Source organism: Roseateles sp. GW821-FHT09H10 (genome assembly GCF_059415865.1).
In genome coordinates, this window is record NZ_JBWKOB010000004.1 from 400,843 (window position 1) to 516,185 (window position 115,343).

Genomic DNA, 115,343 nt, shown 5'->3' on the forward strand with positions numbered 1-115,343 from the left:
CCGGCCAGGCCCACGCGGGTGAACAGGAAGGCCGTCTTGCTGCGCGCCGTGCCCACGCGCAGATCGGACGCCATGGCCATGATGGCGCCGGCGCCGGCGCAGACACCGTCGATGGCCGCAAGGATGGGCTGCGGGCAGGCGCGCATGGCCTTGACGAGGTCGCCCGTCATGCGCGTGAAGGCCAGCAGGTCGGGCATGCTCATGCCAGTCAGCGGGCCGATGATCTCGTGCACATCGCCGCCCGAGCAGAAGTTGCCGCCGGCGCCCTCGATGACGATGGCCTTGACCTCGTCCACATAGGACAGCGCCCGGAACAGGTCGCGCAGCTCGGCATAGGAGGCGAAGGTCAGCGGGTTCTTGCGCTCGGGCCGGTTCAGCGTGATGACGCCGACCGCGCCCTGCTGCTGCCAGAGGAAGTGCTGGGCTTCGTGGCCCACCAGGCTCAGGTGGTTGCCGGAGGTGAGGTGCGGCGTCATTGGGAATCCTTGGCCAGATGCGTTTTCAGTTGGGCGAGCAATTCGTGGACTTGCGTCTTCTGGGCCGGCGTCCAGCCGGCGAAGAGCTCGACGATCCAGCCCTCGTGGGTGGCCGCCATGCGCTTGAACTGGCGGCGGCCCTGGGGCGTGAGCTTGACGATGAAGCTGCGGCGGTCGTCGGCGCGGGTCTCGCGCAGCACCAGGCCTTCGGCTTCGAGCTGGTCGGTGATGCCGGTCACATTGCCGCCCGTCACCATCAGACGCCTGGACAGCTCGCGCATGGTCAGGCCATCGGGGTGGCGCTCCAGCTGGGCGAGCAGGTCGAAGCGCGGCAGCGTGGTGCCGAAGTCGGCGCGCAGGCGCTGGCGGATCTGGTCTTCCACGCGGGTCGTGCAGGACAGCAGGCGCAGCCAGAGCTTCAGCGCCTGGTGGTCCTCGTCGGACAGCCGCGTCTCGAGGTCGAGATCGTTCACACCGTCTCCCCGCCGCAGACGGCAATGGCCTGCCCATTGACGCCGCCGGCGCTGATGAGCCAGGCCACGGTGTCGGCCGCTTCCTCGGGCTGGATCAGCCGCCCCTGTGGATTGGCCTTGGCCAGTTCGGCCTTGGCCTGCTCGGGCGTGCGCCCCGTCTTGGCGACGATGGTGTCCACCGCGTTGGCGACGATGTCGGTCTCGGTATAGCCGGGGCAGACGGCGTTGACCGTCACGCCCTTGGCCGCCACTTCCAGCGCCATCGCCCGGGTCAGGCCCAGCACGCCATGCTTGGCCGCGCAATAGGCGGCCACGTAGGCATAGCCCTTGAGTGCCGCCGTGCTGGCCACGTTGACGATGCGGCCCTGCTTGCGCGCCAGCATGCCCGGCAGCACGGCGCGGCTGCACAGGAAGCTGCCGGTGAGGTTGACATTGAGCAGGCGCTGCCAGAGTTCGAGCGAGGTCTTGTGCAGAGGCGCGGTCTCGACCTGGCCGGCGTTGTTGACGAGGATGTCGACGTCGCCCACGGCCGCAAAGGCCGCCGCGACGCTGCTCTCGTCGGACACGTCGCAGATCTGGATGGCGACGTTGCCGAGTTCGGCCTGTTGGGACTGCAGGCGTTCCAGGCTGCGGCCCATCAGCGTGACGCGCAGGCCGTCGGCCAGCAGCCGCTTCGCGATCGCCGCGCCAATGCCGCTGCCGCCACCGGTGATCACTGCATGCTGTTTCATACGCCCAATGCCTTGTTGGCCTGCTCGGCCGCGGCCACGCTTGCCGAGCGCTGGCGTTCGAACTCGCGCTCGAGCTGGCTCTTGCCCGAGAGGTATTGCCTGGGCCACTCCAGGCCGATGGGGCCGCGGTAGCCGATGCGGGCGGCTTCGGTCAGCGTCCAGGCTGGGTTGGCCAGATGCGGCCGGGCGATGGCGCAAAGGTCGGCGCGCCCGGAGGCGATGATGCTGTTGACGTGGTCGGCCTCGGAGATGGCGCCGACGGCCATGGTCGCGATGCCGACGCGGTTGCGGATGGCCTCCGAGAACGGCGTCTGGAACATGCGGCCATAGACCGGCTTCTGCGCCTTGCTGACCTGGCCGGAGGACACGTCGATGAGGTCGGCGCCTGCAGCCTTGAAGGCGGCGGCGATGGCGACGGCATCCTCGGGCGTCGTGCCGCCAGCCACCCAGTCGTGGGCCGAGATGCGCACGGACATGGGCCGGTCCAGCGGCCAGACCTCGCGCAGCGCGTTGAAGACTTCCAGCGGATAGCGCAGCCGGTTCTCCAGCGAGCCGCCGTAGTCGTCGTCACGCTGGTTGGTCAGCGGCGAGATGAAGGCGGACAGGAGATAGCCGTGGGCACAGTGCAGCTCCAGCCAGTCGAAGCCGGCATCGGCCGCGCGGCGGGCGGCGTTGACGAAGTCTCCTCGGACTCGGTCCATGTCGGCGCGCGTCATCGCGCGGGCGACCTGGCTGATGCCGGCGAGGTATTGCTGCGGAGAAGCCGAGATCAGCGGCCAGTTGCCGTCGGGCAGCGGCAGGTCTTCGCCTTCCCAGGGCACGCGGGTCGAGCCCTTGGGGCCGGCGTGGCCGAGCTGCATGGCGATCCTGGCGCTGCTGCTGGCGTGCACATGCTCGACGATACGCTGCCAGGCGGCGCCCTGGGCGTCGTTCCACAAGCCAGGACAGGCGGGCGTGATGCGCGCGTCAGGCGATACGCAGGTCATCTCCGCGAAGACGAGCCCTGCCCCGCCCAAAGCCCTCGCGCCGAGATGGGCCAGGTGGTAGTCGCCGGGGATGCCGGCCTCGCAGCTGTACTGAGCCATGGGCGAGACGACGACGCGGTTCTTCAGAGTGACGCCGCGCAGCTTGAAGGGCGTGAACATGGGTGGCACCTGCGCGTCCACGCCGCTTTGTGCCGCCAGCCAGCGCTCGAACTCGCCGACGTAGCGGGCGTCGCGCAGGCGCAGGTTCTCGTGCGAGATGCGCTGGGAGCGGGTCAGCAGCGAATAGGCGAACTGCTCGGGCGCCAGGCGCGCATGGCGCTCGACGTTCTCGAACCACTCGGTGGAGTTGCGCGCGGCGTTCTGGATGCGCAGCACCTCGATGCTGCGCGTGGCCTGGTAGGCGTCGAGCGCCGTTTGCAGGTCGCCATGCGCCTGGATGTCTCGTGCCAGGTCGATGGCGTCTTCCAGCGCGAGCTTGGTGCCCGAGCCGATGGAGAAATGGGCCGTGTGGGCGGCGTCGCCCATCAGCACAACGGGAATGCCGCTCTCGTTGCGGTGCACCCAGGTCTTGCAGACGACACGCGGGAAGCGGATCCACGACGCCGAGCCGCGCAGATGGCTGGCATTGGAGATCAGCGGGTGGCCGCCCAACACCTTGGCGAACAGCTGCTCGCAGAAGGCGATGCCCTCCTCCTTGCTCATGGCCTCGATGCCGGCGGCGCGCCAGACATCTTCCGGCGCCTCGACGATGAAGGTCGAATGCGTCGCGTCGAAACGGTAGGCATGAGCCTGGAACCAGCCCCACTCGGTGGGCTGGAAATCGAAGGTGAAGGCGTCGAACAGCTTGGTGGTGCCCAGCCACACGAAGCGGCAGGCGCGCAGGTCGATGTCGGGCTGGTAGGTGGCGGCGTACTTCTGGCGCAGGCGGCTGTTCAGGCCGTCGGCCGCGATGATGAGGTCGGCTTCGATGCCGGCGTCGTCGGCCACGTCGGTCTCGTAGACCAGCTCCACGCCCAGCGCCTCACAGCGCGCCTGCAGGATGTTGAGCAGCTTCTTGCGGCCGATGCCGCAGAAGCCATGGCCGCTGGAGACCATGCTGCGGTCCTTGAAGTGGACGGCGATGTCGTCCCAGTGGTTGAAGGCGTCGCTGATCTCTTCGGCCGTCTCGGGGTCGGCCTCACGCAGCGCTTCCACGGTCTGGTCCGACAGCACGACGCCCCAGCCGAAGGTGTCGCCGGCACGGTTGCGCTCCAGCACCCGCACCTGATGGGCCGGGTCGGCCTTCTTCATCAACAGGGCGAAGTAGAGGCCGGCGGGTCCGCCGCCGATGCAGGTGATGCGCATCGCACCACTTTAGAAATCAATAGTTCAAACGTCAAGCAATTGGACGTGGCACTGCCTGACGGACAAACCCTAGGTCGTCACTGCCAGCTCAGGTGGACGACGCGATACCCGCTGGCCTTCAGCGACCGAAGCAGGAACGGCAGCGCCCTCGCCGTCTGGTCCTGGTTGTCGTGCAAAAGGATGATGCCGCCACCACTCTTGGCCAATCCACCCAGCAGCTTGTCGGCCAGCATCTGCGGCGTCTGATCGGGCAGCCAGTCCTCGGCGCCGGCGTCGATGGACATGACGGTGATGGCGCGCTCGCGCAGCGTGGCCACCATGAAGGGTGATTCCGCCAGGAAGGGGAAGCGCCAGGCCGCCGGCTCACTGCCCAGCACCTCGCGGTAGGCCGCCGTCATCGCGTCCAGGTCGGCGAGTTGGGCAGCAGGCGGCAGCCGGGAGAAATTGTCGTGGCGGTTGCCATGCATGCCCAAGGTGTGGCCCGCCTCGCGCACCTGGCGGGCCAGGGCGGGATGCTGGCGCAGCGGCTCGCCGTTCATGAAGAAGCTGGCCTTGACGCATTGTTCCGCCAGTGCCTTGAGCACCACGGGCGTGGATTCGGGGCGAGGGCCGTCGTCGAAGGTCAGCACGACCTCCTTGGGCGCCAGACCAGCCAGGGCCACATGCTGGGCGCTGCCCCAGGCCGCGCCTTCGCGCTTGAGTGTCAGCGTGCGCGAGGTGCTCAGGGCCTCGGGCGGGCAGGCGGGTTCGGCGGCGGCCAGGGCCATGGCCAGCAACAGGCTCATCATCAATGCGCGCCGACCGGGGCCTCGTTGCCCTCGGGCGCTTCCTCGTGGTCATGCGGGAAGGGCGCCAGCCAGGCCAGGATGACCGGCGGGATGGAGAAGATCAGCACCCAGCCGAAGAAGCTGACGTACTGGTGGTTCACATAGTTCCACAGCAGGCCGCTGACGCTGCCCGTGCCCCACTTCGTCAGCGCCATGACGCCGGTGGCCATCGCGTAGTGGGCCATGCGGAAGGGCCCCGGGGCGATCTGCTGCATCATGTAAAGCATGTGGCCGACCGAACCCATGCCGAAGCCGAACTTCTCGATGGAGACGACGACGGCGATGGTGAACGTGTCCGTCGGCATCGACTGCGCTAGGTAGAAATAGGTCAGGTGCGGGACGTTCAGCACCAGGGCCAGCGTGAAGAAGGTGCGCGGCAGCGTGCGGCGCGCCACCAGGAATCCGCCCAGGAAGGCCCCGGCGATGAAGGTCAGGGTGCCGACCGTGCCGTTGATGTGGCCCAGCGACTCGTTGTCCAGGCCCAGGCCGCCGGCGGCGCGCGTGTCCAGCAGGAAGAGCGGGCCGAATTTCTCGATGAAGCCTTCGCCGAAACGGTAGAAGAAGATGACGGCCAGCATCATCCAGATCTGCGGTTTCTGGAAAAAGGTGATCCAGGCCTCGGCCGTGGCCTTGAGGCCGCCGCCCAGGCCGGCGCCGTGCAGGTGCGAGGGCGAGCCCGGCGGCAGCACGCGCAGGTGATAGACACCGAAGACGGCCATGAAGGCCGCGGCCAGCGACACGACGACGACCCAGCACTGCACCCAGGAGAGGCCCTGGTGGTTGTGCAGATAGCCGGTCAGCGAGACCAGCAGGCCGGACGCAACCACGGCGCCGAGGTTCCAGCACATGCCCTGCACGCCTGAGTAGCGCGCCTGGTCGGTCTTGGAGACGGTGGTCATGAACACGCCGTCGGCGCAGGTGTCCTGCGTGGCGGACGCAAAGCCGACGATCCAGAAGAAGGCCAGCGACAGCTTGAAGAAGCTCTCTAGCGGCAGGCACAGCGCGACGAGGCCCAGGGCCGCCGCCATCGTGAACTCCATGCTGATGACCCAGAAGCGCTTGCTGCGGTAGGTTTCCAGCAGCGGCGCCCACAGCGGCTTGAGCACCCAGGGCAGGTACATCTGCGAGGTGTAGAGGGCGATGTCTTCGTTGGAGATGCCCAGGTTCTTGTAAATGATGGCCGCGACGACGCCGACCATCACATTGGGCAGGCCCATGGCCAGGTAGAGGGAGGGCACCCAGACGAGCGGGTGGCGGGAGGTCGAGGTCATGGGGTCTCCGTGGTCTTCTTCTCTGATCAACGAGGCGCAGGCGTCAGCACCTGCAGCGCGGCCGACACATAGACCAGCGGCGCGTTCCAGTTGATGGCGACCTCATTGGCGGCATAGCTGCAGCCGTGGTCGATATAGGACAGGGCCGGCAAGGCCGACGGGTAGCGCACGGGGCAGTTCTTCTGGTCCTGCTGGCCCGGGTTGGGGCCGCCGACGATGAAGCCGGGCACGGGAGCGTCGACGCCGTCGGCCTCGGAGGGCCGGTGGTGGGGGTGCAGCGGCGAGCGCTGGCCGAAACCGGTCACATAGCTCATGGCCAGCGGGTTGCGGCCCAGCACATAGTCCAGCACCGATTGCGCGGCGTCGAGCCGGCGGCGGTCGTCGTCCAGGCGATAGGCCTGGATCAACATCAGCGCCTGATTCAGCGCATGGGCATTGCTGCCCCAGACGAAGTCGGTCGTCACCTCCATCGTCAGGCGATAGGCCGAGGCCTGCCAGAGCGCCGCGAGCTCATCACCAAAGCCGCGCACGCGGCGCGTGACGAGATCGGCGTCGGCCTTGGAGAGCTGGTCGCGATGCTGGGCCAGGCTGGTCCAGGCCAGGCCGACGACGTCGCCCCAGCCCGGCACACGGATGGGTTGCGACTCCAGCTTCAGCGCGTCTCGGTAGGCGGCTTCACCCGTCGTGATGAACAGCTCGGCGGCCGCCCAGGCGAACTCATCGTCGAGCTTGGCGTCGCCGTACTCGCCGGTGCGCACATCGGGCGGGTTCTTGTAGACGGCCTGTGGATTCGCACGCGCCCATTGCCAGGCGGCGACGGACGCATCGCGCATGCGGGCGGAAAGGCCCGGCCGCTGCGCCTCGAAGGGCTTGAAGACGCGGCTGGCATGGGCCATCACGGCGGCGAAGTCCAGCGCCGCGGCAGTGCTCTTGGCAACGACGTAGCGCGTGCCCTTGGTTTCATGCGGCATCTGGTTGCCGTCGAAGCTCTTGTTGGTGAGCTTGTGATAGACCCCGCCGTCAGCCGGGTCCTGCATGGCCAGCATCCACTCGAGGTTCCACAGCACCTCGTTCAGCACGTCCGGCAGGACGTCGCCGGTCTCGGGGATGTCGATCCGCAGCGCCTTGAACAATGCCGGGAACTGTTCCCAAGCGGCCAGCAGCGTGTAGACGGTGATGCCGGAGTTGACGATGTATTTGTTGTAGTCGCCCGCGTCGTACCAACCCTTGGGCGCGGAGATGCGCGTGCCTTCGGGGCGCTTGTCGCTGGCGGCCGAGGCGTGGACGAGAACCTCGGTGTCGGGGTGGCCGCCGGGCCGGGCCCAGCGGCCGGCGTGGCGAGCCTCGAGCGCGAGTCCCGCACGGTTGAAATAGAAGGCCTTCAGGCTGGCGGCAGTGAGCGCGGCGTAGGCGTCAGGGGCGATGCGGATGCGCGGCGACGTGCTCACGCCGTCCGCTCGCAGCTCGTAGTCGCCGGGGTCCTTCAACGCGGAGAAGTCCGCCAGACGCACCGCCTGGCCGGCCGGCGCCCAGGTCTTCGCCGGCGCCATGCGGCCGCGCAGCACGACCTCGTCGCCGCCCACGCGCACGACGCGGAACTCGTCGCCTGCGCCGGCAGGGAGTGCAGCCCATTTGGCAGCGCCAGGCAGATAGCCCACCTGGTTGACGGCCGCCGCCTGGGCCAGCGCGGCGCTGGCGCCTAGCCACAGGCCGGCCACGGCGAAAAGGCGGAATGAAAGCACGATGGGTCTCATGGAGAAGTCGATTATGACAACGCTGTCAGTCGCAAGACATTGGGGTCAATGCGGGTGAGTGAAGACACCGGGCCGCGCGGCAGCGCGGCCCGGCAGCGGGCCTCACGGGGCCCAGCGCAACTCCTTGCCTTCCGACTGCACCGGGCTGCGGCGGCCGTCGACGTCCAGGCTCCAGTCGCGCAGCGCACCCTCGGCAACGTGGGCCGTGTATTGGCCGCCTTGGCGGGCCACCGTGCCACGCGCGGCGACGCTGCCGTCGACGCCGACGACCGTGAAGGGCGCGCTCTTGCCGTCATCCAGTTCGAACACGCGCAGCACGGTGCCACGCGCGTAGTCGTAGTCGGGCTTCTCGGTCTCGGCACCCCAGGCGATGACGCTGTTGGGCGCGGCATAGACGGGCATGCTCAGGAAGCCATGCACCTCGCGATGCCAGCGCCCCCCGGGCTTCTTCTCGCCACTCAGCAGATGCGTCCAGCTACCGTCCGGCAGATAGACATCCACCTCGCCGTTCTCGGTGAAGACGGGCGCCACGAGCAGGCTCTCGCCGAGCTGGTACTGCCGGTCCAGCGTCGTGCAGGCGGGGTCCTGCGGGTGCTCCATCAGCATGGAGCGCATCAGCGGCACGCCGGTCTCGCTCGCCTCGTGGGCCTTGGCGTAGAGATAGGGCATGAGCTGGTGCTTGAGCCGCGTGAAGACGCGCAGCACGTCGCAGCTTTCTTCGTCGACCAGCCATGGCACTCGGTAGGAGCTGCTGCCGTGCAAGCGGCTGTGCGAGGACATCAAGCCGAACTGGATCCAGCGCTTGTAGACGGCCGGCGGCGGGTTGCCCTCGAAGCCGCCGATGTCATGGCTCCAGAAGGCGAAGCCGCAGGAGGTGAGCGACAGGCCGCCGCGCAGGCTCTCGGCCATGGACTCGAACGTGCTCCAGCAGTCGCCGCCCCAGTGCACTGGGAAGCGCTGGCCCGAGGCATAGGTGGAACGGGCGAAGACGATGGCGTCCTTGCCCTGCACTTCTTCCAGCAGCTCGAACACGGCCTGGTTGTATTGGAGGGCGTAGAGGTTGTGCATCTCGACGGGGTCGGAGCCGTCGAAATAGCTGACACCTTCGCTCGGGATGCGCTCGCCGAAGTCGGTCTTGAAGCAGTCGGCGCCGGTGGCCAGCAGGCGGCGCAGATGGCCTTGGTACCAGGCCTTGGCGGCGGGATTCGTGAAGTCCACGATGGCCATGCCGGGCTGCCACTGGTCGGTCTGGAAGGTCAGGCCGTTCGTTCTCTTGATGAAGTAGCCCTGCTTCACGCCCTCGGCGAACAGCGGCGACTTCTGCGCCACATAGGGGTTGATCCACAAGCTGATCTTCAGCCCCTTGGCATGCAGGCGCTTGAGCATGGCCTCGGGCTCGGGGAAACCGCGGCGGTCCCATTCGAAATCGCACCACTGGAACTCGCGCATCCAGAAGCAGTCGAAGTGGAAGACCGACAGCGGCAGCTCGCGGCGCGCCATCTCGTCGATGAAGTGGGTGGCCGTGGCCTCGTCGTACTGCGTCGTGAACGAGGTCGTCATCCACAGGCCGAAGCTCCAGGCCGGCGGCAGCGGCGATCGGCCTGTCAGCGCTGTCAATCGACCAACGACTTCCTTGGGCGTGGGACCGGCAATGACGCAGTAGTCGAGGCTCTCGCCCTCGCGGCTGAACTGCACGCGCGCCACCTTCTCCGAGCCGACCTCGAAGGACACCGGGCCGGCCTCGTTGACCAGCACGCCATAGCCGCGGTTGGTCAGATAGAAGGGCACGTTCTTGTAGGCCTGCTCGCAGGCCGTGCCGCCGTCCTTGTTGGTGTTCTCGACGATCTGGCCGTTCTTGACCCAGGGCGTGAAGCGCTCGCCCAGGCCGTAGACGTTCTCGCCGACGGCCAGGCTCAGCTGCTCATGCACATGGTTGCCCTTGGCGCCCCATTGGATGTAGCCGAGGCCGCGCCAGTCGCTTTTGGTCAGGATGCGATCGCCTTCGCGGAAGGTGAGGCTCCAACCCTCACCCTTCTTCACGTCAACCGAGATCGCGCCGGAGGTCAGCGTCGCCTTGGTTTCGCCGTCGACGATCTGCACCGGGTGCTGGCCCGCACCGACCATGGGGATGTGCAAGCGCGGCGCCTGGGAGGCTGTGTAGTGCTCGACGCTGACGCGGATGACGCCGGGCAGGGGCGAGCTCAGCGTCACGGTCAGCGTCGGGCCCTGCAGCGTGTCGCCGCGATGCTTGATGGGGCGGGTCGTGGCGAGCACGACCAGGCGGTCTTCGTGGACTTCCAGCGCATAGGCCTCGGCCGCGTAATGCGCGGCGACGCCCGGCTGGAGCATCCACTGTCCGTCAGTGAACTTCATGGCTGTCTCAAACTCCTCAAAGGGGTGGTGCCTGTGTGTGGCGGCGGATGTAGTCCCCGTGGCCAGGCATGCCGCCCACGGTCTGTTGGATGGCCTGGCGCAGACGCGCGAAATGCTGCAGCAGGGCCTGGGGATCGATGTGGTCGACGAAGGGGTCGTGGCTCTCGGGCTGCAGGCCCAGGCCGAGGAAGAGGGACACCCAGGACGGCTCGGCGAAGCCGTCGGGGTCGTAGATGGCGACGCGGGCCGCGCTGCGGAAGAGCTCGATCTGGTGGGCCAGCGAGTCCGGGATCGGCATTGCCGCGCAATAGCGCCACAGCTCGCTGTCGCGCCGGTCCGTCAGCTTGTAGTGCAGCACGATGAAGTCGCGGATGGACTCGTACTGGCGCGCCATCAGCCGGTTGAACTCGGCGGCCAGATGGGGCTTGAAGGCCCTGTCAGGGAAGAACTGGATCAGCCGGCCGACGCCGTCCATGATGAGCTGGATGCTGGTGGACTCCAGCGGCTCCAGGAAGCCCGAGGCCAGGCCGATGGCGACGACGTTCTTGACCCAGCCCGCCTTGCGCCGGCCCGTCGTGAAGCGCAGCTGACGCGGCGTGTCCAGGGCCTTGCTGTCCAGGCCGGCGAGCAGCGTGCTGGCCGCTTCGTCGTCGCTGATGAAGTGGCTGCAGTAGACATGCCCATTGCCCGTGCGGTGCTGCAGCGGGATGCGCCATTGCCAGCCCGCGGCCTTGGCGGTCGAGGTCGTGTAGGGCGTCAGCGGCTCGACGCGCTCGCTCGGCACGGCCTGTGCGCTGTTGCAGGGCAGCAGGGCACTCCAGTCTTCGAAGGGCGACTGCATGGCGCCGCCGATCAGCAGCGCGCGAAAGCCCGAACAGTCGATGAAGAGGTCGCCCTCGATGCGGCGGCCATCGGCCAGCTTGACGGCGGCGACAAAGCCGTCTTCGGGCCGCAGCTCGACATCGACGATCATCCCCTCGATGCGCTGGGCGCCGCGCTGCGTGGCGTACTCGCGCAGATAGGCCGCGTAGAGGCCCGCGTCGAAGTGATAGGCAAAGGAATAGGCATTGGCGGCCGACGGCGCCCCTCCTTCGGGCGGCGTGAAGCGGTTGCTCCGCGCCATCACGGTGGAGGTGGACCAGTCCTCATAGCCCGGCAGCCCATCCGTGATGCGCGACAGACGCAGCCAGTGCTGCCAGGCCGAGCGGTTCTCGATGGCGGGGCCGAAGTCGCCAAAGCCATGGAAGAAGCGGTGGCCGACGCGGCCCCAATCGCGGAACTCGATGCCGAGCTTGAAGCTGCCCTGGGTCTTCTTGACGAAGTCGGCGCCATCCAGGCCCAAGGTGCGGTTGTAGGCGCGGATGGGCGGCAGCGTGGCCTCGCCGACACCGATGGTGCCAATGTCGGGCGACTCCACCAAAACGATCTCGCAAGCGCCCTGCCCCGCCTGCGCGAAGCGCTGGGCCAGCGGCGCGGCGGCCATCCAGCCGGCGGTGCCGCCGCCGACGATGACGATCTTGCGGATGGGGGAATCGGTCATGGCTGTCTCGGGCCAAAGGAATTCTTGTGTGCCTCACCGCGAGTCCGGCGGGCGGCGCGATCTTCGGCGAGGCGGGCCGCATCGCGATAGGGGTCAACACCGTATTTACTTCGTTCGATGGCCGAACTAATATGGCCTCCGAGCCCGTCGAAGCATGGGCAATACCGACAACGACAGGAGACAAATGCAGGCCGAAGCCGCCGGCAGCCAACAGCTGCTCAAGGTCATCAATCGCATGGCGCTGGTCAGGCAGCTCTGCGCCCACCCGGGACTGTCGCGCGCCGACCTGGCCGGCGCCGTCGGCCTGACCAAGTCCACCGTCAGCATGCTGACGCGCGAGCTGATCGCCGAAGGCTGGCTCATCGAGCGCGAGGTCGTCGCTACCGGCGACCTGGGCCGCCGCCCCACGCCTCTCTTCATCGATCCCGACCGCCTGCTGCTGCTCGGCGCCGAAGTCGGCATCGAATCCGTTCGCGTCGTCGCCACCTCGCTGACGGGCGAGGTCAAGGCCTGCACCGTCGCCAACTACGGCGCCAGCCGCACCGCCAAGGCCTGCATCACCAGCTTGGCCGGCGCGCTGATCAAGCTCAGCAAGCAACTGGACGCCAGACAGCAGATCCTCGGCCTCGGCGTCGGCCTGCCCGGCGGTGTCAACGAGGCCCGCGGCCTGCTGCACTTCGCGCCCAACCTCGGCTGGCGCGACATTCCCTTCGGCGCCCTGCTGGCCGACAAGCTGCAGGACACGGCCCTGGCCGGCGTGCCTCTCTTCATACAAAACGAAGCCGATGTCGCGGCCCTGGGCGAGATGGAATTCAATCCCGCGCCGGCGTCCGACCCGCTGCTCTACGTGTCCATCAACCAGGGCCTGGGCGCCGGCGTCATCGTCGGCGACCGCCTGCTGACCGGCAGCCGCGGCTTTGCAGGCGAGGTCGGCCACATGGTGCTGCAGCTGGGCGGCCCGCGCTGCTCCTGCGGCCGCCGCGGCTGCGCCGAAGCGCTGATCGCGACGCGCGCCATGCTGGGCGGCAGCGAAGACGGCACGGCCCTGCGCTCCCTGGCCGAGGTGCGCGCCCATCTGGTGGACGAGGACGCCGAGACGCTGAAAGCCGTCAACTCCGCCGGCCGCTATCTCGGCGTGCTGCTGCAGAACCTCGCCACCGCCTACGACCCGGCCAGCATCGTGCTGGGCGGCTCGGTCGTCGAGCTGGGCGAGCCCTTCCTGAAGCCGGCGCTGGACACCCTGCTGGACTACGCCAACGCCGCCAGCCTGCCGCCGCCCAGCGTGCGCATCTCGATGTTCGGCGCCAATGCCGTCGCCGTGGGTGCCGCAGCACTGGCGCGCTATCGCCTGACTCGCCCGGCCCTGCCGCTGGCCGACAGCGGCGCGGTCGTCGCCGAAACCGAGGAGGCCCACTGATGTTCCTCGGCATCGATCTCGGCACTTCCGAAGTCAAGCTGCTGCTGCTTGACGGGGAAGGCAACATCGTCGGCACGGCCGGCAGCGCACTGGCGCTGTCTTCGCCCGAGCCGCTGTGGTCGGAGCAGGACCCGGCCGACTGGTGGCATGCCACCGAGGCTGCGATCGCCAAGCTGCGCGCCGCCCATCCTGCCGAGTTCGCCGCCATCCGCGGCATCGGCCTGTCGGGCCAGATGCATGGCGCCGTCCTGCTCGATGGCAGCGATGCCGTCCTGCGCCCTGCCATCCTGTGGAACGACGGCCGCAGCCATGTCGAGTGCGAAGCGCTGACGGCCACCGCGCCGCGGCTGCATGGCATCGCCGGCAACCTCGCCATGCCCGGCTTCACGGCGCCCAAACTGTTGTGGATTCGCAAGCACGAGCCCGAGGTGTTCGCCCGCGTAAAGAGCGTGCTGCTGCCCAAGGACTGGCTGCGGCTGCAACTCACGGGCGACAAGGTTTCCGATCCGAGCGACGCCGCCGGCACGCTGTGGCTGGACGTGGGGCGACGCGACTGGTCCGATGAGTTGCTGGCCGCCTGCGGCCTGACGCGCGCGCAGATGCCGCGCCTGGTCGAAGCCAGCGAACCGAGCGGCGTGTTGAAGCCCGAACTCGCCAAGGCCTGGGGCCTGGGCGCCGAAGTCATCGTGGCCGGCGGCGCGGGCGACAACGCGGCCAGCGCCATCGGCATCGGCGCGACCCAGCCCGGCGATGGGTTCATCTCCCTCGGCACCTCGGGCGTGCTCTTTGTCGTCAACGACCGCTACCGCCCCAACCCGGCATCAGCCGTGCATGCCTTCTGCCATGCGCTGCCTCAGCGCTGGCACCAGATGAGCGTGATGCTGTCGGCAGCGAGCTGCCTGCGCTGGTTCTGCACCCTTGTCAGCTCGGACGAGGCCACGCTGCTGGCCGAGCTCGCTTCGTTTTTGCCAAATGACAGCGCAGTCAATGCGCCCATCTTCCTGCCTTACCTCGCCGGTGAGCGCACGCCTCACAACGACCCGTTTGCGCCCGGCGTCTTCCATGGCCTGAAGGCACAGACGACACGGGCCGACTGCACTTATGCCGTCCTCGAAGGCGTCACCTTCGGCCTGGCTGACGGCCTGGATGCGCTGCGCGCTGCAGGCACCCAGGTCCATCAGCTGTCGCTGGTGGGCGGTGGCTCGCGCAGCCACTTCTGGGCCCAGCTGGTCGCCGATGCGCTGAAGGTCGACATCGTGCTGCACACCGGCAGCGAAGCCGGTGGCGCCCTGGGCGCAGCGCGCCTGGGCTGGCTAGCCTGCGGTGGCGACATCGCCACCGTCTGCACCCGGCCGCCCGTCGCCGCCCTCTTCTCTCCCGATCCCCAACGCCATGCCCGCCTGGCCCCGCGCCTGGCGCGCTTCCGTGACCTGTACCAGCGCCTGAGTGGCGCCTGATCCATGAGCTACTTCGAACACATCCCCCACATCCGCTACGAGGGCGCCGACAGCCCCAACGAGCTGGCCTTCAAGCACTACGACAAGGACCGCATCGTCCTGGGCAAGCGCATGGAAGAGCACCTGCGCTTTGCGGCGTGCTACTGGCACAACTTCGTCTGGACCGGTCTCGACCCATTCGGCGGCGCCACCTTCGAGCGCCCCTGGTTCCAGGGCGGCACACCGATGGAACTCGCGAAGGCCAAGGCCGATGCCGCCTTCGAGTTCTTCGCCAAGCTCGGCTTGCCCTACTACTGCTTCCATGACCGCGACGTCGCCCCCGAAGGCGCCACGCCGCGCGAGAGCCACGACAACTTCCTGCGCCTGGTCGACATCCTCGGCGAGAAGCAGCAGGCCACTGGCCTGAAGCTGCTGTGGGGCACGGCCAACCTGTTCAGCCACCGCCGCTTCATGTCGGGCGCGGCCAGCAATCCCGACCCGGCCCTGTTCGCCATGGCGGCCCTGCAGGTGCGCGACGCGATGGACGCGACGCTCAGGCTCGGCGGCGAGAACTATGTGCTCTGGGGCGGCCGCGAAGGCTACGAGACCCTGCTGAACACCCGCCTGGGCCAGGAGATGGACCAGCTCGGCCGCTTCCTCAACATGGTGGTCGAGTACAAGCACAGGATCGGCTTCAAGGGCGCCATCCTCATCGAGCCCAAGCCGCGCGAGCCGTCCAAGCACCAGTACGACTTCGACACGGCGACGGTCTACGGCTTCCTCGTGCGCTACGGCCTCGAGAAGGAAGTCAAGGTCAACATCGAAGCCAACCACGCCACGCTGTCGGGCCACAGCTTCGAGCACGAGATCGCCACGGCCGGCGCCCTGGGCATCCTCGGCAGCCTGGACATGAACCGCGGCGACCCGCAGCTGGGCTGGGACACCGACCAGTTTCCCAACAACGTGCCCGAGACGGCCGTGGCCCTGTACCACGTGCTGCAGGCCGGCGGTCTCGGCAGCGGCGGCCTGAACTTCGACGCCAAGGTGCGCCGCCAATCCATCGATGCGGCCGACCTCTTCCACGGCCATATCGGCGGCATGGACGTCTGCGCCCAGGCCCTGCTGGTCGCTGAAAAAATGATCAACGACGGCCGCCTGCAAGCCGCCGTGGACAGCCGTTATGCCGGCTGGGACACGCCCGCCGGCCAGGACATCCTGCAAGGCCGCCGCTCCTTGGGCGACCTCGCCGACCAGGTGCTCGAGAGCAACACCGACGTTGCGCCCGTGTCGGGCCGCCAGGAAGTCTTCGAGAACCTCGTCAACCGCTTCCGCGGCTGAGCCCCAACGACCAGTTTCACCGCACACCGCCTCAACGCGCCCGGACCGACAACGCTGCCATGACCCGAACCCTCGCTCAGCGCAGCCGATGTTGCTGACGCCCGAATCCCCGCCGAACCAGTAGTCCCACAGAGACAGATCACAACGAGGAGACACCCGTGAAGACACTACAACGCACCGCCGTATCCCTGGCCGCCGCCCAGGCCGCCCTGCTCTGCAGCGGCATGGCCTTGGCGCAGACGCCCCCCGCCCCTGCTGCCGCCGCCTCCGCGCCCGAGGCCAAGACCCAGCAGCCGCAGAAGATCGAGACCGTCACCGTCTCCGGCCGCCGCGCGGCGCTGGAGACGGCGCAGAAGATCAAGCAGAACTCCGACGAGATCGTCGACTCCATCGTCGCCGACGACATCGGCAAGCTGCCCGACCGCTCCGTCACCGAAGTGCTGCAGCGCGTCGTCGGCGTGACCATCGACCGCACCATGGCCAAGGGCGACCCCGAGCACTACTCGGTGGAAGGCAGCAGCGTCAACATCCGCGGCCTGTCCTATGTGCGCTCCGAGGTCAACGGCCGCGACACCTTCTCCGCCAACGGCGGCCGCGCACTGAACTTCGAGGACGTGCCGCCCGAGCTGATGGCCGCGGTGGACGTCTACAAGAACCCGACGGCGGCGCAGATCGAGGGCTCCATCGGCGGCCTGGTCAACCTGCGCACGGCCATGCCCTTCGACTACGCCGGCTTCAAGGGCCACATCACGGCCAGCGGCAACTACAACCAGCTCCAGGGCCGCTTCAGCCCGTCGACTTCGGGCCTGCTGTCCAACCGCTGGAGCACCGACCTGGGCGAGATCGGCCTGCTGCTGAGCTTGGCCCGCAGCAAGAGCACGACGCGCACCGACCTCTGGCAGGTCGAGCCCTATTACAAGATCGACGGCACGCACTGGGCGCCCAAGGGTGCGCAGTGGCGCGACTCCAACTTCGAGCGCAACCGCGACGGCACCTATGCGGCCGCACAGTGGAAGAAGGACAGCGTCAGCAGCACGCTCACCTACTTCCAGTCCAAGTACAAGATGCAGTGGGACGAGAACGCGCTGTTCGCGCAGACCAATCCCTGGAACCTCGTCATCGGCAACGACGCCAAGTACAACAGCAACAACGTCTTCGTCAGCGGCACGCTGACCGCGCCGGCCGACGGCGGCGTCAACTTCGGCGCCGACACGCGCTACATGACGCGCAACTCCAAGACCCGCGACCTGGCCTGGAACCTGGCCTGGAAGGCGAGCGACCGCTGGAGCTTCAGCACCGACCTGCAGCTGGTGAAGTCCGACACCCGCGGCTTCGACTCCACCGTCGCCACCGGCCTGCTGATGCCCAAGGAGAACCTCGACCTGACGGGCTCCACGCCCCGCGTCGTCTTCGATGCGAGCGACCTGGCGGCCCTGCAGAACAAGGCCAACTACTACTGGGCGTTCACGATGGAACACCTGGACCGCAGCAAGGCCGAGCAGAAGGCCTGGCGCGCGGATGGCAAGTTCAACTTCGACCACGCGGTGCTGCAGGACCTGTCCTTCGGCGTGCGCCTGACCGACCGCGACGCGCGCACCACCAAGACGGTGCCGGACTACAACTGGTCGGCCATCACCCAGACCTGGCAACGCGGCTGGGACATCAGCGACGTCGCCTACCTGAGCGACCCGCGCTTCAACGCACCCACCCGCCTGCACCCCTTCAAGAACTTCTTCGGCGGCCAGAGCGTGCCGGCGGTCTATGTGCCCGACGTCTCGCTGGCCAAGGACTATCCGAACAGCTACGTCACGCTGCACAAGTACCACGACATCCGCTGCCAGGAGTTCACGGCCGCCAACGGCTGGGGCAGCGGCTGCGCGGCCTGGGCGCCGGCCAGCTTCGGCACCGACCCGTCCGGCGACAACGAGCAGCACGAGCGCTCGCAGGCGGCCTATGCCCAGCTGCGCTTCGACTTCACGGAGTCCGGCGCGCCCATCGACGGCAACCTGGGTCTGCGCGCCGTGCGCACCGACATGAAGGCCAGCGGCTACACCGTCTTCAACAACAAGGCCGACAAGCCCAACCCGAACCAGACCGTGCGCGGCGTGGCGGTGCCCAACATCGCCAACTTCGCGACGCCGATCAGCGCCGAGCAGAGCTATCTCAACGTGCTGCCCAGCATGAACCTGCGCTTCAAGGCCAGCGATACGCTGCAGTTCCGCGCGGCGCTCGCCAAGGGCGTCTCGCGTCCGGACTTCTCGGACATGCAGGCCTACACGACGATGGACCTGACGACGACCAAGCACACGGAGAACAACGACACCGTGCTGGTCATCGACGCCGTCAATCTGTCGGGCACGGCCAATGGCAATCCGCTGCTCAAGCCCATCAAGTCCACGCAGATGGACCTGACGGCCGAGTGGTATTTCTCCAAGAACGGCTCGCTGACGCTGGCGGTGTTCAACAAGCAGCTGACCGACATCATCGTCAAGCAGTCGGCGACGGTGCAGCTGCGCGACGCCGCCAACAACCCGCTCAACTTCACCGTCACCTCGCCGGTGAACGGCGCCAAGGGCCACGCCCGCGGCTTCGAGATCGCCTTCCAGCGCTACCTCGACATGCTGCCCGGCTGGCTGGCGGGCATCGGCGTGCAGGCCAACTACACCTACGTCGACAGCAAGACCAAGCCCTACAACCCGGTCACCTCGCCCTTCTGCGCCGGCACCAGCACGGGCGCCGAGAACCTCAACCTCAACATCAACGGCTGCGACACCGATGGCCGCACCTTCGGCAACCTGCCGCTGACCAACCTGTCCAAGAACGCCTACAACCTGGCGCTGCTGTATGACTGGGGCCCGGTCTCGGCGCGCGTGGCCTACAGCTGGCGCTCCAAGTACCTGCAGGGCGTCAACGTCAACGGCACCCGCAACGGCGACGGCCGCCTGGCCGATTCCACGTCGGTGGCCTATGCGCTGCCCACCTGGAGCGACGACTACGGGCAGGTTGACGCCGGCATCACCTACCGCTTCAACGACAAGTTCAGCCTCAGCCTGGAAGGGCAGAACCTGAACAACTCGCTGGCGCGCCAGCTGATGCAGCAGAACATCGGCATGATGACCCGCGCCGTCAACTACACCGGCCGCCGCTACACGGTGCAGGCCAGCTACTCTTTCTGAGCGTTGGCAACGCCCGGTGGCCCCGCGGCCATCGGGCTTCTTTCGGAACTCCGATGAAGACGAAACACCTCCTCCTCGCGGCGGCGCTGGCGGGACTGCTCGGCGCGGCCCATGCGGCCGAGCTGCCCCGCCTTGTGACCCAGGACGGCCGCCATGCACTGCTCGTCGATGGCAAGCCCTTCCTCATCCTTGGCGCTCAGGCGCACAACTCCAGCAACTACCCCGGCGCCCTGAAACCGGTGTGGGACGCGGCCCATGACCTGAAGGCCAACACGGTGCTGATGCCGGTGGCCTGGGAGCAGGTGGAGCCGGCGGAGGGCAAGTTCGACTTCAGCTTTGTCGACACCCTCGTCAAGCAGGCTCGCCAGCAGAAGAAGCGCCTGGTCATCCTATGGTTCGCCACCTGGAAAAACACCAGCGCCCAGTACACGCCCGAGTGGGTCAAGCTCAACCCCGAGCGTTTCCCCGCCATGCGGGACCAGGACGGCAAGCCCAGCTACTGCCTCAGCCCCTTCGGTACCGAGACGCTGAAGGCCGACAGACGAGCCTTCGTCGCGCTGATGGGGCATCTGAAGAAGATCGACTCGACCGACCGCACCGTGCTGATGGTGCAGGTCGAGAACGAGGTCGGCACCTATGGCCTGGTGCGCGACTTCGCACCCGCGGCGCAAGCCGCCTTCCAGCAGCCCGTGCCGGCTGCCGTGCTGGCGCGCCAGAAGCCCAAGGCCGCCGCATCGGGCAACTGGCGCGAGGTCTATGGCGACTACGCCGACGAGTATTTCCACGCCTGGGCCATCGCGCGCTACATCGGCGACATCGCCGCCGCCGGCCGTGCCGTCTACGACCTGCCCATGTATGTCAACAACGCGCTGCGCAACCCGCTGGACCAGCCGCCCAAGCCCTGGAACAAGGACTTTGCCAGCGGCGGCCCGACGCATGACGTCATCGACATCTACAAGGCCGCCGCGCCGGCCATCGACATCGTCGCTCCCGACATCTATTCGCCTGAGTCCGCCCAGGTGAATGCCAACCTGGGCCTGTTCGGCCGCGCCGACAACGCGCTGTGGATTCCGGAGATCGGCACCAAGCCGGCCTATGGCCGCTTCCTGTACGCGATGCTGGGCCGCGGCGCCATCGGCGTGTCGCCCTTCGGTGTCGACTACTTCAACTACACCAACCATCCGCTGGGCACGACGGCCACGGACAAGACGCTGGTCGAGCCCTTCGAGCCGGTCTACCGCATGTTCGCGCCCATCCAGCGCCAGTGGGCCCAGTGGGCCTTCGACGGCAAGACCCAGGGCATCGGCGAAGGCGACGACCGCAAGCCCCAGCAGCTCGATTTCCCCGGCTGGACGGCCAGGCTGACCTATCGCCTGGGCCGCTTCGGCGAGGCGGCCTGGGGTGGCGAGTTCGCCAAGCCGACGCCGGGCACCGAGAACCCCAACGGTGGCGTCGCCATGGCCCAGATCGCCCCCGACGAGTTCCTGCTCATTGGCCAGCGCGTGCGCGTGCGCATGGAGGCGGCCGAGGGCACCAAGGGCATGCTGCTGCGCGCCGAGCAAGGCCGCTTCGACGCCCAGGGCCGCTGGGTCATGGAGCGCGTGTGGAACGGCGACCAGGTCGACTACGGCCTGAACCTGCCCGCCGAGCCCGTCATGCTCAAGGTCAAGATGGGCCGCCCGCGCTGAGCCATGCTGCGTCGCCTGCTGCTTTCGTTGACGCTGAGCCTGGCTTCGCCGCTGCACGCGGCCGAGCTGGTGCTGCGCTATGCCCAGCCCGCGCCGGATACGGCCCAGGGTTGGGAGCAGCAGGCCTTGCCCATCGGCAATGGCCGCTTGGGTGCCATGCTGTTTGGCCAGGTCACACGCGACCGGCTGCAGTTCAACGACATCACGCTGTGGACAGGCGATGCCAAGACCATGGGCGCCTATCAGCCCTTTGGCGACGTGGTGCTGGCGCTGGATGACGCGCCAGTGAGCGGCTACCGGCGTGAGCTGGACATCTCTCGTGCAGTGAATCGCCTGAGCTACACCCAGGCCGGCGTGCGCTTCACACGCCAGGCCATCGCCAGCCATTCCGCCCAGCTCATCGCCTGGCGGCTGACGGCCGACCGACCCGGCCGCTACAACGGCCGCATCGCGTTGACCGACCGGCATGGCGCGGCGCTGTCGGCGGCCCACCAGGCGCTGACCGCCGTGGGCTCGCTTCCCAACGGCCTCGCTTACGCCAGCCAGTTGCGCGTGATCAACGAAGGCGGCAACGTCGCCATCGACGGCAACACGCTTGTCTTTCGCGGCTGCAATGCCTTGACCCTCCTGCTTGGCGCCGGCACCAGCTTTGCCGACGGCCAGCCGCCGCTGCCGCGCGTGCAGGCGCAAGTCGCTGCCGCCAAGCCTTGGCCGCAGCTGCTTGCCGATCACGAGCGCGACGTCTCCCGGCTGCTGGGTCGCGTCAGTCTGGACCTCGGCGCCAGCGCGCCCGACCGCCGCGCGCTGATGACGGATGCCCGTCTGGCCGCCTACACAAGAGACGGCGGCGACCCCGAGCTGGAGGCCTTGTACTTCCAGTTCGGCCGCTATCTCCTCGTCTCCAGCTCGCGCGATTCCCTGCCCGCCAATCTGCAGGGCCTGTGGAACGACCATCTGCAGCCGCCCTGGAACAGCGACTACCACTCCAACATCAATCTGCAGATGAACTACTGGCCGGCCGAGGTGACCCACCTCGCCGAAGCCGCGCGGCCGCTGCATCGCTTCGTGCAGCACCTGATTCCCGAGTGGCGCAAGCCTGTCGCCGAGCGGGCCGCCCAGGCGCTCAAGGATGCGACATCGCTTCCGCCTGAAACGCCGCCCTGGGACCACTCGGTCCAGCCCCCCCTTGAGACCTTCTTGACCCAGGACGGCAGACCCACCCGCGGCTGGGCGCTGCGCACCGAGACCAATCCCTTCGGCGCCCAGGGCTATCTCTGGAACATGACGGGCAACGCCTGGTATGCCCGCCACTTCTGGGAGCACTACGCCTTCACCCAGGACAGGGCCTTCCTGCGCAACACCGCCTGGCCCGTGCTGAAGGAGGTCGGCGAGTTCTGGGAGGACAGACTCAGGCGGACGCCCGACGGCAGGCTCGTCGCCCCCAACGGCTGGTCGCCCGAGCATGGCCCCATCCAGGACGGCGTGGCCTACGACCAGCAGATCCTCTGGGATCACTTCGACAACCTGGCGCAGGCCGCGGCTGTGCTCGGCGACAAGGCCGCGCAAGCCAAGGCCGCCAGCATCCGCGATCGCCTAGCCGGCCCGCGCATCGGCAGTTGGGGCCAGTTGCTCGAATGGCAGGACGAGTTGAAGGACCCGCTGCTGGACACGCCGCGCGACACCCACCGCCATGTCTCGCATCTGTTCGCCCTCTTTCCCGGCCGCCAGATCTCGCCGGCGCGCACGCCCGAGCTTTCCGCCGCCGCACGCAAGACACTGGAGGCGCGTGGCGACGTCAGCACCGGCTGGTCCATGGCCTGGAAGATGGCCTATTGGGCGCGGCTGCGCGATGGCGACCATGCCCACCGCCTGCTGCGCGGCCTGCTCGCCACGCCTGGCGCACGCGTCGCGCTGCAGGGCGCCGAAGTGCATCAGGGCGGCACCTATCCCAATCTCTTCGACACCCACCCGCCCTTTCAGATCGACGGCAATTTCGGCGCCACCGCGGCCATCGCCGAGATGCTGCTGCAGTCGCAGGACGGCGTCATGGCCCTGCTGCCCGCCCTGCCCGCCGCATGGGCTGATGGCTCGGTCAAGGGCCTGCGTGCGCGCGGCGGCTTTGTGGTTGACATCGCCTGGGCCAACAGTCGCGTGACGAGCGCCACCGTGCACTCCGTGGCCGGCTCGGGCGGTGGGCGTGTTCGCATCGGCGACCGCATCGTCGAACTGAAGCTCAAGCCCGGCCAGTCACGCACCGTGAAATGAACTGCATGAAGAAGCTCCTCTCCCTGGCCCTGTTCGCCCTGCTGCCGTTCGGTGCGTCAGCCATCGACCTCAAGGGCTGGCAGATCGCCGTCACCGATTTCGAAGGCGAGGCCACGCTCGCCGGCGACCGCGTCACCGTGCCCAAGCCCGCCAACCCGCGCGTGCCCAACAGCCATGTCGCAGCCCGCCGCAATGACGACGGCGCGCTCACGCTGCAGTTCTCCAACAGCTGGATCGCCCAGCTGCGCTGGCAGGGCGGCAAGCCGCTGGACCTGAATCCCTATCTGGCCCAGGGCACCGTCGAGTTCGACCTGAACGTCATCGACCTGGCGAATGGCGGCATCAAGTTCAAGCTCGGCTGTGGCAAGGACTGCGAGCGCAAGATCCCCTATCTCTTCGCCGGCCGCGCGCTGATCGGCAAGGGCAGGCAGCATCTGTCCTTCGCGCTGAAGTGCTTCTGGCGCGAGGGCGACGACTTCAGCGCCGTCGATGGGCCCTTCACGCTGGAAGGCACGGGCAGCGGCGAGGTGCAGATCAGCAAGCTGCGCATCAACAGGCAAGGCAAGGCGACGACGGCCTGCCCCGACTACCGCAAACAGTCCGTCACGCCCCAACGCCTTCAGGAGTCCTGGGCCGTGGACTGGTGGCTGCCGCGCCATGAACAGAAGCTCGCCGAGATCAAGGCCCACCGCGAGGCCGGCCGACGCGTTGACCTCGTCTTCCTCGGCGACTCCATCACGCAAGGCTGGGAGAACGAAGGCAAGGCGGCCTGGGCGGCGCATTTCGCGAAACACAACGCCGTCGCCCTGGGCTTTGGCGGCGACCGCACCGAGAACCTGCTGTGGCGGCTGCAGCAGGGCGAGCTGGACGGCATGAGCCCGAAGGCCATCGTCATGATGATCGGCACCAACAACACCGGCGAGCGGCTGGAAGACCCGGCGCTGACTGTCGCGGGCATCAGGAAGAACCTCGACGAGATCCGCAGCCGCCAGCCCCAGGCCAAGGTGCTGCTGCTGGCCCTGTTCCCGCGCGGCGAGAAGCCCGACGACCTCATGCGCCGGCACAACGCCAGGATCAACGCCTTGCTGCCGGCCCTCGCCGATGGCGGGCAGGTCGTCTTCCTCGACATCGGCCGCGCGCTGACCAACCCGGACGGCACGCTGTCCAAGGACATCCTGCCCGACTGGCTGCACCTCAGCCCGGCCGGCTACGAGATCTGGGCCCGCAGCCTGGACGCTCCCCTGACCTCCCTCATGGCGCCCTGACGGCGCCAGTTCCTGCCCCCCAATGACCTCCCTGACCTACTCCAGCCCCTTCCCCGCCGATTTCCTCTTCGGCGTCGCTGCCGCCGCCCCGCAGATCGAGGGCGCTGCCTTCACCGACGGCAAGGGCGAATCCATCTGGGACCGCTTCAGCCGCGTGCCCGGCAAGGTGCACGACGGCGACACGCTGGACGTCGCCTGCGACCACTACAACCGCTTCGACGAGGACTTCGCGCTGATGGCCTCGCTGGGTCTCAAGGCCTACCGCCTGTCGCTGGCCTGGCCGCGCATCTACCCCAACGGCGATGGCGAGCTCAACCAGGCCGGGCTGGACTTCTATCACCGCCTTTTCGCCAGCATGGCCAGGCACGGCATCACGCCCTGGGTGACCCTCTTCCACTGGGACCTGCCGCAATCGCTGGAAGACCGCGGCGGCTGGACCGCACGCGTGACGGTGGACGCCTTCGCCCGTTATGCCGACACCGTCGTCAAGGCCTTCGGCGGCGCCGTCAAGCACTGGATCACGATGAACGAGATCCGCTGCTTCACCGAACTGGCCTATCGCTGGGGCACCAAGGCGCCGGGCCGCACCGAGCCCTTGGCCGTCGTCAACCAGACCTTCCACCACGCCCTGCTTTGCCACGGCCACGGCGTGCGCGCCGTGCGTGAGTTCGGCGGTGCTGGCGCGCAGGTCGGCCTGACGGACAACCTCGACGTCTGCATCCCCGTCACCGAAACGCCGGCCGACATCGCCGCCGCCAAGGCCTGGTTCCTGGAGAAGAACGCCCATGTGCTGGGTGCCATGCATGCCGGCCGTTACCCGGCCGACTACCTCGAACGCGTCGGCCCCGACGCGCCGAAGGTCCAGCCCGGCGACTTCGACCTCATCAGCCTGCCGACCGACCACCTCGGGCTCAACATCTACACCGGCACCTATGTGCGCGCCGGCAAGCACGGCGCGGCTTTCGAGGCCCTGGCCAACCCGGTCAACTATCCGCGCGCCGACAGCCCCTGGCTGCGCCTCGTGCCCCAGTCCATCTACTGGGCCACGCGTTTCGCCCACGAGTGCTATGGCCATCAGTCCCTCTACATCACCGAGAACGGCTGTGGCTACAACGACGAGCCCGTGGTCAACGGCGAGGTGCTGGACCTGCATCGCCGCGACTTCCTGCGCAACCACCTGCGCGAAGCCCACCGCGCCATCGGCGACGGCGTGCCCCTGCACGGCTACTTCCTGTGGAGCTTCATCGACAACTACGAGTGGGAGGACGGCTACCAGCGCCGCTTCGGCATCGTGCATTGCGACTACGAGACGCAGGTGCGCACGCCCAAGCTCTCGGCGCACTACTACGCCGACGTCATCCGCGAACGCCGCATCCTGTGAGCCCCTCGTCCAGTCCCGCCGCGCTGAACGCGCGCGAGCCTAGCCGGTCCCCCGAGGGGACGGCGATGCGTGCGGCGTTGAGCCGCAAGCACATCGCCATACGCGGGCCGGCCAGGGAGCGGCCCGGCGCTCGGCCCGCAAAGGCTGGAAGGCGGAACTGGACCGAGACGCCTATATTCCTCGCGCCGCCGTGGGCCTGTCGCCCGTCCTGCGGCCTACCGAGGACCCTCCGATGACTCCGACCCGCCCCCTGCGCCGCCGCCAACTGCTTGCCACCGCCACGCTGCCGGTACTCGCGCCCGCCGCACTGGCCGCACCTCAGCAGCGCGCTGCCGCGCCGGCGATGACAGCGCTGACTTACTCAAGCCGCTTCCCCGCCGACTTCGTCTTCGGCGTCGCGGCGGCGTCCGCGCAGATCGAGGGCGCCGCCTTCGAGGACGGCAAGGGCGAGTCCGTCTGGGACCGCTTCGCGCGCATCCCCGGCAAGGTCCACAACGGCGACACGCCCGACGTGGCCTGCGACCACTACCACCGCTTCGATGAGGACTTCGCGCTGATGGCCTCGCTCGGCATCAAGACCTACCGCCTGTCCATCGCCTGGCCGCGCATCTATCCCAAGGGCGACGGCGAGCTGAACCAGGCCGGGCTGGACTTCTACCGCCGGCTGTTGGCCAGCATGAAGAAGCACGGCATCACGCCCTGGGTCACCCTCTTCCACTGGGACCTGCCCCAGGCCCTCGAAGACCGCGGCGGCTGGACCTCGCGCGTCACCGTCGATGCCTTTGCGCGGTACGCCGACACCGTCGTCAAGGCCTTCGCCGGCGAGGTGAAGCACTGGATCACCTTGAACGAGATCCTCTGCTTCACGCTGCTGGGCTACGGCACCGGCAGCAAGGCACCGGGCCGCAAGGAGAGCGACAAGGTCGTCAACCAGACCTACCACCATGCGCTGCTCTGCCACGGCCACGGCGTGCGTGCGGTGCGCAAGTTCGGCGGCAAGGGCGCCGTCGTCGGCCTGACCGACAACTGCGCGGTGGCCGTGCCGGCGACGGAAACGCCGGCCGACATCGCCGCCGCCAAGGCCTGGTTCACCGACCGCAATGCCCAGATCCTCGGCGCCATGCAGGCCGGCAAGTACACGGCCAACTTCCTCAAGCGCGCCGGGGCCGATGCGCCCGACGTCAAGCCTGGTGACTTCGGCCTCATCAGCCTGCCGACAGATTTCCTCGGCCTGAACATCTACAGCGGCACCTATGTGCGCGCCGGCAAGGGCGGCGCGGCCTATGAGGCCCTGCCCCACCCGGTCAACTACCCGCGCGCCGACAGCCCCTGGCTGCGCCTCGTGCCGCAGTCCATCTACTGGGCCACGCGTTTCAGCCACGAGGTCTACGGCCACCAGGCCATCTACATCACCGAGAACGGCTGCGGCTACGACGACGAACCGGTCGTGAACGGCGAGGTTTTCGACCTGCACCGCCGCGACTACGTGCGCAGCTATCTGCGCGAGGCCCACCGCGCGATTGCCGACGGTGTGCCGCTGAAGGGCTACTTCCTGTGGTCCTTCATCGACAACTACGAGTGGGAAGACGGCTACCAGCGCCGCTTCGGCATCGTGCACTGCGACTTCCAGACCCACAAGCGCACGCCCAAGCTGTCTGCCTACTACTACGCCCACGTCATCAAGGAACGACGAATCCTGTGAACGCCAGCACCCTCCACATGGCGCGGGCCGCGCCTCCCGCCGCCACCGAGCGACTGCCGATGCGGCAGAAGGTCGGCTTCGGCCTCGGCTCCATCCTCGACATGTGGGGGCACTGGCTCTATGCCTCGCTGGCCTTCCAGGTCTTCAACATCTTCCTCGGCGTGGCGCCGGGCCTGATCTCCACGGTGCAGGCCATCAAGATCGTCATCGACGCCGGCTCCGACGCCGTCTTCGGCTGGCTGTCCGACAACACGCGCAGCCGCTACGGCAGGCGCCGGCCCTTCATCCTCGTCGGCGGCGTGCTGGCCGGCATCGGCCTGCCGCTGATGTTCGCCGTCGGCAAGGGCTGGACCGACACCCAGTACTTCGTCTTCATGCTGATCAGCATGGTGATCTATGTACCGGTCATGAGCTGCTTCAACATGCCCTGGGTGAGCCTCGGGGCCGAGATGACGCCGGACTATCACGAGCGCACCAGCGTCATGGCCATCCGCAATGCCATCCAGAAGGGCCCGGAGCTGGCGATGTTCTTCGCCGCCCAGTTCACGACCCTGTCCTTCTTCCACGACGCCGACGGCAAGCCCGACATCCTGCGCGGCGCCCAGGTCTACACCGGCATCCTCGGCGCCATCATGGTGGCCGTCTCCATCGCCATCTTCCTGCTGGTGCGCGAGCGCTACTACGAGAAGCTGGTGTCGCAGAAACAGGCCCGCATCCCGCTCGCCGACACGCTCTGGCGCACGCTGCGCTGCGGGCCATTCCGCGCCGTGCTGACCATGTCGCTGGCCTACAGCATCGGCACGGCCATGGTCGGCGCCCTGGGCTACTACGCCACCGTCTACTACGTCTGCAAGGGCGACGTCGTGCTGGCGACCCAATGGAACACCGCCATGGGCCTGGCCGGCATGGGCTTCGGCTTCGCGGGCATCCCCTTCTTCTCGTGGATCGCGCGCCGCTGGGGCAAGCGCACCGGCCTGGCCTGCGTGCTGGCCCTGGCCATCTGCGCCTTCATCGGCGACTGGTGGCTCTACGACCCCGAGCTGCCGGTGCTGCAGCTCTTCGCCTGCGGCTTTGTCGCCTTCACCGGCGCGGGCTTCTGGACGCTGTACGCCGCCACCATCGGCGACGTCGTGGACTACGACGAGTCCGTGACCGGCCAGCGCCGCGAAGGCTCGTTCTCGGCCTGCCAGTCGTGGATCTCCAAGGTCGGCATCGCCCTGGGCGTGGGCGCCTCGGGCTGGATCCTGCAGTTCACCGGCTTCGACGCCAAGCAGACGGTGCAGGACCCGCAGGCCATCTTCTGGATCCGCATCCTGCTGTCCGGCATCCCGGTCATCGGCCTGGTGCTGGCCCTGATCGCCATCCTGCGCTTCCCGCTGACCGAGGCTCGCATGCTGGCGATCCGCAAGCAGCTCGAAGCCACGCGAGGCACCGTATGACGCTGTCGCGCCGCCACGCCCTGCAACTGGCGCTGGCGGGCGCCAGCGTCCCCGCCGTGGCCTCGCCACGCTTTGGCAACGGCATCGAAGGCCAGCGCAAGGCCGACCTGGGCAACGGCACCTATCTGAACCCCATCGTCGCCGGCGACCATGCCGACCCCACCATCCTGAAGGACGGGGCCGACTACTGGATGACGTTCTCGTCCTTCCAGTCCTACCCGGGTGCCGTCATCTGGCACTCCACGGACCTGGTGAACTGGGTGCCGGTCACGGCCGCGCTGACCCAGCCCATCGGCACGGTCTGGGCCATGGACCTGATCAAGCACCAGGGCCGCTACTACCTCTACATCCCGGCGCTGAACGACGCCGGCACCGGCATCTACGTCATCCACGCCGACGACATCCGCGGGCCGTGGAGCGCGCCGGTGGACCTCAAGATCCCCGGCTGCATCGACCCTGGCCACGTCGTTGGCGAGGACGGCAGGCGCTATCTCTTCGTCAACGGCGGCCGCCGCGTGCGGCTGAAGGACGACGGTCTCGCCACCGACGGCCCGCTGGAAGACAAGTCCTGGACGCCCTGGCAATACCCCAAGGATTGGGTCGTCGAGATGTTCGCGCCCGAGGGCCCCAAGCTGCTGAAGCGCGGCGAGTGGTTCTATCTGGTCTCCGCCGTCGGCGGCACCGCCGGGCCACCGACCAGCCACATGGTCACCGTCGCCCGCTCGCGGTCCGTGCATGGCCCGTGGGAGAACGCTCCGAACAACCCCATCGTGCGCACGAGGAGCGCCAGCGAGCCGTGGTGGTCGCGCGGCCATGCCAGCCTCGTCGAAGGACCGGCGGGGGACTGGTGGATGGTCTATCACGGCTACGAGAACGGCTTGCGTACGCTGGGCCGCCAGGCCTTGCTGGAGCCGGTCGAGTGGACGAAGGACGGCTGGCCGCGCGCCAAGGGCGGCACGCTGGACCGCCCCCTGCCCAAGCCGCGCGGCGGCAAGGCCGGCCCATCAGGCGCCGCGCTGTCCGACGACTTCTCGCGCAACCGCATGGGCGTGCAATGGACCTTCCACGCGCCGGGCCCCGACGAACTCGCGCGGCTGCGCTGGCAGGACAACAGCCTCAGCATACGCGGCAAGGGCAAGTCCCTGGCCGATTGTTCGCCCCTGGTCTGCATCGCCGGCGACCGCAGCTATGAATGCAGCGTCGATCTGGAAATCAGCGGCGACGGCCATGGCGGCCTGGGCCTGTTCTACGACGAGCGCGGCCATGTCGGCATCGCCTTCAGCACGACGCAACTGCTGACCTATGGCTATGGCCAGGAGCATGCGTGGATGCGCGAGTCCATGGCCACGCGCCGCGTGCGCATCCATCTCGTCAATCGCGAGAACGTCATCACCTTCCGCTACTCGCGCGATGACGGCAAGACCTGGGTTCAGCACCCCTGGCAGATGGAGGTCTCGGGCCTGCATCACAACGTCTTCGGCGGCTTTGTCTCGCTGCGCATCGCGCTGTTCAGCGCCGGCGCTGGTGAAGTCCGCGCCCGCAACTTCATCTACCGAGGCCTGACCGCATGAGCTCCCGCCGCCAACTTCTCGCCGCCGCCGCGGCCTTGCCGCTCGCCGCCCAAGCCAAGCCGGCCCAGCGCCGCATCGTGCTGGACCTCTCCCAGGCCAAGCAGCCACTGGACCGTTTCTTCGACCACTGCGTCGGCGCCGACTACCCCGGCACGCTGTTCCGCGAAGACTCGCTGGCCCAGCTGAAGACGGCCGTGGACGAGCTGGGATTCCGCTATCTGCGCTTTCACGCCATCTTCCACGACGTGTTCAAGACGGTCACGCGCGATGCCGCGGGCCAGCTGGTGTTCGACTTCACGAACATCGACAAGCTCTACGACGCGATGCTGGCCCGCCGCATCAAGCCCTTCATCGAGCTGGGCTTCACGCCGCTGGCGCTGAAGACCTCGGACCTGAAGATCTTCTACTGGGCCGGCAACACGTCCCACCCCGAGCCCACCGGCTGGGTCGCACTGATCGAGGCTTTCACCCGCCACCTGCTGCAGCGCTACGGCGCGACGGAAGTGCGCAGCTGGTACTTCGAGGTCTGGAACGAACCCAACCTCGATGGCTTCTGGGAGAAGGCTGATCAAAAGGCCTACTTCGACCTCTACACGCGCACGGCCAAGGCCATCAAGGCGATAGACGGTGCGCTGCGCGTCGGCGGCCCGTCCACGGCCGGCGCGGCCTGGGTGCCGGAGTTCCTGGCGCATGCGAAAGCGACCAACACGCCGGTGGACTTCATCACCACCCACACCTATGGCGTCGACAACGGCTTCCTCGATGAATTCGGCAAGGAAGACCTGAAGCTCTCGCCCTCGCCCGACGCCATCGTCGGCGACGTGAGGCGCGTGCGCAAGGAGATCGAAGCCTCCCACCTGCCAGGCCTGCCGCTCTTCTTCACCGAATGGAGCACCAGCTACAACCCGCGCGACCTGGTGCACGACTCTTACATGAGCGCGGCCTATGTGCTGACCAAACTGAAGCAGACCCAGGGCCTCGCCCAGCACATGAGCTACTGGGTCTACAGCGACCTGTTCGAGGAGCCCGGTCCGCCGGATGCCCCCTTTCACGGCGGCTTCGGCCTGATGACGCGCGAGGGCGTGCGCAAGCCAACCTGGTTTGCCTACAAATACCTCGCCGCTCTGCAGGGCCGGGAAGTGCCCAGCAAGGATGGCTTCAGCTGGGCCGCCACGGACGGCAAGCAGGTTCAGGCCCTGGTCTGGGATTGGCGCAACACCGGGCAGAAGCTCAGCAACCGCAGCTTCTTCGGCAAGCCGCAGCCTTCGCGTGACGTCGGCAGCGTGACCGTCGAGTTGCGCCATCTGCCGCCCGGCCGCTACCAGCTGACGCAGCGCCGCACCGGTTTCGAGATCAACGACGCGCACACCGCGTATCTGAAGATGGGCTCACCCAAGAACCTCGATGCCGGGCAGCTTGCCGAGCTGCAGGCGCTGACGACCGACAAGCCCGAAGTGCAGCGCGAGTTGCGCATCGGCGCCGGCGGCACGACCTCCGTCACGATCAAGCTGCGCAGCCACGACGTCGTGCTGCTGAGCCTGCAGAAGGTGTCAGCATGAAGCGACGCCACGCAGTCATCGCCCTGTTGCCCCTGGCCGGCTGCGGCGGCGGAGGTGCCACGGCGGCTCCCTCGCCTGCCCCTGCCCCTGCCCCTGCCCCTGCCCCTGCCCCAGCACCCTCAGGCATGCGCGACCTGACCAGCCTGCAGCTCAGCCAGTTGATGGGTGCCGGCTGGAACCTCGGCAATTCACTCGAGGCCATTGGCGGCGAGACCGCCTGGGGCAACCCGGCGACGACCCAGGCCTTCATGAACGCGGTCAAGGCCGCCGGCTTCAAGACGGTGCGCATCCCCGTCTCCTGGAAGCAGTACGCCGACGCCAGCGACGTCATCAGCGCGACCTGGATGGCGCGCGTCACGCAGGTGGTCGACTACGCGAGGAACGCCGGCCTGTTCGCCATCATCAACATCCACTGGGACGGCGGCTGGATGCAGCCCACCTTCGCCGCCCAAGCCGCGGCCAACACGCGCATCACGAAGTTCTGGACGCAGATCGCCAACAGCTTCAAGGCCTACGACGACACGCTGCTGTTCGCCGGCACCAACGAGGTCATGGTGGAGGGCGACTACGGCACGCCCAAGGCCGAGTACGTCACGGTGCAGAACGGCTTCAACCAGCAGTTCGTGACGGCCGTGCGCGCCACCGGCGGCAACAACGCGCTGCGCCATCTCGTCGTGCAGGGCTTCAACACCAACATCGACCACACCCTCAACTTCGCCGTCATGCCCACCGACACGGCCAGGGACAGGCTGATGATGGAGGTGCATTACTACGACCCCTACAACTTCACGCTCAACGACAAGAGCACGATCTGGCAATGGGGCTCGGCGGCGACCGACGCCAAGGCCACGGAGGCCTGGGCCAACGAGGCCTACACGGACGCCCAGTTCCAGAAGATGAAGGCCAGGTTTGTCGACAAGGGCATCCCCGTCATCCTCGGCGAGTTCGGCGCCATCCGCCGCACGGAGTACGCCGGCGCCGAGGCCTACCGACTGGCCTGGGACCAATACGTCGCGCGCTCGGCCTGGACCCATGGCTTGGTGCCCGTCTACTGGGACGCTGGCGCCGCCGCCGAGAACCACAGCATGGGACTGTTCAACCGCAGCACCGGTGCGCAGATCTACCCGGACATCGTCAGCGCGTTGGTGAACGCCACGAAATGACCCGCGTGTAACGCCTGCAAACCGCGGCGCGGGCGGAGGGCCATGCACTTCGACTATCCTGTTAGCGAGCGCCACGAAGTCCGGCGCGGCAGGGAGCCGATGTGCAAGCCAGCAACCGGCCCGACCCGGGCGGTATGCCTTTCGAAACGGTGGCATCCCACAGTGGACCCGCCTTTCTGCTGGACCAGCCTGCCGGTCCACGCGAACGCCGCCATGCGCTGATCGTCGCGCTGGTGTCGCTGGCCGTGTTCGCGGCCCTGCTGCCCTTCGCCAAGACCAAGCTGGCGCCGGTGCCGGCCTTCATCCCCATCTACCAGTCGGCCCTGGTGCTGACCGACCTCATCACGGCCGTGCTGCTGTTCGGCCAGTGCCGCATCCTGCGCTCCCAGGCCCTGATGGTGCTGGGCTGCGGCTATCTGTTCACGGCCGCGCTGACGACGGCCCACACCCTGACCTTCCCCGGCCTGTTCAGCGCCACCGGCCTGCTCGGCGCCACCACGCAGACGACGGTCTGGCTCTACATGCTGTGGCATGGCGGCTTCCCGCTGTTCGTGCTCGGCTATCTGGCGTTGAAGTCCAGGCCCGGCCTCAGCCCGCCGGCTTGGGCGTGGCCGGCCGCCACGGCGGTGGCCGCCGCAGCCGCCATCGCCGCCGCGACGCTGGGCCACGGCTGGCTGCCCGACCTGCTGGTGGGCGGCCGCTACTCGCCGACCTTCCAGGCCACCGTGGGCACCGTCTGGGCGCTCAGCCTCGTGGCGCTCGCCGCCCTGTGGCGGCAGAAGCCCCGCACGGTGCTGGACCTGTGGCTGATGGTGGTCTGCCTGGCCTGGCTGCTCGACATCGCGCTGTCGGCGATGCTGAATGCCGGCCGCTTCGACCTGGGCTTCTACGCCGGCCGCATCTATGGCCTGGTGGCCTGCTCCGTCGTGCTGCTGGAGCTGCTGTTCGAGAACAGCACTCTCTACGCGCAGCTGTTCCGCAGCTACGAAGCCGGCCACCGCCAGGGCGAGGCCCTGGCCGTCGCGCGCGACCAGGCCGAGGCCGCCAACGCGGCCAAGAGCCTCTTCCTGGCCAGCATGAGCCATGAGATCCGCACGCCGATGAACGCCATCATCGGCCTGACCAACCTGGTGCTGGAGACCCGGCTGGAGGAGCGCCAGCGCGACTACCTCGGCAAGGTGCAGACCTCCTCCAAGGCCTTGCTGACCCTGCTCAACGACATCCTCGACTACTCCAAGATCGAGGCCGGCAAGATCACGCTGGAGGCCGAGGAGTTCAGCCCCGAGGAGCTCATCGAGAACGTCGGCCACCTGTTCTCGGTGCGCCTCGAGGAAGCCGGCCTGGACCTGCTGTTCGAGTTCGACGACAAGCTGCCGGGCCGCCTGGTGGGCGACAGCCTGCGCCTCACCCAGGTGCTGAACAACCTTGTCGGCAACGCCATCAAGTTCACGCCCAAGGGCGAGATCGTCGTGCGGGCAGACTTCATCGGCGAGCAGGAGGGCCGCATGCGGCTGCGCATCAGCGTGCGCGACACCGGCATCGGCATGACGCCCGAGCAGGTCGGCCGGCTCTTCCAGGTCTTCGGCCAGACGGACGCCTCGATTGCGCGCCGCTACGGCGGCACCGGCCTGGGCCTGGCCATCTGCAAGCGCCTGGTGGAGCTGATGGAGGGCAGCTTCGAGGTCGAAAGCACAGCGGGCCAGGGCAGCTGCTTTGCCTTCACCTGCGACTTCGGCAAGGCCAGGCCGGGTGCCGAGCGCATCGACCTGCACCGCATCCGCGGCATGCGCACCCTGGTCATCGATGCCCAGCCCACCGAGAGGCTGATCCTGCAGCAGATGCTGCAGAGCTGGCGCTTCCAGGTCGGCGTGGCCTCCTTTGGCGACGAGGCCCTCTACCGGCTGCGCCAGGCCGACCCGGCCCACCCCTACGAACTGCTGCTGCTGGACTGGAAGACGGCCGGTGCCGACTTCGTCGACGCGGCCCGGCGCATCGCCATCGAACGCGGCGCGCCGCCGCCCGCCGTCATCGCGCTGGGCAGCCTGCACGCCAGCGAGCGCGTGGCCGAGGAGCTGCAGGACCGGGCGGCAACCCAGGTCCTCGTCAAGCCCGTGACGCCGTCGCGCCTGTTCGACGCCCTGATGCAGCTGCAACGCGGCGAGCCGCCCGCCGCCGCCGCCGCTCCGGCTGGCAACAGCCTGGCCGATCTCGCCGAAACGCTGCGCTCGCTGCACGGCGCCCGCGTGCTGCTGGTCGAGGACAACCCCGTCAACCAGCAGGTGGCCATGGCCTTCCTGGCCATGATGAAGCTGGAGGTCGAGGTGGCCGAGAACGGCCAGGAGGCCGTCGAGCGCCTGCGCCAGGAGAGCTTCGACGCCGTGCTGATGGACATGCAGATGCCGGAGATGGACGGCCAGACCGCGACGCGGCTGATCCGCGCCATGCCCCAGCATGCCCGCCTGCCCATTATCGCAATGACGGCCGGCGCCATGGAGCAGGATGTCCAGGACTGCCTGGCGGCGGGCATGAACGCCCACGTCGGCAAGCCCATCGATCCGCGCCAGCTGGTGCGCACGCTGCTGGCCTGGGTGCCGCCGCCGGTGCGAGCCCAGCAGGGCTAGTCGGCCAGGCGCTCGAAGTCCATCTCCCAGTTGGCCTCCCAGGTCTGGCCGCCGTCGGCCGAGAAGGCCTGGTCCCAGCGTGGGCTGCCGGTCGTCGTGCCGGTCCAGCGATAGCGCACGCGGATGGGCTGGCCACGCAGCACGTCGTCGCAGTAGAACTCGCCCACGCCGTCGGCAAAGCTGCCCACGACGGGCGGCTCCAGGCTGTGCGGATGGCGGCCGTCCACCCACCAGATGGCCCATTGCCCGGTGGCCGGATCGAAGGTGCGCATCGTCAGGGCGCGGTAGCTGCCGCCGGGCAGTTCCAGCACGTTGTCGTCGATATTGCCGCGGCCGTCCAGCAGCGGCCACATGCGGCAGCTGCCGTCGAAGTGCTCCCAGTCCTCGCAGCCCAGCAGCCTCTCCTTGAGGCGGCGGTGGCGGACCTTCCAGTGGCCGATGAAGAAGTCGAAGTCCTGGTGGGTGGATGGCATGCTCATGGGGGTCCTTCAGGCGTGGAGGGCGGAGCGGGAGGTGGGCGTCAGGCGCAGGCTCTGCGTCGGACGGGCCAGCCAGGGCTGGGCCAACGCATCGAGGTCGCGTGCCCAGGCCGCGCCGGCCGCCGTGTCGTCGAACAGGGCCAGGGCGACCAGCACCGACTCCTGCTCACGCAGCGGCAGGCGGGGAAAGTTGTTGGGTGCGGCCTCGGTGACATAGCAGGCCTGCAGGCGCGCCTCGGCAGAGGCCGCGCCGCGACATAGGGCCAACAGTTCGGCATCGGCCGGCGCCTTCAGATGCAGCACCAGCGCGCGCACCAGCCCCGTGGGCGCATCGACGCGCGCTTGTGCGGGCAGCGCGGCGCCCTCCCAGGCGGGGCGCAGCAGCAGCACGTCGTCGGTGTCGATCATGGTCGCGTTGGCCGCGTTGCGGTGCGCCGCCCAGGCCGGCCCCGTGTAGAAGGCCGGCAGCACGTCGCCGCGCGCCGCCATGTCGGCAAAGCCGCGCAGCCAGACGAAGCGGTTCGGGCCGTCCAGGTCGCGGAACTGCCCCAGCACGCGGATGCCGACGGCCTCCTGGGTCTCGACGAACTCGCGGTCGAAGAGCTCGATCAGCGTGTCGCGCTGGCCGGGGTGCAGGGTGTACTGGCGCAGCTCGACGACGCGGCAGTCCGGCGCGGCGGGTGGTGAGGATTTCGGAAGCGTTGGCGACATGGCTCAGAGCCCACGGAGTTCAAGGTCCGTGCAGTCTGCGCCGCCATACCTGTCAACGCATGTCGTGTTTTACAGCCTGCCGCTGGCCCGCATGCCTTCCAGCCTCAGGGCCAGGGCCTGCTCCAGGTCGGCCAGTTGCTGCTGCAGGGGGTGGCGCTCTTCGTCGGCCGTCGCGGCCTCGAGTTCGGCGCGCAGCCGCGCCCGCTTCCTGAACAGCTCGACCTCCACCGGCGGCGCGCCGGCGTTCTTCAGGATCTTGAACGGCAGGCGGAACTCCACCGGCGTCTGCGCCCAGCCCTCGGGCTCGGCCAGGGGCTTGCCGAAGCTCTCGGCGCTTTGCAGCTCGCCACTGCGCCAGGACTCGGCCAGGTGATCGGCAATGGCTTCGTCCAGCGACCGCAGGGACGCATCGCGCGCCCTGCGGCGCTCGGAGTCGGTGGGCTGCGTCATTCGGGGATGGGCAGCGCCAGGCCACGCTTGAGCACGCCCATGGCGACCTGCGTCGTGTAGCGCCGCACATTGGGGTTGTCGGCCAGCAGCCGGGCCATCAGCGCCTCGTAGGCGACCGCATCCCAGGCCGCCACGACGAGGACGAAGTCGGCCTCGCCCGTCACATAGAAGGCCTGCTGCACGGCGGCTTCAGCGTCCAGCCAGGTACGCAGCCTTGCCATCAGTTCGGGCTTCTCGCTCTCCACCTGCAGGCCGGCGATGAAGGTGGTTGGGCGGCCGACGGCGGCGGCGTCCAGCACGGCGATCTGGCGCTGGATCACGCCCTGCTCGCGCAGGCGCTTGAGCCGGCGCTGGATGGCGGAGGCCGACAGGCTGACATGCTCGGCGAGCTGCTCGGCGGTCAGTGCGGCGTCCTGCTGCACCAGGGTCAGCAACTGGCGGTCGAAGCGGTCGAGGTCCAGGTCGGTCATGGCCGGAAATTGCGGGCAAACGGCGGAAGGTCAACACATCTTGCCGGAATTCATCACGGGGCCGTTCCTAGCATGACGGCCATCCAACAAGGAGTTCTTCCCGATGATCGATCACCTGTCCCTGGGCACCCGCCACTACGCTGAATCAGTGGCCTTCTTCAGCCGCGTGCTGGCCCCGCTCGGCATGCAGTTGCTGCGCGACACCGGCAGCGAGGCCGCCTTCGGCACGCCGGAGCGCTGGTGCTTCTTCCTCTACCCCGTGCCCGAGGACGAGGCGGTGGTGGCGCGCGGCGCGCATGTCGCTTTCGGCGCCCCGGACCGCATCGCCGTCGCGGCCGCCCACGAAGTCGCGCTGGCCTCGGCGGCCCGCGACATCTTCACCCCGCGGCCCCGGCCCGACATCAGCGAGACCTATTTCGGCGCGATGTTCCATGACCTCGACGGCCATCGCATCGAGGTGCTGACCAACGCCGTCTAAGCCTCGAACTGCTGTCCCAGCCACTGCTCGAAATGCGAGACCGGCGCATCGGCCGGCGCCAGCAGCCAGTAGCTTTCCGGTCCCTCGATGAGCGTTGCGAACGGTGCGACCAGTTCGCCACGCTCGCAGGGCTCGGCGAACAGCCGCGGCGACAGCAGGGCCACGCCAAGCCCCTGCATCGCCGCCCTGGCCTCCAGCTCGTAGTTCGGGAAGCGCGTGGCGACATAGCCGGGACTGGCATCTGGCTGGCCCGCGGCCTGGAACCAGGCCGGCCAGCGCGGGTCGGGAATCAGCGGCAGGGCCAGCAACTCTTGCACCGTGCAGGTGCTGCGGCCCGCCAGCAGGCGCGGGCTGAGCATGGGGGTGCCCTGCTCGGGCAACAGGCGGGCGGCGCGATAGCCCGGCCAGGGCCCGCTGCCGCTGCGGATGGCGACGTCAAAGCTGCCGGCCGGCGACAGACCCTGGCCGGCGTCCAGCGCGATGGCGTCGGCACCCGGCAGCGCCTGATAGCCCGCCAGCCGTGGCACCAGCCAGCAGGCGGCGAAGGTCGGCGCGCAGGTCAGGCGCAGCGGCGGCCGGGCACGCCGGCAGTCGTCGACGGCCGTGCGCATCAGGGCCAGCGCCTGCTCGACACCGGCTGCCAGCGCCACGGCGCGCTCGGTCACGAGCAGCCGCGGGCCATGTCGGCCGAAGAGCTGGACGCCGAGCTGCGCCTCCAGCGCCCGCATGCGCTGGCTGACGGCCGTCGGCGTGATGGCGAGCTCGTCCGCCGCCCGCGAGAAATTGCCGTGGCGCACGCAGGCCGCGAGCACGCGCAGGGACTCGAGCGGCAGCGGCGACGGGTTCAGGGCCATTTGAAGGAGGGCTTCAGATCAAGCGCAGGAATCATCGTTTTGAGCGACGCGGGACGCCTTCCTAGACTGGGTTTCCAACCAGCCAGGGACCGCCCCATGCCCACATCATCGACCCAAAACATCGCCGCCCTCGCCTTGCTCGCCGCGCTGGCGCCTCTGCCGGCCAGCGCGGCCGAGCCGCCCGGCTACACGCTGGCGCGCCAGGGCGACATGCATGATTTCGACTTCCTCGGCGGCGCCTGGACGACGGTGCAGCGCCGCCTCAAGGCCCGCAACGTCGGCAGCCAGGAATGGACCGAATTCCCGTCCAACCTCTGCATGACCCACTACCTGGACGGCATCGCCAATGTCGATGAGCTCCACATGCCCACGCTGGGCCGCCGCGGCCTGACGCTGCGCACCTTCGACACCGAGAAGCGCCAGTGGTCCATCTTCTGGGTCGCCACGCCCTCGGGCAAGTTCGATCCCAATCCCGTCGTCGGCGGCTTTGCCGGCGGCAAGCGCGGCGAGTTCTACGCCGAGGACAAGGACGGCGACAAGCCCGTCAAGGTGCGCTTCACCTGGGAGAACCTGGACGCCAACCATGCCCGCTGGGCCCAGGCCTTTTCCTATGACGACAAGACCTGGGAGACCAACTGGACGGCCGAGTTCACGCGCGCAGACCCGGCCAGGCTCTGCGACCAGGGCCGGCCCCGCCGGTCTTGAGCTTCATCCCTCTTTGGGGGGAGACGAGGGGGATGCTCCCTGCGCCATCCCCCCTCGCCCCCTCCTCGGGGCGATACCCCCGCAAGCGGCCGGCGCCGAAACTGCTTCCATCAACAGGAGACAGCCATGAACGCCACGACCGCCATGACCGCCACCCGCACCGCCGAACTGATGAGCCGCCTGCCGGGCTGGTTTGTCGACCACGCCCGCCGCACCGAAGAGAAGGCCCGCCGCCGCCGCGAGGTGCTGTCCAAGCGCTACGAGATCCTGTGCGGCGAGAACGTCAAGAGCTGCTGGAGCCACACCATCGTCGAGGTCGCCAAGCCGCGCGCTTCCCGCACCGCTCCGGCTCCCGCCCCGACGCCCGTCGTCGAGCCGGGCCTGCAGGAGGCCAAGGCAGCGTCCGTCGCCGCGCAATGGCAGGAATTCATGACGCCGGAAGAACTCCGGGACCTGACGGGCCGCCGCTCTGTCGGCAGCCAGGTCGAGGCGCTGACGGCCGGCTGCATCCCGCACAAGCTGCTGCGCAACCGCCTGCTCGTCAGCCGCTTCCATGTGCGCGAATGGCTGGCCGACCGCCTGCCCGCCAAGAACGCTTGGGGCTTCCAGGCGGCCCTGGTCAACTGATCACCGGCCCGGAAACGACAAAGCCCGCACTGGGCGGGCTTTGCGGAGTCCTTCACAGGACTCTTTATTCTTGGTTGCGGGGGCCGGATTTGAACCGACGACCCTTGGGTCATGAGCCTACGACGATGGGTACTTCATGCCCACCTCCCAGACAGGCTGCATCAAGGCCAGCAGCGAAGCCGGTATGCGCGCGTCCCCCTTGGCCTCTCCCAGCGTTTCATGCATCGCTTCGGCAATGCGCTCCAGCACCGCACGCGGCCTCACCACGCCGCAGACCTCAGTGCCGAACTGGAGCAACTCCTCGGTCGTCGGGTACGCCTTGCTGTGATGCTTTCCCGCAAAGAGCTTGAGCGCCATCGTGCGGTCGGTTTGCTCCTCATCGCCAACGAAGCGGATGTAGGTGTAGACCGCTGTCGTCACAACGTCGAACAGTGGCGACAACCTCGGGATGCCGGCCGGCTGCACGAGCAAGCCGAAGTTCTTGAGGTGGGCGTCACCGTTGCGGACCATCACGCTCAGCGCCACCTGCTCGAAGAACCGCTGCAGGTCCTCCCCCGGCAGCTGCAGGTACCGCAACAGCTCGCCGATGCGCTGGTAACTCCCGCGGTACTTGCGTTCAGACAGCACATCGCGAACGCGCAGGTTCATCAGCGAGGCAATGTCTTCGAAGCCCAGGCGCTCGATCTGGCCATCCTGCTGATGGTTCAGGTCAAAGCGATCGACGATCAGCATCTGGCCGTCGTGGGACAGCTCAAAGCCAGGCGTCGGGATCTGCGCCCGCTTCGCTGCTGACAGGCACAGGAACTCGTTGGCTGCCAGACCTGCATAAGCCGCCGAAGCGACCTTCACGATCACCGAGGGGATGGGTACGGTCGCCCGGTCCGCCACCATGATCTTGGGCTGCACACCGGCAATGCCGACGCCTGAACTGAGATAGGCCCGCACCAGATCTTCGTACAGCTCTGGTGTAAACGGCAGCGCCAACAGCGCCTCCCGCTCGATGTGAGTCGGCGCGGTGGACGGCTCGACGCCTGGCAGCCCGTAGCCGAGGTTGCCAATACCGTTCTGCCCCACCATCGCAAGCAAGTGCATGGGCTGCAGCCGATGCTTCGGGAACATCATGCTCAACCGCAACAGCAGTTCGCCCTCGGGCAAGGACTGATCCATCACGGCGAAAAGCGCGCCGTCCTGCCAGGTCGGCCGTTCGCGTGCCGGCATGAGCAGCGCGACGCTCGGCTGATCGGGATCCGGCGTGGCGTACCGGAATTCATAGTTCGAGGTCTTGAGCAACTGACCTGCGGCGCGCGCATTGATGGATACGTCCAGCGCGCGGATCTTGTCAGGCAGCGCCATCACTCGTCCTGATCGTCCACGCCGAATCTCGCCTGAACCTGACTTAGCGTCGGACGCCCAGCCGGTTCCAGCCGCATCGTCAGCTTCAACACCGACAGGACAGCAAACAGCGAGATCAAGGAAGTGTCCTTGCCTCCCTCCAACCGGTAGATCACGTCTCGGACGCGGCCGGACTGTTCCGCCAGCTCCTTGATGCTCATACCCGCGGCTTGCCGGGCGGCTCTGATTGCCAGTCCGAGCTCCGTCGGCAAACGAATCATGTCGCTCATAGACGACATGATGCCAGAATCCCATAGGCAAGCGCATTAGTTCGTCGTTCATAAACGACACCCTGCGCCATCGGTATGGCGCGGAGACACTCATGCGGATGTCGGAAAGGCTTTGGCGCGGCATGCAGCCCGCTGGGCAGCAAGGACCTCAGGCGTGCGCGCGAGTCCACCACCTACGCTGAAGCAAAGGACAGCGCCAACGGCTTGGAGACCACACAGGCTCCGCGGTAAGGCAGCGTGTCGCAGTTGCCCTTCTGGAGCAGGAACTTCCGCGTGGTGCCGTTCAATGCTTGGCAACTCGCCGGCACATAGCCGCTGCCAACCACCGCCACTTCGAACGACTCCCCCGGCGCTGGCAGTCCCGCAGCGGCCCGCTCCGCCAATCGCTGCATGCCGGCATCGAAATTGTTGGGCACAACGCCTGAGGTCAAAACCACGCCCGAAACAACCGCCGTCTTGAAGCTGGCACCGGGCACATAAGAGCTGTTGCCCTCAGGCGCTTTGAAAGTGACCTCTTCACATCGGTCAACCTTCATGGTCAACCATTGGGTGAATGGCAAGGCGTCGGCAGGGGCGTCAGGCGATGCGCCTGACAAAGCGAGAGTGGCTCCGATCGAAACCCGAACCTGGCAAAGGCGGTTCATCGCCCGAGTGTAGTAAGCGGGGCAACCGCTTCCCGGAGACGCATCAGCCCGCGACGCAGACGAAATGCCGACCGAAATAGATAAACCCGTTGAGCCTTGCGACTCAACGGGTTTCCGTATTTGGTTGCGGGGGCCGGATTTGAACCGACGACCTTTGGGTTATGAGCCCAACGAGCTACCAGACTGCTCCACCCCGCGACTGAAGCTAGCAGTATACACGGGTTTTGAGGCTCCCGGCAATTTGATGTCAGATGGGTGTCTTGGCGGCGTCGGCGTTCTGCACCGTGCCGCGCTCCTTGCCAAGAAAGCGGGGCCGGCGGCCAGCGTGCGCAGCGGGGTCACGCACCGACGATGGTGAGCTATCAATAGCTCCCGCCGGCGCCCGTGAAATGAGGCGCGCTCAGAAAGGCAACTGGGCGCCGCGGGCTTGCAGCCGGGTGCGCAGATGCGAGCGGGCGCGCGACACGCGGCTGCGCACGGTGCCGATGGGCACCGACAGCAGGGCGGCGGCGTCTTCGTAGCTCATGTCGTCCATGGCGACGAGCAGCAGCACTTCGCGCATCTCGGGCATCAGGCCGTCGAGCTCGGTCTGCAGCAGCACCATCAGCTGGTTCATATGGCATTGCTGCTCGGGATTGGCCTGCAGGCAGGGCGTCGCGTCCAGCGCGGTCTCATCCTCGAAGCGATAGAGCCGCGACGGCGAGCGCGACAGGTGGTTGCGCACCAGGTTCATCGCAATGCCATAGAGCCAGGTCGACAGCTGCGATTCACCGCGGAACTGCTCCAGCGTGCGGGCTGCCTCCACAAAGGCCTGCTGGGCCAGCTCCTCGGCCTCGGTGCTGTCGCCGATATGGCGCAGCACGAAGCGGTAGAGGCGGTCGCGGTGTTCGCCGAACAGCTCCGAGAAGATGACATTGGGGTCGGCAACTGCGGGGTGGCGGATCGGTTGGCACTGGGGCTGCATGGCGGGCTCCGAGCGGGTGATGCGGCCGGAATGGCCGCCCTGTCTGATCAGACGCCGTTGGCCCGGGACTCGCGACAAGGCAGACCCGCCCCACCCCGCATTCACGGGCGTGGGTTTACCCCTGAGGCCGTGAACTCCGTCACGAAATCAATGCGGACTCTGGCCGAGCAGGGTCCGCAGGCGCCGGGCGAGGGCATCGGCGTCGGCCGGCGGCGGCAGCCTGAAGTCCGCCGCCATGGCCTGATCCAGGGCCTGGCGGCGCTCGACGGCCAGGGCCGCCGGGTCCAGACCCAGCCCTTCGGCGACACGGCGGAAACGCCAGCCCAGCATGACGGCCGAGAACTCGATCTGCACCAGGCTGGACTGGGCGAGCAGCAGGCTGAAGGCCGACTCGGCGCAGGCCACCACGTGCTTGACCGTGCGCGCCTGCAGCAGGCGCCGCGAGCGCTGGTTGAGCCGCCATTCCCGCTCGGCGATGGCGCTGGCGGCCTCGCCGTAATGCTCGCGCAGGGCGGCGACGAAGAGGCGGCCTATCTCCATCGACACGCCGTCAGCCGGCGTGGCGCCGCCGCTGACCTCCAAGCGCCCGTCCACCTGGCTGGCCCACAGCAGTGGCCCGGCGGACGCGGCGCTCACGAAGGCCTCCAGACCGGGCGACGGGGGTGTCGCCCGCGCAGGGTCGACAGGGGCTGGGGTGGGGTTCAGAACGCGATCCAGAGTCGGCGGTGGATGCCGGCAATCAACATCCGGCATGTCATGGGTAACCACGATCGCGACCGGGTTCCGCGCCGCCGCCTATTTGACGGCTTCGACGCTGAACATCGCGGCGCCGTACTCAGCCCGGCAGTTGGCATGGCCGCAATCCGGCTGGCCGAGCAGCCAGCTCGGCGCGCCTGCTGGCAGGCCGGCAGGCCCCTGGGCGGGCAGGGTCAGGAAGCCATAGCTCGGGTCCTTCTCGGTGGACCAGGGCGCGAAGCTGCGCGGCTCGGCGGCGACCAGCACGAAGAAGTGCTCCAGGCCCGGCGGGTCGCTGGCCTTCAGCGGCCAGCTGGAACCGGGCAGGCGCAGCGTCTCGCCGGCGCCGATGTGGTTGTTCTTGGCCTTGTCGTTGGGGTAGAGCTGGACCAGGCTGCCGTCGGGGCCGGCCAGCAGCACATAGACATAGCCCTCCCTGGAGGCGCTGACGCTGAAGCGCAGCTCGTCGCGGTCGATGCGAAGCTTGCCGCGCTCGGCCTCGGCATGCACGTCGAAGCCCTCGCTGTGGCGGGCGACGAGGGAGCGAAACTGGCTGGGCAGGTCGCGCGCCACGGGCTCTTCGGCGGCGGCGGGGGCGGGTGCCGGAACCGGCGCCGAGACGGGCGCCGCGGCGGCGACGGGCTCGGGCTGGGGCGCGGGCCGGGACGCGAACCAGGCCGCGGCAGCGGCCACCGCCAGGCCGGCCAGGCCCAGGCCGACCAGCAGGGGCTTGCGGCTGGGCGCCGGGGCAACAGCGGCGCCAGGGGCGGCCGCCGGTGCCGCCGGGGCGGCCTGGATCAGCGTCGCCATCTGGCTGGGCTTGGGCGCGTAATGGCCGGCCAGGCCCAGGTCCTCGCGGAACTCGCCCATGGACGACGTGCGCTGGTCGGGCAGCACCTGCAGGGCGCGGTCCACGGCCTTGACGAGGCGCTCGCTGTAGCGGCCCTGGGCGCGCTCGGCCAGCGGCACATAGTCGTCCTTGACCATGCGGCCGACGCTGGGCGGCGGCGTGCGGCCGGTGATGGCGCAGTAGACGACGGCGGCCAGCGCATAGACGTCGGTCCAGGGGCCCTGCTTCATGCTGGGCACCTCGGCGTACTGCTCGATGGGGGCGTAGCCGGGCTTGAGGATGACGGTCAGGGCCTGGGTCATGTCGCCGATGACGCGGCGGGCGGCGCCGAAGTCCAGCAGCAGGGGGCGGCCGCTGCCGGCCACCAGGATGACGTTGTCGGGCGCGATGTCGCGGTGATAGCAGTTCTCGCCGTGGAGCACCAGCAGGGCCTCGGTCAGCGGCGCCAGCAGCTCCATCAGCCAGGCCTCGGTCGGCGGCTCGGGCATCTCCTTCAGCGTGTCCTTCAGCGTCTTGCCCTCGATGAAGGGCATGACCATGAAGGCCGTGCCGTTGGCCTCCCAGAAGCGATAGACCTTGACGAGGGAGGGATGGTCGAACTGGGCCAGCAGCCGCGCCTCGTTGATGAAGCTCTTCAGGCCGGCCTCGAAGGTGTCGCGGTGGCGCTCCGAGCGCACCCTCACCTGGGAGCTGTCGCCGCGCAGGGCCAGGGCGGCGGGCATGTATTCCTTCAGGGCCACCGTGCGCTCCAGCGCATGGTCGCGCGCCAGGTAGACGATGCCGAAACCGCCCTCGCCCAACACGCGGATGACCTCGAACTCGGCCTGGCGGCTGCCCACGGGCAGGGCATTGCCGCCCTCGTCGCGCGGGACGCGGGCCGGCGGCGGTGCGGCCTCGGGCTCGGGCGTGGGCGGCGTGCCCATCACCGTCGGCGCGTCCTCGAAGGGGACGGGCGCCGCGGCTCCCGGGCCCGCGGGGGCGCTCGGCCGGATGATGGTCGCGTCGTTGTCTTCCGGATCGCTGGAGGAGTTCATCTTGCTGGCGGGACGTCCAAGTTGCTGAGTGTCACCGCAGGCCATTCCGTTCCCGCCTCCCCTCACACAAGTGAGGGCCCAGGGAACTAAGCGCAGCCCCGGGTTACTTACCGGCCGAACTCCCGCCTGCCCCAGACGCAGGACCTGATCGGACACCATGGACAGCAACCCTTTCGACGCCCAGCCCGACACCACGCCGTCGCTCGACAGCGATCCCGTGCTGGCACCCTGGCTGGAACCGGTGTCTGAAGACGATCCCTGCGGCCCGGACCTGGAGTACGACAACGACTTCCTGGCCCTGACCCAGGCGGCTGCGGGCAAACCCGAAACCCAGTTCGCCCCCGCCGAGCCGCCGGACTGGCGCGCGGTGCGCAGTGGCGCCGAGGACATCAACGGCCGCAGCCGCGACCTGCGCGTGGCCAATCTGCTGTTGCGCGCCCGGCTGCGCCTGGAGGGCTTCGCGGTGCTGGCGCCCAGCCTGCGCCTGTTCGAGGAGCTGCTGACCCGCTGGTGGGAAGAACTCCACCCGCGCCTGGACGACGGCGACGCCTTCGCCCGCGTCAATGTGCTGAACGAGCTGACCAGCCTGGACGCGACCCTCGGCGATGTGCGCGCCAGCCTGGTGCTGAGCGACCGGGGCATCGGCCAGATCAGCGTGCGGGACATCGAGATCGCCATGGGCGACCTGGTGGCTCGCGACGACGAATCAGTGCCCTCGCAGGGACAGATCGAGAACATGCTGGCCGACGCCGCGGCCAGCTATCCGCATCTGGCCAGCCAGGCGACCGACGCCGTCGAGGCACTGGACTCCCTGGTGTCCTGCCTGTCCATGCGCCTCAATTACGGCGACGTGCCCGACTTCGCGGCCCTGCGCCGCATGCTGGACGGCGTCGTCGCCGTGTCGCCACGCCCGGTCAGCATCGATGCCGACTCCGACGACCTCGCCGGCATGCTCAATGACCTCGGCATCGCCCAGGACGACGACGCTCCCGCGCCAGCGCGCCGGGGCCGCAGCGGCGGCGGCGGTGGCTTGGGCGCCATCGAGAGCCGCGCCGACGCCGTGCGCGCCATCGAGCTCGTCTGCGCCTACCTCGAGAAGCACGAGCCCACCAACCCGGCCGCCGACCTGCTGCGCCGTGCCCAACGTCTCATCGACCGCAACTTCCTGCAGCTGGTACGAGAGTTTGCCCCCGATGCCGTGGGCGAAGTGGCTCGTATGCTGGGCGTGGACCCCGACAGCCTGCAATGAAAGTCGCAACAGGTGCTGCGATGTCGTCTGATCAAGCACACCCCGCAGAAGTCTTCGTGGCCCCACATTTTCTGAACCCCTGAATCCCATCCGCAAGGAGCATTGAGATGAGCAAGAGCAGCCAGAAATTCATCGCCCGCAACCGGGCCCCGCGGGTGCAGATCGAGTACGACGTCGAGCTCTACGGTGCCGAGAAGAAGGTGCAGCTGCCCTTCGTGATGGGCGTCATGGCCGACCTGTCGGGCAAGCCCGAGGACCCGCTGCCGCCGGTGTCGGACCGCAAGTTCCTCGAGATCGATGTCGACAACTTCGACTCGCGCATGAAGTCCATGAAGCCGCGCGTGGCCTTCAATGTCGAGAACACGCTGACCGGTGAAGGCAGCCTGCCGGTGGACATCACCTTCGAGAGCATGGACGACTTCTCGCCCGCCGCCGTGGCGCGCAAGGTCGACGGCCTGAACAAGCTGCTCGAGGCCCGCCAGCAGCTGTCCAACCTCATCACCTACATGGACGGCAAGAGCGGTGCCGGCGACCTGATCGCCAAGGTGCTCGCCGACCCGACGCTGCTGAAGACGCTGACCGACGCCCCCAAGGCCGAATAAGCCGCAGCCCTCAGAAGAAACCGACCGGAGTTTTCAAACATGACCCAAGCGGAACAGTCAGCATCGGCCCTGGCAGGCGTGACCTTCGAAGGCAATGACTTCGCGGCCCTGCTGAACAAGGAATTCAAGCCCAAGACCGACGAGGCGCGCGGCGCCGTGGCGCAGGCGGTGCAGACGCTGGCCCAGCAGGCCCTGTCCAACACGGCCCTGCTCAGCGACGACGCCGTCAAGACCATCGAGTCCATGATCGCGGCCATCGACCAGAAGCTCACCGAGCAGGTCAACCTGATCATGCACCACGAGGACTTCCAGAAGCTGGAGTCCGCCTGGCGCGGCCTGCACTACCTCGTCAACAACACCGAGACCGACGAGCAGCTCAAGATCCGCGTGATGAACGTGTCCAAGACGGACCTGGGCAAGACGCTGAAGCGCTTCAAGGGCACGGCCTGGGACCAGTCCCCGCTGTTCAAGCGCCTCTACGAAGAGGAATACGGCCAGTTCGGCGGCGAGCCCTATGGCTGCCTGGTGGGCGACTACCACTTCGACCACACCCCGCCCGACGTCGAGCTGCTGGGCGAACTGAGCAAGATCGCCGCTGCCGCCCACGCCCCCTTCGTGACCGGCGCCGCCCCCAGCGTCATGCAGATGGAAAGCTGGCAGGAACTCGCCAACCCGCGCGACCTGACCAAGATCTTCACGACGCCCGAGTACGCCGCCTGGCGCTCGCTGCGCGAATCCGACGACGCCCGCTACCTGGCCCTTTGCATGCCGCGCTTCCTGTCGCGCGTGCCCTATGGCGCCAAGACCGCGCCGGTCGACGAGTTCGCCTTCGAGGAAGACACCGAAGGCGCCGACCACAGCAAGTACACCTGGTCCAACGCGGCCTACGCGATGGCGGTCAACATCAACAGCTCGTTCAAGCAGTACGGCTGGTGCTCGCGCATCCGCGGTGTCGAGTCGGGCGGCGCGGTGACGGGCCTGCCCACCCACACCTTCCCGACCGACGACGGCGGCGTGGACATGAAGTGCCCGACCGAGATCGCCATCTCGGACCGCCGCGAGGCCGAGCTCTCCAAGAACGGCTTCCTGTCGATGGTGCATCGCAAGAACAGCGACTTCGCCGCCTTCATCAGCGGCCAGTCCCTGCAGAAGCCCGCCGAGTACGACGACGCCGATGCGACGGCCAACGCCGCCCTCGCCGCCCGCCTGCCCTATCTGTTCGCCTGCAACCGCTTCGCCCACTACCTGAAGTGCATCGTGCGCGACAAGGTCGGCTCCTTCAAGTCGCGCGACGCGATGGAAGACTGGCTCAACAGCTGGATCCTGAACTACGTCGACGGCGATCCGATGAACTCCTCGGAAGAGACCAAGGCCATGCGCCCGCTGGCGGCCGCCCAGGTCGAGGTCTCGGAAGTGGAAGGCGCGCCGGGCTACTACCAGTCCAAGTTCTACCTGAAGCCGCACTACCAGCTCGAAGGCCTGACCGTGTCGCTGAGGCTCGTGTCCAAGCTGCCGTCCGAAAAGTCGGCTTAAACAGTTCGGAAGAACTCGCCCGGCGCGGGAGCAGGACGGGTCTTCTCAATCACCACCATTCCCGCGCTTTGAACCCCTAAAGGAGATATCAACATGGCAGTCAATGCATTCCTCACCTTCTTCGACAAGGCCGATGGCGAGTCCATCCAGAAGGGCAAGGAAAAGTGGATCGAGATCCAGGGCTGGGACTGGGAAGTCGAAGCCGAGACCAGCTGGACCAAGGGCGGCGGCGCCTCGGTGGGCAAGCCCAACCCCGGCAAGATGAACTGGGAACACTATTTCGACACCTCGTCGACCGTGATCCTGGGCTATATCTGTACCGGCCGCGCCTTCCCCAAGGTCGAGCTGCAGATGATGAAGACGACGGGCACCGCGACGCCCGAGACCTACTTCACCATGACCATGGAAGGCTGCTTCATCACCAAGGTCAACCAGAGCGGCACCGAGGAAGGCAACGTCACGCAGAAGATCGAGATGGTCTTCAAGACCGTCAAGATCGAATACAAGCCGCAGGACAACAAGTCCGGCAAGCTGGGCGCGCCCAAGACCTACAACTGGGATATCCCGGCCGGCACGGCTTCGCCGTCCGCTTGATTCTCTGGGTGGACGTCTTGTTCGTGTTCGCATGCCGGGCCGAGCGCCGGGCCGCCCCAAGCCGGCCCGCCGTGGCGATGTGCTTGCCGGTCGATCCGGCACGCATCGCCGTCCCCTCGGGGGCTGAGCCCGGACACAGGGCGCGCAGTGGGCGCCCTGTGCCTGGCGAAGGGCTGCGGCTCATGCCGCGGCGCGGCCGGCAAGGCCGGCCGGATTCGCCTCGCGTTCAGCGGGCGGGACCGGACGAGGGGTCCACCAGATGAGTCGTTCCAACATCTTCATGCAACTCATCACCGCCGCCGGCCCGGTGGTGGGCGAGGGGCTGCTCGAGGGCTGGGAAGGCTCGATCGAGATCCTGGAGTTCGACTGGGGCATGCATGCCCTGAAGAGCACCAAGAAGAAGCCGACCACGATGGCCGAGCGCGCCGCCGCCGCGGCCAGTGCCGCGGGTTCGCTGATCGGCCTGGGCAGCACGGTGACGATGAAGATGGAGCCGCTGAGCTTCAAGAAGCGCTTCGACGTCGGCTCCTCGCTGATGCACTCCTGCCTGGACAACCACATCCCGGTGATCAGCGCGTCGCTGACGCTGCTCAACATCAAGCAGGGCGGCCGCCTCATCCACCAGCCGGGCCTGGTGCTGGCGGCCACCAACGGCTACTTCGAGAGCTGTTCGCTGGAGGTGCGGGACGACGGCATCTCCAAGGAAGTCATCGAGAGCTGGGTGCTGAACTTCAAGAGCATCAAGATCGCCTACATGAAGGCGATGGGCAAGGACAACCTGCCCACGGCACCGTTCTTCTACACGGTCCCCTCCGGCGACCTCTAAGACAGACAGGCAAGACATGGGCGCCGATGCCGACATCTTCATGATCCTGCTGCGACCGACCCGCGTGCCGATCGTGGGCGAGTCCGTGTCCCAGCTCTTCCAGGGCCAGGTGCTGATCGAGTCCATGAAATGGAATCTGCACAACGAGGAAGAGCGCAAGAACGCCGAGAAGGCGAGCAGCGCCTATGAAGAGGCGCGCGAACTGGCCGACAGCCAGAAGAGCAGCGAGCTCAAGCGCAAGCACCTCAGCTCGGACTATGAGAAGGCGGATGAGGCCATCGACAAGGCCTATCTGAAGGCGCTGGATGCGGGCAAGGATGCGCACATGGCCCATGCGGCCTATGTCAGCGAACGCAAGAAGCTCTGGAAGGACTACCAGAACTCTTCCAGCGCCATCGGCAAGAAGCGCGAGAAGAACACGGATGCGCCCTCCGAGGACGAGAAGCGCGAAGCCGCCTATGCCGCGGCCGATCGCAACCGCAATTTCGAGATCACCTTCACCAAGCGCATCGACCTCTCCAGCACGCAGATGCTGAACTCGATGAAGGCCGGCGACATCTTTCCGTCGGGCACCCTCACCATCCACAAGCGCTCGGCCACCGCAGCGGACGGCACCTCACTGGTCTTCACCATCCAGAAGATCCGCCTGCTGGACTACAAGCTGGTGGTCTCGGTGTCGGACCTGATGACGGAGATGATGGAAGAGTGGACCTGCGAGTTCGGCGCGCTGGCCTATGTCTACAAGAATCCGCCCTCGCATTACTCGCACGGCAACGCAGCCCAGGGCGCGGCCAAGACGGCCTCGCAGGGCACCATGCGCGCCTTCACCATGAAGAACATCGGTTCGCCGATATGAAGAAGAGCCCCTCGCCCATCCTCGCGTCGCTGAACGAGTCTGGTCGATCCCCCGAGGGGACGGCGATGCTTGTGGCATCGAGCCACAAGCACATCGCCAGACGGACCGGCTCGGGAGCGGCCCAGCGCTCGGCCCGAAAGACGCCACCGTGCCACGCCAGGAAGCCGGACTACTGATATGTCTTTGACCAATTACCGCGATGTCAGCACGTCCATGAGCGACGTGTCGGCGGGCTTTCAGTTCGAGTTCTTCTGCGAGAAATGCGGCGAGACGTCACGTTCGGCCTTCAAGCCCTATCGCAAGGGCCAGGTCACGGGCTGGCTGAGCCGCTTTGCCTTCATGTTCTACGACCTGAACAAGGCCAGCCGCGCCACCGGCGCGTTTGCCGAAGCCGGTTCGGCGGGCGCCAAGGGCGAAGCCCTGGCCGAAGCCAAGGCCGCCGCCGCAGCGCTGTACGAGCGCTGCGAGAGCTGCCGCAAATGGGCCGGCCGCGAGTGCTGGAACAGCAGCACGGGCAGTTGCCGGGAGTGCGCCACCAAGGCGGCCTCGGCTTCCGGAGGCGGTGGCGGCTACGGCGCCTCCAGCGGCGGCTCGGCCTGCCCCAACTGCCAGACGCCCAGCCAGGGCGGGCGCTTCTGCCACGAGTGCGGTTTCGACATGGCCAGCACCCACAAGAGCTGCCCGGCCTGCGGCGTCACCCTTTCGCGCCAGGCGCGCTTTTGCACGGACTGCGGCCATGGCTTCTGATCTCACGCCCCAACAAGCCGCCGAAGAGCTTCTCCGCGCCGGCGACCCGCGCGCGGCACTGGCCAGGCTGACCGAAGCCGTTCGCGCCAAGCCGGCCGACCCCAAGCTGCGCACCTTCATGTCCCAGCTGCTCAGCGTGCTGGGCCAGTGGGAGCGGGCCCACACCCAGCTCAACGTCGTCGCCGACATGGACAAGCTCGCCATCCCCATGCGCGAGACCGTCGGCCACGCCATCCGCTGCGAGCTGCTGCGCGCCCAGGTCTTCGCCGGCCAGCGCACGCCCGTCGTCTTCGGCCAGCCCGAGGCCTGGGTGGCCCAGCTGATCGAATCGCTGAAGCAGCAGGGCGAAGGCAATCACGCGCTTGCCGTCGACCTCGCCAGCAAGGCTTTCGAGGCCGCGCCGACCAGCGCCGGCAGCATCGACGGCCAGGCTTTCGAATGGCTGGCCGATGCCGATTCGCGCCTCGGCCCCGTGCTCGAGGTCTGCCTGAACGGCCACTACACCTGGGTGCCCTTCAAGCACCTGGCCAAGATCCATTTCGACGCCCCCGAGGACCTGCGCGACTGCGTCTGGATGCCGGCCCAGCTGAGCTTCACCAACGGCGGCAACAGCGTCGCCCTCGTGCCCACGCGCTACCCCGGCTCCGAGAAGAGCGAAGACGGCCTGATCAACCTGGCGCGCAAGACCGAGTGGCAGCCCCTGCCCGGCGAAGACCGCTATGCCGGCCTCGGCCAGCGCGTGCTGACCAGCGACATCGGCGACCACGATTTGATGGCCATTCGCGACATCAGCTTCAACGCGCCGACCGAAGGCGCCTGATGGCCGGCCTCGGCGCGCAAGACCGCCTCCAGCCTTCGCTGCTGGACCGGCTCACCGACAACGATCCTGGCTCCAGGGTCGAGGCTCCCGAAGCCCGCGTGCTCAACCGCAAGCAGCTGCGCGACGCGGTGCTGCGCGACCTGTCGTGGCTGTTCAATGCCGTCTGCGAAGAGCCCGACCCGCGCTGGAACCCGGACCGCGAGCGCGTGGCGCTGTGGCAGAGCGTGCCCCATGCGCGCGACTCGGTGCTCAACTTCGGCATCCTGCCCCTGACCGGCCAGGCCTTCTCGGTGCACAACTTCCCCGTCATCGAAGCCCAGGTGCGCCAATCCATCATCCGCTTCGAGCCGCGCCTGGACCCGGCGACCGTCGAGGTCCGCATCGTCAATGACATGAGCACCGGCCTGCGGCCCACCAGCCTGCGCCTGACCATCAAGGGCCAGATGTGGAACCAGCCCGTGCCGCTCGAGTTGGTGCTGAGTGCCGACGTCGACGTCGACACCGGCCAGGCCGCCGTCCGGGACATGAGATGAGCCCCTCGCCCAGTCTCGCCGCGCTGAACGCGGGCGCGCCCAGTCGGTCCCCCGAGGGGACGGCGATGCTTGCCGGTTCGACCGGCAAGCACATCGCCAAAGCGGGCCGGCTAGGGAGCGGCCCGTCGCTCGGCCCGAATACCATCAGCTGACATGGATCCCCGCCTCCTTCGCTACTACAACCAGGAACTGCGCTACCTCCGCGAGATGGGCGGCGAGTTCGCGCGCGAATTCCCCAAGATCGCCGGCCGCCTGGGCATGGAAGGCCTGGAAGTGGCCGACCCCTATGTCGAGCGCCTGCTCGAAGGCGCGGCCTTCCTGGCCGCGCGCGTGCAGCTCAAGCAGGACGCCGAGTTCCCCCAGCTCGCCCAGCGCCTGCTGGACATGGTCAGCCCCAACCTCGGCGCACCGCTGCCTTCCATGCTGGTGGCCCAGCTGACGCCGGGCAACGATCCCAACCTGCTGTCCGGCTTCACGCTGCCGCGCGGCAGCGCGCTGATGGGGCCGCGCACGGCCTTGGGGCCGACGCGTTGCGAGTTCCGCACCGCCCAGCCGGTCACGCTGACGCCCATCAAGGTCGCCCAGGTCGAGTATTTCCTCAGCGCCACCGACATCCCGCTGAGCAGCCTGCCGCTGCGCGACCGCCCCAAGAGCGGCGTGCGGGTCAAGCTGGAACTGCCCACCGGCATGCGCTTCGCGCAGCTGCCGCTGAACAGCCTGCGCTTCTTCATGGGCGGGCTGCAGGACGTCGCCCTCAAGCTGCACGAGCTGCTGACCTGCCGCTGTGTCGGCGTGCTGGCCAGCGCCGGCGGCAGCGCATCGGCGCCGCCCCAGCGCACCTTCCTCGGGCCCAACCATGTGCGCCCGGTCGGCCTGGCCGACGACGAGGCCATGCTGCCCGTCACGCTGCGCGGCCTGTCCGGCACGCGGCTGATGCAGGAGTACTTCGCCTTCCCGCAGCGCTTCCTGTTCGTCGACGTGGCCGGCCTAGCCCAGGCCTTCGCGCGCGCGCCAGGCAACAGCTTCGAGCTGGTCTTCCTGTTCGACCGGCATGACCCGTCCATGGAAGGCAGCGGCGAGCCCGCCAACTTCGCCCTCAACTGCGTGCCGGCGGTCAATCTCTTCGAACGCCGCGCCGAGCGCATCACGGTGGACGACAGCACGACCGCCTTCCAGGTCATCCCCGACCGCCTGGCGGGCACGGATTTCGAGGTCTTCGACGTCGCCGCGGTCACCGGCTTCTCCGGCGACACCGACGAGCTGAACTTCCTGCCCCTCTTCGACGTCCCGCATGCCGACCCGGCCGGCGCCGCCGGTTTCTTCAGCTGCCAGCGCGAGCCCCGCCTCGTCAGCGAAAAGGGCAAGCGCGAGGGACCACGCTCGGCCTATGTCGGCTCCGAGGTCTTCCTGTCGCTGGTGGACCTGCAGCGCGCGCCCTACCGCCGCGAGCTGCGCCAGCTGGCGGCCCAGATCCGCTGCACCAACCGCGACCTGCCGCTCTTCATGCCCACCGGCGGCGGCGAATCGGCGCTGACACTGGAGACGCGCGCGCCGGTCCAGGGCATCAGCATCGTCGCCGGGCCGTCACGCCCGATCAGCGCGGCGCGCGAGGGCGCGCTGGCCTGGCGGCTGCTTTCGTTGCTGTCGCTGAACTATCTGTCGCTGATGAACGAAGACCCGCAGCGCGGCGCCCTGGCCCTGCGTGAACTGGTGGGCGTGTTCGCGCAGGGCGCCGCGCCGGCCCTGCAGCGCCAGATCGAGGGCTTGCGCGACGTGCGCGTGATCCCGGTCGTGCGCCGCCACCCGGCGCCGGGGCCCATCGCCTTCGGCCGCGGCATGGAGGTGCAGCTCACCGTGGACGAACTGTCCTTCGAGGGCGGCAGCGCGGCCTTGCTCGGCCAGGTGCTGCACCACTACTTCAGCCGCCACGCGTCCATGAACAGCTTTGTGCAGACCCTGCTGGTGTCGCGCACGCGCGGCGACCTCAAGCGCTGGGCCCCTTTGAGCGGGTCCCGCGCACTGCTGTGAAACAAGCGCCTGAAGCCGACGAAGCCGCGGCCCTGCTGCAGGCGCTGGCCGAGCGCCCGGGCCGCTTCGACCTCTTCCAGGCCCTGCGCCGCATCGAAGCGGCCCACGCCACCAAGCCGCGGCTGGGCGACGCGCTGCGCCCGGGGGATGAGCCCATCCGCTTCAGCGGCGAGCCGGCCCTGGACTTTCCGCCCGGGCCGATCTCCCGGCTCGAGGCCAACCCCCACGGCGCGCCGCGCCTGGTGCAGCGCGTCATCGGCCTGTTCGGGCCGAATGGCGCCCTGCCCACCCACCTGACCGAGTACGCGCGCGAGCGCCAGATGCACCATGGCGACCGCAGCTTCGCGGCCTTCGTCGACATGCTGCTGCATCGCTTCGGCCTGCTGTTCTACCGGTCCTGGGCACGCGCCAACCCGGTCGTCAGCATGGACAGGGGCCGGGAGGCGCCCATCGTGCGCCATGTCGGCGCGCTGATCGGCCTGGCCGAAGCCTCGCAGCGCGAGCGCGACGCGTCGGGCGACTTCGCCAAGCTCTTCTTCGTCGGCCGCCTGGCCCGCTCGGTGCGCGACGCCGACGGGCTGCAGTCCTGGATCGCGCTGCGCTTCGGCGTGCCGGTGCAGGTGCAGCAGTTCTGCGGCCACTGGATGGCACTGGACCCCGACGAGCGCACCCGGGTCGGCCGCCACGCCAGCCCCGGCATGGCCCTGGGCCAAGGCGCGCTGCTGGGCAGCCAGGTCTGGGACGTGCAGCACAAGTTCCGCATCGTCATCGGCCCGCTGAAATGGGCGGATTTCGAGTCCTTCCTGCCCCAGGGCCAGCGGCTCGAAGCCCTGCAGGCCATGGTCAGGCAGTTCGTCGGCTTCGAGTTCGCCTGGGACGTGCAGCTGCGGCTCAAGCCCGCCGAGGTGCCGGCCTGGTCGCTGGGCCGCCAGCCCGGCATCGGCCAGCTGGGCCGCAGCGCCTGGCTCAACAGCCGGCGGCCGCGCACCCGCGCCGACCAGCTCATCATGAACGTCGAGAGCATCTGCCGCACGCCCTTGAAGCCCTCGCTGGCGCCCGCCCACCTCGATTGACATCTGGATTCCCCCGGGGGTGGAACTGAACGGCCTCGCCGTCCACCAAGCACTGAGGAGATCCTTATGACCGATATCAGCCGCCAAGCCCTGTTCGGAAAACTCAATCCGCTCGCCTACAAATCCATCGAAGGCGCCACCGTCTTCTGCAAGCTCAGGGGCAACCCTTATGTGGAGCTGGTGCACTGGGTCACCCAGCTGCTGGAGAACAACGAGTCCGACGTGAGCGCCATCGTGCGCCACTACGGGCTGGACGCCGCGGCCCTGGCGCGCGACGTGACGACGGCCCTGGACCGCCTGCCGCGCGGCTCCACGGCCATCAGCGACTTCTCCGAGCACATCACCCACGCCATCCAGCAGGCCTGGGTCTATGCCACGCTGATGTACGGCGACGCCCAGGTGCGCTCCGGCCACCTGCTGGTCGCACTGCTTTCCACGCGCTCGCTGCGCGAAGCGCTGTTCGGCATCTCGCGCCAGTTCGAGAAGATCAAGGCCGACGACCTGGCCGACAAGCTGCAAAGCCTCATCGGCAAGACCGGCGAGGCCGGCCTCGGCGCCACCGACGGCAGCGCCCTCAGTTCGGGCCAGCCCGGCCAGGCCGAAGGCGCCATGGCGCCGGCCGCCATGGGCCGCCAGGAGGCGCTGAAGAAGTTCACCGTCGACCTGACCGAGAAGGCGCGCAACGGCGAGATCGACCCGATCACCGGCCGCGACGACGAGATCCGGCAGCTCGTCGACATCCTGATGCGCCGCCGCCAGAACAACCCGCTGCTGACCGGCGAGGCCGGCGTGGGCAAGACGGCCGTCGTCGAAGGCTTCGCGCTGCGCCTGGCGCGCGGCGACGTACCGCCCAACATGAAGGATGTCTCACTGCTGTCGCTGGACATCGGCCTGCTGCAGGCCGGCGCCTCCATGAAGGGCGAGTTCGAACAGCGCCTGCGCCAGGTCATCGACGAGGTGCAGGGCAGCCCCAAGCCCATCATCCTGTTCATCGACGAGATCCACACCCTCGTCGGCGCGGGCGGCGCGGCCGGCACCGGCGACGCGGCCAATCTGCTGAAGCCGGCGCTGGCGCGCGGCAACCTGCGCACGGTCGGCGCAACGACCTGGGCCGAGTACAAGAAATACATCGAGAAGGACCCGGCCCTGACCCGCCGCTTCCAGACCGTGCAGGTCGAGGAGCCCGACGAGAAGAAGGCCATCCTGATGCTGCGCGGCGTGGCCACCGTGCTGGAAAAGCACCACCAGATCCAGCTGCTGGACGAGGCCATCGAAGCCGCCGTCAAGCTGTCGCACCGCTACATCCCGGCCCGCCAGCTGCCCGACAAGGCCGTCAGCCTGCTGGACACCGCCTGCGCCCGCGTCGCGGTCAGCCAGCACGCCATGCCGGCCGAGGTCGAGGACTGCAAGCGGCGCATCGAGTCGCTGGAGATCGAGCAGGGCATCATCGGCCGCGAGGCCCAGGTGGGCGTGCACATCGGTGACCGCGGCACCCTTGTGGAAGAAAAGCTGGCCGCCGAACGCACCCGCCTGGGTGAACTCGAAGCGCGCTGGACGCAGGAAAAGGACGTCGTTGCCAAGATCCTGGAGCTGCGCGCCAAGCTGCGCGGCGACGGCCAACCGGCCGACGCCGGGGGCAGCCCCGACCGCGATGCGCTGCTCGCCGAGATGCATGCCGCGCAGGCCAAGCTCAGCGAACTGCAGGGCGACGCCCCGCTGATCCTACCCTCCGTCGACGCTCAGGCCGTGGCCAGCGTCGTCGCCGACTGGACCGGCATCCCCGTCGGCCGCATGGTCAAGAACGAACTGGAGGCGGTGCTGCGCCTGGGCGCCACGCTGGGCCAGCGCGTCATCGGCCAGCAGCATGGCCTGGACATGATCGCGCGCCGCATCCAGACCTCGCGCGCCAAGCTGGACAACCCCAACAAGCCCATCGGCGTCTTCATGCTGTGCGGCACCTCGGGCGTCGGCAAGACCGAGACGGCCCTGGCCCTGGCCGAGTCGCTCTACGGCGGCGAGCAGAACGTCATCACCATCAACATGAGCGAGTACCAGGAGTCGCACACCGTCTCCACGCTCAAGGGCGCGCCTCCGGGCTATGTTGGCTACGGCGAAGGCGGCGTGCTGACCGAGGCCGTGCGCCGCCGCCCCTACAGCGTCGTGCTGCTGGACGAGGTGGAGAAGGCCCACCCCGACGTGCACGAGCTGTTCTTCCAGGTCTTCGACAAGGGCTGGATGGAGGACGGCGAAGGCCGGCTGATCGACTTCAAGAACACCATCATCCTGCTGACCAGCAATGTGGGTTCCGAGCTGATCATGAACATGTGCCGCGACCCCGAGCTGCTGCCCGACCCCGAGTCGTTGGCGACGGCGCTCACCGAGCCGCTGCAGAAGGTCTTCCCGCCCGCGCTGCTGGGCCGCATCGTGACGATTCCCTACTACCCGCTGAGCGACGAGATGCTGGCGAAGATCGTGCGCCTGCAGCTGGGCCGCATCGTCAAGCGCGTGGCCGAAAACCACCGCATCCCCTTCGAGTACAGCGACGCGGCCGTGGAGCTCATCGTCAAGCGCTGCAACAACGCGGAGAGCGGCGGCCGCATCATCGATGCCATCCTGACCAACACGGTGCTGCCCAAGGTGTCCATCGAGTACCTGTCGCGCACGGCCTCGGGCCAGCCGCTGCAGAAGGTCAGCCTGGGCGTGGCCGACGGCGACTTCAGCTATGCCTTCGACTGACACCACCATGCATGAGGAGTCGCGGGCATGAGCAATGTGCTGTCGATCAAGACGGAGCTCGACAAGGGCTTGGGTCCGCCGAAGTTCCTGGCGCTGAGCGTCGATGGCCGGGAGCGCCTGAGCACCCTGCCGGAATACACCATCGAGGTGGTCGGCAACGCCTCCGTCCTCACCGGCCGTGAGTTCATCGACCTGCACGACCTGATCGGCACGCTGGCCAAGGTGACGCTGGACGAGCTGGGCACCAAGCGCTACATCAACGGCCAGGTGATCCGGGCCATCCGCGGCGAGCGCCACGGGCGCTACGACGCCTACACCCTGCTGCTGCGGCCTTGGCTGTGGTTCGCCACCCGCGGCAAGAACTCGCGCGTGTTCCAGAAGAAGACGGTCAAGGAGATCGTCACCGCGGTGCTGGAGCCCTACAAGGGCGACAGCAAATGGAAGCTGGCCAACACCGACCTGCCCAAGCTGGAGTACTGCGTCCAGTACGAGGAAAGCGACTTCGACTTCGTCAGCCGCCTGCTCGAGGACCACGGCATCTACTACTTCTTCGAGCACGCGGAAGGCGGCCACACCCTGGTGCTGGTCGACGCCATGGGCAAGCACTATCCGCCGCCGACCGAGACCGTGAAGACGGTGGGCTGGTCGAACAAGTTCGACGGCCAGGACCGCATGACCGACTGGCATGCGATGGAAGAGGCCCGCGCGGCCAAGGCCGTGGTGCGCGACTACGACTACCTTGCCTCGGAAACCGAGATCGAGGCCACCGCCTCGGGCTCCGGCGTCGCCAGCGGCGAGATCGGCGAGATCTACGAGTTCCCCGCCAAGGCGGTGCTCAACCAGGCCGTCGATGCCAGCCAGCCGTCGTCCGCGGCCGCCAAGGCCGCCGCCAAGCGCCTCATCGAGGCGGCGCAGTCGATGTACCAGCTGCATTCCGGCGAATGCAACGCCCACCACATGACCTGCGGCGCCATCTTCAAGCTCGAGGATGCGCCCCTGCCCAGCGACAACGCCGAATACCTCATCGTCGCCTGCGAGTTCCATGCCGAGTACGGTGACCATGAGGCCATCGCCGACCTCAGCACCATCAAGCGCAACCGCAACGGCTTCGTCGGCAGCGTCGAGGCGCTGAATGCCAAGTTCGGCCTGTTCCGGCCCCAGCGCAGCACGCCGCGCCCGCGCATGTACGGGCCGCAGGTCGCCATCGTGGTGGGCGCCTCCGGCAACGAGATCGAAACCGACGTCCACGGCCGCATCAAGATCCAGTTCCCCTGGGACCGCAAGGGCAAGAAGGACGCGAACAGCTCCTGCTGGGTGCGCGTGGCCACGCCCTGGGCGGGCAAGAAGATGGGTCTGTGGATGCTGCCGCGCGTGGGCCATGAGGTGGTGGTCAGCTTCATCGGCGGCGACCCGGATCGCCCGCTGGTGACGGGCTCGGTGCACAACGACGCCAATCCGCCGCCCTACGACCTGCCCGACCACGCGGACGTGGCCACCTGGATCAGCCACTCCACCAAGGGCGGCGCCGCCGACGCGCACAACGAACTGCGCTTCTGCGATGCCAAGGACAAGGAGCATGTCTATTTCCAGGCCCAGAAGGACAGCTACCGCCGCGTCAAGGGCGACACCTTCGACCACCTGGAGATGAACGAGACCAAGAAGGTCAAGCTCACGCGCAAGGAAGTCATCGGCGAGAACTGGTACGTCAACGTCACCAAGGACGTGATGCACGAGTTCGGCAAGGACCAGCACACCAAAGTCGCCGGCGACATCTTCACCACCGGCGGCGCCACGTGGCAGGTCATGCTGACCAAGGACTACGGCCTCAAGGTCGGGGCCGACGCCGGCATCGCCGTGACGGGCAAGACCGCGCTCAAGTCCGGCGGCGACGTCAACGTGCAGAGCGACGGCAAGATCAACCTCAAGTCCACCGGCAACCTCGTCGGCGAGGCGACCGGCAAGGTGTCGCTGAAGTCCGCCGCCGACGTGTTGATGCAGGGCCTCAACATCAAGGCCAAGGCCGGCACTGAGATCGTGCTCGAGGCCTCGATGGGCATCAAGATCGTCTGCGGCTCTTCCGTCATCACGCTCGGCCCGGCCGGCGTCACCATCGACGGCCCGCTGGTCAAGGTGAACTGCGGCGGCGGCGGTGGCTCGGCAGGCGCGGCGGAATCGGCCGCGGCCGCGGAGCCCAAGGAAGTCGCCGAGGCCCTGTTCCAGGAGGAGCTCCAGCCCGCCAAGGCCGAGGACTACGAGAAGCTGCTCGCCGATCCGCTGGTGCCCGCTCAGGAGACGGCCGGCGTGCCGGCGGCTGCCGACATCGCCGCGCCCGACACCTCGGCATTGGAGGCCGCCAAGAAGGCCGCCGAGGCAGCCGCCTTGAAGGCCGCCAACGCCGCCGCCGCCAAGGCCGCCGCCCTGAAGGTGGCAGCGGCGGCCGCCCTCGCCGGCGCTGCCGCGGCCGCCGGTGCCGCGGCCGGCGGCATGGCCGCGACCGCCATTCAAGAGGAGCTTGACGACCCCGACAACGAGTTCGGCAAGGTCCTGGACGATGTGCAGGACGTCGTCGAGACCGCGACGGCGGCCGGGGGTTCGGCCGATGCGCACGTCGAGCAGGCGATCGACGTCGCGCAGGACTGGGTCCAGGAAGAACTGCCCAAGGTCGCCGAGCAGGGCGCCGACGCTGCGAAGGACGCCGCAGGCCAGGCCGCAGACAAGCTGGACGACCTCTGACACGCATGAGCGTCGCTTTCAGCCTGACCCAACTCGAGGCGGCCCTGTGGGCCATGGACGGTGCCCGGGTGCATGCCGTCATCGACGGCCGCGTGGTGCCGGACCTGCCGGCGCGCCTGGCGCAAGCCAAGGCCGACTGGGACTGCCTGCGCCGCGGTGCCCTGTCCCCCGCGCAGGCGGCGCAGGCGACCTATATCGTCGAGCTGGGCCGCGACAGCGCCCTGCTGCGCTGGCTCATCGACGAAGCCACCGCGGCCTTCAGCGGCTGGGGCGTGCTGATGCGCTCCACCCGTCCCCTGCTGGCCATGCGCGAACTCGCGCGCGACCTCGCCGAGGTGCGCCTGCCCAGCGGCGGCCGCCGGCCCTGGAGCTGGTGGGACCCCGAGTTGCTGGAGCTCCTGCTGCCCAGTTGCAGCCCCGACCAGCGCGACCTCTTTTTCGCCGCCGGCCAGTCCGTGGTCAGCCTCACGCCCCGCGCCTGGGTCTGGTGGTCCCAGGCCGACGGCCTGCTGCAGCGCGATGAACGCGCCGTCCTGCCGAGCTGAGCCCATGCTGAACCTGACCGCGCAGCAACTGGAACTCGTCGACCGCCTGCAGGCGCGCCGCGACGCCGCCTCCCTCGTCCAGCTGCTGGGCCAGGCCTGGCCGGCGGTGGCCGAGCGCCTGCAGGAGCGCTGGCCGGCCTTCGTCGAGGCCGCGCTGCAACGCGCCCTGCAACTGGGCCTGAAACAGGCCGCCGAACAGGCGCGCTATGCCAGCCTGTGCTGCCTGTGGGGCTCGGGCTTCGAGGCCAGGGCCGGCTTTGAATGGGCCGCGAGCATCTGCGCCGATCCCGTGCTCAGCGCCAGCCTCAAGCTGTACCAGCTGAGCCAGCGCTCGCGCGCGGACCTGGTGCGCCGCCATGCCAAGGCCGGCCCGGCCACCCAGGCCCTCACGCCCGCCGCCTTCGACCAGGCCCTCGGCGCCGTGGAAGCCGGCCTGGGCACGGTGCTGCTCGGCCGCTCCATCTATCTCGACCAGGCGCTGCCGCCCGTGCCCAAGACCTGCGACCTCGGCAGTGTCAGCTTCGCCGTGCTGGAGCCCAAGCCGCTGCAGGCCTACCAGCCGGTCGAAGACCGCTGGGAACGGGTCGACCTGCCGCCCTGGGCGCCCAAGCCGCTGACGCTGACCGCGCCGCCGCAGGAACCCCTGCTGCTGCCCCTGCTGAGCCGCGCCGTGGGCGCCGGCGCCAGCGCCCGCCTGCAGCTCGTCGTGCAGCAGCTGGCGTCCTGCGATGCCAAGCGGCATGCCGAGGTCGTGCACCACAGCGCGGCCGGACGGCTGCAATGGCGGGGACCGGACACCGCCCGGCTCAGCCTGACCCTGCACGCCCCCGCGACGCCGCCGCCCGACCCCAAGCTCGGCCCGGCAGGCATTGCCCATGGCGAGCCGCCCGATGTGCAGCGTGTGGCCATCGCCAGCTGCGGCATCCGCGACGCGGGCGCGCCGCTGGGCAGCCTGGACATCGGCCTGCAGGTGCATGCCGCCACGCAGCGCCTGCTGAAGATCCGCCATGGCGCCCTGAGCTCCCAGTCCTGGCCCGACGCCGAGCTCACGCTGGCGCCCCCCACGCGCACCGTCTGCCAGCTGGAAGCCGAGGGCGAGGACCAGCCCGTGCCGCCCTGGCTCAAGGACTGGAAGGGCCTGCAGCCGCAAACCCGCCAGGGGCTGGAGAAGCTCTTCAATGCCTGGGCCCGCCAGATGGCCGGCAGCAGCGCTCGCCTCGAAGGCGACGCCGCCCCGCTGGTCGGCAAGGCCGCCCTGACCTGGGGCTGGCAGCACGGCGACGACGGCGCCGTCCTGATGCGCCTGCAGGGCGCCATCGACTTCGCCGCGCTGATGCTGGACCTGCGCTTTGCCGGTGAACTGGAATGGGCCGGCAGCCGCGCCCGCGTCAGCATGCGCACGCAAGGACAGACCGAATGGCGCATGAAGCTGGACCAGCGCGGCGGCGCAGCGGCGGAAGGCCAGGGGCTGGAGCAGGCCAAGTGCACATGGCGCCATCCCTTCACGCTGAGCGTGGACGCCATCGCCAATGGCGACCCGGCCCTGCTGTCGGCCGGCCCGCTGGACGCATCGCTGCACGGCGCGGTGGTGGGCGAATGCGGCCTGCGCGCCCGGCCCGACGGCCAGGGCCAGCAGTGGTTCTATCGGCTGGCCATCGAGCCCGTCAACGTCATGCTGCTGCGCCAGAACCCGCATGGCAGCACGCAGAGCCAGCGCCGCGAGCTGCTGCCCGCCCTTACCCTGGTCGATTGGAGTGCCGGCTGAATGATGCCCCTCGTCCAAGAAATACTTGGCCGGTCTTGCAGACCGCGCTGCGGCTTGGGCCGCAGCTCTTCGGCAGGCACGCCGCGCCCACTGGGCGCACCGTGTCCGGCCTCAGCCCCCGAGGGGACGGCGATGCTTGCCGGATCGACCGGCAAGCACATCGCCCTACGCGGGCCGGCTAGGGAGCGGCCCGTCGCTCGGCCCGCAATGCGGAGGGTGCACTGATGGACCGCCTCATGTGCCTGCACGTCCAGACCAGCGGCGAACCCGTCGAGGCGCTGGTCAATGGCGTGCCCGTGCTCGCCCTGCCGGGCGGCGCGGGCAGCCAGTCGATCACGGTGCACGAATACCTGCAGAACGGCAGCAACCGCATCACGCTGGCCATCGCGCCGCCGCCCGTCGCCCAGGCCGTGGCCGCCCCCAACGCGCCGGCACAGCCGCGCGTGGCCGCCCGCGCCGCCCACGCCCGGGCCCGCCTCGTGCTGCTGCGCCAGGGCAAGAGCCTGGCCGACGAGGCCGTGCGCGTGCTGGCCGAGGTCGCCTGGGCCGTCGAGGAAGGTGCCAGCTTCGAGGCCCCGACCGTCCAGCACCAGGACCTGGAACTGCCCGTCGGCTTCCCGCGCTGGCGCTGGCTGGACGCCCCGGCCGTCAATCCCGGCCCGCAGGACCGCGCCACCATCCTCGCCACACTGCAGCGCCTGGCCTTCGACCTGTCGCGCGGCAACCCCGACAGCCTGCTGGCCGCCTGCCGCCTCAAGCTCGAGGAGGTCGACCAGGCCTACCAGCGCCCGGCCGGCCAGGGCGCCGCGGCGTTGCGCGAGCAGGTGCAGCAGCTCTGGCAGGCCGGCCTGCTGGCGACGCTGCAGCCGCCCACGGCCGAGGCCCTGCTGCTGCGCGTGACGGCCGGCGGCCGGCTGCTGGAATGCCTCAACCCCCTGGGCGCCCCCATACTCGGCAGCCAGAACGACGACGCCAGCCTCGGCAATATCGCATGGCCCCTGCGCCTGACGCTGATCGAAGGCAAGGTCTATGTGCTCAGATGACCCCCTCCACCAACACCCATTTTGCAGGGGTCGCGGCCCGGTCGTGGCGCACTGAGAATCACTCTCCATGATTCGACTCAATGTCACCACCTACAACGGCATGCCCGTGAGCCAGCCGTTGTCCGCCCAGTTCGATGAACTCGGCGGCGACATCGGCCGCGCGGACACCAACCAGCTGGTGCTGCCCGACCCCGAACGCACCATCTCGCGCGTGCATGCCCGCGTGCTCTTTCGCGCCCACAGCGGCTACGGCATCGTCGACCAGGGCAGCAACGCCATCAGCGTCAACGGCATCCAGCTCGGCAAGGGCCGCGAGGCCGCCATCAAGCCCGGCGACCAGATCCAGATCGGCGGCTATGTCCTCGTCGTCGAGGCCGGCAGCGCCAGCGGCGCGGCCGCCGACCCCTTCGCCGACTTCTTCGGCATGGCGCCGGCCACGGCCCTGACCCAGCCCGGCATCCGACGCGACGTCGGGGCCGCCGACCCGCTGGGCCTGTTCGGCGGCACCAACCCGGCCACGCCGCGCGTCCCGGCGCCCCCAGTCGCCGCGCCGCCGCCGCCCGCGGCCATGGGCGGCATCCCGGCCGACTGGGATCCCTTCGCGCCGGTCGCCGCGCCCAAACAGGCGGCAGCGCCCCAGGCCTCGGCCGGCGCTCGCGCCCTCGGCCTGGACCTGGGCGCCGGCGCACCCGCCCCGCTGATCCCCGACCTGCCCGGCGCGGCCCCGCGCGGCGGCGCGGCCGGCGATTCCCTGGACGCCCTCTTCGGCCTGGGCGCCCCGACGCCGGCCAGCAACAACCCGCTGGCCCAGTCCCTGCTCGGCGACGCCGTCGCCCAGCCCAATATGGCCGGCCATGCCGACCCCATGCAGGCCCTGGGCATGCTGCCCGCCGCGGCCGGCCAGGCCCTGCCGGACACGAGCTCGGAGCTGAACCGGCCCTTCATTCCTCCGAACGCGCCCGCTTCCGCGACGACCACGGGCCAGCGCCCGCGGCCGCCCGCCGCGTCGATGGCTGCATTGAATGCGCTGGATCCGTCGGGCACGCTGTCGGGGGCCGTCGTGTCCTGGAACGACAGCGCCGGCGAAGGCCGCACCATCATCCGCGCCGGCAAGAAAGCGGAGGCTCCGCCGCAGACCACCATCGCGCCGCCCATCGCTGCTGTTGCAGCCGCGCCCGCGCCGCTGATGCCGCCGCCTCCGCCGCCCGTGAAGGCGCCGGCGGCACCGGTCGCCAGTGCAGCCGCGGCCCTGCCGGCCGACCAGGCCGCACTGCTCGCCGCCTTCCGCGAAGGCCTGGGAATTCCCAACCTGCCCGCCAGCGGCCTGACGCCCGAGTTCATGCGCCTGCTGGGCCAGCTCATCCATGAATCGGCGCGCGGCACGGTGGACCTGCTGGTCGCCCGCGCGGCCCTCAAGCGCGAGGTGCGCGCCGAGGCGACCATGATCGTCGCCAAGGAGAACAACCCGCTGAAGTTCTCGCCGACGGCCGAGGTCGCGCTGGGCCATCTGCTGGGCCCCTCGGTGCGCGGCTTCATCCCGCCCCAGCAGGCCATGCGCGATGCCTTCGATGACCTGCGCGCCCACCAGCTCGCCTTCCTGGCCGGCATGCGCGCCGCGCTGGAAGGCCTGCTGCAACGCTTCGACCCGGCCCAGCTGGAATCGCGGCTGACGCAGAAGTCGGTGCTGTCCAGCCTGCTGCCGGCGGCGCGCAAGGCCCAGCTCTGGTCGGTCTTCCAGCAGGAATACCAGCAGATCGCCGGCGAACTGTCGGACGACTTCCACCAGGTCTTCGGGCGCGAGTTCCTGCGCGCTTATGAAGCCCAGCTCGACGCTCTGCAGTCAGAACAACGATAGAAGGAGCCTTGTGCAAATCGAGCTCGCATTGATGTCGGAACAAGGCGGCCGCGACTACAACGAGGACGCCTGCGGCCACTGGCATTCCGAGCGCTACCTCTGCTGCGTGCTGGCCGATGGCGCGGGCGGCCATGGCGGCGGCGACATCGCGTCCAAGCTCGCCGTCAGCCATGTGCTGCAGGGCTATGCCAGCCTGCCCGCCCACCACCCGCAGGCACTCGAAGCCCTGCTGGTCGACACCAACCGCGAGCTGCTGGCCCAGCGCAATGCCAACCCGCAGCTGCGCAATATGCATTCCACGGTGGTCGTGCTGTCCATCGACCTGCAGGAGCGCACCGCGCTGTGGGGCCACTGCGGCGACTCGCGCTTCTACGCTTTCCGCAACGGCGTGCTGGCCCAGCGCACGCGCGACCACAGCCTGGTGCAGTCGCTGATCGACGGCGGCATGCTCGACGAGGCCGGCGCCCGCGTGCATCCCAAGCGCAGCGAGCTCTACTCGGCCCTGGGCACACAGGGCGAGGACCTGCACATCAGCGTCGCCCCCGAGCCCTGGCCGCTGGAAGGCCGCGAGGCCCTGATGCTGTGCACCGACGGGCTGTGGGAATGGATCACCGACGAGGAGATCGCCGTCGCCCTGTCCTTCGCACCCGAGCCCCAGTCCTGGCTGAACGACCTCGGCCAGCGCGTGCGCCTGGCCGCCGCGTCCAAGCCCAACCACGACAACTTCACCGGCCTGGCCCTCTGGCTCAGGCCTGATTAAGGTCGACAGCCCGCAGGAACAGAGAAGCCGCCCTCGGGCGGCTTTTCTGTGGGTGCCCGCCCGCTCAGGGCACCATTTCGGTCATCTGGCCGGGCGACACGATGCTGACGACGCCGGCATAGGCGCACATCAGCTTGGAGGTGTTGTTCAGCACCGGCATATTGGCCAGCATGACCGTCGGCGCGCCCGGCACCCACGGCGCGGGGAAGACCGGCACGCAGGGCATGGGCGTCAGCGTGAACACGCCCTGGGCTGCCGCCGTGGCGGCGGCGGTGGCGGAGGCGACGGCGGGGTTGGCCATGCTCTTGCAGGGCCCGAAGGGCTGGATGTTCACCATGGGCTTGTTGTCCATGATGTTGGCCGCCGGCTGGCTGCTGGTCTGCATCTTGTTCAGCGGCAGCACGCCCAATTCGCTGGGCTTGGAGCCGAAGGTGCACATCAGCTGCGCACCCTTGCAGACATGTTGAGGCATCGCGTTCTCCTTGGGTGGCACCCGCGTATTTCGGGCCGAGCGCTGGGCCGCTTCCGAGCCGGCCCGCTTGGGCGATGCGCTTGCGGCTCAATGCCGCAAGCATCGCCGTCCCCTCGGGGGACCGACCGGACACGCCGCGTTCAGCAGGCGGGGCCGGGCGAGGGGCTATTACTTCCTGCCGATCTCGACGCGGCGATTTTCGTCGGCCTTGGGCTTGGCGGGGTTCTTGGGCTCGCTGGCGCCAACACCCTCGATCACCAGCAGGGCCGGGTCGGCACCCTTGCCGACCAGGTAGTTGCGCACCGACTCGGCCCGCTTGATGGACAGGGCCTGGTTGGCCTGGGGCGTGCCCGAGGCATCGGCGTGGCCAATGACGCGCACCTTGCGGTCGCTGTTCTTCTTGGTCTTGAGCACGTCGGCGAAGACGTCCAGCTGCTTCTTCAGCGTTGCCGGCAGCTCGGCCGAGCCGACCTTGAAGGAGGTGGCCGGCAGGGAGTATTTGATGGCGGGCTTGAAACCCATGCACTTGAAGCCCGAAGCCTCCAGTTCCTTGCACTTGTCGTCAGGGAACAGGCCTTCGTTGATGGCATCCGCCGTGGGCACGGTCTTGCCCAGGTCGACGGCCTCGGCGGCGGAGGCCGCAGCCGGAGGGATCTCCGGCGTCTGGGCGGCCACGGAGGCACTCAGGGTGAGACCGCACAAGGAAAGAACCAGGAGGGGGCGAAACTTCTTCATGACGGGCACTCGTTGGGTCAGACAGGATGAACCGCTGACTGAGTGACCGCCGGTGCCGATTGGTTCCCGAAGGAGCGGGGAACCAAGCCGGCCCGCCAGTCACTCATGGCCTGATCGCAGGCCGCCGTGGCTGCTTCCCCCTGTTTTCTTTTGCTCCATCAAGGCGATCCCATCCATGACCTGGCGTGACCGAGTGATCTGGACGGAGGGCATGTTCCTCCAGCCGCAGCACTTCCAGCAGCACGACCGCCACTGGGAGCACCAGTGGCGCCAACGCCTGCAGCAGGCCGTGGCCTATGCCTGGGGCTTCACGGCCCTGAGCCTGGACGAGGCCTCCCTGACCCTGGGCAAGGTCGGCCTGGCCGCCGCCCAGGGCCTGCTGCCCGACGGCACGGCCTTCTCCGCCCCCGGGGGCGACGCCGCCCCGCCCGCCCTGGACATCCCGGCCGACGCCCGCAACGAGATCGTCGTGCTGGCCGTCACGCTGCAGCGCCCCGGCGTCGTCGAGACCGATGCCGAACAGGCCGCCGGCGCCATGGGGCCGCGCTTCACGACGGCCGAGGTCAATGTCGGCGACAGCAATTCCCAGCTCGACCGCGACGCCGCCCTGCAGATCGGGCGGCTGAACCTGCGCCTGATGCTGCAGCGCGATGCCGGCGAGGGCTATGCGAGCCTGGGCGTGGCCCGCGTCGTCGAGCGCCGCGCCGACAACCGCGTCGTGCTCGACCCCGGCTATGTGCCGCCGCTGCTGCATGCGCCGGCCCACCCGGTGCTGGACGGCTACGTGCGCGAACTCTGCGGCCTGCTGAACCAGCGCGGCGAGGCCCTGGCGGCCCGCCTGGCCGCTCCGGGGCGCGGCGGTGTCGGCGAGATCTCGGACTTCCTGCTGCTGGAAGCCGTCAACCGCAACCAGGCCCTGTTCAACCACCTGCGCGCGGTGTCGGTGCTGCACCCCGAGCGCCTGTACAGCGACTGCCTGAGCCTGGCCGGCGATCTCGCCACCTTCCGCGACAGCCGCCGCCCGGGCGCCTATGCCGACTATGTGCACGACGACCTGGCCGCCACCTTCCGGCCCGTCATCGAGGACCTGCGCCAGTCGCTGTCCATGGTGATGGAGCAGACCGCCATCCCCATCGAGCTGCAGGACCGTGCCTACGGCGTGCGCGTCGCCCTCATCCCCGACGTCGGCCTGCAGCGCACGGCCACCTTCGTGCTGGCGGTGTCGGCCCAGTTGCCCGGCGACGCGCTGCGCGCCCGCTTCCCCACCCAGGTCAAGATCGGCCCGGTCGAGCGCATCCGCGACCTCGTCAACCTGCAGCTGCCCGGCGTCCTGCTCCGCCCGCTGCCGGTGGCGCCGCGCCAGATCCCCTATCACGCGGGCCACAACTACTTCGAGCTGGAGACCCGGGGCAACGACCTGTGGAAGCAGCTCGAGACCTCGGGCGGCCTGGCCATGCACATCGCCGGCGAGTTCCCCGGACTCGAGCTCGAGTTCTGGGCCATCCGTGCTTAAACACAGAGCCTGACGACCCCTTTTTGATCGGTCCGCCTCATGAGCGATCCCAACAACGACGATCCCTTTGCCGCCTTCGGGCAGGACCGCACCGTCATCAAGCCCAGCGCGGGCCGGCCGGCGACGGGCGTCCAGCCGCCGGCGCGGCCGGCTGCCCCTCAGGGCCAGGCACCAGCCGGCATGCCCGCAGCGCCGATGGGCAAGGAAGCGCCGATGGCGCTGGAAGCCCTGACGACGGCCAGCATGAACCCGCTGGTGGCCGCGGCCATGCCCCTGCTGTCGGCCGCGCCGCGCGTGCGCCACAGCGCCCAGCATCCCAATCCCGCCGGGCTCAAGGAAGCCCTGGCCGAGGGCATCCGTGCCTTCGAGGCCAAGGCGCGCGCGGAAGGCCTGCCCAATGAGCAGGTCATCGCCGGCCGCTACATCCTGTGCACCCTGCTCGACGAGTCCGCCGCCAGCACGCCCTGGGGCGGGTCGGGCGCCTGGGCGGCGCAGAGCCTGCTGGTGCAGTTCCACAACGAGTCCTGGGGCGGCGAGAAGGTCTTCGCGCTGATGGCCAAGCTGGCCGAGAACGTGCCGGCCAACCGCAACCTGCTGGAGCTGCTCTACGTCTGCCTGGCCTTCGGCTTCGAGGGCCGCTACCGCGTCGTCGACAACGGCCGCGCCCAGCTCGACGGCGTGCGCGCCCGCCTGGCCCAGATGCTCAGGCAGGGCAGCAACCCCGACCCGGCCCTGTCGCCGCGTTGGCAGGGCGCCGAGCCCGGCGAGGCAGGACTGCGCCACAAGCTGCCGGTCTGGGCCATCGCCGCGGCCATGGCCCTGCTGCTGCTGGTCGTCTACATCGCGCTGCGCTTCAGCATCAATGGCGCGTCGGACGAGGTCTTCACGGCCCTGCGCGGCTATGACGTGAAGACGGCCGCCGTCGCCGCGCCCGCGCCGCCGCCCGCTGCGCCGCGCCTGGCCGGGCTGCTGGACAACGACATCAAGGCCGGCCTCGTGCAGGTCAACGACCTCGCCGACCGCTCCATCGTCATCATCAAGGGCGACGGCCTGTTCAACCCCGGCAGCGCCGAGGTGTCGTCCGAACTGCGCCCGCTGGTGCTGCGCATCGGCGAAGCCCTGCAGCGCATGAAGGGCCAGGTGCAGATCACCGGCCACACCGACAACCAGCCCATCCGCTCGCTGCGCTTCCCGTCCAACTGGCATCTGTCGCAGTCCCGCGCCGAGGCCTTCCGCAACCTGCTGGCCGAGCGCGTCGAGATTGGACGCCTGCGCGCCGAGGGCCGCGCGGACGCCGAAGCCGTGGCCGACAACGCCACCCCCGCCGGCCGCGCGAAGAACCGCCGCGTCGAGGTGACCCTGATGGTGCAGGACGGCCGCTGATCATGAAAAAAATCCTGTCCTTCCTGTTCCACCCGATCACGCTCGGCGTGTTCGTCCTCCTCGTGCTGTCGGCCCTGGTCTGGTGGGTGGGCCCGCTGATCGCCTTTGGCGAGAACCGGCCGCTGGACACCAGCCTGGCGCGCTGGATCGCCCTGGCCGTCCTGTGGCTGCTGGGCGTGCTGCGCCTGGTGTGGTCGCAGATGCGCCGCCGCCGCATCAACGCCGCCCTCGTCAAGGGCATGGGCTCGGGCCCGTCCGCCTCGGCCAAGGAAGAGGCGGTGCTGCAGGAGCGCTTCACGCAGGCTCTCGACCTGCTGAAGAAGGCGCCCGGCGCCAAGAAGGGCCTGTTCGGCGGCAGCTCGCTCTACGACCTGCCCTGGTATGTCTTTGTCGGCGCACCCGGCTCGGGCAAGACGACGGCCCTGCTGAATGCCGGCCTCAACTTCCCGCTGACCGAGAAGCTCGGCCAGGCCAGCGTGCGCGGCGTCGGCGGCACGCGCAACTGCGAATGGTGGTTCAGCGACGAGGCGGTTCTCATCGACACCGCCGGCCGCTACGCCACGCAGGACTCGGACAAGGACACCGATGCGGCGGCCTGGGACACCTTCCTCGGCCTGCTGCGCAAGGCCCGCCCGCGCCGCCCCATCAACGGCGTGCTGCTGACCATCTCCGTGCAGGACCTGCTGGCCCTGCCGCCCGACCAGCGCAAGGAACAGGCCTCGCGCATGCGCGGCCGCATGCAGGAGCTGCAGCAGCGCCTGGGCGTCAAGGTGCCGGTCTATGTGATGGTCACCAAGTGCGACCTGCTGGCCGGCTTCAACGAAACCTTCGGCCCCATGGGCAAGGAGGAGCGCGACCAGGTCTTCGGCTTCACCTTCCCGCTGGCCACCCAGCCGGGCGAGGAGACGCTGGCCAACTTCGGCGGCGAGTTCGCCTCGCTGGAGAAGCGCCTGCGCGAGCGCCTCATCGAGCGCATGGAGGCCGAGAGCGACACGCTCAAGCGCGCCACCATCTTCGCCTTCCCGCAGCAGTTCGGCGGCTTGAAGGGCCTGCTGGGCGGCTATCTGGAAACCGTCTTCGGCGGCAGCGGTGCGCTGGACGAAGCACCGCGCCTGCGCGGCGTCTACTTCACCAGCGGCACCCAGGAAGGCACGCCCATCGACCGCGTGCTGGGCGCCCTGGCCCGCACCTTCGGCGTCGAGCGCCGCCTCACCGCCCCGGCCGCGGCCAAGGGCCGCAGCTATTTCCTGAACCACCTGCTGCGCAAGGTCATCTTCCTCGAGCAGGGCCTGGTGGGCCAGAACGCCCAGGTCGAGCGGCGCAGCGCACGCCTGCGCCTCGCGGGCCTGGCGACCGTCGGCCTCGTCACGCTCGCGCTGGGCGTCGGCTGGGGCTTCAGCTATTTCGGCAACAAGCGCTATATCGCCGACATCGAAGCCAAGCTGCCCGCCTTGAAGGACACCGTGGCGGCCCTGCCGCCGACCAGCGGCAGCGACCCCTCGGCCCTGCCCGAGGCCCTGGCCGCCATCCGCGACGCGGCCCAGCCGCCCGGCTTCGCGCTGAACGAGCCGCCGCTGTCCCTGGGCTTCGGCCTTTTCCAGGGCGACAAGCTCGACGCCGGCGCCCAGGTGTCCTACCACCGCCTGCTGCAGCGCGGCCTGGCGCCACGCGTCGCGGCCCGGCTGGAGGAGAGGCTGCGCACCGCCAACCGCGACAACCTCGAGTTCGCCTACGAGTCGCTGAAGGCCTACCTGATGCTCTACACCCCCGAGCATCTGGACAAGCCCGGCCTGCAGGCCTGGGTGGGCCTGGACTGGGACGCCAACCTCGAAGGCAGCCTCGGCGCCGAGAAGGTGGCCCTGTTGAAGAACCACCTCGACGCCCTGCTGTCGCGCGGCAGCTTCGAAGTGGCCCAGCCCATGGACAAGACGCTGGTGTCCAGCGTGCGCGAGATGCTGGGCGCCTACCCGCTCGAGTACCGCATCTTCAGCCGCCTGCGCCGCGCCCAGATCGACGGCGACCTGCCGCCCTTCACGGTGGCCGCCGCCGCCGGCCCGCAAAGCCCCAATGTCTTCGTGCGCGCCAGCGGCCTGCCGCTGACCCAGGGCATCCCGGGCATGTTCACCAAGGACGGCTACAAGAAGGCCTTCCAGACCTCGGTGGACAAGACCGCCAAGCAGCTGGCCGAGGAGGAAGCCTGGGTGCTGGGCACCAACCCCGCCACGGCCAAGCGCCAGGCGGCCGACAGGACCCTGGTCGAGCGCGTGCGCCGCCTCTACCTGGAGGAGTACGTCAAGGTCTGGGACGCCTACCTGGCCGACGTGCGCCTGGTGAAGCTCAACGGCCTGGACCGCGGCATCGCCGTGTCGCGCCTGGTGTCGGCGGTCGACTCGCCGCTGGCCGCCTTCCTGCGCGCCGCGTCCCGCGAGACGACGCTGATCGATCCGGTCAGCAACGCCAACACTCTCGACAAGGAGCTGAACAAGCGCGCCGACGACGCCGTCTTCGCCAAGGGCGGCGAGCTGGCCCGCCTGGCCGGCAACCAGGCCAAGGCGCCGACGTCCATCTCGCGCGACGGCCCGCTGGAGAAGATCGTCGACGACCACTTCGCCTCGCTGCGCCGCCTCGTCACCGGCACGCCGCCGCCGCTGGACGAGGTGATGAAGATGTTCAACGAGGTCTATGTGCAGCTCAGCGCCGTGCAGGAGGCCTTGAAGAGCAAGTCGCCGCCGCCGGCGGGTGGCGGCGGCGGCAAGCTCAAGGCCGCTGCCGGCCAGCAGCCCGAGCCCCTGCGCAGCGCGCTGGAGACCCTGGCCGATGCGGCCGACAACCAGAGCCGCCTGGTCGAGCGCCAGAGCCTGACCGGCGAACTGCAGCCCGTCAGCGAGTTCTGCTCGCGCGCCATCGCCGGCCGCTATCCGGTCGCCCAGGGCAGCAAGGTCGATGTGCTGCCCGAGGACTTCGGCCAGTTCTTCGCCCCCGGCGGCATGATGGACGACTTCTTCACGCGCAAGCTCAGCCCGCTGGTCGATGTCGGCACCAACCCCTGGAGCTTCCGGCCCACGGGCGACGGCAGCAAGCCGGTCTCGCCCGCCGCACTGGCCGACTTCCAGCGCGCCACCCGCGTGCGCGAGGTCTTCTTCCGCGGCGGCGGCAAGTCGCCGGCCTTCCGCGTCGACGTGCGCGTGCTGGAGCTGGCCGATGGCCTGAAGGAGTTGACGCTGGACATCGACGGCCAGGTCAGCAAGTTCACCGCCGGCAGCAACCAGGCCGTCAGCCTGCAATGGCCGGGCGCCCGCCTGTCCTCGCAGATCAAGCTCAGCGCCGCGCCCGGCGGCGGCACGCCCATCACCTTCGACGGCCCCTGGGCGCTGTTCCGCCTCTTCGACCGCTTCGAGGTGCAGGGTTCGCCGCAGCAGCCCGAGCGCTTCGTCGTCGTCATGAACCTGGACGGCCACCGCGCCCGCCTGGAGGTGACGGCCAGCAGCGTCTTCAATCCCTTCCGCCTGCGCGAGCTGCAGCAGTTCCGCTGCCCGGGGGCTTTGTGATGACCTCGCTGGCGGTCTTCTGGGCCGAGCGCTGGGCCGCTCCCGAGCCGGCCCGTCTGCCGATGTGCTTGCTGGTCGATCCGGCAAGCATCGGCGTCCCCTCGGGGGACCGGTCGACGTACTCGTCGGACGAGGGGCTCACATGATCGCGGGGTGGTACGGGAAGCTGCCGGCGCTCGGTGATTTCGCGTCGCGCCGGCTCACACCCGAGTGGATCGCGCAATGGGACGGCTGGCTGGCCGCCGGCCTGCACCAGCTGCGCGAGGCCGCACCCGACACCTGGCTGAACGACTACCTGGCCAGCCCGGCCTGGCGCTTCGCGCTGCTGCCGGGCGCCTTGCCCGATGGCTCGGGCGATGCACTGCGCGTCGGCGTGATGATCCCTTCGGTGGACCGCGTGGGCCGCTACTTCCCCCTCGTCGTCATCAGCCCGCCGCTGCAGCGGCCGAACGACGGCGCCCAGGTGGCCGCGCTGTGGCAGTGGGCCGGCCAGATCGAGGAGATCGCCGTCAACGCCCTGCATGACGACTGGAGCGCCGAAACCCTGGACGCCGCGCTGGCCGATGCGCCCACGCCCGTCACCGCCTCCGACACCGGCCTGCCACCGGCTCTCGCCGCCTTGCTCAGCCAGGCCGCCTGGGACGGCCTGCAGGGCTGCAGCCTGTGGCTGCACGCCGGCGCCGGCCCAACCGTGCAACCCGCACTCCCCCAAGGCGCGGCCTTCGCCGCCCTGTTCAGACCCGATTGAGGACGCCATGAGCGACTGGACCCCCGACTACGGCGAGTTGAACGCCACAGGCCCCGCCTGGGCCGCCAAGCGGCCCATCCGCATCGCCCTGCTCGGCGACTTTGGCGCCGGTGCCGCTGCTGGCCGCCTGGACGACAGCGACGACCTCGCCCGCCGCAAGCCGCGTGCCGTGGAGTTCGATTCGCTGGAGGACTGGCTGGGGCAGCAGGGCATCACGCTGAGCCTGCCCGTCGGCGCGCATGGCGCTCCGGTCGAGATCGCACTCGCTGACCTGGAGTCATTTCATCCCGACACGCTGTTCCGTGAGCTGGACCTGTTCAAGAAGCTGGGCGACCTGCGCAAGCGCCTGAACAACACCGCCAGCTTCGAGAAGGCGGCCGCCGAGGTGGCCAAGCTCGCCGGCACGAAGAGGAAGGCCTCGCGCAGCGGCCGCGGCACGCGCGCCCGGGGCGCCGCACCCGCCGCCGGAGCCAGGCTGGACGACTTCGCCCGCCTGACCGGCCGCGCCAGCGCGCCCGCCAGCGGGGGCGGCATCGACGCCCTGCTGCGCGACGTCATCGGCCCCTTCGTCGTGCCTTCGGCCAAACCGGAGAAGGCCGCACTGCTGAACACACTGGATGCTTCCATCGCCGACGGCATGCGAGCCGTGCTGCACCAGCCCGACTTTCAAGCCGCCGAGTCGCTGTGGCGTGGCGTGGACCTGCTGCTGCGCCGCCTGGAGACGGGCCCGATGCTGCAGGTCCACCTCATCGACATCAGCGCCGAAGAGTTCGCCGCCGACCTGAGCGCCCACGACGACCTGACGGAAACCGGCCTGCACCGCCTGCTCGTCGACCAGCCCGCCCAGGCCAAGGATGGCGGCTACACCTATGTCGCCGGCCTCTACCACTTCGAGGCCACGCCGCCCCATACCGAGCTGCTCGGCCGCATGGCCCGGATCGCCAACGCGGCCGGCGCCACCTTCTTCACCGCGATGGCGGTGGACGACCTGGCCAACGCCAAGAAGCCGCCCCACCCGCTGGTGGCCGAGGCCTTCAAGGCGCTGGGGCAGTTGCCTGAGGCCAAGCGGCTCGTGCTGCTGGGCCCGCGCTTCCTGCTGCGCCACCCCTATGGCAAGAAGAGCGACCCGATCTCGTCCTTCGCCTTCGAGGAGTTCACGGCCGCCGACGGCCTCTCCGGCATGCTGTGGGGCCACCCGGCGTTGCTGGCGCTGACCGCGCTGGCGGGCCAGGGCGGCACGCCGACCGTCGGCGACCTGCCCTTCCACCATTACGTCGACGCCGACGGCGACAGCACGGCCCTGCCCTGCACCGAGCGCTTCATGTCGACCAGCGCCGTGTCCGCCCTGGGCCAATGGGGCGTGGGCGCGCTGGTGGCCCACAAGGGCGAGCCCAGCGTGCGCCTGTCGGGCCTGACGGGCATCGCCGCCGCGGGCGCCGCCTCCAAGGCCGGCGCGCGGGCGGGCATCGAGATGAGCATCAAGTCCAGATTGCCTGCGGCCGCCGACAAGCCGGCGCGCGCGGCGCCTGCGGCGGCGTCCGCCGGCAGCGACGACGACGTGCTTGCCGCGCTCGACCTCGACAGCAGCAGCGACGACGGTGCGGCAAGCAGCTCGGGCGATGCCGACCTCGACGCGCTGCTGGCCAGCCTGGGCGGCAGCGACGACACCCCCGCATCAGGGGGCGGTGATGTCGCAAGCGACACCGCCTCGGCGTCTGATGAAGACATGGACTTCGATCTCGACGCGCTGCTGAAGTCGCTCGACTGATCCTGGCCTGCCACCACCATCACTTCATCACGAGGAACCACCGATGACCGACTTCACCAAGGAATGGGGCGACGTGTTCAACAAGGCCGAGGCCATCTTCTCGCGCGACATCGCCGCGACCAAGAAGACCAACCGGCCTGTGGGCGAGCTGCTCAGCGAGGAGCTCGAACCCATCCGCAAGCCCATGCCCTGGCTGAACGCGCTGATCGCCATCGACAAGATCTCGCTCAATGCCGGCAATGACCGGGAGATCGCGGCGCTGCCGGCCAACATCAAGCTCTACAAGGTGGCACTGGCCAAGCTGAGCGACGAAGCCAAGAAGCTGGAGAAGGTGCTGGCCGCCGCCCAGAAGCTGCAACCGTCGATGAAGGACAAGAACGGCCTGGTGGTGCCGACGCCGGTCAAGACCTTCCTGCCGGACAGCTACCGCCAGATCAAGCTGGTGCAGACGGAGATGAACGCCATCCTTGCCCGCGCCGAGAACGGCCTCAAGGGTGCCCTCAACCAGGCCGAGATGGTCAAGATCGACGAGGCCAAGGAGAAGGCCAAGTCCAAGGCCCTCGACGACGAGGCCCGCAAGGCCGCCACCGAGGAAGCCAACATGAAGAAGCTGGTGCTGCAGTTGAGCGCCAGCTTCAAGAGCAGCATGGCCAAGGGTGCCGCCGTGATCCAGCGCATCAAGGCCAGCCCCGACGTGCAGACCTACAACAAGGAGATGAACAGCGGCGGCCGCGACATCTCGCAGAACCTCGTCAACATCGACAAGCTGAAGAAGAACTCGGCGACCAAGGACAACGCCATGGTCAAGAAGCTGCCCGCCCCGGGGCGCCTGGCCACCGATATCACGCCCTTCGCCAATGGCGCCAAGCGCAACCTGAACCCGCCTGCCGGCCCCGCGGAAGTCAAGGAGCACCTCGTCGAGTTCACCAAGCTCTACAAGGACATCGCCAAGGAATACGCCGACCTGCTGTCCGGCAAGCTGGGTTGAATCGGCCACCACTGAAGGATCGCTGACATGGACGCATTGCTCACCGAAGCGCAATGGAAGGCCAAGGGCCTGCCGCTGCGCACGCTCAAGGAAAAGATCTCGCCGACCAAGACCGGCATCTCCGAAGCCTTGCGCGCCCTCGCGCTGGCCGAGAAGGCGCTGCTGGCCGAGGTGCTGAACGCAGACCTGGTCAAGAAGATGGACAAGGCGCTGAAGGACACCGAGGCCGTGCTGAAGAAGCTCAAGGCCGAGGACAAGAAGCTGCAGAAGCTGAGGGACGACATGGTCAAGGCCGTTGCCGACTACCGGCGCAGCCACAACGACATGCTGAGCAAGATCACCCGCGCCACCATCGGCGGGCTGCCGGGCGGCCTCAAGATGCTGCAGAAGCAGGCCACCAAGGAGTTCTCCACCGAGAACCAGCAGTTCATGGCGGGAGCGATGAAGGTGGCCGGCGATGCCGAGAAGATCATGGCCTACCTGAAGAACGTCGACCTGGGCTCGCTCAACATCTCCAACGCCAACCGCTGGAAGGCCCTGGCAGCGGAGCACGTGGAATGGGAAAAGCAGGTCAAGCTGGCCATGAAGACCTCGCTGACCGACATCGCCAAGAACCAGGACGACACCATCAACCGCCTGCGCAACGATTGCCTGTTGTGATGGGCTGACAACGGGCCGAGGAGAACGCCAGATGGACAAGAAGATCAAGGTACTCCTGACGCAGCGCTGGTGGGATGCCAATCGGGCCAAGACGCTGACGGACAAGGGCAACCTGGGCAAGGCGCTGAAGGCATTCGAGGGCGCCTTCCCGCTGGCGTTGGTGGCCAAGGGCGTCGAGAAGGTCGAACGGCTGAAGGCCGCGGAAGCAGCCTGCAAGGCGCTGCGTGACGCCGCGGCGACGACGGCCCGGGCTTGCGTCACCGGCGTGCATGGCGACACGCAATGGGTGCTGAAGAACTCCTTCCTCAAGGCCGTGGAAGAGCATGAGAAGGCCCTCGAGAAGGTCCGCGAGAAATTCGTTGCCGAGATCAACGGCACCGACGTCGACGGCTTCTACAAGGACATGAGCCTGCGCACCCTGCTGGTGAAACACTGCAAGAAGGAACTCTCGATGGAGAACCTGGAGTTCCTGGTGGTGGCCGGATGGGGTGGCAAGCGGGACGACGCCACCTACGACATGTTCATCGCCAAGTCAGCCGCCAAGCAGGTGAACCTGCCGGCCTCGACCATGAAAGGCCTGGAAGACGCGAAGAAGGCCGGCAAGCTCAAGGGCGCAGCCGCCTGGGATCAGGCCGTGGAAGACATCAAGAAGCTGATGCAGCGCGACACCATCGTCCGGCTGCGCAAAGCCATCATCGACGGCGCGATCTAGCCGCGGTCACTTGCGCACGTTGTCCAGATCCGGCGGCGGCGTGTAGCCCAGGTCGCGGGCACGCGCCTCGAACTGGGAGGCCAGCAGGGGCTGGCCGGTGTTGCGGAAATGCAGGGCCAGCTCGTAGCTGGCGATGCCGTTGCCCAGGGCCACGGCGAACTGCATCCAGCCCTCGTAGCGCGACTGCGTGGCCGACGTGCCGCCATAGCCGCTGCCGAAGCTGGCCCCGCTGCCGCCACCACTGCCACGCACGCGCCAGGCCATGCGGGCGGCGGCGTCCTTGTCGCCACGGCCGCAGCGCAGCAGGTCCTGGCGCTGCTCGGCGGGCATGTCGTCGCTGAAGGCGAAGGCGGCGCGGAACAGGCGCACGTCGCTGCGCTGCAAGGCCTTGAGCGCGCTGCGGGCACCGTCGCGCGCCACCTGCACGCCGGGCGCGAAGGGGCTGTCGGGCTTGGCCTTCAGGAAGGCCTCGGCCACCTGCAGCACCTCGGCCGGCCAGGCCAGCCTCTCCAGCTTCTTCAGCTCGGCTTCCTCGTCGATGTCCGGCACGGCCGGTGCCGGCGCGCCGGCGCGCTTGGGCTCCACCGTCAACCGCACGCGGGTGTGGTCGGCGATGAAGGGGTCCTGGGCCAGCTCGCGGACGGCGGCGACCGGGTGCTTGAGCATGGTCTCGCGCACATCGCTGCGCACCAGCTGCATCAGCTCGGGGAAGGTGGTCTGGTCGGACACGCTCCCCATCAGCTTGACGAGGCTGCCCGTGTAGAAGGTGTTCTGCGTCTCCACGGCCGGCGCGATGGCCGGCTTGCCGGCGCCGGTGGAGAAGGTGATGAGGCAGCCGGGCGGCGCCTCGACCTGGTTCAGGCCGACCACCTCGCCGGCCCGCAGGCCGGTGCGGCAGGCGTCGACGACGGCGATGACCATGCCGTCGCGGCGCGGCGGCAGGCGGCGCACGACGTCGCTGAGCAATTGCATGCTGCTGTTCTGCAGCAGCTCGCCCTTGGCCGACGGGTTGAGGCCGGCGGGCAGCAGCAGATTGGAGGCATCCACCTGCACGCCATGGCCGCTGAAGTAGAAGAACACCGTCGCATCCGCCGGGCTGGCCGCGGCCTCGGCGATGAAGGCCTCCAGCGCGCGGCGCGCGGCGGGCAGGTCCAGGTCCAGGGCCGAGGTGACCTTGAAGCCGCGCCTCTCCAGCACCGCCTCCAGATCGCGCAGGTTCTTCGGGATGGGCGGCAGGTCGAAGGGCTGCGGGTAGTTGCGGTTGCCCAGCAGCAGGGCCAGGCGGATCTCGGTGCTGGGCAGCAGCGGCTCCGCCAGCGCCTGGGCGCGCGCGACCGGTCGCGCGGCCAGGCCGGCGCCGAGCAGCGAGGCCCACAGGAAGCGGCGGCGCGCCAGGCGCGCGGCAGGAAGGGATTCGGACAGGCTCATGGATTCGCAGGCTTGCAGCCCAGCACCGGCTGGGCCGCGGGATCGCACAGCTCGGGCGGCTTGACGCCCTCGCTGCCTTGGGTGGACGGCCGGCCGGGGCCGACCTCGGCAATGACGCCGGACCGCAGGCGCACCGTCACGTTCTCGGTGCGCACGGTCTCCTGGAAGCGGGCGCGGCGGGCGTCCTCGGCGTCGCCATTGATGGAAGAAAGGGCTCCGGAGGCCGCCGGCGTCAGCGGCAGGACTCCGTTATAGACCACCGGGATCTCCGTTGCACGGCTGGCGCCATCGTGGAAGAAGCGATAGGCCGGGCCGCCACTGGCGGGCGCGCTGCCGACCTCGGGGCCGACCAGCACGACGGCCGTCGAGCCCTGCGCGCCGGCCTTGGGCAGCAGGCTCAGATAGCCGGCATTGGGCCCCGTCGTGCGGTTGCCCGTCAGCATCGCGCCGACCTCGACGCGGATGGGCTGGCCGTTGATGGAACCGAAGCTGCCCGGCGTGCCGAAGGCGCCGGGCGCCAGCTCCAGCACCATGCCGGGCGCCGACAGGGCCTTGCCCAGCACGATCTCGTCGAAGGGCATGCGGGCGACCAGCTTGGCGTCGCCGGCGGTGGCGAGCTGGTCGGCGCGGATGTAGACCAGGTCGGCCTCGATGCCGCTGCCGCCCACCAGCACCTGCTGGCCGGAGATGCGCACCTCGGACTGCACCGCCTGGCCGCCCTTGGCATTGGGCGTCCAAGCAGTGTTGAAGTTCGCGCCGCTCAGCACCGAGAGCTGGCCCTTGAAGCTGTTGGCATCCTGGGCCAGCACGACGGAGCCGCCGCTGGCGGCCTGCACCTCGAGCCTGGCACTTTCCGCGACGGTGATGGCGCTCGCGCTGCCCTGCTGCACGGTGGCCTCGGCGACGGCCAGGGACTGGCCGGCCACCGGCACCTGGGCCGTGCCCTGCAGCACCGCCTTGGCATCGTCGGGCGCGGCCTTGGCGACCAGGGCCAGGCTGCCGCCACTCAGCTGCAGCTTGGCCGTCAGGGCCAGGCGATCAGCCTCGATGCGGCCGCCGTTGCTGAGATTCACATCGCCGAGCTGCAGGCCGTCCTTGACCGTCACCAGGGCCTGGCCGCCGGCGAGGCCCAGCGGCGCGCTGCCGAACTGGTTGCTGCTGCGGCTGGCATCGATAACGGTGCCGGTCAGCGTCAGGCCGGCGCCACTGGCCAGGGTCAGGCTGCCGGTATAGACCTGCTCAGCCTGGGTGGTCAGGTTGCCGGCCAGGCGCACGCTGCCAGCCGCCTGCAGCGCGGCGATGGTCTCGTTGCCGCCGAGCTGCAACTGCGCGCCGGCGGCGACCTGCACGGCGCTGGCATCGGACAGGCGCTCGGCCGTCGTCGTGATCAGGCTGCCGCCCTGCACCTGGGTGGCGCCGCTGTAGCTGTTGGAGGCGCTGTTCAGCGTCACCTGGCCCTGGGTGATGACGACCGCGCCGCGGCCGCTGATGGCCTGGTCCAGCGTCAACGCATCGCTGCGCGACAACCGCAGCTCGCCCTGGTTCTGGATCTCGCCTGCGCCGAGGGCGCCCTGGCCACTGAGCTGCAGGGTGCCGCCCTCGATGACTGTGGCCCCGCCGTTGCCCTGCGTGGCCGTCAGCGTCAGCACGCCGGCGCCCTGCTTGATGAGGCCGCCGCTGCCGCTCGCAACGCCGTCGAAGCGGCTGTCGCGGCCGTCGGCGCCAGCCGCCAGACTGGCGCCGTTCAGCACCAGTGCACCATCGCCGCTCAAGGAGCCCACGCTCTGGCGGGCATTGGCCTGGACCTGGGCCGGCGCGGCGATGACGAGTGCGCTGGCCGAAGACAGCGCCTGCACCGCGTCCAGCACCAGGCTGCCGCCGTTGATGCGCGTGCTGCCGCTGTACAGGTTGGCACCACCGAGAGTGAAACCGCCGCTGCCCGACTTGGTCAGGCCGCCGCTGCCGGCCATCACGCCGTCGAAGCGGCTGCTGCGGCCGCTGGTGCCGAGCGTCAGCGTGTTGGCATTGAGCTGGACCTGGCCGACGCCGCTGAGGGCGCCGAGATCGATGTCGGTCAACAGTTCCAGCGTCGCACCGGAAGCCACGCTGACGCCGGCAGACGTCGGCAGGACCGGCCCCGTCGTCGCGCCGGCGGCCAGCGGTTTGACGGCGCCGGCGCCTTCGAGCTGCAGCGTGCCGGCGTTGGCTTGCAGATCGCCCGCCAGCGTGTTGTGGCCCGCCAGCGTGAAGACGCCGGCGCCCAGCTTGGCCAGGCCGCCGCTGCCGATGATGGAGCCGTCCCAGCGCGTGCTGCTGCCATTGCTGCCGACGCCGAGCAAGGCCGCCTGCACATCCACCGTGCCGGCGCCGGCCAGGGAGCCGAGGTTGAGGCCCTGCTGCACCGTCAGCGTCGCGCCGCTGTCCACGCTCACGGCCGTGATGTCGTTCAGCGCGGTGCTGCTCGCCAGCACCAGCTCGCCTGCCGCCACGCGCGTGGCGCCCGTGTGGGCGGCGCTGCCGCTCAAGGTGAAGCGGCCGCTGCCCAGCTTGGTCAGGCCGCCGCTGCCCTGGATGCTGCCCGAGAAGCTCGTGTTCCTGCCGTCCAGGCCCGTGCCCAGGGTGAAGCCGTCCAGCTCGACGCGGCCCGCGCCGGCCAGCGAGCCCAGGGCCTGGTCGCGGCCCAGGCTCAGCACCGCGCCGCCGGCAAGCTGCACCGCGCTCGTCGACGGCAGCTCACCGATGACGCGCAGCGTGCCGCTGGCGATGTCGGTGGTGCCGCTGTAGCTGCCGCTGCCGGCCAGGGTCAGCGTGCCGCCGCCGGCCAGGCGCAGGCCGGAGCCGGAGCCGTTGTCGGTGATGGCGCCGCTGACGGTCAGCCCGCCCGCGCCGGGCACGAACTCCGTCACCGGCGCCTTCAGCGTCACCGTGCCGGCCAGGGTGCCGGCCCCCGAGGTGTTGATGACCCGACCGCCGTTGGCGACCAGCTCGGCGCTCATGACGGCGCCGTCGCGAAGGTCGAGCTGGCCGGTGTTCTCGAGCTGCACCGCACCCGTGCCGGCCTGGGCCTCGGGCCCCGACAGCACCACGGTGCCCGACTTGATGCGGGTGCCGCCGCTGTAGGTCTGGGCCGTCGTCATCGTCAGCTGGCCGCTGCCGCTCATGACGAGTTCACCGCTGCCCGACAGCGGGCCCACCAGGCTGATGGCGCCAGGCCCGCCGAGCTCGAGGCGGGTCGCGACCTGGCTGGCGTTGACCTTGTAGTCGCCCGCGCTGACCAGGCTGGCGATGCCGGCGCTGTCGATGGCGACGCTGGGCAGCTGGTTGTCGACGCGGTCCAGCGTCACCTTGCCGTTGCCGGCCTTGATGGTGGTGAGGCCGGTGACCGCCAGCGGGCCGCTCTGCTTGATCTCGGCACCGCTGCCGCTGGTGTCCATCTTCAGGCTGGCATAGCTGCCGCCGCCGAGGTCCAGCGGGCCCGCCGACGTGACCTCGAGCTGGCCCGCATCGCCCGTGACCTTGAGGCCGTCATGGCGCGCGCCATCGCCATCGCGCAACTGCACGCGGCCCAGGCTGGTGCCGGCCGTCGCCTTGAGCTCCACGCGGTTGAGGTCGTTGGCCGCGCCGTGGGTGGCCAGATCGACGGGCACATCCAGGCCGTTGGCGATCAGCGTCGTCAGGCCGGTCACCTCCAGCGGACCGGTCAGCAGGATGCCCTTGGCCGCCGCGGCGCTCAACGTGTCGTTGTGGCCGCCGCCCAGGGTCAGCAGGCCGCCGCTGCTGAGCTTGAGGGTCTTCACGTCGCCGCTGAACGTGAGGTCCTGCAGGGTGCTGATGTCCGCGCTGGCAAAGCTGCCGCCGTTGATGCCGCGCATGGCGATGCCGCCCAGCAGCTGGTTGCCGGCCTGGTCCAGCACCAGGGTCGCCAGGCTGCCGTCGGCGACGAAGCTGGCCAGGCCCCTGACGGTCAGCGCCGCCGACTGGCTGATGATGCTGCCGCGCGTCGCGGCCGTCAGCTCGCCGTTCACCGTGCCGCCGCCGAGATCGAGATTGCCGCCGGCGCTGGCCTTGAGGTCGCGCACCGCGAAGCTGCCCAGGCGCAAGGCGCCGCCATTGACCAGGGTCGCATCGCCGCCGCTCAGGCTGACCGCACCGGCGAAGGCATTCGCCTCGGGGAGGTCGATGTTGCCGCTGCCGGCGCTCAGCGTGGACGCGCCCGTGACGGCCAGGCCACCGGCCGCCTGCGTGATGCCACTGCCGCTGGCGCTGAGGTCGCCGCCCACCGAACCCGCACCGAGGCGCAGCACGTCCGAGGAAGAGGCCGTCAGCGCACCGACATTGAGGCTGCCCAGGTTCAGCGCGCCCGCAGCCGTCAGCACCGTGGTGCCGCCCCGCAGGTTCACGCTGCTGCCAAAGCTGTTGCCGGCCAGGCCCAGCGAGACATTGGCGCTGCCGGCATTCAGGTTGGCGATGCCCGTCACCGACAGCGCGCCGGACTGGCTGATGGCGCCCGTGCTGACCGCCGTCAGCACGCCGCCGACGCTGCCGCGGCCCAGGTCCAGCGTGCCCGTGACATTCAGCGTCAGCGCACCCGTGGCCAGGGTGCCCAGGCGCAGCGGCGTGACGTTGGTCAGCGTGGTGGTGGCGCCGTTCAGGTTCACGAGGCCGTTCAGCTGATTGGGCTGGGCCATGTTGATGAAGCTGCTGGCCTGCAGCGTGGCGTTGCCCGCCACGGTCAGGCCTCCGGCGATCTGCGTGATGGCGCCGCCCAGGGCCTTCGCACTCAGCGTGCCGCTCAGCGTGCCACTGCCCAGCACGATGCTGCCGTTGCTGGTGGCGTCCAGGCTGTTGAAGCTCAGCGTGCCGAAGTTCAGGCTGGGCTGGTTGAAGATGGTGACCGAATTGCCGGTCAGGCTCAGCGGGCCATTGAACTGGTTGCCGCTGTTGGACAGCGTGATATTGCCGCTGCCCGACGTGAAGTTGGCGGCACCGGTCACGTTCAGCGCGCCGGTCTGGCTGATGGCGCCATTGCCACTGCTGGCGACGAGATTGCCGGCGACCTGGCCCTGGCCGAGGCTCAGGGGGCCGGAGGCGGCCACCGTCAGGTTGCCGGTCGCCAGATTGGCCAGGCTTAGCCCGGCCGAAGTCTGCACCTGCGTCGCGCCGCCCTTCAGCGTGACCAGGCCGCCGAGCTGGTTGGCGGGGTTGCTGAGGTCGATGGTCCCGCTGCCGGCGTCGACCTTCAGCGCCCCGCTCAGGCTGAGGGCCGAGGTCTGGCTCACGTTGCCTGTGGTCTTCAGGTCCAGCGAGGTGACGGCGACGCTGCCCAGCGCCAGGTTGCCGCTGCCATGGAGCTGGCTGACGCCGCCCGTCAGGCTGACCGCGCCACCCCAGCTGTTGTTGACGTTGTCCAGCGTGATGGCCGCGCCGCCGGCATTGAAGTTGGCGGTGCCCGTCACGCTCACCGGGCCGGCCACCTGATTGATCAGGCCGCCGCTGCGCGCCGCCAGATTGCCGTTGACGCTGACCTGCCCCAGCGACAAAGCACCCTGGGTGCGGATCAGCGTCGCGCCGCCGGTCAGCTCGACCGTGCCGCTCAACTGGTTGCCGCTGTTGCTGAGGTCGATGCTGGCCGTGCCGGCATTCACCTTCAGCGCACCGGCCAGGACGAGGGCCGAGCCCTGGGTCACCGCACCATTGGCCTGCAGTTCCAGCGAGTCGACATGAACACTGCCCAGGGCGATGGCGCCCGCGCCGCTGAGCTTGGCGGCAGCGCCGCTCAGGCTGACCGAGCCGCCCCAGCTGTTGTTCGATTGATCCAGCGTGATGGCTGCGCCGCCGGCATTGAAGCTCGCGTTGCCGCTGACCGTCAGGCCCACCGCGGTCTGGTTGATCGCGCCGCCGGCCTGGACGACCAGACTGCCGGCGATATGGGCCTGGCCCAGCGTCAGCGCCTGCTGCGTGTTCAGCTGGGTCGCGCCTGCGTGCAAGTTGACGCTGCCACGCAGGTCGTTGCTCGAGCCGCTCAGCGTGAGAGTCTGGCCACCGGCGTTGAAGCTGCTGGCGCCGTTCACGGTGATGCTGCCCAGGCCCTGGTTGATGGTGCCGCCGGTGCTCTGCACATCGAGGCTGCCGCTGGCCGTGATGTCATGGCCGAGGGTGACCGACTGGCCGCGCAGCGTGACGTTGCCGCCCCGCAGGGTGCCGAAGGTGGCGAAGGGTCCGCTGCGGCTGGACAGCGTCAGCGCCGCATTGCCGGTGTCGATATTGCCCGTGCCGCTGGGCAGGTAGAGCACGCCGCCGGCGTCCAGCACCAGGGCCTGGTTCGGCACCTGGGTCAGCGAGAAGAGATGCAGGTCGTGCAGGGTCGTCAGCGTGACCGACGCGCCCGTGACCGCGACATTGCCCTGCAGGTCGTTGAGGGGATCGCCCAGCGTGATGACCGCGCTGCCCGCATTCAGCGTCGTCGTGCCGGCCACCGTCAGCGCGCCCGTCTGCGTGATGGCGCCCGCGGCGCTGATGCTGAGATTGCCCGCCAGGTTCGACAGGCCCAGGCTCAGGCCGCTGTTGCCGAACAGGGTGGCATCGCTGCCCGACAGGCTGACTGAATTGCCGAAGTGATTGCCGGTGCGGTCCAGCAGGATGGCCGAGTTGCCCGCCGAGATCGTGGTGTTGCCGGCGACGCTGAGGCGACCACCGGTCTGCGTGATACCACCGCTGTTCGTCGTCAGCGCGAGCCCGCCGCTGGCGGTGATGTCGTGGCCCAGGCTGAGGCCGCTGTCGGCCGTCAGCGAGATATTGCTGCCGCGCAGCGTGCCCAGCAGGTTGAAGCTGCCGCCGCTGGCCAGCGTCAGGTTGGCGCTGCCCGTGTCGAGATTGACGGACGCGCCCAGGTCGAGATTGCCCTGGGCCTGCAGGCTCAGCGCCTGATTGGCGGCCAGCGTCAGACCGGTGAGGCTGAGGTTGCCGGCCGAGCTCAGGTCCAGCGAGCGGGCAAAGATCTGCACGCCGCCGATCCAGTGGTTGGCGGATGCGTTCAGCAGCACGTCGCCACCGACATGGATGTCCGTCGTGCCGTTGACCGTCAGCGCCCCCGTCTGGCCCAGCGAGCCGCTGCCGCTGCTGACCAGGAGCTGCCCGCCGATGCTGGCGGCGCCCAAGGTGACGTTGCCGCTGCTGGTCGTGATGTCGAGCTTGCCGGTCGGGCTGAGATTGCCCAGCGTGACGTTGCCGGCGCCCGAGCTGAGGGTGGCGTCGCCGCCGACCGCGAGCAGGCTGGTGCCCTGCACGATATTGCCGCCGGCGGTGGTGGCCGCGTCCAGCGACCCGACGCTGCCCTGGCCCAGGGTCAGCAGGCCGCTGCCGGTGCGCGCCTTCAGCAGCCCCGTGATGTTCAGCGTGCCCAGCGTCAGGCCGTTGCTGCCGCCATTGCGCAGGTCGGCGGAGCCGGCCGCGATGTCCAGCGTGCCGCCCAGGTTGTTGCTGGCGTTGTTCAGCGTGACCGCGCCGCCCGTGCTGAGGTCGGCGCCGCCGCTGACGCTCAAGGCACCGGTCTGGCTCAACGAGCCGCTGGTGCTGGCGAACTGCAGCTGGCCACCGATGCTGGCCGCCCCCAGCGAGACATTGCCGCTGCTGGTCGTCAGGTCGAGCTTGCCGGTCGGGCTCAGATTGCCCAGCGTGATGTTGCCCGCGCCCGAACTGAGCAAGGCAGCGCCGCCGACGGCGAGAGCCGTCGCGCCCTGAGCGATGCTGCCGCCCGCCGTGGTGGCGGCGTCCAGCGACGCGACACTGCCCTGGCCCAGCGTCAGCAGGCCACTGCCGGTGCGCGCCTTCAATGCGCCGCTGATGTTCAGCGTGCCCAGCGTCAGGCCGCTGGCGCCGCCGTTGCGCAGATCGGTCGTGCCGGCCGTGATGTCCAGCGTGCCGCCCAGGTCGTTGGCGGCGTTGTTCAGCGTGACCGTGCCGCCGGTGCTGATGTCGGCGCCGCCTGCGAGGCTGAAGCCGGCGCTCTGGCTCAGCGAGCCGCTGGTGCTGGCGAACTTCAGCTGGCCGCCAATGCTGCCGGCGCCCAGCGAGACTTGGCCGCTGCTGGTCGTCAAGTCGAGCTTGCCGGTCGGGCTCAGGTTGCCGAGCGTGATGCTGCCCGCCCCCGAGCTGAGCACGGCATCGCCGCCGACCGCGAGGGCCGTCGCGCCCTGCGCGATATTGCCGCCACCGGTGGTCGCGGCGTCCAGCGATCCGACATTGCCATGGCCGAGCGTCAGCAGGCCACTGCCGGTGCGGGCCTTCAGCGCGCCGCTGATGTTCAATGCGCCCAGCGCCAGCGCATGGTTGCCGCCATTGAGCAGGTCGGCGGAGCCGGCCGTGATGTCCAGCGCGCCGCCGAGGTTGTTGCTGGCGTTGTTCAACGTGACGCTGCCGCCGGTGCTGAGGTCGGCGCCACCCGTGATGCTCAGGGCACCGGTCTGGCTCAACGAACCGCTGGTGCTGGCGAATTTCAGCTGGCCGCCGACGCTGGCCGCACCCAGTGAGACATTGCCGCTGCTGGTCGCGATGTCGAGCTTGCCGGTCGGGCTGAGATTGCCCAGCGTGACGTTGCCGGCGCCCGAGCTGAGGGTGGCGTCGCCGCCGACCGCGAGCAGGCTGGTGCCCTGCACGATATTGCCGCCGGCGGTGGTGGCCGCGTCCAGCGACCCGACGCTGCCCTGGCCCAGGGTCAGCAGGCCGCTGCCGGTGCGGGCCTTCAGCAGCCCCGTGATGTTCAGCGTGCCCAGCGTCAGGCCGTTGCTGCCGCCATTGCGCAGGTCGGCGGAGCCGGCCGCGATGTCCAGCGTGCCGCCCAGGTTGTTGCTGGCGTTGTTCAGCGTGACCGCGCCGCCCGTGCTGAGGTCGGCGCCGCCGCTGACGCTCAAGGCACCGGTCTGGCTCAACGAGCCGCTGGTGCTGGCGAACTGCAGCTGGCCACCGATGCTGGCCGCCCCCAGCGAGACATTGCCGCTGCTGGTCGTCAGGTCGAGCTTGCCGGTCGGGCTCAGATTGCCCAGCGTGATGTTGCCCGCACCCGAACTCAGCACGGCAGCGCCGCCGACCGCGAGGGCCGTCGCGCCCTGCGCGATATTGCCGCCGCCGGTGGTCGCGGCGTCCAGCGATCCGACATTGCCATGGCCGAGCGTCAGCAGGCCACTGCCGGTGCGGGCCTTCAGCGCGCCGCTGATGTTCAGCGCGCCCAGCGCCAGCGCATGGTTGCCGCCATTGAGCAGATCGGCGGAGCCGGCCGTGATGTCCAGCGTGCCGCCCAGGTCGTTGCTGGCGTTGTTCAGCGTGACCGTGCCAGCGGTGTTGATGTCGCTGCCGCCCGTGAGGCTGAAGCCGCCGGTCTGGCTCAGCGAGCCGCTGGTGCTGCTGAACTTCAGCTGGCCGCCGATGCTGCCGGCGCCCAGCGAGGCATTGCCACTGCTGGTCGTGATGTCGAGCTTGCCCGTGGGGCTGAGGTTGCCCAGCGTGACATGGCCCAGGCCTGAGCTCAGGGTGGCCGCACCGGCGACCGAGAGCGCAGTGGCGCCTTGGGTGATGTTGCCGCCGCCCGTCGTCACGGTCAGCGCGCCGGCCAGGCTGCCGGAGGGCAAGGCGACATTGCCGACACCGCCGCTGGCGTCGACGGTCAGCTTGCCGCTCTGCACGCTGCTCAGCGACACGGCGCCCGATGTGGTCACCGTCAGGTCGCCGCTGTTCACCGTGCCCAGCGAGACCGTGCCGGAAGCCGTCACGTCCAGCTTGCCACCCAGGGTGTGGATGCTGCCGGCCGTGGTGTCGACGCTGGCCGCCTGCAGGCTGACATCCAGGGCCGAGCCCGTCGCGCGGATCTTGCCGTTGGCCGTGAAGCTGATGGCGTTCTGGGCGATCAGGCTGAACGAGGTGGCACCCGTGGCATGGATGTCGCCATCGACGGAGATATTGCCCGTCTGGCTGCCATTGCTGCCGGTCTGGACGACGACGTTGCCCATGGCCAGGGCGTTGTTGAGCACGGTGACGTCCAGCACCGCGCTGTTGTTGGCGGGCTCGAAAGGCGACGGCCCCGCCACGTCACCGCCGCCGCCGGCGGTGTCGGTGATGGTCAGGTTGTAGGGATCCAGCAGCCACTGGCCGGCGCGGCCGCGCGGCGCGCTGACATCCACGCTGCCACGCGGCATGTTGAGCAGCTCCTTGCCGGAGGTCTCGACAAAGCCGCCGTTGCCGCCCAGGCGGCCGCCGCGGGCCCAGACCCGGCCCAGCATGTCGGTGCGCTGGTCGGCCCAGATGGCGACGCGGCCGCCGTCGCCCCGCTCGGTGGCGTCTGCACGCAACTCGACGTCGGCGCCGATGAAGCTGCGCTGGGCGTTGTGCGCCGTGCCTTCGCCATGGAAGCCGCCACCGACCTGGATGTCGCCCCCGCCATCGCGCCCCGACACGTCCAGCCGCGCGCCGTCCAGCAGGCCGACGCGCTGGCCCAGCACGGTGATGCTGCCGCCCTGGTCGCCGCTGGCGTCCAGGCGGCCGGTGACCAGGGTGTCGCCCGCAATGCCGCCGTCGATGACGATGCGCCCACCCTGCTGGCGCAGGCCGCGGGCCTGCACGATGCCGTCCATGTTCAGCACCTGGCCGGCAGCGCCGCCGCGGGCCTGGGCACGCAGCTCGGCGCTGCCCTCGGCCTGCACGCGGCCGCTGAACTTCAGCGCGACGTCGCGGCCGTCGTCATTGCGCAGGTTGAAGAGGACGAGGCCGTCGCCCTCCACATCCACCTGCACCGTGGAGGCCGCCGCGAGGCCGACGCGCCGCGCCGCGATGCTGCCGCTCATGTTGAGCTGGGGAGCCACCAGGGCCACGGTGCCGCCCGGCGCGCTGATGCTGCCGTCGGCCTGCAGGCTCCCGGCGTCCTTGCCCGCCGAGAACCGGTAGCTGCCGGCCAGGAACTGGGTGTCGGAAAGATCCAGCGTGGACGCGACCAGGCCGCCCGCATCCACCTGCGAGCCGCGACCGAAGACGATGCCGCGCGGATTGATCAGGAAGACGTGGCCATTGGCCTGCATCCGGCCCAGGATCAGCGAGGGGTCGCCGCCGACGACGCGGTTCAGCAGCACCGAGTTCACGCCGGGCTGCTGGATGCGCAGGGCCTCGCCCGCGGCGATGGAGAAGCTCTGCCAGTTGACGATGGCCTTGTCGCTGCCCTGCTGGATCAGGCCGGGTTGGATGGCCACCTGCCCCTGCACGACCTGGGCGCCCGTCGGCAGCGCCTGCGCCGCCGGATAGGCCAGGGCCAGGCTCAAGGCCATCACGAGCGGCTGGAGGCGGCGCCTGGCCTTTCCGGGCTGAGCGCTGGGCCACTCCCGAGCCGGCCCGGTCTGGCGATGTGCTTGCGGCTCGACGCCGCAAGCATCGCCGTCCCCTCGGGGGACCGACCGGACTTGCTCGCGTTCAGCGATGCAAGGGTGGGCGAGGGGCTTCATCATCTCTAGAAGCTCCAGGAGCCCTGGGCGTAGAAACGCAGCTTGCGCGACGTTCCGGTCTCGCCGACGGCGTGGCCATGGGTGGGTCGGGCCAGGCTCGTGCGCAAGGCGTAGGCATTGCTGCGCGCCCACACCAGCGACAGGCCGGCACCGCCCAGCCAGGCGCGGTTGACATAGCCGGGCTCGCGCAGGACCAGGTCGGGGTCGTGGCGGTAGCGGATGGCGGCACCGTCGAAGAAAGCGGCCAGCACCAGCTCGTTGGCCCAGGAGCCGAACAGGCTGGCCGGCGGCAGCCAGCGCAGTTCCAGGCTGGCGACCAGGCCGCTGTCACCGGTGCCCTCGCCCGGCCCGAACGCCCGCACGCCACTGGGGCCGCCGGCGCGGAACTGCTCGGTCGAGTCGAGGTTGGACAGTGCCCACTGCCCGCGAATCGTGAAATAGGCGAGCAGGCGGTTGCTGAGCACGTTCTGCAGCCGCGAGGCCGTGAAGCTGATCTTGCGAAAGCTGGCCGGGTCGTCGCTGTTGGGCGGCGGGCCGCCAGCGAAGCTCAGGCGGCCCTGGGCCAGGTTGAGCTCGAAGGTGTTGACGCTGCCGGTCAGCAGGCTGTCGCGGAAGTCGCCGCTGACGCCGATGCTGGCGTCGTCCACGCGCTTCTTCGTCGACAGGGCCGCGACGTTGTCGACATAGAACTTGGCGTCGACGGCGCCCAGCGCGAACAGGTTGAGGTTGCGCGAGCGCACCCAGGGGTAGAGGGCGAACAGGTTGAGCGTCGTGCCGGTGCCGTCCAGGCCGAGAGGGAATTCCTTCTTGTCGAGCTGGTAGCGCACGGCCGACAGCGAAGCGCCGGCCTTGAAGCCATCCGCGCCGATCGGGCTGGCATAGCCCAGCAGCGCAAACAGCAGGCCGCCGCCGGTCGAGGCCAGCACGGAGGCCGACAGCCCGTCGCCCCGCCCCAGCGGGCTGGCCATGACGACCTGGGCGCCCAGGCGCTGGCCGCCGATGACCTTGGAGCCGTTCAGGTCGCCGTCGATGCTGCCGCTGTAGCGCGACTCGGCCCGCGGCGTGAATTCGAGGATGGCCGTGCCCGGCGCCCTGCCGGCCTTGACCTCGGCCCGCGTGACGATGCCGCGCAGGTCGTTGATGAGGAAGACCGTGCGCTCGACGGCATCCACGGTCAGCACATCGCCCGGCTTCAGGCGGGCGAGATAGGCCTCGACGACCTCGCGATCCACGGGCAGGCCTTCGCTCCAGTTCAGCACGACGCGGTCGAGCCGGCCTTCCAGCACGGCGATGCGCACCGTCCGGCCATCGAAGACCTGCTCGGGGATGTAGGCGTAGCCGAGGTAAAGCCCAAGGTCGCGCTGCAGGAAGCGGGTCACCTCGTTGGCGGCGTTGACGAGATCCTCGAAGCCGCGGTCCTTGCCGGTGAAGGCGGCGGTCAGTCGCGGCAGGGCCTCGCGCAGCGCGGCCGGCGCGTCGGGCGCCAGGCTGAAGGCCGGCACGTCGATCCTGAGGTCGTCATCGGGCTTGCCCAGCTCCCGCGCCACGGCGGGACGCTCGGGCGGCAGCTCGGCCTGGCGCGCCGTCTCCAGCGGGCGGGCCAGCTCGGCCGGCGTGGGCACCACCGGCGGCGTGCCGGCGGCCCAGGCCGCAGCCCCGCACAGCAGCAGATGCGCCGCCAGCAGGCTGAGGCGCAAGGGCGAGCGTCGGCAGGGGCGGGGATCGGGCAGCAAGGTCGGGTCCGGAGCAGTGGCGGCGGGCATGACCTGGCGGTCGCACCCGTGGTGAGTCACGGCAGCGGCGTTTGAGTTCCGCCCGGGGCCCGCAAATGAGCGGATGCGGTCCCGCATGGCGTAGGCTGATGGCGTGGGACTTCCACGGCCACCGGATCTCTGCCATGCCGACAGGGTGGAGGGCGAGCCTTGCAGCCGCCCTGTTCTTGCTGACGACAGTGACCGCCAACGCCGCGGAACCGCTGCGCGTGGCGACCTTCAACCTGCGCCTGAACCTGGCCAGCGACGCGCCCAACGACTGGCCCAACCGCCGGGCCCAGGTGAAGGCGCTGATCCAGCATCACGACTGGGACCTGTTCGGCACCCAGGAGGCCCTGCCCGAGCAGGTGGCCGACCTGGAGCAGCTGCCGGGCTATGTCCGCGTGGGCGTGGGCCGCGACGACGGCGCCGGCCGCGGCGAGCATGCGGCCGTCTTCATCCGCACGGCGCGGCTGGAGCTGCTGCGCCAGGGCACCTTCTGGCTCAGCGAGACGCCCGAACGTCCTTCCAAGGGCTGGGATGGACGCTGCTGCAACCGCATCGTGACCTGGGTGGAGTTGCGCGACCGCCGCGGCCCCCAGGCGGCCAGCTTCTACCTGTTCAACACCCATTTCGACCACGAGGGCGTGGTGGCCCGGCGCGAATCGGCCCGGCTGTTGATCAGCCGCTGGAAAGCCCTGGCCGGCGACGCACCGACGCTGGTGGTCGGCGACTTCAACGCCGCATCCGGCAGCGAGCCGGTGCAACTGCTGCGCGCCGCACTGCGCGATGCCCGCGACAGCAGCCGCACGCCGCCCTATGGCCCGGAAGGCACTTTCCAGGGCTTTCGCATCGACGCGCCGCTGAGCGAGCGGGACCGCATCGACCACATCTTCCACACGCCGGGCATCGAAGTGCTGAGCTGGGCCGCGCTGACCGACTCGCGCCAGGGCCGCTTCCCGTCCGACCACCTGCCCGTGCAGGCCGTCGTGCGCCTGCCTTGAGCAGGGTGAGCAGGCTTCGGGCACGCGGCCTGCCCCTTGCGTGAGATGAGCGCCCGCGAAGACCTGATCCAGCGCCGCCCCGAGGGCCTGTACTGCCCGCCGGGCGGCTTCTACATCGACCCCTGGCGGCCGGTGGACCGCGCCGTCATCACCCATGCCCATGCCGACCATTGCCGCGAGGGCCATGGCGCCTATCTGGCTCATCGTGACGCTGAAGGGCTGATGCGTTCGCGGGTCGGCCCCGACATGGTCTTCCAGGGCCTGGCCTATGGCGAGCCGCTGCGAATCGGCGACGTGAGCCTCAGCCTGCATCCGGCCGGCCATGTGCTGGGCTCGGCCCAGGTGCGGGTGGAGCACCGCGGCGAGGTCTGGGTCGTGTCGGGCGACTATTTCGTCAGCGGCGCCGGCGATGCCAACACCACCTGCGCGCCCTTCGAGCCGGTGCGCTGCGATGTCTTCATCACCGAGGCCACCTTCGCCCTGCCCATCTACCGCTGGGCGCCGCAGACCGAGGTGCTGGCCGAGATGCGCGCCTGGTGGGCCGACTGCGCCGCCCAGGGCAAGCACGCCCTGCTGATGGGCTACAGCCTGGGCAAGGCGCAGCGTTTGGTGGCCGGCCTCGCGACAGCGGACGCGCCGGGACCGGTGCTGGTGCATGCGGCCGTGGCGCGGCTGAACGAGGCCTATCGGGCGGCCGGTGTCGCCCTGCCCGACGTGGAGACGGTGACGCCGGAGACGAACTTCAAGGCCTTGCGCGGCGCCCTCGTCATCGCGCCGCCGGCCGTGCAGGACAGCCGCTGGGCCAAGGCCCTGGGCCCGCACGGCGACGCCTTCGCCAGCGGCTGGATGCGACTGCGCGGTGCGCGGCGGCGCCGCAGCGTGGACCGCGGCTTTGTCTTCAGCGACCACGCGGACTGGCCCGGGCTGCTGTCGGCCATCCACGCCACCGGCGCCCGGCGCGTCATCGTCACGCATGGCGACGAGGGGGCGCTGGTGCGCTATCTGAGCGAGCTGGGATTGCAGGCCGAGACCTTTGCCACCGAATTTGGCGATGAAGGCGAAGGGGGCGACACATGAAACGCTTCGTCGCCCTCTATCTGGCCCTGGACGCCAGCACATCGACCTTGGCCAAGGTGGCGGCGCTGAAGCGCTACCTGGCCGACGCACCGCCGCGCGACGCGGCTTGGGGCCTCTATCTGCTGGCGGGCGGCACGCCGCGCCGCGCGGTGCCGACCGGCGAGCTGCGCGCCCTGGCCTGTGAGGCGGCCGGCCTGCCCGAGTGGTTGTTCGAGGCTGGCTATGCGGCGACGGGTGACCTGGCCGAGGCCATCGCCTATGTGCTGCCCGACCCCGAGGACAAGCTGGACGAGCCGCTGGCCGACTGGATGGAGCAGCGCATCCTGCCGTTGCGGGCACTGGATGCAGCGGCGCGGCGCGAGGCGGTGTTGGCGGCCTGGCGCGGGCTGTCGGCGGACGAGCGCTTCATGTTCGTCAAGCTGGTGGGCGGCGGCTTTCGCGTCGGCGTCAGCAAGCTGCTGGTGCAGCGGGCGCTGGCCGAATGGTCGGGCGCCGACGCCGCCGGCATCGCCCAGCGCATGATGGGCTACACGCAGATCGACACGCCGCCCACGGCCGAGCGCTTCCAGGCGCTGCTGACCGAGGACACGAGCGGCGCGCGCAGCGGCCAGCCCTACCCCTTCTTCCTGGCGCATGCATTGCAGGCCGAGCCCGCGTCCCTGGGCGAGCGGGGCGACTGGCTGGCCGAATGGAAATACGACGGCATCCGCGCCCAGGTGGTCAAGCGCGACGGCCAGGTGTGGATCTGGTCGCGCGGCGAGGAGCTGGTCACCGAACGCTTCCCGGAAGTCGTGCTGGAGGCGAGCACCTGGCCGGACGGTACCGTCGTCGATGGCGAGCTGCTGGCCTGGAGGCACGGCGAGGCCGAGCCGGCACCGTTTGCGCTGCTGCAAAAGCGCATCGGCCGCACCAAGCTGAGCAAGGCCATCCTGGCCGAAGCGCCGGTGCGGCTGCTGGCCTATGACCTGCTGGAAAGCGAAGGGCTGGACCGGCGGCAGGAGCCCATGCATCAGCGACGGGCGCGGCTGGAGCAACTCGGAATTGCGACCTCGCCGCTGGTCGAGGCCAGCGACTGGGCCGGTCTGGCGACAGCCAGGGAAGGCTCGCGCGAACGGCGCGTCGAAGGGCTGATGCTCAAGCACCGCGATTCGGCCTATGGCATCGGCCGCACCGTCGGGGCCTGGTGGAAATGGAAGGTCGCGCCGCTCAGCGTGGATGCCGTGCTGATCTACGCCCAGGCGGGGCACGGGCGGCGGGCCAATCTCTACACCGACTACAGCTTCGCCGTCTGGAATCGCGCGCCGCGCGACGCCGCCGAGGCGCAAGCCGCGCTGGACGCGACCGGTGGCGAGCTGACGCTGGTACCCTTTGCCAAGGCCTATTCGGGGCTGACCGACGAGGAGATCAAGCGCGTGGATCGCGAGATCCGCAAGACGACGGTGGAGAAGTTCGGCCCGGTGCGGCGCGTGCGGCCGACCATGGTGTTCGAACTCGGCTTCGAGGGCATCCAGGCCAGCACACGGCACAAGAGCGGCATCGCGGTGAGGTTTCCGCGCATGCTGCGGATACGCGATGACAAGCCGTTGTGGGAGGCGGATACGTTGGACACGCTGCGCGTCTTGATGGAGGTCGCTTGAGCGGCCTTCTGGAACGGCCCTGCAACCGACTGCCAGGCCCGACAGCCGGCGGGTGCTGGCTGTTCAATCACTCCCCCTTTGAGCCCGCCGAGGAGCGCACGATCTTGAGGCCGCGAGCGAAGCTCGCCTCAAGGACTGACGCCGCGCAACTGTTTGACCAGAGCGTAGCCGCGGGAGTTATGCGCGGGGCCTCAAGAGTGGCGCACTGCAGGGCACCCCGCTGCGAAGCTGAGGGGCGGGCGGTTCGAGGGCGACTCTTTGCCTACTTTCTGGTCGCTCAGAAAGTAGGTCGCCCGCCGGGGCGAACTCCCGGCGCGATGTCGCGAGTTATCAAGGTGCGGGCATGAGCAACCCGACCATCGACTGGCTCAACGCCAGAGGCTGGAAAGCCTTCCCCTTCCAGAAAACGGTCTGGAAGGAGATGAAGCAGGGCCGCTCCGGCCTGCTGCACGCCACCACGGGCTCGGGCAAGACCCTGGCCGTGTGGCTCGGCGCGCTGCAGGCTTTCGCCGGCGAGCGCGAGGCGCCGCTGACCGTGCTGTGGGTGACGCCGATGCGCGCCCTCAGCCACGACACCCTGCTCGCCCTGCAGGACGCGGCCTCCACACTGGCTCCAGACTGGACGCTGGCCGCGCGCACCGGCGACACGTCAACCAGCGAGCGCGCCTCGCAGCAGCGCCGCTGGCCGACCGGCCTCGTCACGACGCCCGAGTCGCTGAGCCTGATGCTGTCGCGCGCCGATGCGCCGGACGTGCTGAAACGCGTGCGCCTCGTCGTTGTGGACGAATGGCATGAGCTGCTCGGCAGCAAGCGCGGCGTGCAACTGCAACTGGCGCTCGCGCGGCTGAGACACTGGAACCCGGCGCTGATGACCTGGGGCCTGTCCGCCACGCTGGCCAATCTCGAGGAAGCGCGAGATGTGCTGGCGCCGAACGCGGTGCTGGTGCGCGGCGCCCAGGACAAGAAGATCGACATCGCGACGCTGCTGCCGCCACGCATCGAACGCTTCGCCTGGGGCGGCCATATGGGCCTGACCATGCTGCCTGCCGTCGTCGAGCAAATCGACAAGGCCGCCAGCAGCCTGGTGTTCACCAACACGCGCTCGCAAAGCGAACGCTGGTTCCAGGCGCTGCTGGACGCACGGCCGGATTGGGCCGGGCTGATCGCCCTGCATCATGGCTCCATCGACGCAGACTTGCGCCGCTGGGTGGAGGCGGCCATGAAGGCCGGCCAGCTCAAGGCCGTGGTCTGCACGGCCAGTCTCGATCTGGGCGTGGACTTCCTGCCCGTGGACCAGGTGCTGCAGATCGGCTCGGCCAAGGGCGTGGCCCGCCTGCTGCAGCGCGCCGGCCGCAGCGGCCACGCGCCGGGCCGGCGCTCCAAGGTCACCCTGGTGCCGACGCACAGCCTGGAGATCGTCGAGGCCTCGGCACTGCGCGCGGCGGTGCAAGCCGGCCACATCGAGCCGCGACATCCACCGGTGGCGCCGCTGGACGTGCTGGTGCAGCACCTGGTGACCGTCGCGCTGGGTGGCGGCTTCAAGCCGGAGGAGCTGTTGCCGGAGATCCGCACGGCACCGTCGTACCGCCACCTCAGCGACGAGGCCTGGCAATGGGCGCTGGCCTTTGTGCGCCATGGCGGCGAGAGCCTGAGCGCCTATCCCGACTTTCAGCGCGTCGTGCCCGACGACGAGGGCGTGTGGCGCGTGCCGGATGTGCGGCTGGCGCGTCGGCATCGCAGCAATATCGGCACCATCGTGTCGGACGCGATGATGAGCGTGCAATTCCTCGGCGGCGGCCGCATCGCGAGCGTGGAGGAGAACTTCATTGCGCGGCTCAAACCAGGCGATGCCTTCCTGCTCGGCGGCCGCGCACTGGAGTTGGTCCGCGTCGAAGGGCTGACCGCCTATGTGCGCGTCGGCAGGCCGGGCCGCGCCCTGCTGCCGCGCTGGAACGGCGGGCAGTTCCCCATCTCCGACACGCTGGCCGACGCGATGCTGGAGCGCTTCGACGAGGCGGCCCAAGGCCGCTTTGTGGACAAGGAGATGCGCTTCGTCGCGCCGCTGCTGAAGCTGCAGGCCGAGTGGTCGGCCCTGCCCGGGTCGCAGCGCCTGCTGGCCGAGGTGCAGACCTCGTCAGAAGGCCATCACCTCTTCCTCTACCCCTTCGCCGGCCGCACCGTGCATCTGGGCCTGGCCTGGTTGCTGGCCTGGCGCGTGGGGCGCGAGACGCCGTCCACCTTCACTGTGGCCATCAATGAGTACGGGATGGAGCTGCTCAGCGCAACGGATGTCGACTGGGCATCACGCCTGCCCGGGCTGCTTGCCGCCGTGGACCGCGAGACCTTGCGACAGGAGGTGCTGGCCAGCATCAATGCCAGCGAGCTGGCGCGCCGGCGTTTCCGGCAGATCGCGCGCATCTCGGGGCTGATCTTCCAGAGCCATCCCGGCGAGGCGCGCAGCCAGCGCCAGCTGCAGGCATCGAGCTCGCTGTACTTCGACGTATTCCGCCAGCACGACCCCGGCAATCGCCTGCTGCGCCAGGCCGAGGAGGAGCTGCTGTCGGCGGAGCTGGACGAGGATGCACTGGCACGCACGCTGGACCGGCTGGCCTCGCTGCCGCTGGATCTGCAGCGCCCGAAGCGGACCTCGCCGCTGGCATTTCCGCTGCTGGTGGAAATGCTGCGCGAGCGGGTGACGACGGAGACGCTGACGCAGCGGCTGACACGCATGCTCGCCGAGCTGGAGGCCGCCGCGGGCGGTGGTGAAGCACCGCAGGATGTGGGCGAGAAGCTGGCCTTCGGCAGGGAAACCGACAAGGCGCCCCAGAAGCGCGGCGGTGCGCGGCGGAGGCGGCGATGAGTCTCAGCATCGAAGTGGCCGACGAGACGTTGTGGCTGCTGGCGGACGGCGCGGTCTGGTGGCCTGCCGCTCGCACCCTGTTCGCGGCCGATCTGCATCTGGGCAAGGGTGCGGCCTTTCGCGCGCAGGGCCAGGCCGTGCCGGCCGGCAGCAGTGCACGGACGCTGGCACGACTGGAGGCGCTGGCGGAGTCACATGGTGCGACGCGCCTCGTGGTGCTGGGAGATTTCTGGCACAGCGCCGAGGGGCTGACACCTTCGCTGCTGGAGTCGGTGAGCGCCTTCGCGCAGCGGTTGCCGACGGTGCTGGTGCTGGGCAACCACGACCGACGCATCCATCCGCCGGGCTTGCCGCTGCAGGCGGTCAGCACGGCGTTGACGTTAGGCCCGCTGACGGCAGCTCATGAACCGCCGCCGCCCGGCACACCTGGCTTCACGCTGGCCGGTCACTGGCATCCCGCCGTCGTCATCGGCAGCCGCGCGGGCGACCGGCTGCGCCGGCCGTGCTTTGTGCACCACCCGCACGCCCTGGTGCTGCCGGCCTTCGGCGGCCTCACCGGTGCGCTGACGCTGCGGCGCGGCGACCTGGCCCGGCAGGGGGCTCAGGTCGCCGTGCTCGGTGACGGCGCGCTGCATTGGCTGCCACTGCGCCGTTGATGCCTCAGACCTTGTGCTGTGGCGGGCCCTGGGGCGCTTCGCGCGCCGTGCCATCAGCCTCGCGCGCCGGCGGCTTGGCCTGCTTGGTCAGCGTCTGGCCCTGCGTGGCCTTGGTGGCGAACTCGCTCGCGGTGTGCTGGACCGGGCCGGACTGAGCGTTGTGGCTGCGGCCGAGATGGGGCTTGCTCATGACGTCACTGCCAGTTGAAGCCGTAATAGGTGTACACGCTGCGGCCGTAGTCTTCGGTATAGGCCGGCGCCTGGCCGTGGGCATAGCGAGGCGCATCCGTCAGCAGGTCGCGGTCCAGGTTGACGACATAGCCGTCCTTGCTGGTGTCGTACTTCAGCATGTCCCAGGGCAACGGGTAGCGGTCGGTGCCGATGCCGAGGAAACCGCCGAACTCGAGGGCGGCATAACGCACATGGCCGGTGCGCTTGTCGATGACGAGGTCGTCGATGGAACCCAGCTTGTCGCCGGCCAGGTCATAGACGGCGGTGCCTTCGACCTTGGATGAGGAGATGGTGGGATGGAGGCTCATGGCAGTCTCCTGCAGTTGAAGCGATCGCTTCACTGTGCGCTTGTCACTGCCCATGCAGCGTCAGGCCGGCGCCGTCCAGCGCGTAGGAGGCGGCCGACGCCGGAAGCAAAAAAGCCCGCTCGAGGCGGGCTTTGCAGATCAGCCGGGGCTGAACTTATTCGGCGGCTTCGCCAGCGGTCTCGCCTTCCGGACGATCCACCAGTTCGACGAAGGCCATGGGCGCGTTGTCGCCGACGCGGAAGCCCATCTTCAGGATGCGGGTGTAGCCGCCCGGACGAGCCGCGAAGCGCGGGCCCAGCACGTTGAAGAGCTTGGTGACGATGTCGCGGTCACGCAGGCGGTCGAAAGCCAGGCGGCGGTTGGCCAGCGTGGGCTCCTTGGCGAGCGTGATCAGGGGCTCAACAACGCGGCGCAGTTCCTTGGCCTTGGGGACCGTGGTCTTGATGGCTTCGTGCTCGAGCAGCGAAACGCACATATTGCGCAGCATGGCAGCGCGGTGGGCGCTGGTGCGGTTGAGTTTGCGGAGGCCGTTACGGTGACGCATGGTGCTATTCCTTTCACTTCATTAATGCCGCCAGCCGGATCAGGTACTGGCGGGTGCACCGGGTGGCGTTGGTCAACGCGCCACCCATCTTTCAAAAATTAACGCTTATCCAGACCTTGCGGCGGCCAGTTTTCCAGGCGGGCGCCCAGAGTCAGACCGCGCGAAGCCAGCACTTCCTTGATTTCGTTGAGCGACTTGCGACCCAGGTTGGGGGTCTTCAGCAGCTCGGTCTCGGTACGCTGGATCAGGTCGCCGATGTAGTAGATGTTTTCGGCCTTCAGGCAGTTGGCCGAACGCACGGTCAGCTCGAGCTCGTCGACCGGGCGCAGCAGGATCGGGTCGAAGCTGCTGGAGCGCTGGGCCGGCTGGTCGAAGGCGTCGACCAGGTCGGTGCCTTGCAGCTGGGCGAAGACGGCCAGTTGCTCAACCAGGATCTTGGCCGAAGCACGGATCGCTTCCTCGGGCGAGATGGCGCCGTTGGTTTCGATTTCCATGACCAGCTTGTCCAGGTCGGTACGCTGCTCGACGCGGGCGTTTTCGACGGCGTAGCTGACGCGCTTGACGGGCGAGAACGAGGCGTCGAGGACGATGCGGCCGATGCTCTTGGTCGGCTCGTCGCCGAAGCGGCGCATCGTGCCGGGCACATAGCCACGGCCCTTCTCGACCTTGATCTGCATGTCCAGCTTGCCGCCTTGCGACAGGTGGGCAATGACGTGCTCGGGATTGATGATCTCGACGTCGTGCGGGGTCTGGATGTCGGCCGCGGTGACAGGGCCTTCGCCTTCCTTGCGCAGGACCAGGGTCACTTCTTCACGGTTGTGCAGGCGGAAGACGACGCCCTTGAGGTTCAGCATGATGTGAACCACGTCCTCTTGCACGCCGTCGATGGCCGAGTACTCGTGGAGCACGCCAGCAATCGTCACTTCCGTCGGCGCATAACCCACCATCGACGAGAGCAGCACACGGCGCAGGGCATTGCCCAGGGTGTGGCCGTAACCGCGTTCGAACGGTTCCAGCGTGACCTTGGCGCGATGACCGCCCAGGGGCTCCACGTTGATGGACTTGGGTTTGAGCAAGTTGGTTTGCATGAGGTCTTTCTTTCAATACCCTCGGTTCGTTACACCGATAAGGCTGAGGACCAGCCGGGCAGAGCCTACGAAGGGCAAATGCCCGGACGAGGAAACGCCGACCGCGCCCTTGCAGGCGTGGTCGGCGGGGGAAAACATTAACGCGAGTACAACTCGACGATCAGCGATTCGTTGATCTCGGCGCCGAACTCATCGCGGTCGGGGGCCTTCTTGAACACGCCTTCGAGCTTGGTGCCGTCGACGGCCACCCAGGCCGGCAGGCCGATGGAGTCGGCCAGCTTGAACGACTCGGTGACGCGCAGCTGCTTCTTGGCCTTGTCGCGCACGGCGACGGTATCACCGGCCTTGACCAGGTAGGAGGCGATGTTGACGACTTCGCCGTTGACCGTCACACCCTTGTGCGAAACCAGCTGACGGGCTTCTGCGCGGGTGGAGCCGAAGCCCATGCGGTAGACGACGTTGTCCAGGCGCGATTCCAGCAGTTGCAGCAGGTTCACGCCGGTCGAGCCCTTGCGGCGCTCGGCTTCGGCGAAGTAGCGGCGGAACTGACGCTCCAGCACGCCGTACATGCGCTTGACCTTCTGCTTTTCGCGCAGCTGCAGGCCGAAGTCAGACGTACGCTGACCCGAGGTGCGGCCGTGCTGGCCGGGCTTGCTGTCGAACTTGACCTTGTCGCTGATGGCGCGGCGGGCGCTCTTCAGGTAGAGGTCGGTGCCTTCGCGGCGGGAAAGTTTGCCCTTGGGGCCGAGGTAGCGTGCCACTTTGAGTGTCCTTGTTCAATCTGACGCCAGGGGGTGCCTGACGCGAGTCCAGCCGGTGTTTTTATGGGCTTGGACGGTGGGCTTATGAGCGCGACCCCGAAATGGAGCCGACTCAAGACTGAAGCCGGCGCGGCACAAAGTGCCCGCCGGCTCCGGGAAAACGCGCGATTATCGCACCGTCATCCGAATCTGCAATATCCCTGTCACCTGGAGGTGATCGGCCAGATTCTGGAGCTTAGATACGACGACGCTTCTGCGGACGGCAGCCGTTGTGCGGCACGGGCGTCACGTCAGAGATCGAGTTGATACGGATGCCCAGCGCTGCCAGGGCACGCACCGACGACTCGCGACCCGGGCCGGGGCCCTTGATCTTGACGTCGAGGTTCTTGATGCCTTGCTCTTGAGCGGCACGGCCAGCCACTTCAGCCGCCACCTGGGCTGCGAAGGGGGTCGACTTGCGCGAGCCCTTGAAGCCTTGACCACCCGACGAAGCCCAGGACAGGGCGCCGCCTTGACGGTCGGTGATGGTGATGATGGTGTTGTTGAACGAAGCGTGGACGTGCGCGATGCCGTCAGCAACGTTCTTGCGGACCTTCTTGCGAACGCGTTGAGCCGCCGAATTGTTGGGAGCCTTTGCCATATTGACCTTCTTTCAGTTCGGGCAGCTTACTTCTTGCCGGTCGCAGCCGACTTGCGCGGACCCTTGCGGGTGCGGGCATTCGTACGGGTGCGTTGACCGCGCATCGGCAGGCCACGGCGGTGACGGAAGCCACGGTAGCAGCCGAGGTCCATCAGACGCTTGATGTTGATGGACTGCTCACGGCGCAGGTCACCCTCGATGGTCAGCTTGTTGACTTCGTCGCGGATCTTTTCGAGATCGCCGTCAGTCAGGTCCTTGACCTTCTTTTCGAACGGAATGCCGCAGTTCGTGCAGATCTTCTGAGCGGTCGTACGGCCGATGCCGTAGATCGAGGTCAGGCCGATCTCAGTGTGCTTTTGCGGCGGAATGTTGATACCAGCAATACGTGCCATGGTGGTCCTCTAGTCCTGTCGTGCGGCCAATTAGCCCTGGCGCTGCTTGTGGCGCGGGTCGGTGCAGATCACACGCACCACGCCCTTGCGGCGGATGATCTTGCAATTGCGGCACATCTGCTTAACGGATGCCGAAACTTTCATGGTCTGCTCCTTGGCCTAACTCTTTTTGCGCTCTTGGCGCGTCCGGGGATTCAAACAGCTCACTTCGCCCGGAACACGATGCGAGCACGACTCAAATCGTAGGGTGTCAGTTCAACGGTCACTTTGTCGCCAGGCAGGATGCGGATGTAGTGCATACGCATCTTGCCGGAGATGTGACCGAGAACGACATGCCCGTTCTCCAACTTGACCCTGAACGTGGCGTTGGGGAGGTTCTCAAGAATCTCGCCCTGCATTTGAATGACGTCGTCTTTCGCCATGCCGTACGTTCAGGTGTGGGTTGTGGAAATCAATCTTGGTTAACGATCAGCCCAAGGCTTACGCCTTGAAGCTGGCCTTCTTCAGCAGTGATTCGTACTGCTGACTCATGATGTAGCTTTGGACCTGGGCCCAGAAGTCCATCGTCACGACGACGATGATCAACAGGGAGGTGCCACCGAAGTAGAACGGGACGTTGTACTTCAGCGTCAGGAACTCGGGCAACAGGCAAACCAGCGTGATGTACACCGCACCGGCCAGCGTCAGTCGCGAAAGGATCTTGTCGATGTGCTTGGCGGTCTGCTCACCCGGACGGATGCCCGGGATGAAGGCGCCACTCTTCTTCAGGTTGTCTGCGGTCTCACGGCTGTTGAACACCAGTGCCGTGTAGAAGAAGCAGAAGAACACGATCGCGGCGGCGTAGAGCAGCACATAGATCGGTTGACCCGGGCTGATCGCCCCGGCCAGGTCCTTCAGCCAGCGCAGGCCGTCGCCCGTCGCGAACCAGCTCACCACCGTCGTCGGCAGCAGGATGATCGACGACGCGAAGATCGGCGGGATCACGCCCGACATGTTCAGCTTCAGCGGCAGGTGCGACGACTGACCACCGTAGACCTTGTTGCCGACCTGGCGCTTCGCATAGTTCACGAGGATCTTGCGCTGACCACGTTCGACGAAGACCACGGCATAGGTCACCAGCACGACCAGCGAGATCACGACCAGCGCCGAGCCGTAACCCATCGCACCGGTACGCACCAGCTCGAACAGGCCACCAATCGCACCGGGCAGACCCGCGGCGATACCGGCAAAGATCAGGATCGAAATGCCATTGCCCAGACCCCGCTCGGTGATCTGCTCACCGAGCCACATCAGGAACATCGTGCCGGCCACCAGGCTGGACACTGCCGTGAGGCGGAAGCCGAAGCCCGGACTCACCACCAGACCCGCCGAACCTTCCAGCGCCAGCGCAATCGACAGGCTTTGGAAGATCGCCAGGCCCAGCGTCGCGTAACGCGTGTACTGGGTAATCTTGCGACGACCGGCTTCGCCTTCCTTCTTCAGCTGCTCCAACGACGGGACGACATAAGTCATCAGCTGCAGAACGATGGATGCCGAGATGTAAGGCGTGATGCCCAACGCGAACACGGTGAAGCGCGACAGCGCACCGCCCGAGAACATGTTGAACAGGCTCAGGATGCCACCCGCCTGACCTTCGAAGAACTTGGCGAGCTGGGCCGGGTCGATACCGGGCACGGGGATATGCGCCCCGATGCGGTAGACGACCAGGGCCAGCAGCAGGAACACAAGCCGGCGACGCAGGTCGCCGAACTTGCCGCTCTTGGCCAGCTGATTCGCGTTGGTAGCCACGCTGAGTCAGTTCCTTGTGCGCTGGATTTAAGCGACCGAGCCGCCGGCCGCCTCGATGGCTGCCTTGGCGCCCTTCGTGGCGTTCACGCCCTTCAGCGTGACCTTGCGCTCGATGGCGCCGGACAGGATCAGCTTGACCGACTTGGCCAGCTGGGGCACCAGGCCGACAGCCTTCAGCGTCGACACGTCGATCTCTTCGCCGGCCAGACCTTGCAGGTCCGACAGCGTGATCTCGGCGTTGTACTTCAGCGTCAGCGACTTGAAGCCACGCTTGGGCAGGCGACGCTGCAGGGGCATCTGGCCGCCTTCGAAGCCGACCTTGTGGTAGCCACCAGCGCGGGACTTCTGGCCCTTGTGGCCGCGACCTGCGGTCTTGCCCAGGCCGGAGCCGATGCCACGGCCGACACGGCGCTTGGCATGCTTGGCGCCCTCTGCGGGCTTGATCGTGTTGAGTTCCATCGTCTTGTCCTCAGTGTGCGTGGCGCTTAGAGCACCTGCACCAGATAGGCGATCTTGTTGATCATGCCGCGCACGGCGGGCGTGTCTTCCAGCGTGCTCTGGCTGTTCAGCTTGCGCAGACCCAGGCCAGTCACGGTGGCACGGTGCGAGGCGCGGCAGCCAATGGGGCTGCGCACCAGCTTGACCGTCACGGTTTTCTTGTCAGACATGTTGTGCTCCGCGATCAGTTGAAGATTTCTTCAACCGTCTTGCCGCGCTTGGCAGCGACAGAGGCCGGCGTGGTCGAACGCTTCAGAGCGTCCAGCGTGGCGCGGACCATGTTGTAGGGGTTCGTCGAACCGTGGCTCTTGGTCACGATGTCGGTCACGCCCATCACTTCGAAGACAGCGCGCATCGGGCCGCCGGCGATGACGCCGGTACCGGCAGGAGCCGGGGCCATGATGACGTGAGCTGCACCGTGCTCGCCGACCACGTTGTGGTGGATGGTGCCGTTCTTCAGGCTGACCTTGACCATGTTGCGGCGGGCCGATTCCATGGCCTTCTGCACGGCGACCGGCACTTCCTTGGCCTTGCCCTTGCCCATGCCGATGCGGCCATCGCCGTCACCAACAACAGTCAGAGCGGCGAAGGACAGCGTACGGCCACCCTTCACAACCTTGGTCACGCGGTTGACCGCGATCATCTTTTCCTTCAGGCCGTCGTCGTTGCCTTCAGCCTGAGCGCCGCGGGGTTGAAACTTTGCCATTTCTTATTCCTTGATGCGTCAGAACTGCAGGCCGGCTTCGCGGGCTGCTTCGGCCAGGGCCTTGACACGACCGTGATAGGCGAAACCCGAGCGGTCGAAAGCGACCTTCTCGACGCCAGCGGCCTTGGCCTTCTCGGCGATCAGCTTGCCGATCAGCGTCGCGGCGGCGACGTTGCCACCCTTGCTGTTCAGCTGTTCGCGGATCGACTTCTCGGCCGTGGAGGCAGCAGCCAGCACCTTGGCGCCATCTTCCGAGACGACTTGGGCGTAGATGTGCAGGTTGGAGCGGAACACCGTCAGACGGGCCACGCGCTGCAATGCAATGCGAGTGCGGGTCTGGCGCGAACGACGCAGGCGTTGTTCTTTCTTGGTCATCATGGCGCTGCTCCTTACTTCTTCTTGGTCTCTTTGATGGTGACCTTCTCATCCGAATAACGGATGCCCTTGCCCTTGTAGGGCTCGGGGGGACGGAAGGCACGCACCTCAGCGGCGATCTGGCCGACGACCTGGCGGTCAGCACCCTTGATGACGATTTCCGTCTGGGTGGGGCACTCGACCTTGATGCCGGCCGGCATGTCCTTCACCACGGGGTGAGAGAAACCGATCTGCAGGTTGAGCTTCTGGCCCTGGGCCTGGGCGCGGAAACCCACGCCGACCAGGTTCAGCTTCTTTTCGAAGCCCTTGCTGACGCCGTTGACCATGTTGGCCACCAGGGCGCGCATCGTGCCGCTCATCGCATCGGCTTCAGCCGAGTCGTTGGCGGGCACGAAGCTCAGCTTGCCGGCTTCGTTCTTGACGGTGACGAGCTTGTTCGACGGACGCACCAGCGTGCCGAGCGAGCCCTTGACGCTGATCGACTCAGCGGCGACGGTCACATCCACGCCTTGCGGGAGGTTGACCGGCATTTTTCCAACGCGGGACATTGTTTCGACTCCTTCGCTTAGGCGACGTAGCAGAGGACCTCGCCACCGATACCGGCAGCGCGGGCCTTGCGGTCCGTCATGACACCTTGCGGGGTCGTCACAATCGCCACGCCCAGGCCATTCATGACCTGAGGAATGTCGTGGCGGCCCTTGTAGATGCGCAGGCCGGGACGGCTGACACGCTCGATGCGCTCGATGACCGGACGGCCAGCGTAGTACTTCAGCGAGATTTCCAGCTCCGGACGTGCGGCTTCGCCACGAACGGCGAAGTCGTCGATATAGCCTTCGTCCTTCAGGACTTTGGCAATCGCCACCTTCAGCTTGGACGACGGCATCACAACGTTCGTCTTTTCGACGATTTGCGCGTTGCGGATGCGGGTCAGCATATCGGCGATGGGATCACTCATGCTCATTTGCGATTACTCCTATCAGCCGATTACCAGCTGGCCTTGACGACACCGGGGATGTCGCCCTTGAAGGCCAGCTCACGGATCTTGTTACGGGCCAGGCCGAACTTGCGGAAGGTGCCACGCGGGCGACCGGTCAGTTCACAACGATTGCGCAGACGGGTCGGGTAGGCGTTACGGGGCAGCTTCTGCAGCTCGAGGCGAGCGACGTAGCGCTCTTCATCCGACTTCTTGCTGTCGTCGATGATGGCCTTCAGTTCTGCGTACTTCTTCGCGAACTTGGCGACGAGTGCTTCGCGCTTCAGTTCACGTTGCTTGATGGAAGTTTTAGCCACAGATCACCTCAGTTCTTGAACGGGAACTTGAACGCAGCCAGGAGAGCCTTGGCTTCGTCGTCCGTCTTGGCAGTCGTCGTGATGCTGATATTCAGACCACGCAGAGCATCCACCTTGTCGTATTCGATTTCGGGGAAGATGATCTGTTCTTTGACGCCGATGTTGTAGTTGCCACGGCCGTCGAACGAGCGACCGGAGATGCCCCGGAAGTCGCGAACGCGGGGCAGCGCGATCGTCACGAAGCGGTCCAGGAATTCATACATCTGGACGCCACGCAGGGTCACCATCGCGCCGATGGGCACGGCGTCACGGATCTTGAAGCCGGCGATAGCCTTCTTCGACTTGGTGACGACGGGCTTCTGGCCGGCGATCTTGGTCAGGTCACCCACAGCGTGGTCCATGACCTTCTTGTCGGCGACAGCTTCGCTCACACCCATGTTGAGCGTGATCTTGGTGATGCGGGGCACCTCCATGACCGACTTGTAGCCGAACTTCTCGACCAGGCCGGGCACGATTTTTTCGCGGTAATGCGTTTGAAGACGAGCCATGAGGGACCTCTTAAGCCTTGATCTCTTCGCCGGTCGACTTGAACACGCGCACCCGCTTGCCGTCGACGAGCTTGACGCCCACACGATCGGCCTTGCCGGAGGCGGCGTTGAAGATCGCCACGTTGGATTGATGGATAGGCATGGTCTTGTCGACGACGCCACCGGTGGTGCCCTTCATGGGGTTGGGCTTGACGTGCTTCTTGACGACGTTGATGCCGTCAACGACCACGTGGTCGACGTCAGTGCGGGCGGACACGGTGCCGCGCTTACCCTTGTCGCGGCCGGTCAGCACAATGACCTGGTCGCCGGTACGAATCTTGTTCATGGCTTACCTCAGACAGTGGGGGCTCAAAGCACCTCAGGTGCCAGCGACACGATCTTCATGAAGCGCTCAGTCCGCAGTTCACGCGTGACCGGGCCGAAGATGCGGGTGCCGATCGGCTCCAGCTTGGCGTTGAGCAGCACGGCGGCATTGCCGTCGAACTTGACGAGCGAGCCGTCCTGGCGGCGAACGCCCTTGGCCGTACGCACGACCACGGCGCTGTAGACCTCGCCCTTCTTCACGCGACCACGCGGGGCAGCTTCTTTGATGCTGACCTTGATGATGTCGCCGATGTGGGCATAGCGACGCTTGGAGCCGCCCAGCACCTTGATGCACTGAACGGACTTGGCGCCAGTGTTGTCCGCGACATCAAGCCGCGATTGCATTTGGATCATGTCTGTCCCCAACTTGCCCCGAGTTGCAGCTGAGCTGCGCGTCGGTCAGTCTTGGGCCCGTAAGTCAAACAGCTCGGAGCATTGCGCCACTTGCTGCCCAACGGTTGAGGGCGGATCCGAAGCCAGCATGGGCTCTTGCGTAGCAAGTGCACTGGCGTTCGGCGAAGCTGCGCATTATGCAGTGAGAACCCTTGGGCCGTCAATGCCTGTCACAGAAGTTTTTGCTGAGGCCGGTTTGGGCGGCCCCACCGACCGTCAGATCAGCCGGCTTTGGCTTGGCTCAGCATCGTGCCGGCGTCGCTGACCTCAAACTTGCCCGGGCCTTCGATGTTCAGCGTCTTGACGACGCCATCCTTGACCAGCATCGAGTAGCGCTGCGAGCGCACGCCCATGCCCTTGGCGGTCAGGTCCAGCGTCAGGCCGGTGGCATTGGCGAAGGCGGCGCTGCCGTCGGCCATCATGCGCACCTTGCCGGCGGTCTTCTGGTCACGACCCCAGGCGCCCATGACAAAGGCGTCATTGACCGACACGCACCAGATCTCGTCGACGCCGGCGGCCTTCAGCGCTTCTGCGGACTCGACATAGCCGGGCACATGCTTGGCCGAGCAGGTCGGCGTGTAAGCGCCAGGCAGGGCGAAGATGGCAATGGTCTTGCCGGCCGTGGCCTTCTCGATGTCGAAGCTGTTGGGGCCGAGGGTGCAGCCCTCGCCCTCGACTTCGATGAATTCCTGCAGGCTGCCCGCGGGCAGCTTGTCGCCAACCTTGATCATGGTGTCGCTCCTGATTGAGAGTTCTGAAAACAAAAAACCGGCGCGCCAGTTGCCCAGCGTGCCGGTTGTGCAGCGGTCATGCGACCGGTGACTTCTTAGACGATCTCGGCCTTCTCGACCAAGCGGGTCACGACCCAGCTCTTGGTCTTGGAGATCGGACGGCCTTCGGCGATCTCGACGACGTCGCCCATCTTGTACTCGCCCTTTTCGTCGTGGGCGTGGTACTTGCGGGAACGGGCCACGATCTTGCCGTAGAGCTCGTGCTTGGCGCGACGCTCGACCAGGACGGTGACCGTCTTGGCGCGCTTGTCGCTGACCACGCGGCCCACCAGGGTGCGCGTGTTCTTGGCTTGGACTTGGGCCTCAGTCATTTCGTGGCCTCCTTCTTCTTTTGTGCCAGAACGGTCTTGGCACGCGCGATGTCGCGGCGGGTCTTGCCCAGCTGGCTGTGGTTGGTCAGCTGCTGGGTGGCCTTTTGCATGCGCAGGCCGAAGTGGGCCTTCAGCAGATCGGTCACTTCCTTTTCGAGGGCAGCGACGTCCTTGGTGCGGAGTTCAGTTGCTTTCATGGTGTCTTCCTCAGGTACCGACCTGGCGAGCCACGAAGGTGCACTTCAGCGGCAGCTTGGCAGCAGCCAGCGTGAACGCCTCGCGAGCGAGTTGCTCAGGAACGCCGTTGACCTCGTAGATCACCTTGCCCGGCTGGATCTCGGCGACGTAGTACTCGGGGTTGCCCTTGCCGTTACCCATCCGGACTTCGGCGGGCTTTTGCGAGATGGGCTTGTCCGGGAAGACGCGGATGAAGATCCGACCACCGCGCTTGATGTGGCGCGAGATCGCGCGGCGAGCCGCTTCGATCTGGCGGGCCGTCAGACGGCCGCGCTCGGTGGCCTTGAGGCCGAAATCACCGAAAGACACCGCAGCGCCTCGGGTCGCAACACCAGTGTTGCGGCCCTTCTGCTCCTTGCGGTATTTACGACGAGCGGGTTGCAGCATGCTTATTCTCCTTTGGCCTCACCGCCGGCTGCGGGGACCTTGCGGACCACGCGCTTGGCAGCGGGCTTGGCTGCGTCACCCGTGGGGGCGGCGGCAGCGGGCTGATCTGCTCCGTCACGCGGGCCACGGTCGCCACCCGGGCGGCCACGGCCACCGGGAGCGCCCGGACGGGCGTTACGGCGCGGGCGACGATCGTCTTCGGCGCCTGCGGGGGTGTTGATGACCGGAGCCTCGCCATTGGCAAGACGGTCACCGCGATAGACCCACACCTTGACGCCGATGACGCCGTAGGTGGTCTTGGCTTCGGAGAAGCCGTAGTCGATGTCGGCCTTCAGGGTGTGCAGGGGCACACGACCTTCGCGATACCACTCGGTACGAGCGATTTCGATGCCGTTCAGACGACCAGCACTCATGATCTTGATGCCTTGGGCACCCAGACGCATGGCGTTCTGCATCGCGCGCTTCATGGCGCGGCGGAACATGATGCGCTTTTCGAGCTGCTGGGTGATCGAGTCGGCGATCAGCTGGGCATCGACTTCAGGCTTGCGCACTTCT

The 115,343-nt window shown here is 68.5% G+C and carries 98 protein-coding genes and 1 tRNA gene (2 of these 99 only partly in view); 48 read left to right on the top strand and 51 right to left on the bottom strand.

The genetic code is table 11. The features are described 5' to 3' along the window. The 9 genes from AC07OY_RS20405 to AC07OY_RS20445 form a co-directional block, all read right to left on the bottom strand. On the bottom strand, window positions 1–476 hold the 5' portion of the coding sequence (locus AC07OY_RS20405; protein WP_495044446.1) for an enoyl-CoA hydratase family protein. It extends 364 nt beyond the left edge of the window; only the first 476 of its 840 coding nucleotides appear in the window; its start codon is at window positions 474–476; its stop codon lies off the left edge, out of view. Then, a complete protein-coding gene (locus AC07OY_RS20410; protein WP_495044447.1) occupies window positions 473–949 on the bottom strand; it encodes a MarR family winged helix-turn-helix transcriptional regulator in 477 nt (158 codons plus the stop codon). Before AC07OY_RS20410 ends, AC07OY_RS20405 begins: the two co-directional genes overlap by 4 nt. After that, entirely contained in the window at window positions 946–1,680 is a 735-nt protein-coding gene (locus tag AC07OY_RS20415; RefSeq protein WP_495044448.1) for an SDR family NAD(P)-dependent oxidoreductase, read from the bottom strand. Before AC07OY_RS20415 ends, AC07OY_RS20410 begins: the two co-directional genes overlap by 4 nt. Beyond that, window positions 1,677–4,010 (bottom strand): bifunctional salicylyl-CoA 5-hydroxylase/oxidoreductase, encoded by a 2,334-nt coding sequence (locus AC07OY_RS20420; RefSeq protein ID WP_495044449.1) that lies wholly within the window; start codon window positions 4,008–4,010, stop codon window positions 1,677–1,679. Before AC07OY_RS20420 ends, AC07OY_RS20415 begins: the two co-directional genes overlap by 4 nt. Before the next feature lie 77 nt (window positions 4,011–4,087). After that, window positions 4,088–4,798 carry a polysaccharide deacetylase family protein gene (locus AC07OY_RS20425; protein ID WP_495044450.1) on the bottom strand — a complete coding sequence of 237 codons (711 nt, stop codon included), beginning with the start codon at window positions 4,796–4,798 and terminating at the stop codon, window positions 4,088–4,090. Beyond that, complete coding sequence (locus AC07OY_RS20430) at window positions 4,798–6,108, bottom strand: MFS transporter (RefSeq protein ID WP_495044451.1); 1,311 nt, start codon at window positions 6,106–6,108, stop codon at window positions 4,798–4,800. The genes AC07OY_RS20425 and AC07OY_RS20430 overlap by 1 nt, the downstream gene beginning before the upstream one ends. Window positions 6,109–6,134: 26 nt before the next feature. Then, complete coding sequence (locus tag AC07OY_RS20435; protein WP_495044452.1) at window positions 6,135–7,850, bottom strand: glycoside hydrolase family 9 protein; 1,716 nt, start codon at window positions 7,848–7,850, stop codon at window positions 6,135–6,137. Between the two features lie 114 nt (window positions 7,851–7,964). Beyond that, window positions 7,965–10,235 carry an alpha-xylosidase gene (gene yicI, locus AC07OY_RS20440; RefSeq protein ID WP_495044453.1) on the bottom strand — a complete coding sequence of 757 codons (2,271 nt, stop codon included), beginning with the start codon at window positions 10,233–10,235 and terminating at the stop codon, window positions 7,965–7,967. A gap of 16 nt (window positions 10,236–10,251) precedes the next feature. After that, entirely contained in the window at window positions 10,252–11,775 is a 1,524-nt protein-coding gene (locus AC07OY_RS20445; RefSeq protein WP_495044454.1) for a tryptophan halogenase family protein, read from the bottom strand. 184 nt (window positions 11,776–11,959) lie between these two features. On the opposite strand from AC07OY_RS20445, the gene AC07OY_RS20450 reads away from it, so the two are divergent. From AC07OY_RS20450 to AC07OY_RS20515, 14 genes are all read left to right on the top strand, one after another. Further along, complete coding sequence (locus AC07OY_RS20450; protein WP_495044455.1) at window positions 11,960–13,192, top strand: ROK family protein; 1,233 nt, start codon at window positions 11,960–11,962, stop codon at window positions 13,190–13,192. Beyond that, complete coding sequence (gene xylB / locus AC07OY_RS20455; RefSeq protein ID WP_495044456.1) at window positions 13,192–14,649, top strand: xylulokinase; 1,458 nt, start codon at window positions 13,192–13,194, stop codon at window positions 14,647–14,649. Before AC07OY_RS20450 ends, xylB begins: the two co-directional genes overlap by 1 nt. Window positions 14,650–14,652: 3 nt before the next feature. Then, window positions 14,653–15,966: a xylose isomerase gene (gene xylA, locus AC07OY_RS20460; RefSeq protein ID WP_495044457.1), complete on the top strand. Its 1,314-nt coding sequence runs from the start codon at window positions 14,653–14,655 to the stop codon at window positions 15,964–15,966. A gap of 158 nt (window positions 15,967–16,124) precedes the next feature. Next, complete coding sequence (locus AC07OY_RS20465; RefSeq protein WP_495044458.1) at window positions 16,125–19,142, top strand: TonB-dependent receptor; 3,018 nt, start codon at window positions 16,125–16,127, stop codon at window positions 19,140–19,142. A 53-nt stretch (window positions 19,143–19,195) separates the two neighbouring features. Next, complete coding sequence (locus AC07OY_RS20470) at window positions 19,196–20,830, top strand: DUF5597 domain-containing protein (protein WP_495044459.1); 1,635 nt, start codon at window positions 19,196–19,198, stop codon at window positions 20,828–20,830. A gap of 3 nt (window positions 20,831–20,833) precedes the next feature. Beyond that, window positions 20,834–23,095 carry a glycoside hydrolase family 95 protein gene (locus AC07OY_RS20475; RefSeq protein ID WP_495044460.1) on the top strand — a complete coding sequence of 754 codons (2,262 nt, stop codon included), beginning with the start codon at window positions 20,834–20,836 and terminating at the stop codon, window positions 23,093–23,095. Between the two features lie 5 nt (window positions 23,096–23,100). Next, complete coding sequence (locus AC07OY_RS20480; RefSeq protein WP_495044461.1) at window positions 23,101–24,360, top strand: GDSL-type esterase/lipase family protein; 1,260 nt, start codon at window positions 23,101–23,103, stop codon at window positions 24,358–24,360. Between the two features lie 22 nt (window positions 24,361–24,382). Next, on the top strand, window positions 24,383–25,741 hold the full coding sequence (locus AC07OY_RS20485; protein WP_495044462.1) for a GH1 family beta-glucosidase: 1,359 nt from the start codon (window positions 24,383–24,385) through the stop codon (window positions 25,739–25,741). A gap of 232 nt (window positions 25,742–25,973) precedes the next feature. Then, a complete protein-coding gene (locus AC07OY_RS20490) occupies window positions 25,974–27,443 on the top strand; it encodes a GH1 family beta-glucosidase (RefSeq protein WP_495044463.1) in 1,470 nt (489 codons plus the stop codon). Then, on the top strand, window positions 27,440–28,882 hold the full coding sequence (locus AC07OY_RS20495; protein ID WP_495044464.1) for an MFS transporter: 1,443 nt from the start codon (window positions 27,440–27,442) through the stop codon (window positions 28,880–28,882). Before AC07OY_RS20490 ends, AC07OY_RS20495 begins: the two co-directional genes overlap by 4 nt. After that, the gene (locus AC07OY_RS20500) at window positions 28,879–30,453 is read left to right on the top strand and encodes a family 43 glycosylhydrolase (protein ID WP_495044465.1); all 1,575 of its coding nucleotides are present in this window, start codon (window positions 28,879–28,881) and stop codon (window positions 30,451–30,453) included. The genes AC07OY_RS20495 and AC07OY_RS20500 overlap by 4 nt, the downstream gene beginning before the upstream one ends. Continuing rightward, window positions 30,450–32,012 carry a GH39 family glycosyl hydrolase gene (locus AC07OY_RS20505; protein WP_495044466.1) on the top strand — a complete coding sequence of 521 codons (1,563 nt, stop codon included), beginning with the start codon at window positions 30,450–30,452 and terminating at the stop codon, window positions 32,010–32,012. The genes AC07OY_RS20500 and AC07OY_RS20505 overlap by 4 nt, the downstream gene beginning before the upstream one ends. Window positions 32,013–32,137: 125 nt before the next feature. Further along, window positions 32,138–33,175 (top strand): glycoside hydrolase family 5 protein, encoded by a 1,038-nt coding sequence (locus AC07OY_RS20510; protein ID WP_495044467.1) that lies wholly within the window; start codon window positions 32,138–32,140, stop codon window positions 33,173–33,175. Between the two features lie 134 nt (window positions 33,176–33,309). Continuing rightward, on the top strand, window positions 33,310–35,796 hold the full coding sequence (locus AC07OY_RS20515; RefSeq protein WP_495044468.1) for a response regulator: 2,487 nt from the start codon (window positions 33,310–33,312) through the stop codon (window positions 35,794–35,796). Here the strand turns inward: AC07OY_RS20515 and AC07OY_RS20520 are convergent. From AC07OY_RS20520 to AC07OY_RS20535, 4 genes are all read right to left on the bottom strand, one after another. Beyond that, window positions 35,793–36,275, bottom strand: coding sequence for a DUF1579 domain-containing protein (locus AC07OY_RS20520; RefSeq protein ID WP_495044469.1), 483 nt, complete (start codon window positions 36,273–36,275; stop codon window positions 35,793–35,795). The two genes, AC07OY_RS20515 and AC07OY_RS20520, sit on opposite strands and share 4 nt — an antisense overlap. Before the next feature lie 9 nt (window positions 36,276–36,284). Beyond that, the gene (locus AC07OY_RS20525) at window positions 36,285–36,986 is read right to left on the bottom strand and encodes an NIPSNAP family protein (RefSeq protein ID WP_495044470.1); all 702 of its coding nucleotides are present in this window, start codon (window positions 36,984–36,986) and stop codon (window positions 36,285–36,287) included. A gap of 69 nt (window positions 36,987–37,055) precedes the next feature. After that, window positions 37,056–37,436, bottom strand: a complete 381-nt coding sequence (locus AC07OY_RS20530; RefSeq protein WP_495044471.1) for a DnaJ family domain-containing protein — start codon at window positions 37,434–37,436, stop codon at window positions 37,056–37,058. Next, complete coding sequence (locus AC07OY_RS20535) at window positions 37,433–37,906, bottom strand: Lrp/AsnC family transcriptional regulator (RefSeq protein WP_495044472.1); 474 nt, start codon at window positions 37,904–37,906, stop codon at window positions 37,433–37,435. Before AC07OY_RS20535 ends, AC07OY_RS20530 begins: the two co-directional genes overlap by 4 nt. A 103-nt stretch (window positions 37,907–38,009) precedes the next feature. On the opposite strand from AC07OY_RS20535, the gene AC07OY_RS20540 reads away from it, so the two are divergent. After that, window positions 38,010–38,384 carry a VOC family protein gene (locus tag AC07OY_RS20540; protein ID WP_495044473.1) on the top strand — a complete coding sequence of 125 codons (375 nt, stop codon included), beginning with the start codon at window positions 38,010–38,012 and terminating at the stop codon, window positions 38,382–38,384. On the opposite strand, the gene AC07OY_RS20545 is transcribed toward AC07OY_RS20540, so the two are convergent. Beyond that, window positions 38,381–39,238, bottom strand: coding sequence for a LysR substrate-binding domain-containing protein (locus AC07OY_RS20545; RefSeq protein ID WP_495044474.1), 858 nt, complete (start codon window positions 39,236–39,238; stop codon window positions 38,381–38,383). The genes AC07OY_RS20540 and AC07OY_RS20545 overlap by 4 nt on opposite strands. Before the next feature lie 96 nt (window positions 39,239–39,334). Between AC07OY_RS20545 and AC07OY_RS20550 the strand changes: the two genes are divergently transcribed. Next, window positions 39,335–39,943 carry a hypothetical protein gene (locus AC07OY_RS20550; RefSeq protein ID WP_495044475.1) on the top strand — a complete coding sequence of 203 codons (609 nt, stop codon included), beginning with the start codon at window positions 39,335–39,337 and terminating at the stop codon, window positions 39,941–39,943. A gap of 126 nt (window positions 39,944–40,069) precedes the next feature. Continuing rightward, entirely contained in the window at window positions 40,070–40,570 is a 501-nt protein-coding gene (locus AC07OY_RS20555; protein ID WP_495044476.1) for a DUF4224 domain-containing protein, read from the top strand. 117 nt (window positions 40,571–40,687) lie between these two features. Here the strand turns inward: AC07OY_RS20555 and AC07OY_RS20560 are convergent, their stop codons facing one another. From AC07OY_RS20560 to AC07OY_RS20590, 7 genes are all read right to left on the bottom strand, one after another. Continuing rightward, window positions 40,688–41,923 (bottom strand): type II toxin-antitoxin system HipA family toxin, encoded by a 1,236-nt coding sequence (locus AC07OY_RS20560; protein WP_495044477.1) that lies wholly within the window; start codon window positions 41,921–41,923, stop codon window positions 40,688–40,690. Beyond that, complete coding sequence (locus AC07OY_RS20565; RefSeq protein ID WP_495044478.1) at window positions 41,923–42,192, bottom strand: helix-turn-helix domain-containing protein; 270 nt, start codon at window positions 42,190–42,192, stop codon at window positions 41,923–41,925. Before AC07OY_RS20565 ends, AC07OY_RS20560 begins: the two co-directional genes overlap by 1 nt. 173 nt (window positions 42,193–42,365) lie before the next feature. Further along, a complete protein-coding gene (locus tag AC07OY_RS20570; RefSeq protein WP_495044479.1) occupies window positions 42,366–42,836 on the bottom strand; it encodes a hypothetical protein in 471 nt (156 codons plus the stop codon). 121 nt (window positions 42,837–42,957) lie between these two features. After that, window positions 42,958–43,034, bottom strand: a tRNA-Met gene (locus AC07OY_RS20575). 202 nt (window positions 43,035–43,236) lie between these two features. Continuing rightward, window positions 43,237–43,800 carry an RNA polymerase sigma factor gene (locus tag AC07OY_RS20580; protein ID WP_495044480.1) on the bottom strand — a complete coding sequence of 188 codons (564 nt, stop codon included), beginning with the start codon at window positions 43,798–43,800 and terminating at the stop codon, window positions 43,237–43,239. 147 nt (window positions 43,801–43,947) lie between these two features. Next, entirely contained in the window at window positions 43,948–44,436 is a 489-nt protein-coding gene (locus tag AC07OY_RS20585; protein WP_495044481.1) for a hypothetical protein, read from the bottom strand. A gap of 159 nt (window positions 44,437–44,595) precedes the next feature. Then, window positions 44,596–46,419, bottom strand: a complete 1,824-nt coding sequence (locus tag AC07OY_RS20590) for a serine/threonine protein kinase (RefSeq protein WP_495044482.1) — start codon at window positions 46,417–46,419, stop codon at window positions 44,596–44,598. Window positions 46,420–46,576: 157 nt separating this feature from the next. Here AC07OY_RS20590 and tssA point away from each other — a divergent pair, with 157 nt between their 5' ends. The 18 genes from tssA to AC07OY_RS20680 all read left to right on the top strand — a co-directional run bounded on the left by tssA (window position 46,577) and on the right by AC07OY_RS20680 (window position 68,717). Continuing rightward, entirely contained in the window at window positions 46,577–47,668 is a 1,092-nt protein-coding gene (gene tssA, locus AC07OY_RS20595) for a type VI secretion system protein TssA (protein ID WP_495044483.1), read from the top strand. Window positions 47,669–47,775: 107 nt separating this feature from the next. Beyond that, a complete protein-coding gene (gene tssB / locus AC07OY_RS20600; RefSeq protein WP_495044484.1) occupies window positions 47,776–48,270 on the top strand; it encodes a type VI secretion system contractile sheath small subunit in 495 nt (164 codons plus the stop codon). Window positions 48,271–48,309: 39 nt separating this feature from the next. Next, on the top strand, window positions 48,310–49,803 hold the full coding sequence (gene tssC, locus AC07OY_RS20605; RefSeq protein ID WP_495044485.1) for a type VI secretion system contractile sheath large subunit: 1,494 nt from the start codon (window positions 48,310–48,312) through the stop codon (window positions 49,801–49,803). Between the two features lie 93 nt (window positions 49,804–49,896). Then, window positions 49,897–50,397, top strand: coding sequence for an Hcp family type VI secretion system effector (locus AC07OY_RS20610; RefSeq protein ID WP_495044486.1), 501 nt, complete (start codon window positions 49,897–49,899; stop codon window positions 50,395–50,397). A gap of 259 nt (window positions 50,398–50,656) precedes the next feature. Continuing rightward, complete coding sequence (locus AC07OY_RS20615) at window positions 50,657–51,223, top strand: Hcp family type VI secretion system effector (protein WP_495044487.1); 567 nt, start codon at window positions 50,657–50,659, stop codon at window positions 51,221–51,223. A 16-nt stretch (window positions 51,224–51,239) separates the two neighbouring features. After that, window positions 51,240–52,079, top strand: a complete 840-nt coding sequence (locus tag AC07OY_RS20620) for an Hcp family type VI secretion system effector (protein WP_495044488.1) — start codon at window positions 51,240–51,242, stop codon at window positions 52,077–52,079. Between the two features lie 177 nt (window positions 52,080–52,256). Then, window positions 52,257–52,826, top strand: a complete 570-nt coding sequence (locus AC07OY_RS20625; protein WP_495044489.1) for a double zinc ribbon domain-containing protein — start codon at window positions 52,257–52,259, stop codon at window positions 52,824–52,826. Beyond that, a complete protein-coding gene (locus AC07OY_RS20630) occupies window positions 52,816–53,646 on the top strand; it encodes a type VI secretion system accessory protein TagJ (RefSeq protein WP_495044490.1) in 831 nt (276 codons plus the stop codon). Before AC07OY_RS20625 ends, AC07OY_RS20630 begins: the two co-directional genes overlap by 11 nt. Beyond that, entirely contained in the window at window positions 53,646–54,179 is a 534-nt protein-coding gene (gene tssE, locus AC07OY_RS20635) for a type VI secretion system baseplate subunit TssE (protein WP_495044491.1), read from the top strand. The genes AC07OY_RS20630 and tssE overlap by 1 nt, the downstream gene beginning before the upstream one ends. Before the next feature lie 153 nt (window positions 54,180–54,332). Continuing rightward, complete coding sequence (gene tssF / locus AC07OY_RS20640; protein ID WP_495044492.1) at window positions 54,333–56,207, top strand: type VI secretion system baseplate subunit TssF; 1,875 nt, start codon at window positions 54,333–54,335, stop codon at window positions 56,205–56,207. Beyond that, window positions 56,204–57,280 carry a type VI secretion system baseplate subunit TssG gene (gene tssG, locus AC07OY_RS20645; RefSeq protein WP_495044493.1) on the top strand — a complete coding sequence of 359 codons (1,077 nt, stop codon included), beginning with the start codon at window positions 56,204–56,206 and terminating at the stop codon, window positions 57,278–57,280. Before tssF ends, tssG begins: the two co-directional genes overlap by 4 nt. Before the next feature lie 66 nt (window positions 57,281–57,346). Beyond that, window positions 57,347–60,016, top strand: coding sequence for a type VI secretion system ATPase TssH (gene tssH, locus AC07OY_RS20650; RefSeq protein ID WP_495044494.1), 2,670 nt, complete (start codon window positions 57,347–57,349; stop codon window positions 60,014–60,016). Between the two features lie 27 nt (window positions 60,017–60,043). Continuing rightward, window positions 60,044–62,749, top strand: a complete 2,706-nt coding sequence (locus tag AC07OY_RS20655) for a type VI secretion system Vgr family protein (protein WP_495044495.1) — start codon at window positions 60,044–60,046, stop codon at window positions 62,747–62,749. 5 nt (window positions 62,750–62,754) lie between these two features. Further along, a complete protein-coding gene (locus AC07OY_RS20660; protein WP_495044496.1) occupies window positions 62,755–63,294 on the top strand; it encodes a DUF4123 domain-containing protein in 540 nt (179 codons plus the stop codon). 4 nt (window positions 63,295–63,298) lie between these two features. After that, a complete protein-coding gene (locus tag AC07OY_RS20665; RefSeq protein ID WP_495044497.1) occupies window positions 63,299–65,059 on the top strand; it encodes a hypothetical protein in 1,761 nt (586 codons plus the stop codon). Between the two features lie 224 nt (window positions 65,060–65,283). After that, window positions 65,284–66,102 (top strand): hypothetical protein, encoded by an 819-nt coding sequence (locus tag AC07OY_RS20670; protein WP_495044498.1) that lies wholly within the window; start codon window positions 65,284–65,286, stop codon window positions 66,100–66,102. Between the two features lie 67 nt (window positions 66,103–66,169). Then, window positions 66,170–67,957, top strand: a complete 1,788-nt coding sequence (tagH, locus tag AC07OY_RS20675) for a type VI secretion system-associated FHA domain protein TagH (protein WP_495044499.1) — start codon at window positions 66,170–66,172, stop codon at window positions 67,955–67,957. Between the two features lie 31 nt (window positions 67,958–67,988). Next, a complete protein-coding gene (locus tag AC07OY_RS20680) occupies window positions 67,989–68,717 on the top strand; it encodes a PP2C family protein-serine/threonine phosphatase (protein ID WP_495044500.1) in 729 nt (242 codons plus the stop codon). A gap of 64 nt (window positions 68,718–68,781) precedes the next feature. Here the strand turns inward: AC07OY_RS20680 and AC07OY_RS20685 are convergent, their stop codons facing one another. Further along, on the bottom strand, window positions 68,782–69,189 hold the full coding sequence (locus AC07OY_RS20685) for a DUF4280 domain-containing protein (protein WP_495044501.1): 408 nt from the start codon (window positions 69,187–69,189) through the stop codon (window positions 68,782–68,784). 168 nt (window positions 69,190–69,357) lie between these two features. After that, complete coding sequence (locus AC07OY_RS20690) at window positions 69,358–69,924, bottom strand: OmpA family protein (protein ID WP_495044502.1); 567 nt, start codon at window positions 69,922–69,924, stop codon at window positions 69,358–69,360. Window positions 69,925–70,099: 175 nt separating this feature from the next. Between AC07OY_RS20690 and tssK the strand changes: the two genes are divergently transcribed. The 8 genes from tssK (at window position 70,100) to AC07OY_RS20730 (ending at window position 81,244) form a co-directional block, all read left to right on the top strand. Then, window positions 70,100–71,437: a type VI secretion system baseplate subunit TssK gene (gene tssK, locus AC07OY_RS20695; protein WP_495044503.1), complete on the top strand. Its 1,338-nt coding sequence runs from the start codon at window positions 70,100–70,102 to the stop codon at window positions 71,435–71,437. Window positions 71,438–71,476: 39 nt separating this feature from the next. Further along, window positions 71,477–72,820, top strand: a complete 1,344-nt coding sequence (locus AC07OY_RS20700; RefSeq protein ID WP_495044504.1) for a DotU family type VI secretion system protein — start codon at window positions 71,477–71,479, stop codon at window positions 72,818–72,820. A gap of 2 nt (window positions 72,821–72,822) precedes the next feature. After that, window positions 72,823–76,368: a type VI secretion system membrane subunit TssM gene (gene tssM, locus AC07OY_RS20705; RefSeq protein ID WP_495044505.1), complete on the top strand. Its 3,546-nt coding sequence runs from the start codon at window positions 72,823–72,825 to the stop codon at window positions 76,366–76,368. A gap of 142 nt (window positions 76,369–76,510) precedes the next feature. Continuing rightward, complete coding sequence (gene tagF, locus AC07OY_RS20710) at window positions 76,511–77,116, top strand: type VI secretion system-associated protein TagF (protein ID WP_495044506.1); 606 nt, start codon at window positions 76,511–76,513, stop codon at window positions 77,114–77,116. 7 nt (window positions 77,117–77,123) lie between these two features. Beyond that, window positions 77,124–78,884: a type VI secretion system contractile sheath domain-containing protein gene (locus tag AC07OY_RS20715; RefSeq protein WP_495044507.1), complete on the top strand. Its 1,761-nt coding sequence runs from the start codon at window positions 77,124–77,126 to the stop codon at window positions 78,882–78,884. Between the two features lie 43 nt (window positions 78,885–78,927). Beyond that, window positions 78,928–79,872: a hypothetical protein gene (locus AC07OY_RS20720; RefSeq protein ID WP_495044508.1), complete on the top strand. Its 945-nt coding sequence runs from the start codon at window positions 78,928–78,930 to the stop codon at window positions 79,870–79,872. A 27-nt stretch (window positions 79,873–79,899) separates the two neighbouring features. Beyond that, window positions 79,900–80,532, top strand: a complete 633-nt coding sequence (locus AC07OY_RS20725; RefSeq protein WP_495044509.1) for a hypothetical protein — start codon at window positions 79,900–79,902, stop codon at window positions 80,530–80,532. 31 nt (window positions 80,533–80,563) lie between these two features. Next, entirely contained in the window at window positions 80,564–81,244 is a 681-nt protein-coding gene (locus tag AC07OY_RS20730; protein WP_495044510.1) for a hypothetical protein, read from the top strand. Window positions 81,245–81,250: 6 nt separating this feature from the next. On the opposite strand, the gene AC07OY_RS20735 is transcribed toward AC07OY_RS20730, so the two are convergent. The 3 genes from AC07OY_RS20735 to AC07OY_RS20745 form a co-directional block, all read right to left on the bottom strand. Beyond that, window positions 81,251–82,672, bottom strand: coding sequence for a caspase family protein (locus AC07OY_RS20735; RefSeq protein ID WP_495044511.1), 1,422 nt, complete (start codon window positions 82,670–82,672; stop codon window positions 81,251–81,253). Next, window positions 82,669–93,978, bottom strand: coding sequence for a two-partner secretion domain-containing protein (locus tag AC07OY_RS20740; protein WP_495044512.1), 11,310 nt, complete (start codon window positions 93,976–93,978; stop codon window positions 82,669–82,671). The genes AC07OY_RS20735 and AC07OY_RS20740 overlap by 4 nt, the downstream gene beginning before the upstream one ends. Window positions 93,979–94,157: 179 nt before the next feature. Next, window positions 94,158–95,915 (bottom strand): ShlB/FhaC/HecB family hemolysin secretion/activation protein, encoded by a 1,758-nt coding sequence (locus AC07OY_RS20745; protein WP_495044513.1) that lies wholly within the window; start codon window positions 95,913–95,915, stop codon window positions 94,158–94,160. Between the two features lie 176 nt (window positions 95,916–96,091). Here AC07OY_RS20745 and AC07OY_RS20750 point away from each other — a divergent pair, with 176 nt between their 5' ends. The 5 genes from AC07OY_RS20750 (at window position 96,092) to pdeM (ending at window position 103,137) form a co-directional block, all read left to right on the top strand. Then, the gene (locus tag AC07OY_RS20750) at window positions 96,092–96,907 is read left to right on the top strand and encodes an endonuclease/exonuclease/phosphatase family protein (RefSeq protein WP_495044514.1); all 816 of its coding nucleotides are present in this window, start codon (window positions 96,092–96,094) and stop codon (window positions 96,905–96,907) included. Between the two features lie 45 nt (window positions 96,908–96,952). Continuing rightward, window positions 96,953–97,984: a ligase-associated DNA damage response exonuclease gene (locus tag AC07OY_RS20755; RefSeq protein WP_495044515.1), complete on the top strand. Its 1,032-nt coding sequence runs from the start codon at window positions 96,953–96,955 to the stop codon at window positions 97,982–97,984. Beyond that, window positions 97,981–99,621 carry an ATP-dependent DNA ligase gene (locus AC07OY_RS20760; RefSeq protein ID WP_495044516.1) on the top strand — a complete coding sequence of 547 codons (1,641 nt, stop codon included), beginning with the start codon at window positions 97,981–97,983 and terminating at the stop codon, window positions 99,619–99,621. Before AC07OY_RS20755 ends, AC07OY_RS20760 begins: the two co-directional genes overlap by 4 nt. 343 nt (window positions 99,622–99,964) lie before the next feature. Further along, on the top strand, window positions 99,965–102,481 hold the full coding sequence (locus AC07OY_RS20765; protein WP_495044517.1) for a ligase-associated DNA damage response DEXH box helicase: 2,517 nt from the start codon (window positions 99,965–99,967) through the stop codon (window positions 102,479–102,481). Continuing rightward, window positions 102,478–103,137 (top strand): ligase-associated DNA damage response endonuclease PdeM, encoded by a 660-nt coding sequence (gene pdeM, locus AC07OY_RS20770; protein WP_495044518.1) that lies wholly within the window; start codon window positions 102,478–102,480, stop codon window positions 103,135–103,137. The genes AC07OY_RS20765 and pdeM overlap by 4 nt, the downstream gene beginning before the upstream one ends. Before the next feature lie 4 nt (window positions 103,138–103,141). Here the strand turns inward: pdeM and AC07OY_RS20775 are convergent, their stop codons facing one another. The 25 genes from AC07OY_RS20775 to rpsC all read right to left on the bottom strand — a co-directional run. Next, window positions 103,142–103,327, bottom strand: a complete 186-nt coding sequence (locus AC07OY_RS20775) for a hypothetical protein (protein ID WP_495044519.1) — start codon at window positions 103,325–103,327, stop codon at window positions 103,142–103,144. Window positions 103,328–103,331: 4 nt separating this feature from the next. After that, window positions 103,332–103,676 (bottom strand): PRC-barrel domain-containing protein, encoded by a 345-nt coding sequence (locus AC07OY_RS20780; protein WP_495044520.1) that lies wholly within the window; start codon window positions 103,674–103,676, stop codon window positions 103,332–103,334. A 154-nt stretch (window positions 103,677–103,830) separates the two neighbouring features. Then, the gene (gene rplQ / locus AC07OY_RS20785) at window positions 103,831–104,220 is read right to left on the bottom strand and encodes a 50S ribosomal protein L17 (protein WP_439467381.1); all 390 of its coding nucleotides are present in this window, start codon (window positions 104,218–104,220) and stop codon (window positions 103,831–103,833) included. A 98-nt stretch (window positions 104,221–104,318) separates the two neighbouring features. Then, on the bottom strand, window positions 104,319–105,308 hold the full coding sequence (locus tag AC07OY_RS20790; RefSeq protein ID WP_056194188.1) for a DNA-directed RNA polymerase subunit alpha: 990 nt from the start codon (window positions 105,306–105,308) through the stop codon (window positions 104,319–104,321). Between the two features lie 137 nt (window positions 105,309–105,445). Next, window positions 105,446–106,069 (bottom strand): 30S ribosomal protein S4, encoded by a 624-nt coding sequence (gene rpsD, locus AC07OY_RS20795; RefSeq protein WP_492694899.1) that lies wholly within the window; start codon window positions 106,067–106,069, stop codon window positions 105,446–105,448. 235 nt (window positions 106,070–106,304) lie between these two features. Beyond that, complete coding sequence (rpsK, locus tag AC07OY_RS20800; RefSeq protein WP_056194196.1) at window positions 106,305–106,709, bottom strand: 30S ribosomal protein S11; 405 nt, start codon at window positions 106,707–106,709, stop codon at window positions 106,305–106,307. A 26-nt stretch (window positions 106,710–106,735) separates the two neighbouring features. Next, window positions 106,736–107,101, bottom strand: a complete 366-nt coding sequence (gene rpsM / locus AC07OY_RS20805) for a 30S ribosomal protein S13 (protein ID WP_310273014.1) — start codon at window positions 107,099–107,101, stop codon at window positions 106,736–106,738. A gap of 30 nt (window positions 107,102–107,131) precedes the next feature. Then, on the bottom strand, window positions 107,132–107,245 hold the full coding sequence (rpmJ, locus tag AC07OY_RS20810; RefSeq protein ID WP_056194202.1) for a 50S ribosomal protein L36: 114 nt from the start codon (window positions 107,243–107,245) through the stop codon (window positions 107,132–107,134). 59 nt (window positions 107,246–107,304) lie between these two features. Further along, window positions 107,305–107,523, bottom strand: coding sequence for a translation initiation factor IF-1 (infA, locus tag AC07OY_RS20815; RefSeq protein WP_009855680.1), 219 nt, complete (start codon window positions 107,521–107,523; stop codon window positions 107,305–107,307). A 58-nt stretch (window positions 107,524–107,581) separates the two neighbouring features. Next, a complete protein-coding gene (gene secY / locus AC07OY_RS20820; protein WP_495044521.1) occupies window positions 107,582–108,889 on the bottom strand; it encodes a preprotein translocase subunit SecY in 1,308 nt (435 codons plus the stop codon). A 27-nt stretch (window positions 108,890–108,916) separates the two neighbouring features. Beyond that, complete coding sequence (rplO, locus tag AC07OY_RS20825) at window positions 108,917–109,348, bottom strand: 50S ribosomal protein L15 (RefSeq protein WP_495044522.1); 432 nt, start codon at window positions 109,346–109,348, stop codon at window positions 108,917–108,919. 26 nt (window positions 109,349–109,374) lie between these two features. Beyond that, entirely contained in the window at window positions 109,375–109,557 is a 183-nt protein-coding gene (gene rpmD / locus AC07OY_RS20830; RefSeq protein WP_119046645.1) for a 50S ribosomal protein L30, read from the bottom strand. A gap of 14 nt (window positions 109,558–109,571) precedes the next feature. Next, window positions 109,572–110,093, bottom strand: a complete 522-nt coding sequence (rpsE, locus tag AC07OY_RS20835; protein ID WP_056194212.1) for a 30S ribosomal protein S5 — start codon at window positions 110,091–110,093, stop codon at window positions 109,572–109,574. 18 nt (window positions 110,094–110,111) lie between these two features. Beyond that, the gene (gene rplR, locus AC07OY_RS20840) at window positions 110,112–110,471 is read right to left on the bottom strand and encodes a 50S ribosomal protein L18 (RefSeq protein ID WP_495044523.1); all 360 of its coding nucleotides are present in this window, start codon (window positions 110,469–110,471) and stop codon (window positions 110,112–110,114) included. 11 nt (window positions 110,472–110,482) lie between these two features. Next, window positions 110,483–111,016: a 50S ribosomal protein L6 gene (gene rplF, locus AC07OY_RS20845; RefSeq protein ID WP_495044524.1), complete on the bottom strand. Its 534-nt coding sequence runs from the start codon at window positions 111,014–111,016 to the stop codon at window positions 110,483–110,485. Between the two features lie 17 nt (window positions 111,017–111,033). Beyond that, a complete protein-coding gene (rpsH, locus tag AC07OY_RS20850; protein WP_119046642.1) occupies window positions 111,034–111,429 on the bottom strand; it encodes a 30S ribosomal protein S8 in 396 nt (131 codons plus the stop codon). 23 nt (window positions 111,430–111,452) lie between these two features. Further along, window positions 111,453–111,758, bottom strand: a complete 306-nt coding sequence (gene rpsN / locus AC07OY_RS20855; protein WP_495044525.1) for a 30S ribosomal protein S14 — start codon at window positions 111,756–111,758, stop codon at window positions 111,453–111,455. A gap of 8 nt (window positions 111,759–111,766) precedes the next feature. Further along, on the bottom strand, window positions 111,767–112,306 hold the full coding sequence (rplE, locus tag AC07OY_RS20860; protein ID WP_056194227.1) for a 50S ribosomal protein L5: 540 nt from the start codon (window positions 112,304–112,306) through the stop codon (window positions 111,767–111,769). Between the two features lie 10 nt (window positions 112,307–112,316). Beyond that, complete coding sequence (gene rplX, locus AC07OY_RS20865) at window positions 112,317–112,631, bottom strand: 50S ribosomal protein L24 (RefSeq protein ID WP_056264780.1); 315 nt, start codon at window positions 112,629–112,631, stop codon at window positions 112,317–112,319. 23 nt (window positions 112,632–112,654) lie between these two features. Then, entirely contained in the window at window positions 112,655–113,023 is a 369-nt protein-coding gene (rplN, locus tag AC07OY_RS20870) for a 50S ribosomal protein L14 (protein WP_056194233.1), read from the bottom strand. A 260-nt stretch (window positions 113,024–113,283) separates the two neighbouring features. After that, on the bottom strand, window positions 113,284–113,793 hold the full coding sequence (locus AC07OY_RS20875; RefSeq protein WP_495044526.1) for a peroxiredoxin: 510 nt from the start codon (window positions 113,791–113,793) through the stop codon (window positions 113,284–113,286). 95 nt (window positions 113,794–113,888) lie between these two features. Then, window positions 113,889–114,164, bottom strand: a complete 276-nt coding sequence (rpsQ, locus tag AC07OY_RS20880; protein ID WP_495044527.1) for a 30S ribosomal protein S17 — start codon at window positions 114,162–114,164, stop codon at window positions 113,889–113,891. Then, window positions 114,161–114,361 carry a 50S ribosomal protein L29 gene (gene rpmC / locus AC07OY_RS20885; protein ID WP_056194241.1) on the bottom strand — a complete coding sequence of 67 codons (201 nt, stop codon included), beginning with the start codon at window positions 114,359–114,361 and terminating at the stop codon, window positions 114,161–114,163. Before rpmC ends, rpsQ begins: the two co-directional genes overlap by 4 nt. 10 nt (window positions 114,362–114,371) lie before the next feature. After that, entirely contained in the window at window positions 114,372–114,788 is a 417-nt protein-coding gene (gene rplP / locus AC07OY_RS20890) for a 50S ribosomal protein L16 (RefSeq protein ID WP_088484481.1), read from the bottom strand. A gap of 2 nt (window positions 114,789–114,790) precedes the next feature. Beyond that, a protein-coding gene (gene rpsC, locus AC07OY_RS20895) for a 30S ribosomal protein S3 (RefSeq protein ID WP_119046638.1) crosses the window boundary here: on the bottom strand, window positions 114,791–115,343 show its 3' portion. 311 nt of this gene lie beyond the right edge of the window; 553 of the gene's 864 nt are visible here — the last part of the coding sequence; its start codon lies off the right edge, out of view — the gene reads right to left on this strand; the stop codon is at window positions 114,791–114,793.

Bases quoted from the DNA above. Each gene is read 5' to 3' on its own strand.
- AC07OY_RS20415 (WP_495044448.1), bottom strand. From the start codon at position 1,680: ATGAAACAGCATGCAGTGATCACCGGTGGCGGCAGCGGCATTGGCGCG.
- AC07OY_RS20420 (WP_495044449.1), bottom strand. From the start codon at position 4,010: ATGCGCATCACCTGCATCGGCGGCGGACCCGCCGGCCTCTACTTCGCC.
- AC07OY_RS20425 (WP_495044450.1), bottom strand. From the start codon at position 4,798: ATGATGAGCCTGTTGCTGGCCATGGCCCTGGCCGCCGCCGAACCCGCC.
- AC07OY_RS20430 (WP_495044451.1), bottom strand. From the start codon at position 6,108: ATGACCTCGACCTCCCGCCACCCGCTCGTCTGGGTGCCCTCCCTCTAC.
- yicI (WP_495044453.1), bottom strand. From the start codon at position 10,235: ATGAAGTTCACTGACGGACAGTGGATGCTCCAGCCGGGCGTCGCCGCG.
- AC07OY_RS20445 (WP_495044454.1), bottom strand. From the start codon at position 11,775: ATGACCGATTCCCCCATCCGCAAGATCGTCATCGTCGGCGGCGGCACC.
- AC07OY_RS20450 (WP_495044455.1), top strand. From the start codon at position 11,960: ATGCAGGCCGAAGCCGCCGGCAGCCAACAGCTGCTCAAGGTCATCAAT.
- xylB (WP_495044456.1), top strand. From the start codon at position 13,192: ATGTTCCTCGGCATCGATCTCGGCACTTCCGAAGTCAAGCTGCTGCTG.
- xylA (WP_495044457.1), top strand. From the start codon at position 14,653: ATGAGCTACTTCGAACACATCCCCCACATCCGCTACGAGGGCGCCGAC.
- AC07OY_RS20470 (WP_495044459.1), top strand. From the start codon at position 19,196: ATGAAGACGAAACACCTCCTCCTCGCGGCGGCGCTGGCGGGACTGCTC.
- AC07OY_RS20475 (WP_495044460.1), top strand. From the start codon at position 20,834: ATGCTGCGTCGCCTGCTGCTTTCGTTGACGCTGAGCCTGGCTTCGCCG.
- AC07OY_RS20480 (WP_495044461.1), top strand. From the start codon at position 23,101: ATGAAGAAGCTCCTCTCCCTGGCCCTGTTCGCCCTGCTGCCGTTCGGT.
- AC07OY_RS20485 (WP_495044462.1), top strand. From the start codon at position 24,383: ATGACCTCCCTGACCTACTCCAGCCCCTTCCCCGCCGATTTCCTCTTC.
- AC07OY_RS20490 (WP_495044463.1), top strand. From the start codon at position 25,974: ATGACTCCGACCCGCCCCCTGCGCCGCCGCCAACTGCTTGCCACCGCC.
- AC07OY_RS20500 (WP_495044465.1), top strand. From the start codon at position 28,879: ATGACGCTGTCGCGCCGCCACGCCCTGCAACTGGCGCTGGCGGGCGCC.
- AC07OY_RS20505 (WP_495044466.1), top strand. From the start codon at position 30,450: ATGAGCTCCCGCCGCCAACTTCTCGCCGCCGCCGCGGCCTTGCCGCTC.
- AC07OY_RS20510 (WP_495044467.1), top strand. From the start codon at position 32,138: ATGCGCGACCTGACCAGCCTGCAGCTCAGCCAGTTGATGGGTGCCGGC.
- AC07OY_RS20515 (WP_495044468.1), top strand. From the start codon at position 33,310: ATGCCTTTCGAAACGGTGGCATCCCACAGTGGACCCGCCTTTCTGCTG.
- AC07OY_RS20520 (WP_495044469.1), bottom strand. From the start codon at position 36,275: ATGAGCATGCCATCCACCCACCAGGACTTCGACTTCTTCATCGGCCAC.
- AC07OY_RS20525 (WP_495044470.1), bottom strand. From the start codon at position 36,986: ATGTCGCCAACGCTTCCGAAATCCTCACCACCCGCCGCGCCGGACTGC.
- AC07OY_RS20530 (WP_495044471.1), bottom strand. From the start codon at position 37,436: ATGACGCAGCCCACCGACTCCGAGCGCCGCAGGGCGCGCGATGCGTCC.
- AC07OY_RS20535 (WP_495044472.1), bottom strand. From the start codon at position 37,906: ATGACCGACCTGGACCTCGACCGCTTCGACCGCCAGTTGCTGACCCTG.
- AC07OY_RS20540 (WP_495044473.1), top strand. From the start codon at position 38,010: ATGATCGATCACCTGTCCCTGGGCACCCGCCACTACGCTGAATCAGTG.
- AC07OY_RS20545 (WP_495044474.1), bottom strand. From the start codon at position 39,238: ATGGCCCTGAACCCGTCGCCGCTGCCGCTCGAGTCCCTGCGCGTGCTC.
- AC07OY_RS20550 (WP_495044475.1), top strand. From the start codon at position 39,335: ATGCCCACATCATCGACCCAAAACATCGCCGCCCTCGCCTTGCTCGCC.
- AC07OY_RS20555 (WP_495044476.1), top strand. From the start codon at position 40,070: ATGAACGCCACGACCGCCATGACCGCCACCCGCACCGCCGAACTGATG.
- AC07OY_RS20560 (WP_495044477.1), bottom strand. From the start codon at position 41,923: ATGGCGCTGCCTGACAAGATCCGCGCGCTGGACGTATCCATCAATGCG.
- AC07OY_RS20565 (WP_495044478.1), bottom strand. From the start codon at position 42,192: ATGAGCGACATGATTCGTTTGCCGACGGAGCTCGGACTGGCAATCAGA.
- AC07OY_RS20570 (WP_495044479.1), bottom strand. From the start codon at position 42,836: ATGAACCGCCTTTGCCAGGTTCGGGTTTCGATCGGAGCCACTCTCGCT.
- AC07OY_RS20580 (WP_495044480.1), bottom strand. From the start codon at position 43,800: ATGCAGCCCCAGTGCCAACCGATCCGCCACCCCGCAGTTGCCGACCCC.
- AC07OY_RS20590 (WP_495044482.1), bottom strand. From the start codon at position 46,419: ATGAACTCCTCCAGCGATCCGGAAGACAACGACGCGACCATCATCCGG.
- tssA (WP_495044483.1), top strand. From the start codon at position 46,577: ATGGACAGCAACCCTTTCGACGCCCAGCCCGACACCACGCCGTCGCTC.
- tssB (WP_495044484.1), top strand. From the start codon at position 47,776: ATGAGCAAGAGCAGCCAGAAATTCATCGCCCGCAACCGGGCCCCGCGG.
- tssC (WP_495044485.1), top strand. From the start codon at position 48,310: ATGACCCAAGCGGAACAGTCAGCATCGGCCCTGGCAGGCGTGACCTTC.
- AC07OY_RS20610 (WP_495044486.1), top strand. From the start codon at position 49,897: ATGGCAGTCAATGCATTCCTCACCTTCTTCGACAAGGCCGATGGCGAG.
- AC07OY_RS20615 (WP_495044487.1), top strand. From the start codon at position 50,657: ATGAGTCGTTCCAACATCTTCATGCAACTCATCACCGCCGCCGGCCCG.
- AC07OY_RS20620 (WP_495044488.1), top strand. From the start codon at position 51,240: ATGGGCGCCGATGCCGACATCTTCATGATCCTGCTGCGACCGACCCGC.
- AC07OY_RS20625 (WP_495044489.1), top strand. From the start codon at position 52,257: ATGTCTTTGACCAATTACCGCGATGTCAGCACGTCCATGAGCGACGTG.
- AC07OY_RS20630 (WP_495044490.1), top strand. From the start codon at position 52,816: ATGGCTTCTGATCTCACGCCCCAACAAGCCGCCGAAGAGCTTCTCCGC.
- tssE (WP_495044491.1), top strand. From the start codon at position 53,646: ATGGCCGGCCTCGGCGCGCAAGACCGCCTCCAGCCTTCGCTGCTGGAC.
- tssF (WP_495044492.1), top strand. From the start codon at position 54,333: ATGGATCCCCGCCTCCTTCGCTACTACAACCAGGAACTGCGCTACCTC.
- tssH (WP_495044494.1), top strand. From the start codon at position 57,347: ATGACCGATATCAGCCGCCAAGCCCTGTTCGGAAAACTCAATCCGCTC.
- AC07OY_RS20655 (WP_495044495.1), top strand. From the start codon at position 60,044: ATGAGCAATGTGCTGTCGATCAAGACGGAGCTCGACAAGGGCTTGGGT.
- AC07OY_RS20660 (WP_495044496.1), top strand. From the start codon at position 62,755: ATGAGCGTCGCTTTCAGCCTGACCCAACTCGAGGCGGCCCTGTGGGCC.
- AC07OY_RS20665 (WP_495044497.1), top strand. From the start codon at position 63,299: ATGCTGAACCTGACCGCGCAGCAACTGGAACTCGTCGACCGCCTGCAG.
- AC07OY_RS20670 (WP_495044498.1), top strand. From the start codon at position 65,284: ATGGACCGCCTCATGTGCCTGCACGTCCAGACCAGCGGCGAACCCGTC.
- tagH (WP_495044499.1), top strand. From the start codon at position 66,170: ATGATTCGACTCAATGTCACCACCTACAACGGCATGCCCGTGAGCCAG.
- AC07OY_RS20680 (WP_495044500.1), top strand. From the start codon at position 67,989: ATGTCGGAACAAGGCGGCCGCGACTACAACGAGGACGCCTGCGGCCAC.
- AC07OY_RS20685 (WP_495044501.1), bottom strand. From the start codon at position 69,189: ATGCCTCAACATGTCTGCAAGGGTGCGCAGCTGATGTGCACCTTCGGC.
- AC07OY_RS20690 (WP_495044502.1), bottom strand. From the start codon at position 69,924: ATGAAGAAGTTTCGCCCCCTCCTGGTTCTTTCCTTGTGCGGTCTCACC.
- tssK (WP_495044503.1), top strand. From the start codon at position 70,100: ATGACCTGGCGTGACCGAGTGATCTGGACGGAGGGCATGTTCCTCCAG.
- AC07OY_RS20700 (WP_495044504.1), top strand. From the start codon at position 71,477: ATGAGCGATCCCAACAACGACGATCCCTTTGCCGCCTTCGGGCAGGAC.
- tssM (WP_495044505.1), top strand. From the start codon at position 72,823: ATGAAAAAAATCCTGTCCTTCCTGTTCCACCCGATCACGCTCGGCGTG.
- tagF (WP_495044506.1), top strand. From the start codon at position 76,511: ATGATCGCGGGGTGGTACGGGAAGCTGCCGGCGCTCGGTGATTTCGCG.
- AC07OY_RS20715 (WP_495044507.1), top strand. From the start codon at position 77,124: ATGAGCGACTGGACCCCCGACTACGGCGAGTTGAACGCCACAGGCCCC.
- AC07OY_RS20720 (WP_495044508.1), top strand. From the start codon at position 78,928: ATGACCGACTTCACCAAGGAATGGGGCGACGTGTTCAACAAGGCCGAG.
- AC07OY_RS20725 (WP_495044509.1), top strand. From the start codon at position 79,900: ATGGACGCATTGCTCACCGAAGCGCAATGGAAGGCCAAGGGCCTGCCG.
- AC07OY_RS20730 (WP_495044510.1), top strand. From the start codon at position 80,564: ATGGACAAGAAGATCAAGGTACTCCTGACGCAGCGCTGGTGGGATGCC.
- AC07OY_RS20735 (WP_495044511.1), bottom strand. From the start codon at position 82,672: ATGAGCCTGTCCGAATCCCTTCCTGCCGCGCGCCTGGCGCGCCGCCGC.
- AC07OY_RS20740 (WP_495044512.1), bottom strand. From the start codon at position 93,978: ATGGCCTTGAGCCTGGCCCTGGCCTATCCGGCGGCGCAGGCGCTGCCG.
- AC07OY_RS20745 (WP_495044513.1), bottom strand. From the start codon at position 95,915: ATGCCCGCCGCCACTGCTCCGGACCCGACCTTGCTGCCCGATCCCCGC.
- AC07OY_RS20755 (WP_495044515.1), top strand. From the start codon at position 96,953: ATGAGCGCCCGCGAAGACCTGATCCAGCGCCGCCCCGAGGGCCTGTAC.
- AC07OY_RS20760 (WP_495044516.1), top strand. From the start codon at position 97,981: ATGAAACGCTTCGTCGCCCTCTATCTGGCCCTGGACGCCAGCACATCG.
- AC07OY_RS20765 (WP_495044517.1), top strand. From the start codon at position 99,965: ATGAGCAACCCGACCATCGACTGGCTCAACGCCAGAGGCTGGAAAGCC.
- pdeM (WP_495044518.1), top strand. From the start codon at position 102,478: ATGAGTCTCAGCATCGAAGTGGCCGACGAGACGTTGTGGCTGCTGGCG.
- AC07OY_RS20775 (WP_495044519.1), bottom strand. From the start codon at position 103,327: ATGAGCAAGCCCCATCTCGGCCGCAGCCACAACGCTCAGTCCGGCCCG.
- AC07OY_RS20780 (WP_495044520.1), bottom strand. From the start codon at position 103,676: ATGAGCCTCCATCCCACCATCTCCTCATCCAAGGTCGAAGGCACCGCC.
- rplQ (WP_439467381.1), bottom strand. From the start codon at position 104,220: ATGCGTCACCGTAACGGCCTCCGCAAACTCAACCGCACCAGCGCCCAC.
- AC07OY_RS20790 (WP_056194188.1), bottom strand. From the start codon at position 105,308: ATGCAAACCAACTTGCTCAAACCCAAGTCCATCAACGTGGAGCCCCTG.
- rpsK (WP_056194196.1), bottom strand. From the start codon at position 106,709: ATGGCAAAGGCTCCCAACAATTCGGCGGCTCAACGCGTTCGCAAGAAG.
- rpsM (WP_310273014.1), bottom strand. From the start codon at position 107,101: ATGGCACGTATTGCTGGTATCAACATTCCGCCGCAAAAGCACACTGAG.
- rpmJ (WP_056194202.1), bottom strand. From the start codon at position 107,245: ATGAAAGTTTCGGCATCCGTTAAGCAGATGTGCCGCAATTGCAAGATC.
- infA (WP_009855680.1), bottom strand. From the start codon at position 107,523: ATGGCGAAAGACGACGTCATTCAAATGCAGGGCGAGATTCTTGAGAAC.
- rplO (WP_495044522.1), bottom strand. From the start codon at position 109,348: ATGGAACTCAACACGATCAAGCCCGCAGAGGGCGCCAAGCATGCCAAG.
- rpmD (WP_119046645.1), bottom strand. From the start codon at position 109,557: ATGTCTGACAAGAAAACCGTGACGGTCAAGCTGGTGCGCAGCCCCATT.
- rpsE (WP_056194212.1), bottom strand. From the start codon at position 110,093: ATGGCAAAGTTTCAACCCCGCGGCGCTCAGGCTGAAGGCAACGACGAC.
- rplR (WP_495044523.1), bottom strand. From the start codon at position 110,471: ATGATGACCAAGAAAGAACAACGCCTGCGTCGTTCGCGCCAGACCCGC.
- rplF (WP_495044524.1), bottom strand. From the start codon at position 111,016: ATGTCCCGCGTTGGAAAAATGCCGGTCAACCTCCCGCAAGGCGTGGAT.
- rpsH (WP_119046642.1), bottom strand. From the start codon at position 111,429: ATGAGCATGAGTGATCCCATCGCCGATATGCTGACCCGCATCCGCAAC.
- rplE (WP_056194227.1), bottom strand. From the start codon at position 112,306: ATGGCTCGTCTTCAAACGCATTACCGCGAAAAAATCGTGCCCGGCCTG.
- rplX (WP_056264780.1), bottom strand. From the start codon at position 112,631: ATGAACAAGATTCGTACCGGCGACCAGGTCATTGTGCTGACCGGCCGC.
- rplN (WP_056194233.1), bottom strand. From the start codon at position 113,023: ATGATCCAAATGCAATCGCGGCTTGATGTCGCGGACAACACTGGCGCC.
- AC07OY_RS20875 (WP_495044526.1), bottom strand. From the start codon at position 113,793: ATGATCAAGGTTGGCGACAAGCTGCCCGCGGGCAGCCTGCAGGAATTC.
- rpsQ (WP_495044527.1), bottom strand. From the start codon at position 114,164: ATGACTGAGGCCCAAGTCCAAGCCAAGAACACGCGCACCCTGGTGGGC.
- rpmC (WP_056194241.1), bottom strand. From the start codon at position 114,361: ATGAAAGCAACTGAACTCCGCACCAAGGACGTCGCTGCCCTCGAAAAG.
- rplP (WP_088484481.1), bottom strand. From the start codon at position 114,788: ATGCTGCAACCCGCTCGTCGTAAATACCGCAAGGAGCAGAAGGGCCGC.